Raw genomic sequence first — 115343 nt, forward strand, 5'->3', positions numbered from 1 at the left:
ACCCACAAACCTCCCCGTCTCCACATACTTCGCCCTTCGACACTGCGCCTCCCTCCCCGTCACACACGCCTCCTTGATCTCCAACCCCGCCACGCCCACGTCCAGCGCCAGTCCCACATAAGTCCCTCTGCTCAACCACCTCGACGTCTGCGCCATCTCCCGCATCCGCTGCGCATACCCCGCGATCTCACCTTTGTGCAAATAACGCTTGGTCGATATCCCCAACACTTTTTTCAACGACTCATTACCCTGCAACCCCGTCCCAAACCGGGCCGCGCCTTGCAGTTGCACCTCCAGGCGTCGGAACAACGCCTGGCGGTGCTGGACAAACGCTGCCCGATCCAAACCGCCGTCTTTCAGCCGCTGATGCAGCCGAGCGGTTTCCTCCAGCGTTTGCGCCACTTCATCCAGGTGCCGCGCCCAGGCTGATGTCGCACTGCCGACGCCAATCGAGGCATTCGCCATAAAACTCTGCAGCAAGTCATAGTTGGCGATCATCGCCGTGCCAGCCGCTGCATTCAGTTCCAGGTGTCGTCGGACCTCTTCGGCATGGCGCATCAACCAGGCCTCCTCGACCGAGCAACTCACGCTGTGGCTGTCGGGGATAATCACCAGTTGACCCGGCGCGACCAGGCCGGGCCGCAAGTGCCGGTTCAGCACATCAAAATGATCGGAACGCGATCGGCTCAGGGCATTGCCCATCATTCGGGATTTGAGGCTGTGATAGTCCGTTGCGCGCTCGTTGATATAGCTCTGCGCCATGCTTTACATCCAGGATGCAATGAAAATGGCGTCGAAATATAAGCAAGCACCTACGCCCCGGACACACGTCCAGGGGGGGCTGATTCACATTTGGGAAGCTGCCTACACAGCGAAGAAATAGAACCTACAAAAACAACCCTAATACCCAGTCATCTCCAGGTAACCCACCCCGCCTTCGAACTGCACAGGTCCTTCCCAGTAGGGAATACTCAGGTTCATCCAGGCGTTCGGGTTAACGGCCCGAGTGGTGATATCCAGCTGTTTGCCGGGGATCTTCAGCGACCAGCGAGTAGGAATCTGACGCCCGTCAATGGCGGTGGTGTCCAGCGGTGTCAGTTGGATATCTGCATTGTGCAGCGTCTGGGTACGCCCTTCGCGATCAATCCAAGTGCCGGTCAGGTACGACGCACCGTCGGTTTGCCGCACACGGAACAGCATCAACTGCTCGCCTCGGTCCAGGTGCAGGGAGAACCAGTCCCAGCCGGTCTGGCTGGCGGTCAGCGGTTGGCTGCTCCATTCGCGGTCCAGCCAGGCCGGGCCGGTGACTTGATACACCTTGCCGTCAATGCTGACGCTTCCGCTGGCGTTGAAAAACGGCTGGCTGTAGTAGTACGACGCCTGGCCCTGGTCGGATTTGCGGCTATAGCCGTTGTCGCCTTGCAGCACCAGCGGACGGCTGGAGGTCAGGTGCAGGTCGTACGCGAATTGAGTGCCGCTGGCCTTCAGTTGCATATCCGTCAGGCTGCTTGTCGCGCCGGGACGGGTGGCGAAATTCCAGTCGTCGATCCAGGCGTTGAACGGCACCGCCTGGGCCCCGGCCTGGCCGACGCCACCGCGCGCGTAACGCTCGGCGGCATAGTGGTGGGTGGCCGACGTAACGGCTGCGTGGCCAAGCCAGACCGTTGGATCCTGCCAGCCCGCGTGCATCGGCCCGGCCTTGAGGGCATTGCGAAACAGTGTCCATTGCACGCCGAATACATGGCCCTGTTCATCCTTGAGGTTGGCGGTGACGTACCACCACTCGATACGAAAACCTTCGTGAGGGCCATGATCCTCGGGGAAGCTGAACACCCTGCCAGGCAGCACTTGGGCGAACTGCGCCGCGTCGCTGCCCAAACCGGCGAAGCTTTCCTGTGGCGCGGGGACTTTGTCGCAAGCGACCAGTAACAGAAACACCCACGGCAGACACTTAATCTTCATTGGCAAACGTCCTCAACAAGTCCGCAGGACGGCTGCGGTACAACTGCCACAACGGCCAAGCCGAGGCCAGCAAGGTGGCGAGCATTGCCAACCCGAGCAATTGCGCCAGCTGCCACGGAAACACCTGCAACGGCAGGCGCCAGCCAAAGGCCTGCACATTGATCACCGCATCCAGGCACCACGCCAGCAACAGGCCAAGCGGCAACGCCAGGACCAGGGTGAGCACTGCCAGCAGCCAGGTCTGGCCCAGGTTGAGCAGCATCAATTGCCGGCGCGTGACGCCCAGTGCCCACAGCGGGGCGAGTTGGCCAAGGCGGCTCTGGCTCTGGGTCAGCAGGCTGATAAACAGCGCCACACCGGCCACGCCCAACGTCAGGCTGTTCAGGGCTGCAGTGGCGGCGAAGGTGCGTTCGAACACCTGGCTCGACCAACCCTTGAGTTGTTGTTGGTCGACGATACGGCTGTCTTCCAGGGCAAAGGCGCGTTGCACCTCGCGCACCAGCGGCGCCACCTCCGCCGGCGACACCCGCAGGTTGAAACGCGCCGGTGACAGCGTCGGCCAGTGGGCCAGCAGGTGTCGGGCATTGACCAGCACATGGCCCTTGGGGTTGCCGTAGTCGGCGTAGATGCCCACCACTTTCGGCGCCCACACACCTTGGGGCGTAGGAATACTCACGCTGTCGCCCAGCCTCACGTCGAGCCGACGCGCCAGTTGCTCGCTGAGCATCAGGGTATCGTCGTGCAGCAACTGATCCCAGGGTTCACTTGCCGCCTCCAGCAGCGGCCAATGCTGGCGATAGGTGGGGTCGTCGACCACGCCAAACAGGTCCGCCGGCCAGCCCTGCAATTGCACCGCGACCTCCCAGGTGGGCAGCACGGTCTGCACACGGGGCTGTTGCGCCAGCCAGGTACTGAGTTGTTCAGCCTGGGCCGGGGTTTGTGGGTTTAGATACAGCTCGGCCGTCAGGCGTTGCTCCAGCCAGTTGTTGAAGGTGTGACGAAAACCCGAGGTCATGGAGCCGGCACCGATATTCGCAGCCAGGGCCAGGAGCAACGCCATCAGGGCCAGGCTCAAGGCCGGCAATTGCTGGCGGCAGTCCGCGAGAAACCATTGGCCGAGCACCGAGCGGCTGCGCCCCAGCACAGCCTTGAGCAGGCCATTGAGCACCACCGGCAAACCGAGGGCGGCCCCAAGGAGCAACGCCGCCATCAGCACAAAACCGGCCGCCAGGCTGTTGCCCAGCCACAGCGCCAACAACGCGATCAACAGTGCCGCACCGGCCACCCAGCCTTGGCGACGCAACCAACGGCCATGCGCCTCATGCCAGGCCTGGGCGTTGGCCAGCGCCAGCAATGGCAAGCGCGCTGCCCGCCACAGGCTGCTCGCACCGGCCAGCAAGGCACCGAGCAAGCTCAAGCCCAACCCAGCGCCCCACCACCAGGGGCTGAGGCTCAACTGGCCCGGCACCTCGGCGCCATACAACCCGCGCAGGCTGGCGGCCACATCCGGCAGCAACAGGCTGGCCAGCAGGTAGCCGCTGGCCACACCGAGCACGCCGCCGAGCAACGAGAGCACGCCGAACTCCACGCCAAGGCTGGCAATCAACATCCGCACGCTGACGCCACAGGCCCGCAGCGTACGCAGCAACCCGCGCCGTTGCTCCAGGGCCAGGCCGATGGCGGCGTGCACGATGAACAGCCCGACCACGAAGGACAGGACACCCAGTGCATCGAGGTTCAGGTGAAAGCTCTCGGTGAGGCGTGCAAGGTTATTGTCCTCGCCCTGCTTGAGCTGCAACCCGGCGGGCGGCGTGGGATGGCCTGCGGCGAATGCCTTGTCCACCAGCAGGCGCGACAGGCGACCCGGCATTTCCAGCAGCGGTTGGGCAAAACCGATATCAGTGAGCAACAGGCCGGGGGCCATGTCCGCTTGAGTTTGCAGCGGCGGCAATAGGTGCCCGCCCAGGGTGATAGGCCGCTCACCTTCGCGCAACCCCAGGGCCTGCAAGGTCTGTGGCGCGATCCAGGTGCGCCCTGGCGGGTCGAAGAACGCCAGCATCTGCGCCTGGCTCAAGCGCTGCCCCGCCACCGCGCCACTGCCGGGCAACGACACGGGGTCGATGCCCATCAATTGCAGGCGGGCTTCTTCCTGCCCCTTGAGTCGAACCCGCCCTTGCACCACCGGCGACACTGGCCAGCCGGCACGACGCAATTGGGCAAACAACGCTTGGGGAACACTGGCACCGTCCGGCGCGCTGAGACTGGCCTGGGGTTCACCACCGATCAATTGGCTGGCACGCGCATAGCTGTCGCGCGCCTGATTGTTAAGGGCTTGCACACCAATCAGCAGCGCGGTCGCCAGCCACAAACCGGTGAGCACGCTGAAAAACTGCACGGGATGCCGCCGCCAGTGGCTGAGCAGCGCGCGTAATGTCCAGTAGAACACCGCCATCTCAGGCGACGCCTGTGGGGACGACACGACCGCGATGCAGCACCACCTGCCGGTCCAGTCGTGCGGCGATGCGTGGGCTGTGAGTGACCATCAACAGGCTAGTGGGGCTGTCGCGCAACAGGTCCAGCAACAGTTGCAGCACTTCATCGCTGGTGCCTTCATCAAGGTTGCCGGTGGGTTCATCAGCCAACAACAACCCTGGTCGCGACGCCAGCGCGCGCCCGACCGCCACCCGTTGTTGCTGGCCACCGGAGAGTTGTTCCGGGTAGCGCTTGAGCAGGTCGCCCAGTCCCAGGCGCTCCACCAACTGTGCCTGCCATTGCGGGTCAAAACGCCCTGCCAACCGCGCCTGGAACGCCAGGTTGTCCTCGACCCGCAGGCTGCCGATCAGGTTGAACTGTTGGAACACCAGGCCGATTTCAGTGCGTCGCCAATGGGCAAGTTGCGCTTCGCTGAGCTGGTCGAGACGTTGCGCGCCAACCTGGATGCTGCCGCCATCCACCCGGTCAAGCCCGGCCACCAGGTGCAACAGGGTGCTCTTGCCACTGCCCGACTCGCCCATCAATGCCAGGCTGCTGCGCTCGGCCAGGTGCAGATCCACCCCTGCCAATACCGCCAGCGGCCCTTGGGGAGTGGCATAGCTTTTAAACACCTCGTGCACCTGCAACATGGCAACTCTCATTTGATGGGCGGCAATCGAGAATAACGGCTGCCGCTCAGGGCCATGCAAATTTTTCACATGGATTTCACCGGTTAACCACCCCTGCCACTTTAAATTGCCGCCCAAGGGTCATTGGTCGGCAACTTGTTAGTTGCCCTGACTGGCAACTTTTAACCGCCCTATGTTCAGCGAAAAGACAGCCTGCCTGTGACAGCCTCCTGCTTCACCGCGGGTATTCGCCAACACCTTGAACCCAACTCATTACAACGCTGACAACGATGCCCATGGTGAATGAAGTGGTTGACCTTACCCTGACCAAACCGCGTTCGCGCCGGGCCTTTATCAAGCGCCTGCGACCGCTGTGGCTGGGGATCCTGGTGATTGGATTGCTGTGCGCTGGCAGCCTGCTGTGGCACGCCTCGCCACGAGACCTGGGCGTTGGCAACCGCCTGCTGACCTCCCAAGTGCTGCCCCTGTGGCGCGATGGCGACCTGATCGTACTGGTACGCCACGAAGAGCGCTGCGACCGCTCGACCAACCCCTGCCTGGGTCCCATGGAAGGCCTCACGGCCAGCGGCAGCCAGCAAGCCGAAACACTGGGCAGAGCCTTTAAAACATTGGGCATGGAGGGCAGCGATGTGCTTGCCAGCCCGGCCATCCGCACCGCCCAGACCTTGCGGTTCATGTTCGGTAAAAACGAATTGACCTCAGGCCAGCAAGCCGTCTGCGGCGCGGCCATGGGCGAGGAACTGCTCAGCCACAAAACCCCGGGGCGCAACCTGGTATTCGTCACTCACAGCGGCTGCATTGCCGACTTTGAAAGCACCCTGGGCTTTCCCCATGCGACGTTCCCCCAGTACGGCAGCGCCCTGTTCGTGCAGGTGCTGCCCAATGGCAAATTCAAGGCCTTGGGCATCGTCAATAACTCGGACTGGCCCACCGCACTGAAACAACTCTAACAACTTACCTGTGCGCCCTGTTCAGCAAAAAGACAGCCCTGCTCTGGCATGTTGAGTTGCGCCTGTTAACTAAGCACTTCATGAAGACCTTCTGCAACTCAGTGAACGCTGTGAATCCTTTCGCTATTACTTCATTACTTCTAACCTCTGCCACTAAACGTCAGGGAGCGACGTTTTCATGACTCGATTAAAACCCCTGCCCGTATTATTACTGGCCGTTGTCGCGTTTTACCTGTTGCCCCTGGGCCTGCACGGTTTATGGACGCCCGACGAAACCCGCTACGCCCAGATCAGCCAGGAAATGCTCCAGAGCGGCAACTGGGTGGCGCCGCATTTCATGGGTATCCGCTACTTCGAGAAACCCGCCGGCGGCTACTGGTTGATCGCCCTTGGCCAGGCCGTGTTTGGGCAGAATCTGTTCGGCGTGCGCATCGCCTCGGCCCTCACGACTGGGCTGAGCGTGCTGTTGGCCTACCTGATCGCTCGTCGCCTATGGAGCGACCCGCGCAAAAGTTTCGCCTGCGCCCTGCTCTACCTGAGCTTCGGCCTGGTGGCGGGGCAAGCGGGCTATTCCAATCTCGATCCGCAATTCACCCTGTGGGTCAACCTCAGCCTGGTAGCCTTGTGGTATGCGCTGGACAGCACTACGACACGTGGCCGCCTGGGCGCTTGGACAGTGCTGGGCCTGGCCTGTGGCATGGGGTTCCTGACCAAGGGTTTCCTGGCCTGGGCCCTGCCAGTGCTGATCGCCGTCCCCTACATGCTCTGGCAGCGGCGCCTGGGCGAACTGCTGCGCTATGGCCCGCTGGCCATAGCGGTTGCCGTGTCGGTGTGCTTGCCGTGGATGCTGGCGATCCATCTGCAGGAGCCGGACTTCTGGCGCTTCTTTTTCTGGAATGAACACATTCGCCGCTTCAGTGCCGACAACGCGCAGCACGTGCGCCCATGGTGGTTCTTCCTGCCAATCATCGCAGTGTCGTGCTTGCCCTGGGCGGGACTGTTGCCCAGTACCCTGCGCGCAACCTGGCAGCAAAAACGCCAGCCGGCCATCGCCTTCCTGGCCCTGTGGCTGCTGCTGCCCCTGGGCTTCTTCAGCCTGAGCAACGGCAAGCTGCCGACCTACATCATGCCGTGCCTGCTACCCCTGGCGCTGCTGATGGGGCACACCCTTGCAGACCTGATCAGCAATGGCCGCGCGCGCACCGTCTGCCTCAACGGCCTGCTCAACTTCGTGATCGGCATGGTCGCGATGATCGGCCTGATCTACCTGCAAATCGCGCGGCCGCTGTACAGCAACAGCCACGCCGAAATGTTCAGCCTGTCCCTCGCGTTTATCGTGTTGCTGGTGTGGATCCTCACCAACCTGCTGCAAGCGTTTCGCCCACTGACGCTGTGGGCCATGCCGGCCCTGGGCATCGGTGTGCTGGTGATCCTGTTGCCGGCAAGCATGCCGGCGTGGATCGCGGACAACGAAATGCCCGACCAGTTTGTGCTCGAACACTTGGATGAATTGCAGCAGACCCAGGCCCTGCTGAGCAATGACCTAAGCAGTGCCAGCGCCCTTGCCTGGCGCCTGCAACGCACGGAAGTGGCGCTGTATGACACCGAAGGCGAGTTGCGCTATGGCTTGCAGTACGCGGGGGTGGTGCATCGCAAAGTGGAATTTGAAGCGCTCCAGAGCTGGCTCAAGGACGCACGCCAGCGCGGCTCGGTGGGCGTGCTGATGCGGGTCAGGAGCACCAGCGAGATGCGTGAGGCGGGGCAGTTGCCGCCTGGGGGCAAGCGGTATCACAAAGGGTACCTGGAGTTGATTGTGTACCCGCAACTGCGATGAAATCAGCGAGGCTTGGTCTGCACCGGGTCCACCCCATCGAACGGTGCGACACTACTGCCCAACCTCCCCACCTGCTCCTGCAACGCCCGCCCCTCCGCCCGGTTGCGAATGAACCCGGCGCGGGTAAACCGTTCCAGGAACGGCACCGGCATGGCCTTGTCAGGCGTCACCGCAGGATGCTCGGCCACCTCCCCAAGCAAGGTGCACGCCGCACTCGGCAGGTGCCGGGTATTGAGGTCACGGGCCAGTCGACCTTCCTGCAGCACGATCGCGCGATTGGTCACCCGTTGCAGGTCGGACAAGCGCTGGGAGATGTAGAGGATCGCTACGCCCCGTGCGCGCTGGCTGTCGATCAGGCCCAGCAGGCGTTCAGCGTCGGTTTCCGACAAGGCCGCGGTAGGTTCGTCGAGGATCAGCAACTTGGGTTGCAGGGCAAAGGCGCGGGCCAGTACCAGCAATTGACGGTCTGCCCTATTGAGGCGTTCGACCGGGTGTTGCAGCGGCAGGTCCAGGCCGAGCCCGGCAGCAATGGCTTCGGCGCGTTGCAGCAGGCTTTTGCGATTGAGCAGGAAATCCGCGTCAGGCAGCCCCAGCTCATCGAGCAACAGGTTTTCCGCCACGCTCAGGCCAGGAGCGATGGCGTCGTCGGGCTGTTGGTGCACGGCCACGATGCCGACGCGGCGTGCCGACAGCGGCGAGGTGAAGCGTTGGCGCTGCCCCTCGACCCATAGCTCACCGGCATCCGGCGCGAGGCCGCCGCTGAGGAGCCTGACCAACGTCGATTTGCCCGCCCCCGCCGCACCGAGCAAGGCCACGCCCTCTCCAGGGTAAATATCCAGGCTCACCTGATCCAGCGCCCGCTGGGTGCCAAAGGTCTTGCACAGGCCAAGCAGGCGGATCAGGGGCTCGGGGACAACCGGGTGGCTCATGGCTAATCTCGAAGGCGCAACGATGACTCATTACAACGCACGATAGCGCTGATTTATTCCGAACAACAATGAGTTAGGCCCTGAATTAAATGCGTTACCTCATGAACAATCCAATAGCTGGATCGCATAGACGAATTGTTTTGAGTTATAAGGCACTTGACTGCAGTTGGGTGAATGCTTTCAGCACCGTATCGGTGCCTCCAGCATCCATTGATGCGCAAGAGTTGCCACGGTGGCGCGGGATCGACGCCACACGACGAGCATGAACACCTCCCTGCGGCGCCGGCAAGCCGGCGTCCACACGGGGTGCGTTCCACCGCCTAGAGGCGGCGCCGGCGGTTAAGCTGAGGGATCGCAGCCTGGGGGACCTCCACGCGCGGCACATGCGTCGCCGTTTGCGCAGCCAGCTGTGCCAGGGTGGGATGACTGAACAACATCCGCGCATCCACCTCCAACCCGGCCTTGCGCATCCGCGCCACCAGGTTAACCGCCAGCAATGAATGCCCGCCCAGTTCAAAGAAGTGGTCATGCCGCCCGACCCGTTCGAGCTTCAACACCTCGGCCCAGACCCCGGCCATCAAGGTTTCCACGTCCCCGACCGGCGCTGCATAGGCACGGCTCACCACCGACTCCAACCCCGGCTCCGGCAATGCCTTGCGATCAAGCTTGCCCGCAGGGTTGAGGGGCAATGCATCAAGCTGCACAAAGGCTGCGGGCACCATGTACTCCGGCAATTGCGCCAACACATGGGCGCGCAGCGCTTCCAGGCTCGGCGCCTCTGCACGCACGGTGAAATAGGCCACCAAGCGCTCATCGCGAATCAACACCGCCACTTCACGCAATGCCGGGTGCGCCGCCAGGCGTGATTCTATTTCTCCCAGCTCCAGGCGCACGCCGCGCAGTTTGACCTGGAAGTCGTTGCGCCCGAGGAACTCCAGGTTGCCATCCGGCAGATAACGCACCAGGTCACCGGTGCGGTACAGCCGATCCCCTTGCACAAACGGGCTGACGATAAAACGTTCGGCAGTCATCTGTTCCAGCCCAAGGTATCCACGGGCAACCCCAACACCGCCGATATGCAACTGGCCGCTCACGCCCATCGGCACGGGTGCATCGTGCTCGTCCAGCACATACAAGCGCGTGTTGGTGATCGCCCGCCCAATCGGCAATTGCAGCGCAGGCACCGCCGCGCCGGGTTCCAGGGTCCAGGCGCTGCTGTCCACCGTGGCCTCGGTGGGGCCGTAGACGTTATGCAGGCGCACCTTGGGCAAGCGCTTCTGCACACCCCGGGCCAGGACTTCGGTGAGTTCGCCGCCGCCGCACAACACATCGGTGAGGCTGGTGCACAGGGCCGACTCTTCCAATTCAAGGAACTGCTGCAGCATCGCCGGCACAAACTTGATCACCGTGATCTGCTGCTCGCGAATCACCTGCGCCAGGTAGGCAGGCTCGCGATGACCATCGGGCCGCGCCAGGACCAAGCGCATGCCGTTGGTGAGTGGCCAGAACAGCTCCCACACCGAACCGTCGAAACTGAACGGCGCCCGTTGCAACAGCGCGCCGCCTTCGGCATTGGGGCACAGCCGAGAGCCCCAGTGCATCAAGTTGCCGAGGCCGCGATGTTCGATCATCACCCCCTTGGGTGTACCGGTGGACCCTGAGGTGTACATGACGTAAGCCAGGTTGTCGGCGCCCAAGCCCGGCACCCGCGGATTGCCGATGGGCGCCTGGCTCCAGGCACAGTGGTCGAAGTCGATCACCGGGATCGACACCTCGCCAGGCACGTCACGGGTCGCGGCGTGTACCAGCAACGCAACCGGTTGGCTGTCGCGGAGCATGTACGCCAGGCGCTCGCGCGGGTAGCCAGGGTCCAGCGGCACATAGGCGCCGCCGGCCTTGAGGATGGCCAGCAGGCCCACCACCAGGTCCAGCCCACGCTCGACACATAGCGCCACGCGGGCGTCCGGCTGTACGCCGCGTTCGCGCAGGTGGAAGGCCAGTCTGTTGGCGCGCTCGTTGAGTTCGCGGTACGTCAGTTGCAACGCGCCGGCCTGCACAGCCACGGCGTGCGGGATATGCCGCGCGTGGGCTTCGAACAACGCCTGCACGGTGAGGGTCTCGGGGTAGTCGGTTTGCGTGGCGTTGAAGTCCACCAGCAAGGTGTTCAATTCGCTGGCGGGCAGCACCTGCACCTCACGCAACGGCCGTTGCGGCGCCTGCTCCAAAGCGTCCGCCAGGTTGATCACCACGGTTTCGAGGTAGTCCAGCAAACGCTCGGCGCCGACCTTGCGCGGGGCCTTGGCCTTGAGGCGAAAACCGCTGGCGCTGTCGTCCACGGTCAACATCAGCGGGTAGCTGAGAATGTCCTCGCTGCTGAGCAAGGCAATGCCCGGCACCAGGGTGAGGTCGCGCTCGGTGTCGGTATGCCGGTAGTTGAGCAGGCTGTTGAACAATGGCGAGGCGCTGCTGCAGCGTTGGGCCAGCGCAAGGGAGGCCTGTTCATGGGCAAGCAACGCGCTGAGTTGGGTGTGGGTGTGCATGAGCGCATCGGCCACCGTTCGTCCGGCCAGGCGCACCCGCAGCGGCAGCGTGTTGATGAACATGCCCAAGGCCCGGTCGGCGCCCTCGCCCGCCAGCAAACGGCCGAGCAGCACGGTGCCGAACAGTACATCGTCGCGGCCTGCGACACGGCTGAGCACCTGGGCCCAGGCCAGATGGAACAGGCTGGCGGCGCTCACGCCCATGCCGCGCGCCTGGGTCCGCAAGCGCTGATTGAGAGCGTCGCTCAGCCCACGCTCGGCCTCATCGGTCTGTGCGCGGTCCGCCTGGCGCTCCGGCAGCGCGAAGGCCAGCGTCGGCTCGTCCACATCCCCCAACTGTGCGCGGAAAAACGCCTCATGCCCTGCCTGTCGCGCCGGGGAACGGGCTTGCACCACGACATTGCGATACGGCACCGGCACCGGCAGTTGAGCCTGTTGGCCGAGCAAGTGGGCGCGAATTTCCTGCATCAGGATCGTGGTCGAGGTGGCGTCGTTGACCAAGTGATGGAAACGCAGCCGGGCAACCCAGCGTGGTTGCTGCGGCTCCTCGGCATAGTCCAGGGCCATCAGCGGCGCCTGGCGCAAGTCCAGCGGTGCATGGCCATCGCGCAGCGGTTCGACGCGCAAGTGCGCCTGGCGCCACACCACCTGCATGGGCTGCTCCAGGGCCTCCCACGCCAGGCTGGTACGCAGGATGTCGTGGCGGTTGATCACCTGCTGCAGGGCCTGGGCGAACGCGTCCAACTGCTCGCGCCGCGCAAAGCTGAACAGTGCCTGTTGTTGATAGGGATCACGCGCATCGGTGAGGTGATGGAAGAGCAACCCTTCCTGCAACGGCGCCAACGGGTAGATGTCCTGTATGTTGGCCGCGCCGCCGGGAATGCTGGCAGCGATCAGGTCCAGGCTGGCGGGGTCCAGTTCGGCCAGGTCCGCCTCATCTACATCGCTGTATTCACTCGCCGCCGCCAAGGCCGCCAGGGTCGGCTGGCCAAACAGCACCTGCACGTCGGCGCGCAGCCCGACCTGGCGCATGCGCTGCACCAGTTGCACCGCCAGCAGCGAATGCCCGCCGAGTTCAAAGAAGTGGTCGTGACGCCCAACCTGATGCACGTGCAACAGCTCGGCCCAAATCTGCGCGAGTAGGCTTTCCACCCCAGCGTGCGGCGCTTCATACAGGCGAGTGACGAAGGCGTCCTGGGCCGGTGCCGGCAACGCCTTGCGGTCGAGCTTGCCGTTGGCGGTCAAGGGCAGCGCCTCCAGTGGCTGGTAGGCGGCCGGCAGCATGTAGTCGGGCAACGAGGCTTGCAGGTGGGCGCGCAGGGCCTCGACCTCCACGGCTTCGCGCGGGACGAACCAGGCGAGCAACTGCCCTTCGCGCGACTGCACCACGGCTTCCTGGACGTGCGGGTGAGTGGCCAGGGCGGATTCGATTTCGCCCAGTTCGATGCGCACGCCACGGATTTTCACCTGGTCGTCATTGCGGCCCAGGTATTCGAGGTTGCCCTCCGGCAGCCAGCGCACCAGGTCGCCGGTACGGTACATACGGCCCTGTGCGAACGGGTCGTCGAGGAAACGCTCGGCGCTGAGTTCGGGGCGATTGAGATAACCCCGCGCTACACCTTTGCCACCGACGTACAACTCCCCCGCGACACCAATGGGCACTGGCCGTTGTTGGGCGTCCAGCACGTACACGCAGGCATTGGCGATGGGTGCGCCGATATGCAGCGGCGCGCCCACCTGCATACGGCCGGAGGTGGCAACCACAGTGGCTTCGGTGGGGCCATAGTTGTTGATCACCGCGAAAGACTGCGCCTGGGGGAAGGAACGCAGGCGGTCGCCGCCGATCAGCAGGGTGCGCAGGGTCGGGTGTTGCAGGCCCTGGCTGAACGCGTATTCGGCCACGGGGGTCGGCAGGAAGCACACGTCCAGCGGCTGCTTGCGCCACCAACCGAGCAACGCGTCGAGGTCTTCGGCGCCGTCATGGGCGGGCGGCAGGTGCAGCGTCGCGCCCACGCACAACGCCGGCCAGACTTCCCAGGCCATCGCGTCAAAACCAAAGCCGGCGACACTGGCCGTGTGGCTGCCGGCGTGCAGGTCGAAGGCCTGGCAGTGCCAATCCACCAGGTTCGAGACGGTGTGGTGCTCGACCATCACGCCTTTGGGCAGGCCGGTCGAGCCGGAGGTGTAGATCACGTAGGCAAGGTGGGAGGGGCTGACCGAGACGCGGGGGTTGGTGCCCAGGTGAAAGGTTGGGCGGTCGAGTTGAATCACCGGCACATCCAATGGCGGCAAGCGTTGCACCAGCTCGTGCTGGGTCAACACCACCACCGGCTCGCTGTCCTGTAGCAAGTAGTTCAGGCGTTCGGCGGGATGAGCCGGGTCAACCGGTACGTAGCAGGCACCGGACTTTAGAATCGCCAGCAACCCCACCAGCGTGTCCAGCCCCCGACGCGCCAGTATCACCACACGGTCGTCCGGCTGTACCCCTCGCTCCAGCAGTTGATGGGCCAGGGCGTTGGCCTGCTGGTTGAGTTGGGCATAGGTCAGTTGCCGGCCCTGATGCTCCGCCGCCACCGCGTCCGGCGTGCGCGCGGCCTGGCCTTCGATGCGCGCGTGCAGGGTTTGCGGTTGCGCGTTGGGCTGGGCGGTGGCGTTCCAGTGTTGCAACTGGGCCTGTTCGGCGGGCGTTACCAGGGAAAAGTCGCAGATCTTCAGTGTGGTGTCTTCCAGCCCCTGCTCCAGCAGCCAGGTAAAGCGCTGCGTCAGGGCGAGCACTTCGTCGTGCTGGAAGTACGCTTCGTTGTAGACGCAATGCAGGCAGGCAGTGTCCTGATAGCGGTTGCTGCGCAGGTGGATAGCCAAAGGCAGCGGCTCATGGTGGTTGGACACCTTGATCGCACGGGCCTCAGTGGTGCCGTAGCGCAGTTCATGGTCGTCCTGCTCGAAGGACACCGACAGGTCGAACAACTGCCCGCGATCGCTGCGGCGCAGGCCCAGCTCACGGTTCATCTCGCTGAGCGGGAAACGCTGATGGCGGAAGTCCTGCTTGAGCTGGTCACGCACCCCGCGCACCAAGGCGCTGAACGACAACTGTTCATCGAACTGCAGACGTACCGCGCTGACCTGGGTAAACAGCCCGACGGTAGAACGGAACCGCGCATTGGAACGGTTGAGAATCGGCAGCCCCACCACCCAGTCCTGACGCTGGGCCGTGCGGGTGAAATACACGTGCATCGCCGCCAGCAACACATGAAACGCCGACGCCTGGTAACGGTTGGCCACGTGCTCCATGCGGTTGAGCAGTGCCACCGGAAACGCTTGCGCCAGGCTATTACTGGGGGCCTTGGCGGTGTGCCGTGGGGTCAGCAATGGCTCCGGAAGTACCCGGTATTTGTCCAGCCAGTAGGCCCGGTCGCGGGCATAGCGGGCCGAGGCTTGATAGCGCGTGTCCGTGTCGATGAAGTCGATGTAGGACGGTGCCAGCGGCTCGGATGGCCGGCCTTGTTCCAGGTCCGTGTACAGCCGGGCAAGCGACTGCAGCATCTGGCCAAAGCCCCAGCCATCGAGAATCAGGTGGTGGGCCTGGGTGCCGAGGCGGTAGTGATGGGTATCGAGCTTGACCAGGAAGAAGCGGAACAGCGGCGCGCCCTGCATTGCAAAAGGCAAGGCCATTTGCGCCTGCATCAGGGCGAGGCTTTCGGCGTGTGGGTCGGGCACTGCGCAAACATCATGCAGCGCCAGGTCAACGGCCAACGTGGCGGCGAAGGTCTGCCTGGGCAGGCCATCGGCATCGCTGTGCAGGTGCGTGCGCAAGGCGTCGTGCTTGGCCACCAGCTGCTCGAGGGCACGCTGCATGAGGCCGGGGTCGATGGCGCCGGCGAAATCCACATAGCCGCCGATGTTGTACAGCGGTGAGTCGCCCACGCGCAGTTGGTCGAGCCAGATGTCCTGTTGGGCAGCGGTGAGGGGGAAGCTGGCCGGCAGGCGGGTGGAATGCTTCATAAGATCCTTCTCATGGGGGTCAGGCACTGGCCGCGCAGGGAGGCCCATTACGACGAATGGGCCGGATTGGAGCATGGGGGCCAGGGGCTGTCTGTCACCCTAAACCCGGACATCCCTGGGCGAAAACAGGCTTGGCTGGGGGTTCAGTGCTGAAACGATTAAAGAGGTGTAGGACATTGACTATATTTGACCGATGTCGGATTTAATCGGCCTCGTTTGGAATTATTTTTTTCCTTTATTTATCAGACTGTTAATTAATTTATCGGGCATTCCCTGAATTATTTTGGCCGGAATTGCCTCTCAGAAACGTCGAATTAATGACGTGGTTTTTATGGCACGTTGTGTCCCTCGTTTCCGCTACATACGTAGGAACAATCCCCTGGCTAAATGCATTCTCGAGTACCGACTCTGGTGTGTGAGCAAAGGATCGCCCCCGCAGAGGCCCAGGGAATCTGTTGACGGTTTTCGACATCAAGGATGAGATGGCTATGAGTTTGACCAGCAGTATTGCCAACACGGAAAGCCCTAATTTCTACGCTGAAATGGGCGAGTTGATTGCCAACAGTGGCCACGCGGACTTTGCCGCACACATGCTGCACCTGGTGGACAAGTGGGTACCTATCCACCTGGTGGACCTCAGCGAATGGACCCTCGACGAGCTGCGCAACCGCGTGCTCGATATCAAGCTGTTGGGCAGCGCCGGCGAGAAGCAGGACCTGCCGCCGCCCCTGACCCTGAACTCGATGGACGACCACCCGCTGCTGCGGGACATCCTCGGCATGCAGGACCCGCTGCTGATCCAGCTCAAAGCCAAGGCCAAGAGCCTGTACCCTCGCGGCACGTCGCACCAGTGCAACCTGGTATCACGCCAGGGCAACCGACGCTGTGTGATTTCGTTTTATCGACCGCCCAACCATCGCGGGTTTTCGCTGGCCGAGCTGTCGTTTCTCAAGTGCCTGTCGGACACCCTGCTGCCGCTGATCGAATGCCACGCCCAAAGCCTGCGCCAGGCACCCCATACCGAGGTCGAACCGGCCCACACCTTGCTGGAGCAATCCCAATTGCAGCGTGAGTTCTACAAGCGCCTGTCCCTGGGCGACATTACCCTGTCGGCACGCGAGCAAGAGGTGTGCCTTGGCCTGTTGACCGGGGGCACCGTGCCGCAGATGGCGCAGAAGCTCAGCGTGAAAAACAGCTCCATCGAAACCTACCTCAAGCGCGCCGCTGCCAAGCTCGGCGTGAGTGGCCGGCATGGCCTGGCCAAATGGATGATCGGCGCCTGATGAACAAAATGTGCACCTTGGCGATAGCATCGATGCTCAGCGGTTGCTCGTTGATCCCGGACTATCAACGGCCGCCGGCCCCGGTACCGGCACAGTATCCCCAAGACGGTGTGTACGCACTGGCGCAGTCCGGCACGTCGGACTGGCAGGCATTGTTCCATGACCCGGCGCTGCAACAGTTGATTCGCGATGCCCTGGTCAACAACCGTGACCTGCGGGTAGCGGCGTTGAACGTCGAAGCGTTCCAGGCGCAGTACCGTATCCAGCGCGCGGATCTGTTCCCGGCCGTGTCCGCCACCGGGGCCGGTCAACGCCGGCGGTTACCGGGGGATGTGAACGGCACCGGCAAGCCCGCCATCACCTCCAGCTACTCTGCGACCCTGGGGGTCAGCGCCTACGAACTGGATTTTTTTGGCCGCGTACGCAGCCTCGGCGAACAGGCCATGCTCACCTACCTGGGTACCGAAGAGGCCCGGCGTAGCGCGCAACTGAGCCTGGTGGCGAATGTCGCCAATGCTTACCTCACCTGGCGCGCCGATCAGGAACTGCTGGCCCTGGCCGGCCAAACCCTGGTGGCCAACGAACACAGCCTGCGCCTCACCCGTCGCAGCAAAACCGCGGGTAAAGCCTCGGCACTCGATGTGGTGCAGGCCCGCACCAGTGTCGAAAGCACCCGCGCCAGCGTGGCCCGCTACGAGCGCCAGGTGGCCCAGGACCTCAACAACTTGACCCTGCTGGTAGGCGGCCCGGTGGATGAAAAACTCCCCGCCCGCCCACTCGCGGCTGACTGGGTGGCGCGCGTGCCAGCGGGCCTGCCCTCGGACCTGCTGCAACGCCGCCCGGACATCCTCCAGGCCGAGTATCAACTGCGCGCCGCCAACGCCAATATCGGTGCGGCACGCGCTGCGTTTTTCCCTTCCGTGAGCCTCACCGCCAACGCCGGCAGTGCCAGCACGCAGTTGTCAGGCCTGTTCAAGGGTGGCTCGGGTAGCTGGACGTTCCAGCCGCAGATCAACCTGCCAATTTTCAACGCCGGCAGCCTGCGCGCGAGTCTCGACTACGCCAAGCTGCAAAAAGACATCAGCGTGGCGCAGTACGAAAAATCGATCCAGACCGCCTTCCAGGAAGTTGCCGATGGGCTGGCGGCGCGGCAGACCTTCATCGATCAGCTGCAGGCACAACAGGATTTTGTGGCCGCCAACCAGCAGTATTACGACCTGGCCGAACACCGCTACCGCAGCGGTGTCGATAGCAACCTCACCTTCCTGGACGCACAACGGGCGCTGTTCAGCTCGCAACAGGCGCTGATCGTCGACCGCCTGGCGCAGTTAGTCGCGGAGGTGAATTTGTATACGGCGCTGGGGGGCGCATGGGCAGAGGGCGCCACGTCCCCAGTGGCGAGCGGGCTTGCCACACAAAACCCGCTTGCTTCAGGTTTTTAGTGCTAGTCAAACTTGTGGAATCACCGCCTCCGCCTCAATTTCAATCAACCACTGCGGCAACGACAATCCGCTGACGAGTATCCACGAAGACGGCGGCGGGTTGTGCGGGAAACGCTCACGCAACGCCTGCGCGATCGGCTCCTGCTGGTCACGCGCCGACTCGACGATATACAACCGCAGCATGATCACATGGGACAGGTCCCCCTCGACCTCGGCCAGGACCTTTTCGATATTGTCCAAGGCGGTGGCGGTCTGCTCGGCAATGCCAGGGCCGACGGTGCGTTCGTCCGCATCCACGCCCACCTGCCCGGAAAGCAGGATGCGTCGGCCTTCCGGGACTTCAAGGGCCTGGCTGAAGCCGTACTGCAGAGAATTGAATACCGTTGCGGGATTGATGACCTTTCGCTGCATGACGCGTCCTTGTTGTCCGTGGGAAAACAAGCCTAACCCAAAGGCATCACTCAATCTGACGGTTCAACATCCCGCAACATATCGGGCTCGAGTGACCACCGGACGCGGCGCAATGGGGCAGTGACCTTGTGGGAGCCGGGCTTGCCCGCGATAGCGGCGTGCCAGGCGACAGCAATGCCGGCTGACACGCCGTCATCGCAGGCAAGCCAGCTCCCACATTGGATCTGCGTGATGACCAAGCGGCTGTTCCCGAATGCCTACTACGGCCCGAGTCAGCCTACCAATGCCCCATCGCCAGACTGAATGGCGAAAATTCCGCAAACTGCCACCGCAACGCCAACGCCGCCGGGCGGCGGACCACCTGTTCCACGGTGACCGTCCATAGCCGCTGGGCACCCTCGAACAGGGCCACTTGCGGGCCGTCCAGGATCAACGCGGTGCGCCCGGCCACTTGCAGCACATCACCCGATTCGAAATCGATGAACAAAAGGCCCGCCACCGGGTTCACCTGCAGATTACCCAGGGTGTTGAAGAACAGGTTGCCGGCGAAGTCAGGGATGGTCAGCACGTTGCCTTCTACCTGCACAAAACCCGTGTTGCCGCCCCGATGAGAAACGTCCACCGAGCGCTGGCCGTCGACCTCGACGTAGCTGGCGACGAAGAACGTGTCGGCGTTGCGAATCGTGGTTTGGGCCGCGTCGTCCAGGGTGTCGGAACGTTCGACCCGCGTGCCGGGTTTGCGCGCGATGGCGTCGACCGGCCGCAGCTGGATGTACTTGGGGCAATTGCCGAAGGTGTGCACCACGTCGACCGAAAAGCCATCGTCATCGAGTGCGCCGATACGCCCGTTCATGCGATTGCGGCGGCGGGTGTTGAGGTCGATGCCCAGCAGGCCGACGGAGGCGCCGCCGAGCAATGCGCCGCGGGCCGGGTCGCTCGCGCAGGGCAGGCTGTCGATCTGCAAGGTTTGCGGGTCCGGCGAATGCGCAAAGCCCGGGGCGCCTTCAAGCATGGTCGCCCAGGGGATGCCCTGCTCGTCCACCACGCCCAGCACCAGATACGGCAGCAAAGGGTAGAAATCCCGATGTTGTTCCGGCAGGTGATCACGTATCACCTTCGGCCCGACCACAGCCATGCGGTCGGCAACGCCAACCGCTGCTTGCAGGTGCCGTTCGCCGGCATGCCAGGGGGATTGTTCGATCAGGTTCATGGCGAGCACCTCAGAGTGGATGCCCCGATGCTGCGCCCTGCCAGGCATTGAGAGAATAACCACGCCAGGCAATCCACTATTACGCCAGCTGAAATGCCGGGTGCTCACGCAGGGCTGCCAGGCAGTGGTCGACAAAACTGCGTACGCGCATCGGCGCATTGCGGCCTTGGCGATACACCATATGCACAGGCACTGGCGCCAGCTCAAAGTCCGGCAGTACGCGGCGTAACTGCCCGGTGAGCAGATGCTCGTGAACCGGGTAACTCAAGCAGCGAATCAGCCCGGCGCCCTGCACCGCCGCGTTGATCGCTCCCTGCACCGTGGTGCAGCCCAGGCGTGCGCGGGCCTTGAGCTGATAGCCGTGAAAATCCCAATGTACCTGTTCGGCACCGGCGATCAGCCTGTGCTGCTTGAGGTCTACGGGGTGCCGGGGTTCGCCGTTGTCAGCCAGGTAGCCGGGACTGGCGCAAAGGATGTGCCGCACGTGCCCCAACGGTCGCGCAGTCAACGCCGAGTCGGGCAGTTCACCGACGAGGATCGCTACGTCCAGTCCCTCTTCATGCAGGTTCGGGTAATAGTCGTGGTAATGGACCGCCAGCTGCACGTCGGGATAGCGGTCCATGTAGCCGGCCAATACCGGCGCCATCACATAGCGGCTGAACAACAAGGGCAGGAACACCCGCAGATTGCCCTGGGCTTGCACATGCAAACCCAGGGCCGACGCTTCGGCAGCCTCCACAGCGGCGAGCAGGCGCAGGCAGTCAGCCAGGTACGCACTGCCGGCGTCGGTGAGGCTCACGCCCCGCGTACTGCGCTCAAGCAACGGCATGCGCAAACGCGCTTCCAGGCGCGCTATCGCCCGCACCAGCGTCGGCCCCGAGACTTGCGCCGCCCGCGCCGCCGCGGCCAGGCTCGGCTGCCCTGCCAGCGCGGCGAAGAGCTGCATATCGCGATAACGCTCCATCAACTGCGCCGTTTCATTGTCGGATTGAGGGCGGCGTCCTGGCCCAGTCGATGGGTGAGGAAATCCACAAAGGTGTTGATCTTGGCAGGCACGCGCGCACTTTTCTGGAACACCACCTGGATCGGCAGCGGCGGCGCCTCATAGGCGTCGAGGACAATCTCCAGCTCCCCCGCCGCCACGGCGGTTGCAACCTGATAGGACAGCACGCGCGTCATGCCCCAGCCCAGGCGTGCCAGGTTGATGGCGGCGTTGTTGGCCGTGACCACCAGCCGTGGCTCGATGGGCACGGCCAACGGCTGGCCGTCGTCGACGAACTCCCAGCCACTTACCAACTGGCTGGAAGACGACGTGGCAATCTTGGCCTCACGCAATTGCGAAGGGTGCCCGGGCCGCCCGTGCTGGTCGAGATACGCCGGTGACGCGCACACCACCCGGCGCACCTCGCCAACCTTGATCGCCTGCTGCCCGGGCTCGTGCAGATGACCGATACGTACCGCCACATCAACGCCCTCGTCGACCATGTTAACCACGCGGTCAACCAGCAAGGCGTTGATGTTCACCAAGGGGAACCGGTCGAGGTAGTCCCCCAGCACCGGCGCCACATACAGTTCGCCAAACAGCACCGGCGCGGTGACTGTCAGGTGGCCACAGGGGATGGAATAACTGCCCGCCGCCGCTTCTTCGGCTTCATCGAGTTCGGCCAGGATGCGCCGACAATCTTCCAGGTAGCGCTGGCCGGCTTCGGTCAGGTGCAAGCTGCGCGTGGTACGCGCCAGCAGTTGGGTGCCGATGCGCTCCTCCATGGCGGCGATGGCCCGCGTCACGCTGGGAGGTGAGGTGTTCAGGCGACGCGCGGCGGCGGCAAAGCCCTCCTCCTCGGCCACCGCCACAAACACCTGCATTTCATGAAATCGATCCATCGGCGCGCCTCCATACAGTTAAAGCGACTGCAACCCCACCGGCGTACGCGGCATGCCGACAAACCCCGGCAACGCCTCGATGCTGGCGAGCCAGGCGCGCACATGAGGGTAGTCGGCCAGCGAGACATTGCCTTCGGGCGCGTGGGCCACGTAGGTGTAGAAGGCCACATCGGCAATGGTCGGCAGCTCGCTGGCCAGGAAGCGGCTTTGGCTCAGTTGCGCTTCCATCAGCTTCAGCAAGGCGTGGGAACGGGTAATCGCGGCGGCAGTGTCGACGTCAGCACCAAACACCAAGGCCAGGCGCGCAGTCGCGGGCCCGGCATGGAGTTGCCCGGCGGCGGCCGAGAGCCAGCGCTGCACGCGGGCTTGGCCCACCGGGTCACTTGGCAGCCATTGGCCGTTGCCGTAGGTGCTGGCGAGGTAGACCAGAATCGCAGTGGAGTCGGCCAGTAGAACGCCGTTGTCATCAATGGCGGGCACTTGGCCAAATGGGTTGATCGTGGCAATAAAGTCAGCAGCTTTATGCGCGCCTTGCTTGAGGTCGACCAGCACAAATTCCGAGGGCAAGCCCAGCAGGGACAGCATCAGCTCGACCCGGTGGGAGTGGCCGGACAACGGGAAACCGTAGAGTTTGATCATGAAAGGCTCCAAAAGAACGGGTATCGACGCCCCGCATGTTCCATCGCTGCCCCGTCCGTTGGAATCACCAGGATTTACAATCCAGCATTTCATCCAGCGAAACAATAGCTCACTTGGATGCAGCCAAAAAATCCCACGATCGAACCCGCCCCCTGTGGGGCTCGACAGCGCCCACAGTTGAACTTCGGCGTGCCTCAAATTCCGCCAACGACGTAGGTGCTGCACAGGCCAGGGGTGTGCTCAACGCTCTTGGAGGCGATCGCGCAGGAATCGATGGCTGCTGGAAAACAACCGCCGATAGGTGAGCAACACCGCCCCCACCGTGCCTAACGCCGATGACGCGGCAATCAGGAACATGATCACGATCTGATACCGCACCGCATCCTCCGGGCTCTCCCCCGCCAGCACCTGACCGGTCATCATGCCGGGCAGGCTGACGATGCCCACCACCGTCATCTGGTTCAGCGTCGGGATCATGCCCGCGCGTACCGCTTGGCGTATCGCGTCCTGCGCCGCTTCCCAGCGTGAGCCGCCGAGGGCCAGGATCATCTCGATGGTGTTGCGCCCCGAGGTCAGTTCCTGGGTCATGCGCTCGATGCCCAGGGAGACGCCGGTCAGGGTGTTGCCCAGGATCATGCCCAGGATCGGGATCGCATACTGCGGCTCGTACCACGGGTGGATGCGGATCACCGCAAACAAGCCCACGGCCGTGACCAGCCACGAGCTGCCCCACACCGACAGGATGCTGTCGACCCGCTGGCCCCGGTACGTGCGCCGCCCTCGCCCGGCGGCCGAAAGCCCGGCGATCAGGGTCATCGCACACATCAACGGCAACACCACGTACCAGTAGGCAAACTCGAAGACCCAGCCCAGCAGGTAACCGATGGTCAACAATTGCACCACGGTGCGCACCGCCGCCCACAGCAACTGGCGGCCAAGGCCCAGGCGCAGCAGCAGCGACAGTGCGCCGTTGATCAAAATCAACGAGGCGGCAATGCCCATGTCCAGCGCGGTGAGGTTCTGATAGTTCATGGCTGGGGCACTCCGCTCAACACACCGGCACTCATCTGCAAGTGGATGTCACTCATGCGCCGGGCCTGGTCCAGGTCGTGGGAGACCCAGATACAGGCACGCGCAGGGTCACCGGCAAACCAGGCATCGATCAACGCCTCCACCTCGCGGGATGAGGTTGGGTCGAGGGCGGCGGTGGGTTCGTCCAGCAGTAGCACTTCGGGGTTCAGTTGCAGGGTGCGGATCAACGAGACCACCTGGGATTCGCCGCCCGACAGGTCGCCGGCGCGCTTGGCGAGAAAATCCGGCGCCTTGCCGGCATGCCCGAGCAGCGTGGTGACGGCCGCCAGATCGAAGCTGCGCTTGCGCAACGTCTTGAGGCTGAAGGGGAACCGCAGGTTGTCTTCCACTGAACCATCAAGCAGCGCCGGACGTTGCGACAGGTAGCTGATATGGCTGCGATAGTGGGGAATCTGCGTATTGCCGATCGGCTGGTTATTCCACAGGATCTGCCCGGACGTGGGCGCATCCAGCAGCGCCAACGCGCGCAGGAATACACTTTTGCCAGAACCGGACGCGCCGGTGATGGACACGCGGTCGCCGGCATGCAGGGTAAAATCAATGGGCTGGAGCAACGGCACTTGGCGGCGCTCGTCCAGGCGCGTGAGGGCGCGGGTTTCGATCAGTGCGCTCATGGACGCGGTGTTCCTCTTAAATCCTGTTGGCCGCAATGGTGAGGCAGGCGCGGCAAGATTTCATGAAAAAATTCAAACTATCGCCACCCGTGCGGCTCAGAACTTCAGGTTCAACGTAGATACGGAGGCGACATGCACTACCGACAACTGGGCCATTCCGGCCTGCTGGTGTCCGAAATGATCCTGGGCACCGTGCCCTTTGGCGGTCGCGCCGAATTTGAACAATGCGGATCGGTGGACGTGCCCCTGGCCAAGCGCATGTTCGATATCGCGTTCGACGCGGGTGTGAACATGGTTGACACCGCCGACCTCTACTCCCACGGTCTGGCTGAAGAAGTGGTTGGCAAAGCCTTGGGCGACAAGCGCAACGATGTCCTGTTGGCCACCAAGGGCCGTAGCCCGTTGGACAGCAACCCGAACAATTCCGGTTCCTCGCGCTACCACCTGATTCGCGCGTGCGAGGCCAGTTTGAAACGCTTGGGCACCGACCATATCGACCTGTACCAACTGCACAATTGGGATGGCATGACCCCCATCGAGGAAACCCTCGAAGCGCTGCGGCTGCTGGTGGGTTCGGGGAAAATCCGTTACTTCGGCACCAGCAATTTCACCGCCTGGCAAATGATGAAAACCTTGGGCACGGCCGAGTTGCACGGCATGCTCAAACCTATTACCCAGCAGATCTACTACACCCCTGAATCCCGCGAAGCCGAGTACGAACTGCTGCCCATGGCACTGGACCAGTCGGTGGGCACGCTGGTGTGGGGACCGATGGGCGAAGGCCTGCTGACCGGTTCCACCCGCCGCGGGCACACGCCGCCGGCCAACACTCGCCAGGGCAGCGGCTGGCCGGAACCCTACGTGCATGACCAGGAGCGTGCGCTGGACATCATCGAAACCCTCGCCGCTGTCGGCGATGAGCATGGCGTCTCGGTCGCTCGCACGTGCCTGGCGTGGTTGAAGGATCGGCCAGGGATCACTTCGCTGATTGTCGGCGCGCGCACCGAAGAACACCTGCGCGACAACCTCGCAGCGACTGAACTGAAGCTCACCGAGGAACAGTCTGCGCGCATCGAAGCCGTGACGCGGCGCCAGCCATTGTATCCCTACTGGCATCGTTTCACCGCCGGGATTGATCGCTTTGATCCAGCGGAGCAGCCGTTCCTGGCCGAGCACCAAAAGACCCTGGATGCGCGCAAGGACAAGTAACCGCTATCGCCGTCAAGCCGGCGTCTATAGGCCGATACCCCTACAGGCGCTGGCTTGCGTCAACCCGCAAGGAGAAAGCCCGTGATCGCCCAAATCATGATCGCCGCCCTCGGCGTCGTCGCTATCTGGTTCAGCCAGAGCAAGCGCTTGAAGGTGCGCCGCTATGCCTGTCTGTTCGGTATGGCGGGACAGCCGTTCTGGTTTTGGTCATCGATCAATGCCGAGCAATGGGGGATCGTGCTGCTGAGCTGTTTCTACACGGTGGCATGGGCCAAGGGTATAAAGACCCACTGGATTGACCGCAAGCCGGACGTGCAAGGCTGATTTGCAATCGAGCGCCGCACTGCCTATATTTCCCGCCTGGCGCTCTCTACGCCACCTTCCGCGGAAAGGGCTGCGCCCAAGACACTGCACCACCCTCATTTTCTACGACTCCCAACCTTGAAGCGGAACAGGTTTGTGCAAGGAGATCGTATGTCCCGACACATCAACACCGATGGCCGCCTCAACCTTGAGCAACAGCGCAAGCGCGCCAAGGAATTGCTGCCACACCTGAAAACCCAAGACCCGAACGCAACCCTGTCCCAGGCACAATGGGCGATCGCCAAGCAGCTGGGTTTCAGCAGTTGGCCCAGGCTCAAGGCCCATGTCGATGCCATCGCCTTCGCCGCGAACCACCCCGACTTCGCCGCCAGCGATGAAGCGCGCACCACCCATTGGCGCTGCGGCAATGACATTGCCCACAGCCTGCAGGTCGCGGGGTTCAAGGGACGTTTTCAGATGCTCACCGACCCCCTGTGCATGGGCCCGGTTCGCGATGTGCCCAGCGCCGCATTCCGAGCAATGCGCAGCGCATTTATCAGCCAGGCCTTCGCCCTGGACGAAGCACAGGTAGCGCGCCGCGTCGCCGATGAATATGACCAGCTCGAAGCCTTGGCCGACGCCGATCACAGCGTGCTGTGGTGCGAAGCGGATGCCTATGACCAACTGTTCCTGATGCGTGCACTTGCGGGTCTTGAGCAAGCCCCCCGCACACTGGAGCTGATCGAGGTGGACCGCATTCCCGGTGTGGAACGCTTTATCGGCATTGGCCAACTGGCGCCCGACCTGCTGGCCTGGCTCTGGCCGCAACGACGGCTGATCGACGACGACGCGGTGCACTTGGCCAAGCGGGCCTGGGCGGCGTATTGCGCATCGTCACCAGAAAGCCTGGCGCAGCTGGCCCACGGCACACATTCGGCGCTGCCTCTGCTGGCCCCCGCGCTGTTGCGCCAATTGCAGGAACTGCCGGGCATTCGCGACGGTTTATCGCTCACCGAACGCCTGGCACTGACCTACATTGCCGAAGCCGGCCTCGTGCCGTTTGGTCGGGTGTTCGCCGAGTTGATGAGCAAGCGCGAACCACTGCCGTTTCTGGGGGACATGATGTTTCATGCGCTGATGCGGCCGTTGATCGACGGCAAGCAGCCCTTGCTGATCGAGACACAGGTGGACCGGGACTGGCCCCGCCGTGAGTTGGCGCTGACGCCCTTGGGGTATCAGGTGCTGAGCGGCGATGCGTATTGGCTTGAGCATGCCAGCCATGAACGCTGGGTCGGCGGTGTGTGCCTGAGCCCTGGCCGCCCTCACTGGGCGATAGGCGCCACCCAGCCGGTCTGGCACGGCTGACGCCTCACCCGGCGGTTACCGCTTGGGCGATAGGCCAATCGCACAGGCGAACACCGCCGGGTCCCCCTGGCAAATGGCGCGCTTAGCAATCGACACCTTGCTCGCGCGGGGCGCCGCTCCCTCCGTATCCACCGCGCGCAGTACCGGGCGCTCAAGGGTCGGCAGATTCTGCAGGGGATCGACGATTTCCATGCAGCGACGCAACGAGTTGAAGTCCGGCGACTGCGACAGCGACAAGTGCAACGTCTGGCTCACTGACACCGACACCAGCGAACTCTGCGCACAGTGCCCGTCGTAGATCAGCGTGTGGCGTATCAGCGGGTTGTCGTGGCAATACTTCAGCAGGTTCACCTGTCGTGAACGCACCAGCGCGGTGTCGATGATCAACAGGTCGAATGCCACGCCCTCGGAACGCGTCAACGCCTGCAACTCGTCGAACGAACTCAGTGGGGCGATGCGGTAGTAGCCCAGTTGGTTGAGCATTTTCTCGATCTTGATCCGTTGCAAAAGGTCGGCATCGGCAATCAGCAGGCGTAACGCTTTATTGGACATAGGGTAAACCTGACAGTTGGGCATCAGCGTCGATCACGGTAACGGTCAGGGCCAAACATGACTTTAAGGCGATTCTGAAACGGTATCCGGGGGCAGTGGCGCACTTTTAAGAATCGCCTCAAAGCCCTCGCACCGCCCGCGCCCTACCATGGCGTGCGTCCCTATCAACGCCCCATGGAATTCACCTGTGTTCATGTTTCTACTCAGAATGGTGCTGCTGGCCGGTGGGCTGTTCGCCCTCGCGCCTCCGCCCGCCGACGCCGCGCTGCAGATCGAAGGCACGCGCCTTATCTATTTCGGCCAGGACAAGGCCGCCGGTATCAATGTGGTCAACCAGGCACCGCGTGAAGTCGTGGTGCAAACCTGGATCAGCGGGGAAAACGAATCCGCCGGGCGCGAGGTGCCGTTTGCCGCGACCGAGCCGTTGGTGCAACTGGCTGCCGGCGAGCATCATCGCCTGCGCATCCTGTATGCGGGGGAAGGCTTGCCCGTGGACCGCGAGTCGTTGTTCTGGCTGAACATCATGGAGATCCCACTCAAGCCGGAAGACCCCAACAGCGTGCAGTTTGCGATACGCCAACGGCTCAAGCTGTTCTATCGGCCGCCCACGCTCGAGGGCGGTTCGGCCGAAGCGGTGCAGCAGTTGGAATGGAACACCGACGGGCACAGCGTCACGGTCAGCAACCCCAGCGCGTTCCACCTGTCGCTGATCAATGTGCAAACAGACGACCAGGCGCTCAGCGATTACCTGCTGCTCGAACCCCATGAGCGCAAGACCCTCGACGCGCCCAGCCCCTTGCCCAAAGGCACCACACTCCACTTCACCGAAATCACCGATATCGGCTTGCAGGCCCGCCACAGCGCGGCGCTCAAGTGATAGACCGCGGGGAATATGCACCTATGTCACTCACCAAACGACTTCTACCCATGTTGCTGTGGGCCTGCGCCGCCCTGCCCGCTACCAGCCATGCGCTGGCCTGCCGCGAGGACGGCACCAACTCGATCATCACCCAGGAGGCCCTGGGCACCGCGCTGGCGGTGGCGGCCGATGCCCCCAACGGCAGCATCATCTGGGAGTCCGGCCCACGCTCCACCAATGTGATCTGCAAAGACGACTACAACTACGGCCGCGAGGAAATATATTTCTACGTCAACCCGGCCAACGTGAGCATCGGCACCGGCATTCGCGTGGGCATCCGCTACAACAACCAGCCCATTACCCAAAGTACCGGCAAGGTCGGCACCGGGTTCTTTTCCGACCGAGGCTGCACCTCCAACTGCATCGGCTGGGACAAGGCGCGTTTCACCCTCAACTTCAGCGTGTTCATCGAGAAATACGACCCCACGCCCCCAAGCGGCCAGGCCAGTACATTGACCTCGTACCGCGTGTTCCAACTGGACGGCGTGCGTGGGCTCAACTCACGCCCCAACAGCAACTTCAACTACGTGGTCACTGGCATGAACGGCATCCGTTTCGTGCCGTGCACGCCGGAGCTGACCATCACCCCCAGCGTGGTCAACTTCCCCACGCCGTCACGCAAGGCTGCGGTCGGTGAAGTCGCCAGCACCGCGAACTTCAGCCTGAACCTGCGCAAAGGCTGCGACACGCCCTACACCGTCAGCGCGCGCTTCGCCACCACCGCGGGCGGCGGCAGCGTGATCAATGGATTGCTGGTGCCGGACAACAACAGCTCGGTGGGCATCTCGCTGTCCCGCGCCGAGAGCCAGCAACAATTGCCGTTCAACAACTGGTTCACCCTGCAGGAACTCATGGGGCTGGGCCAGAGCCACGACGAATTCCGCGCCGACCTGAAATGGCGCACCCTGCCGCTGCCGGGGGCATTCGACGCCGCCGTGGTGGTAGATATGTATTACAAATAGACGGCTTTTAAGGATCGTCTTATGCCCGCGGTGCACGTCGCTATTTAAAGTGCGCCGATGCGATTGAAAAGTTATCTGCTCCAGATCAACCCCGTCCTCTCCCGACCCGAAGCAGCCAGAAGGCTGCTTCGTATTTTTGCGACCGTACTGCTGATCGGCATCCTCAGCGGGGTCTATACCTTCCTGCTGTCCACCTTCAACAACGATATTTCCCAGCGCCGCGGCTACATGAGCAGCGCCATCGCCGAAGCCCACACCTTTTTCACCAACCGCCAGGCCTTGCTCGAAAGCCTCAGCCTGTCCGCGGTACGCCGGCCCTCAAAGGCCCCGGCAAACACGTTTTCCCCGGAAGAGCAGCACCTGCAACTGGGCGATACACCGAGCAACCAGTGGAGCATCTGGCTGACCACGCGCCTGCGCGACTACCTCAAGGCCAAGCAGCTCAACCTGCTTTACGTGAACGCCGGCAACACCCCCCAGATGACGCCCCAAGTGACGCGCTTGTACGATGCCACCGCGCAGGTGCTGCCGATTTCCAAGTGCATGCTCAACCGCCTCAAGGCCCTGCAGCACAGTGACCCGGCCACCCTCAACGAGCTGTGGCTGAGTGACCGCACCGAACACCACTCGCACCTGTACATCTTCATCCGCCTGGATGATCGCGATCCCGACTCCGGCTGGCTCGGCCTGGAAATGGAGAGCCGCGAAGTGTCCTCCACCCTCAGCGACCAGAGTGCCGGCGAGTTCATGATGCTCAACTCCCAGGGCATGCTGGTGTTCACCAACAGCGACAATGCGCAGTTGAGCCAACAACACCCGCGGCCCGGGGAAGAGAGTTTTTTCGGGTTTGTCGGCAGCGGTTGGCTGCCCGATCACCTGGTGATCCGCAAGCACCTGAAATCCTCGGACTGGCAACTGATGTACTCCATCGACCTGCGCGCCGTGGTCACCGGCCTGTGGAAGCAGTTGCTCGGTTCCCTGCTGTTCTGCCTGTTCAGCCTGACGCTGATCTGGCTGGTGATGAGGCGCGTCGACCAGCGTTTCATCATTCCGTCGATCCACCGCATCCAGGCGCTGATCGAAAGCGAAGCGTTCGGCCGCGACGTGATCCAGACCGCACCCGTCGCCCTGTGCGTGCTGCGGCGTACCGATGGCCAGGTGGTGCTGGAAAACACCCTGGCCCAGCAATGGCTCGGCCACGGCCCGGAGCGCGAGAGCTTGCGGGCCGGCTGGATCGAGCAGGCGTTTGCCGACGGGCCGTCGGAACGCAGCGACTACTTCGAGACCATCGACGGCCGCCACCTGTACCTGAGCAGCGCGCCGACCCGCTACAAAGGCGAGGATGTGCTGTTTTGCGCCTTCAGCGATATCAGTGCACGCAAGCAGGTCGAGGCGGCACTGGAAGAAGCGCGGCACTCTGCGGACGCGGCCAACGCCGCAAAAACCTTGTTCCTGGCCACCATGAGCCATGAAATCCGCACGCCGCTGTATGGCGTGCTCGGCACCCTGGAACTGCTGGCACGCACGCAACTGGATGCCCAGCAAAAAGACTACTTGCACGCCATCGAGGGTTCATCCTCGACCTTGTTGCAACTGATCTGCGACGTGCTGGACGTGTCGAAGATCGAGGCCGGCCAGTTGGCCCTGGAATTGAGCGAGTTCTCACCGCTGGACCTGGTGCACGAGATCATCCAGGGCTACGCGGCCGCCGCCCAGGGCAAGGGCCTGCAACTGTATGCCTGCTTCGACCCCAAGTTGCCGGAACGCCTGATCGGCGATGTGACGCGTATTCGCCAGATCCTCAACAACCTGCTTAACAACGCGGTGAAGTTTACCGACTACGGGCGCGTGGTGCTGCGGGTCAAGGTCCTCGGCCGCGATGGCGAACGCTCCAGCCTGTTGTGGCAGGTCTCGGACACCGGCAAGGGCATTACCCAGGAAGACCAGGCGCTGATTTTCGAGCCGTTCTACCAGAGCGAAGGCAACACCAACGTGGTTGCCGGCACCGGCTTGGGGCTACCGATCTGCCAGCGCCTGACCCAGTTGATGAACGGCCATATCCGCATGGTCAGCGAACTGGGCCTGGGCAGCAGTTTCAGCTTGACCCTGCCGCTGGAAGAAGCCCCCACCGCGCCAATGACCCCACTGCTGGCCGAGACCATCTACGTGGCATCGCCGATCCCGGAACTGGCGCACTCCATCAGCGGCTGGTTGCGTCGCTGGGGCGCTCGGGCCCAGACCGGCCTGCCGACCCTGCCGGAAAGCCATCTGCTGCTGCAATTGCACCCCGGCAGCGTCGACCCGTTGCTGGTGCCCGACTGGCCGGGGCCGGTGATCCATGTCAGCAGCAACGCCTGTAACGCCCTCGAAGCCGAAGCTGGCGCGTGGCATGTCAACCTCAACCACCTGGGTGCGATTCACCAGGCGGTCAGCCAGGCCCAGGGCCTGTGGGTGGCACGCGCCGATGAGCAAACGCGCCAGCGCGACCTGAAGAAGCTCAACCTGCACCTGCTGGTGGCCGAGGACAACATCATCAACCAGCTGATTCTGCGCGACCAGCTCGAGGAACTCGGCTGCACCGTGGAGCTGGCGGCCGATGGCCAGGAAGCGTTGCAGCTGTACGCCGCCGGCCAATTCGACGTGGTGCTGACGGACGTGAACATGCCCCACATCAACGGTTATGAACTGGCGCGCGAACTGCGGCGCCAGGACTGCCCGTTGCCAATAATCGGGGCCACCGCCAACGCCATGCGCGGCGAGGCCGACCTGTGCCTGGCCGCCGGCATGAACCATTGCCTGGTCAAACCCTTTGCGTTGCGGGCTCTATTCAACTCCCTGGCGCCTTATGCACGGATCACCCATGAAGCCCCTTAGTATTCTGATCGTTGAGGACCATCCCCTGCAGCACATCTACCTGCAGCACCTGCTCAGTGAGTTAGGGGATTTCATGCTCGAAACCGCCGAAGATGGCAAACAAGCGCTGGAGCGGCTACGCCAGCGTGATTTCGACCTGGTACTGACCGACCTGCTGATGCCCGGCATGGACGGCGTGCAATTTATCCAGTGCCTGGCCAGCCTGCGCTGCAAGCCGGCACTGGCGATCATGAGCGCCGCGTCACGCCGCATGCTGATGGCCGCCAGCCTGGTGGCGAAGAACCTCGACGTGGAGGTGATCGGGCTGATTTCCAAGCCGGTCGCCGCCGACGCCTTGCGCAGCCTGGTGGACCAATTGCGCAACCGCGTACGCAGCCCCTCCCCCGCATTGCCCGAACACCTGGACATCGACCGTCACACGCTGATCCAGGCCATGGGCAACGGCCAGTTCCAGGCGTGGTTCCAGCCGAAGAAGTCCCTGGCCAACGGCCGCATCGTCGCCGCCGAAGCGCTGGTGCGCTGGATGCACCCCGAGCAAGGCGTGATGCTGCCCGCTGCATTCCTACCGGCCATCAAGGCGTTCGAACTGGAAGAGCGCCTGTTGTGGGTGGTGCTCAAGCAGGCCATCCACGCCCAAGAACGCTGGCGCCAGCGTGGCTATGAAATCCCGGTGGCGATCAACCTGCCCACGCACCTGCTCAACAGCCACGACCTGGCCGACCGCCTGCTGGAGTTCGTGCTGCACCACGATGGCATCCCCGGGATGATCTGCTTCGAGTTGATGGAGTGCTCGGTGCCCCAGGACATCAGCAACTTCTACGCAGGCGCCTGCCGCCTGCGCATCAAAGGCTTCGGGTTGTCCCAGGACGATTTCGGCAAAGGCTACAGCTCGTACCTGAACCTGGTGTCCACGCCCTTCACAGAACTCAAGATCGACCAGGCACTGGTGCAGGGCAGCCATGACAACGAGGGCATCGCCCAGGCCCTCGCCAGTATCATCGCGCTGGGGCGAAAACTCGGCCTGACCGTGGTCGCCGAAGGCGTGGAGACGCCCCAGCAACTGGCGCTGTTGCGCAAGATCGACTGCAACCAGGTGCAGGGTTTCCTGATTTCCCACGCGGTTTCTTCGGAACAATTTCAACAACTACTGAACAATGATGGCCCCGCGACATCTCACTAGGAACCGGCCACGGATGATGCGTCCAATATAGGACTAAGCTCAATCCAGTGCCGATGTGTCCTGCGCCTGCGGAAACCCATGATGAAGCACAACAACGCGATCCTCGAAGCCTTTACCCGCAGCTCCCTGCGCTTGAATATAGGCCTGATGGTGCTGATAGGGATCGCGTTGCTGCTGGTCCTTACCAATTACTGGTCCCTGCAACGGGGGGTCGAGACCCGCTACGGCGCCACGCGCTTTCATTTCGCGCGCCTGATGGAAAACCTCCAGGAACAGCAGTCGTACCTCAAGAGCCTGAGCCACCCGGGGATCCAGGCCGAATTGTTGCGTGAAACCAACGTTCAGGTCAGCCTCAAGAGCCGCATGCTCGAAAACCGCCGCACCCTGTATGAAGGGCAGAAGTACTCGTATTCGGTCCCGTTCAGCGTCACGTTCGATGAACAGCAGGTCGGCGCCGCCGCCAGGCCGCAGATATTCGCCCTGGGTGCGCACCTGACCAGCTACTACAGCGCCTTCTGGTCCTCATCCCCTTACGAGGCGCCGCAAACCTTCCTGCTCGACCGCCAGACGAACTACGCCATCACCGTCCCATCCGTGGGCTACCAGCGTCGGGAAAGCACAGAGGACACCGGTAACCTTGTAGCCCTGGTCAACGCGGTGCAGCAAACCCTCAAAGAGACGCCGCAGCCCCTGGAGCAGGATCGCGTGTACTGGCAGGCCGGCCCCGCCCCCGACCACTTGCTGGCCTACATCGGCCTGCCGCTCGAAGGCACGGCCCAGGCGGTGGTGGGCACCCTGCTGGACCTGGCGCGGGTCGACGACGTGCAGCGCGCCCTGGAACACTCGGCGTTTGACCGCTTTACCCTGATCGCGCCCGACGGCAGCCGGCTGGTCGGGCCGGACGCAGCCACACCGCTCAGCGACGGCGTGCACTTCACGCTGGACGGCTTCGAATTCAAGATAACCCAGGCCGGGGACCAGCCTTGGAGTGCGGTCTATGGCCTGAATTATTCGCACTTCTTCCATTCGGCCTTGTGGCCGCTGAGCAGCCTGGCGCTGTTCTTCGGCAGCCTGCTGACCCTCGGTTGGGCCGGCAGCCGCTGGTACCGGCTCCAGGTGATTGCGCCGGCACGCCTGGCCCACGAACGCATTGCCGAAAGCGTGGCGTTCAGCCGGGTCATCATCGACACCGCCCCCACCGGGTTATGCGTGGTAAGGCGCAGCGACGCCAAGGTGTTGATCGAGAACCAGCGCGCCCAGGAATGGCCGGGCACTGCGCGCCTGGTGGCCGCCCTGGCCGGCGTGCACGAGGGCGCCGAGAGCGGCGAAACCCATCTGGAGATCGAGGGCCGGCACCTGCAGGTCGGGTTCGTGTCCACGCGTTATCAGGCTGAAGACGTACGCCTGTACGCCTTCAACGATATTACCCGGCATATCGAGGATGCCCAGGCGCTGGATGATGCTCGCCACGCTGCCGACGCCGCCAATGAAGCCAAGACGCTGTTCCTGGCGACCATGAGCCATGAAATCCGCACCCCACTGTATGGGGTACTCGGCACCCTTGAACTGCTCGGCCTGACCGACCTGGACCCGCACCAGAAAACCTACCTCCACACCATCCAGCGCTCCTCCGCCACGCTGTTCCAGCTGATCAGCGATGTGCTGGACGTGTCGAAGATCGAGTCCGGGCAAATGGCGATCGAAACGGCCGAGTTCTGCCCGCTGGACATGCTCGAAGACACGCTGCACACCTACGCCGCCTTCGCCCAGCGCAAAGGCTTGCAGCTCTACAGTTGCATCGACCCGCAACTGCCCGACTGCGTGATGGGCGACCCGATGCGTATCCGCCAGATTCTCAACAACCTGGTGAGCAACGCCATCAAGTTCACGGACATCGGCCGCGTGGTGATTCGCGCCCGGGTCAAGGCACTGGACAGCGAACACGTTGACCTGGAATGGCAGGTCACCGACTCCGGCGTGGGCATTCCCGAAGCGCAGCAAGCCAAGTTGTTCGACCTGTTCTACCAGGCACCGGACACTGCAGGTGAAGGCGGTGCCGGCCTGGGCCTGCCGATCTGCCGGTGGCTGGCGCAGATGATGGAGGGCGAGATCAAAGTGGTCAGCGAGCCGGGCCTGGGCAGCAGCTTCACCTTGAAGATGCGCCTGCCCCTGAGCAGCGGCACCCTGACTCACCTGCCGCTGATCGATCCCAGCCCGACGCCGGTGTACGTGCAGGCGCCGGTGCGCGAGCTGGCCCAGTCGCTGTGTGACTGGCTCAACCGCCTGGGCATCAGCGCGGCACTGGCGGCGAACGGGCAGGAACAGGACAACCGCCACGCGGTGCTATTGGATGCACTCCCCGGCGAGCTCGCCCAACCCTGGGCCGGCCCGCGCGTGGTGTGCCTGCCGGGCGCCCATAGCCCGCCGCTGCATACCGACCAGGGCTGGCGCGTGGATCTGCACGATGTGCGCAGTATCGCTGCCACCGTGTCCCTGGCCCAGCACGGCAAACAGGAGCCACCGCCAGCCGCCCAGACGCAGAGCGCCGGGCACTTGGGACTGAGCATCCTGGTGGCGGAGGACAACCCGATCAACCAGGCCATCATCAAGGAACAACTGGAGGCGCTGGGCTGCTCGGTGACCGTTGCCGCCAACGGCGAACAGGCGCTGCACCTGTGGCAACCGCAGGCGTTCGACCTGGTGCTGACTGACGTGAACATGCCGCTGATGAATGGCTATGACCTGGCCCGCACGCTACGTGCCCATGATCCGGGCTTGCCGATCATCGGCGTCACCGCCAACGCCATGCGCGAAGAAGGCGTGCGCTGCCTGGCGGTGGGCATGAATGCCTGGATCGTCAAACCCTTGAGCCTGCAAACCTTGCGTGCGCAACTGGTCAAGCTGTGCAAGGTCAAGCCTGCGCTCGAGCCACGCCCCGAACCACTCGCCGAAACCTGCCGCGACACCGTGCAGATGTCGGACAAAATGCGTCCGCTGTTCATCAGCAGCGTGCAGCACGACTTGCAGCGCATCGGCGCGGCGCTGGAACAGCGTGACGCACGCGGCCTCGGCCAACTGCTGCATTCGGTCGCCGGCGCCCTCGGCGCCGTGCAGGCCCTCAACCTGGCCCAAGACTGTATCGAACTGGAAAGCGCGCTGAACCGTGGCAGCCTCGACACCGCGCTGGCACTCAGGGTGAAGGCTGTAATGCAGCGTCTGTCTGCGGTGCTGGACACGCTCCAGCCCGGACACACTTCACTCACTTGAACTGGCATTACGGACGGCCCTTTATGAAAACATTCAACGTGGTAATCGCGGACGATCACCCGATCGTGCTGCTCGGGGTACGCGAACTGGTGGAGCGTGACACACGCTTTCAGGTGGTCGGCGAGGCGGTCTGTTCGGCGGGCTTGATCGAGTTGTTGCAGCGCCAGGGCGCCGACATCGTGATCACCGACTACAACATGCCCGGCGACTCGCCCTACGGCGACGGCCTGAAACTGGTGGAGTACCTGAAACGGCATTTCCCGCAGGTGCAGATCCTGATCCTGACGATGATCTCCAACCACCTGATCCTCACCCGCCTGCAGGAACTGGGTGTGGTCGGCATCATCCAGAAAAGCCAGTTGCACACCGAGATCCAACTGGCGCTCAAGGCGATCGCCCAACACAGTGCCTACCGCAGCCTGGAGCCGGCCAAGACCTCCGTGATCGAGACCCTCACGGCCATCGACGAGCGCTTCTCGACCTTGTCACCCAAGGAGTTTGAAATCCTGCGCCTGTTTATCTCCGGCATGAGTGTCAGCGATATTGCGCGCAGCCAGAACCGAAGTTCAAAAACCATCAGCGCGCAAAAAATATCGGCCATGCGCAAACTTGAAGTCAGCAGTGACCAGGATCTTCTTGCCTATTGCCTGGCGCGTAACATTTTCAACTAAGCGGTAACTTAAAAGCCATTCAGGGACAATGGCTTGAGCCTTTTTTTTCCGGCTAAAAACCGTCCATAAGTGCAACTAGACCGCTCGCTGCGGCGCTTATAAGAATCGTCTTATTTGCCTGACTGCCCTCGCCTCTTACTATTTCCTGGCAGTTCAGAAACCGCACTTTCCAATTCACACTTATGGACATCATCATGAAGAAGTTTTCCCTGGCTGTTATCGCCTCGGCCATTCTCTGCGCCTCCGGCAGCGCATTCGCCGAAGAGACTGCAGCTCCGACGCCGACGCTGGGCGGCAGCGGCAAAATCACCTTCACCGGCGTCATCAACAACGATGCTTGCTCGGTAGACGGCGCCAACTCCGACCGCACCATTTCGGTCGACATGGGCAACGTCTCGATCAAGGACATGGGCACTGCGGAAAACCCAACCGCAGGTCGCGTAACCGCCAAAGACTTCAACCTGAACGTCAACTGCAACCAGGGCACCAAGGTCGCGATGATCTTTGACGCCAACAACGGCGGCTCGGGCCTGGTGACCGGCAAGAACGTCCTGGCCCTGAACCCGGGTTCGGCCACCGCGCAAAACGTCGGTATCGCCCTGCTCGACAGCAAAGGCACGCTGATCGACCTCAGCTCGCCAGCCACCGCACGCATCGAAAGCACCATGCACGGCCAGGGCACCGAAGGCGGCGACGCCACCTTGAGCTTCGCCGCTGCCTACGTCACCACCGGTGCCGCCGGTGCATCGACGGCCGGTCGCGGTGACGCCACCCTGCCGTTCATCCTGCAATACGAGTAAACGCGGCGCTGTGCACCGTGCGCGCGAGGCCTTGCGGCCTCGCCATTCCCCCTTCTGATGACACCGGACAAACCTCATGCTGCCTCGTTCTATTGCCGTAGGCTTCGGCCTGCTGGGCATGCTCATGGCTGCCCAGGCCGCCGCCAGTATTTCATTGAATGCCACCCGCATCGTGTTCGATGGCGAGCACAAGGAAGCCAATATCACCGTGCGCAACGGTAACCAGGACGTGCTGATCCAGTCCTGGGTCGACCGCAACGACTCCAGCGGCAGCCGCGCGCCGTTTGCCGTCACCCCGCCGCTGGCACGCGTGTTCGCCAAGGAACAACAACTGCTGCGCATCTTGTACGAAGGCACTGGCATGCCCACCGACCGCGAGTCAGTGGTATGGCTGAATGTGCAGGAGATCCCCAAGGCCAGTGAAGCCGAGAACACCTTGCAGTTGGCCATCCGCCAACGCATCAAGATTTTTTTCCGCCCTGCGGGCTTAACCGGCAGTGCGTTGCAGGCCCCTGCCCAACTTGAGTGGACACTGGCCAGGCACGGTGCGCAGAGCGTGCTGACGGTGAAAAACCCGACGCTGTACCACGTGTCCATGGCCGACATCAAAGTGCAGGAACAACTGGCCAGCGACTCCACCATGGTCGCCCCTGGCGAGGAAAAACAGTTCCCGCTCAAGGGCCTGGCGCCCAGCGGCGCGATGCAGTTGTCGTTCTCCAGCATCAACGACTACGGCGCCCAGAACCACTACACCGCCGCCCTGGCAGGCGGCACCACACACGCCAGTGAATCACGCCGCAAACCCTGAGCACTTCGCCTCAGGCTCACGCTTGCTCGCCAACCAGGGATGCCACAGGTCTTCGCATGTCTTTTCTTTCCAGCAACAGGTCCGCGCGTGGCGCACTGAAGTTAAAGACGCTGTCGCTGGCGATCGCCGCCAGCCTGCCCGCCTGGGCCATGGCTGACGAGGTCGCGGAGACCTTCAATACCACGTTCCTGCAGGGCTCGCAGTCATCGGTCGACCTGCAGCAATTGCTCTCGGCCAACAGCGTGTTGCCCGGCAACTACCGCGTGGACCTGTACAGCAACGAAGTGCTGGTGGGCCGGCGCGACATCGACTTCAAGCGCAACCCGCAAAACGGTCGGGTCGAAGCCTGCCTGACCCTCGATCTGCTCAAGCAATTGGGCATCGACATGGCCCGCCTGGAGGCCCAGGGCAAACTCGACCCGCAGCATCCACAGGAATGCTACCCGCTGGCGGAGCTGATCGAAGACGCCACCGTGCGCTATGACAGCAGCCGCCTGCGCCTGTTGGCGAGTATTCCGCAGGTGGCCATGCAGCGAGGCCTGCGCGGCTACGTCGACCCGCAGTTGTGGGACGAAGGCGTGCCCGCCGCCTTCATCAACTATCAGCTCAACAGCAGCCGCACCGCCGGCGACTACAACACGCGCATCGCCAATAACCTCGGCCTGCGCAACGGCATCAACCTGGGCGCCTGGCGCCTGCGCAACGAGTCGAACCTGAGCGGCGGTACCGGGCGCTCGAACACCTACACGAGCAACCGCACCTATGTGCAGCATGACGTGACCGCTATCAAGGGCCAGTTCAGCGCCGGTGAGATCTTTTCCGACACCGACCTGTTCGACAGCGTGCGCTACCGCGGCGTGAAACTGGCCTCTGACGAAGGCATGCGTGCCGACAGCGAGCGTGGCTATGCGCCGGTGATCCGCGGTGTGGCGCAGACCAACGCGACGGTGGAGATCCGCCAGAACGACTACATCCTCTACACCGCGAACGTCGCACCGGGGCCGTTCGAGATCAACGATATCTACCCCAGCGGCTCCAACGGTGACTTGCAGGTCACCGTGATCGAGGCCGACGGCACCCGCCGTGTGACGATGCAGGCGTTCTCCAGCTTGCCGATCATGGTGCGTGAGGGGCAGGTGAAGTACAGCGTCTCGGCGGGCCGTTTCAACAGCAACACCGACGGCCTGGCGACCCCGCGCTTCCTGAGCGGCACCCTGGCGTATGGCTTGACCAGCAACCTCAGTGGCATCGTCGGCGTGCAAGCCAGCGACGACTACAGCGCGCTGTCCCTCGGCGCCGGCCGCAACACCTCGTTGGGCGCAGTGTCGCTGGATGTGACCCACTCATCGAGCAAGGCCCAGGGGCAAACCACCCAGGGCAGTAGCGTGCGTGCGCTGTATGCCAAGACCTTTGCCGGCACCGATACCAACTTTACCCTGGCCGCCTATCGCTACTCCACCGAGGGTTATCGCAGCTTCAACGACCATGTCGAAGACATCAGCGACAGCATCCGCGTGCGCAGCGGCCATTCGAAAACCCGCACCGACCTGACCATCAACCAGAGTATCGGCCGCAACAGCGCGTTCGGCAGCGTGTATGTGAACGCCAGCGACCAGCGTTACTGGAATCGCGGCGGCTCGCAGAGTTTTTCCGCTGGCTACACCAGCAACTGGGGCAACCTGAGCTACAACCTCGGCGTGACGCGTACCAAGCAGATCGTCACCTGGGGCGAACCGAGCAGCGACACCCAGGTGAACCTCTCGGTCTCCTTCCCGCTGGGCAGCCAGGCCCGAGCGCCCCGCGCGTTTGTCACCACCAGCCACCAGCGCGGCAACACCACCACCCAGGCGGGCATCAATGGCTACGTCGCCGATGCCAGCGACACGTTCTATTCGGTACAGGCCGGCCACAGCGACACCAGCGGCGATTCCGGCTCGGTGAACATCAACAGCCGCACCTCGGTGGCGGATGTCAGCCTTGGCTACAGCCAGGGCCAGGGCTACAACTCGCAGAACGTCAACCTCGCAGGTTCCGTGGTGGCCCATGGCGGCGGGATCAACCTGGGGCAGACCGTCAGTGAGACGTTCGCACTGGCCGAAGTGCCGGGCATTTCCGGAGCGAAGATCAGCAGCTACAGCGGTGTGGAGACCGGTTATAACGGCTATGCGGTGATCCCCAATGCGCAGCCCTACCGGGTCAATTGGGTCAGCCTGGATACCCGCGACCTGGGCGGCGATGTGGAAATCGCCAACGCCACTCAACAAGTGGTGCCACGCCGGGGCGCCGTGGTGGTCGCGCGTTACAGCGGTACCACCGGGCGGCGGGTGCTGTTCGAATTGATGGATGCCCAGCATAAGCCACTGGGGTTTGGGGCTTCGTTGGAGGACTCGACGGGGAAGCAGTTGGCGATTGCTGACCCGAACGGGAATGCGCTGGCGTTGGTGGAAGCAGACCAGGGAACATTGGTCATCAAGTGGGGGGAACGCAGGTGCAGCGCGTCGTATGTGTTGCCCGCGCAGAACAAGGCGCTGAATTATGAGCGACAGGCTTTGGTGTGTTCGCCTTGAGATGCCGGGTACACATCCGTTGCTGCGGTAACGGCTGCCATGGGTTCTACCCTGACGAAGGCTCACCGTTGCAGCGCGCAACAGTAAGCAAAAACGCCCGTGCCCCAACGCTCGGTGTGGCTGATGTACCGAGGTGCCTGCATCGCAGGCAAGCCAGCTCCCACAAAAAAGCAGATGTGTGATTGATCTCCCAACCAAGCGCGGCGGCCTTAGCGCTGAACAGTTTCTGACTGCCAAACTCGGTCAAAGGTAGACTACAGCGCCAGCAAATAAGCCAACCACGAAACCACGGCAAGGGTCGACGACGATGCGGTGCTCGATGCAGGTGGCCGCGACACCACCAAGGCCGGCGATTACGCTACTGTGCTGCGCCTGACCATCGACAATCTGTTCGACAAACGCTTGCGGCGCCACGTGAGAATCCGCAGGCGCCACCCTGTCCCTGGGTACGCCGCGCACCGCGCGGTTGTCCGCCACCGTCAATTTCCGAGGCTGAGTGTTTATGCGTAACCTGATATTTACCAGTGTGTGCCTGCTCTCCACCGCCCTGGTGGGCTGCCAACAGCAACCGCCCGCCAACGACCAACTGGACGCGGTGCTGTGGACCCAGACATCCATCGAGCACGAGCTGATTTATCGCCAGGTGTTCGCCAGCGCCACGCGCCAACTGGATACCGCACTGGCCGACCCTACCTGGGACGCCATGCCCCTGCCGCCGCGCAACCTTGCGGGCCTGCCGCCGGCGGTCGTGGTGGATATCGACGAAACCCTGCTGGACAACGTTCCGCTCAACGCCCGGGACATCCTCAATAACCAGGTGTACGCCTACGACCGCTGGAACACCTGGGTCGACCAGGCCAAGGCCCAGGCACTGCCCGGCGCCGTCGAGTTCCTGCGGGCGGCTGATGCAAAAGGGATTACCGTCTACTACATCACCAACCGCGAACACAGCCAGGTGCAGGCCACGGTCAACAACCTGCGCCTGCGCGGCTTCCCGGTGGCGCGCAACGAACAGGTGCTGGCCGCCAGTACCCCGACCGGTCACTGCGAACACGCCGGCTACGGCAAACAGTGCCGTCGCCAATGGGTGGCCAGCCACGCCCGTGTACTGATGCTGGCGGGTGACTCCTTCGGTGACTTGGTGCAAGCCGAGTACAACACCCTGGCCGATCAGCGCAAGGCCGCCGCACCGTACCTGGCGTGGCTGGGGCAACGCTGGTTCCTGCTGCCCAACCCGACCTACGGCAATTGGTACAGCGCGCCCTACGGCGACCAGGAAAAACTGCCTTTTGAACGCAAGCGCCAGCTCAAGCAACAGGCGCTGCACCTGGAAAATGAGTCCTGAAACAACCCTATGTCGCCACTGGAATCGTCGCCGTGATCGCGGCGTACGTCGGCCTTTTCCTTTTCAAGGGCCTGCACCTGGCTGGCTGGGTCTGCGGGCCCGGCAACATGACCTGCGGCAGCAAAAGCATATAACCAAAACTTCGGTTTACAGCGTTTAATATCATTAAACATTGATGCATTTATCGCGTTTAAATATAAAAAACCTCGCTTGGATGCTTTTATGAACTTACGCACAGCCGCCGCCCTCAGCGCCACCCTCCTTTTGGCAACCCCGGCCGTGTTCGCCGGGCAGACCCTGGACCGCATCACCCAATCCAAGCAATTGGTCGGCGTGCTGATGGAGAACTACCCACCGTTCTCCTTCCTCAACGAGCAAAATCAACTGGACGGTTTTGACGTCGATGTGACCAAGGCCGTGGCGGACAAACTCGGCGTGAAACTCAAGCTGGAGACCCCGTCCTGGGAAGTCATCGCCGCGGGCCGCTGGAATGGCCGCTACGACGTCTGCATCTGCTCGATGACCCCGAGCGCCGCGCGCGGCCAAGTGTTCAACTTCCCGTTTGAGTACTACGCCTCGCCCGCGGTGATCGTGGTGAATGCCAGTGACAACTCGATCCAGTCCGCCGCCGACCTCAGTGGTAAAAAAGTCGGCGTGGGCAGCGCCTCCACCTACGAAGCGTACCTGGCCAAGGACCTGGTGATCGAAGGCGCCAGCAAGCCGATCGACTACCCGTTCAAGGCCGTACAGGCCGTGCCCTACGACAACGAAACCATTGCGTTCCAGGACCTTGCCCTGGGCGCCGGCAAGCGCCTGGATGCCATGGTCACCAACCTGGTCACCGCCAAGGAACGCATCGACCACGACCCGCGCTTCAAGATCACCGGCACTGTGCTGTACGCCGAGCCCAACGTGGTCGCCACCGAGAAGGGTGATCCGCAATGGGATGCCAGGCTGACCCAGATCCTGGCCGAGCTGAAAAGCGACGGCACGCTGGCGAAGATCTCGCAGAAATGGATCGGCTCAGACATTACCCAATGAGTGTCTTTCCTACGCCACCGACGACGGTGAAACCACCCGCCGTCAAGCGCACCCTCCTGTCGTTCCGCGTTCGACTATGGCTGACCTGGGGCGTAATGCTGTGCCTGTTCACCGCGATGTTCCTGAGCTTCGACCTCCAGTTCGCGATCGTCGCCGCCAAGTGGCAGAACCTGGTGGGGCTGCACCTCTCGCCCCAGGGCTTTCTGCAAGGCGCGGCACTGACGCTGTTCCTGTGTTTCTGTTCGATCTGGCTGTCGGTGGCCCTGGGTTTCGCCACCGCCCTCGCGCGTCTGTCGAGCAGCGCGGTGGCGTTCGGCATCGCCAGTTTCTACGCCTCGTTCTTTCGCGGCACGCCGCTGCTGATCCAGATCTTGCTGATCTACCTCGGCCTGCCGCAGCTAGGCGTGGTACCGGGTGCGATCAGTGCCGGCATCATTGCGTTGTCGCTGAACTACGGCGCCTACCTGAGTGAGATCTTCCGTGCTGGCATCCTTGGGGTTTCCCAGGGCCAGCGTAATGCGGCCGCTGCACTGGGGATGGGGCGCGCGGTGACGTTCTGGCAGATCGTACTGCCCCAGGCCATGCGTACCATCATTCCACCGACCACCAGCCAGTTCATCTCGATGCTCAAGGACTCGTCCCTGGTCTCGGTGATGGGCGTGTGGGAAGTGATGTTCCTCGCCCAATCCTATGGCCGTTCGTCTTACCGCTATATCGAAATGCTCACCACCGCCGCCGTCATCTACTGGCTGCTGTCCATCGGCCTGGAATTGATCCAGGCGCGGCTGGAACGCCACTACGGCAAGGCTTACCTTCACGGGCGATAGCCTGTCGCCCTCTTCTATTTGCACGCAGGAAGCACCATGTCCGATCCCACCCCGCTGTTATTCGGCCTCTATGAACAAGCCAGTGTCGGCTGCGGCGGCGCGCCCAGCCTGTGGACCCACCCCGCCGATGAAAGGCTGGGCATCAATACCCTCAAGTACTGGTCGAACCTGGCCCGCACGGCGGATGAAGCGAATCTCGACCTGATGTTTTTCGGCGACGTGCTGGGCTTTTACGATGTGTTCGGCGGCTCTGAAGCGATGGCGTTGAAATGGGCGGTGGAAGCCCCGGCCAACGATCCGTTGACAATTATTCCAGCCCTCGCGGCCCTGACAGAAAAGCTCGCCTTCGGGGTGACCGTCACCACCACCTATGAACACCCTTTCACCCATGCCCGGCGTTTTAGCACCCTGGATCATTTGTCGGATGGCCGCATCGGCTGGAACATCGTCACCTCGTACCTGTCCAGTGCAGCGCGCAATTTCGGCCTGGAGCAAATGATCAAGCACGATGACCGCTACGAACGCGCGGAAGAATTCCTCGACGTGGTGTACAAGCTCTGGGAAGGCAGCTGGGCCGATGACGCAGTGCGCGCCGATAAACGTTCGCACACCTACGCCGACGGTTCCCGCGTGCGGCCGATCCTGCATGCGGGCGAGCATTACCGGGTAGCCGGGCCGCACCTGACCTCGCCATCGCCGCAGCGCACACCGTTGCTGATCCAGGCGGGCTGGTCGGCACGCGGCCGGCAGTTCGCAGCCAAGCACGCGGAGCTGGTGTTTATCGCCAAGTCCAACCCGCTGGAAATCCGCCAGGGCCTGGAAGATATCTGGCGCCAGGCCGAAGCCCGAGGCCGCCAGGCTGCCGACGTGAAGTCACTGACGGTGCTGCGCATCGTCACCGCAGCCACCGCCATCGAGGCGCAGAAAAAGTACGACAGCCTGCAAAGCAACTATCACCTGCAGGCACAGCTGGTGAGCTATGCCGGCGACACCGGTATCGACATCAGCCGCTACGCCGACAACGAAGCACTGTCGACCCACACCGAAGGCATGACCTCCTACGTGATGAAGCCCGACGGCAGCGGCAAACCGCTGACCGCCGGCGAGGTGCGCCAGCGCTTCGCGAATGTCACCCGGGGCAGTGACCTTATCCTGGTCGGCACGCCGGAACAGATCGCCGACAAGATCGAGGAACACGCACGCATCTCCGGTACGAGCGGCTATATGCTCAACCCGCTGATCAGCCCCGGCTCGCTGAACGACTTTGTCGAGCTGGTGATCCCGGCTCTGCAAAAGCGTGGCCTGTACCGCACCACCGCGCAAACCGGCACGCTGCGCTCGCGACTCAGCGTCGATGGCAGTGATCGCCTGCCGGCATCTGCCCATGGCGCATCGTTCCGCTTTGCCTGAAGCCTGCGTGGGATCAGGTGACCTGCACGCAGAGTCACCACCCCACGTCATGCCTGCGCACGCGCCGCCGTATGCCGATTCACCGGCACCGGCAATCCCAAATGCCCCCGCAACGTGCTGTGGCTGTACTCACGGCGAAACAGCCCCCGCGCCCTCAGCAGCGGCAACACCTGATCAGTAAACCGCGCGAAATCCTCCGGCGCACCTACATGGATGTTGAACCCATCCACCGCCCCCTCGACAAACCAACGCTCGATCTCATCCGCCACGCGCTGGGGTGAGCCCACGAAACTGGAAAATGGCTTGGCAAACCGCAACGCTGCCTGGCGCAAGGTCAACCCTTGGGTACGGGCCACATGCTTGATGTTCTCCGCATGCCCGCGGTAGCCATTGCTACCCAGGTCGCCCAGCTCAGGAAACGGCTCATCCAGCGCGTACTGGCTGAAGTCGTGGTAGTTGAACGGCCGCCCCAATTGCACCAGCGCCTTGTCCAGGTCCAGCTCGCCATTGCGCTCGCGGTCGATGGCCTGGGCTTGCTCGTCGGTGTCGGCAATGATCGGTGAGATACCGGGCAGGATGGTCACGTGATCAGGGTTGCGCCCGGCGGCAGTCGTGCGTTGCTTGATGTCGCTGTAATACGCCTGGGCGTCTTCGAAATTACCCACACCGGCAAAAATCCCCTCGGCATACTTCGCCGCCAGACTGCGACCAGACTCGGAAATCCCCGCCTGAAAGATCACCGGCTGGCCCTGGGCCGAACGCGAAATATTCAGCGGCCCGGTGACGGAGAAAAACTCGCCGTGGTGATCGAGGCGGTGCTGGCGTTGCGGGTCAAGGAACACCTTGCTCTGCTTGTCTCGCACGAAGGCGTCGTCTTCGTAGGAGTCCCACAACCCCTGCACCACTTCGAGGTGCTCGGCCGCCCGGCGATAGCGCTCGGTGTGATCGATATGCTGCTCACGCCCAAAATTGCCCGCGGCACCTTCCAGGCCAGTGGTCACCACGTTCCAACCGGCGCGGCCGCCGCTGATATGGTCCAGGGACGCGAACTGCCGCGCCACGTTGAAAGGTTCGGTGTAGGACGTGGTGAGTGTCGCTACCAGGCCGATCTTCGAAGTGGCACCGGCGATGGCCGAGAGCAGCGTCAACGGCTCCAGGCGGTTGAGGAAGTGCGGCGCGGAGTCCGGAGTGATATAGGGGCTGTCGACGATGAACACCAGGTCGAACTTGGCCGCTTCCGCTCGCTGGGCCTGGGCGCGATACCAGTCGATATCCACACTGGCATCGCCGGGGATCTGCGGGTGCAGCCATTCGTTTTGTGCGGTGCCGACACCAGTGAGAATGGCGCCGAACTTGAGTTGTCGGGGTGAGGTGGACATCAAGGTATTCCTTCGTGGATGGCAGCAGCGCTGGCCTTGGGAGATCGACCTTAATGCCCGCGTGCGGGGCCTGTGAAAGGCTTTGTAGATCTATGCTAATTATTAAAAATACTGATCTAAAACAGACAAAAACATCCGCAATCAGCATAACGATAGACAGCACCGCGCCCCGGCCGTCGAAGCGGCTTTGGACACGGTCGCGGCACAACAAGGAGAATGGCGACTTTTCACACTTAACGCGCTTGCATCAGGCGCGTCCCTCGATCCAAATCTGGTTCAAACCACGAGGTCATATGGATATGAAACGGGTACTTATCGCTTGGTTCGGCATTTTGTCGCTCACCCTGCCCTCACTGTCCCTCGCGGATAACCTCAACGGCAAAACCCTTTTTTCCCAACGGTGTGCGATGTGCCACGGCGCAGATATCAAAGGCACAGGCCCCTTGGCCAATAAGAGCAACCCTCCAACACCTGACCTGACCACAGCCGCGTTCAAAAAACGCTTGCGTGATTACCCAGGCGTTATTGTTTCTTCAATAATTCTGCGCCCCAATGGAGACTTGATCCCAAGAACGTTGCGTGAGAACGGCGTAAAACTACCGCCGTTCGCTTGGAGGGTTAACGACTTCCGCGATTTGAACCAATACATGAGCGGCGTGATTGCACAGAGCCGATGAGCCTCACACCGCTCTTGCCGCGATCGCCTCCACTTCAACCAGCGCGCCGGGTAACGGCAACGCCACCACCTGCAACGCCGTGCGCGCCGGTTTGTTCGGCTGCGCCGGCGTGCCAAAGAACTGCGTGTAGCCCGCCTGCAAGCCGGCGAAATCCAGCTTGCCGCCGGTCTCTTCGGCGCCGACCAGGAACACCCGAAGCTGCACGATATCCCCTAGGTCCAGGTCCTGCTGGCGCAGGATCTTGCGAATTTTGTTGAACACCGACACCGTCTGCACTTCGGTATTGCCATAGGCAGCCGGCGTGCCCGCCGCAGCATTGGCGTCATGCAGGTCGGGCAAGGTGCCGCTGACGAAGATCAGGCTGGCGGATGCGGGTACGGTGACTGTTTGCGAAATCGGGAAATCGCCGACGCTGGTACGTTGAATGCTGTCGCTCATGATGCATCTCCTTACGAGGCGGCCAGTGCCGCGCTGTGCCGTTGTTGAGTAACCCGTTCGGCCAGTTGCCCGACCACATGGCGCGCCGAATTGGCCGCCGACTCCTGCCAGATGCCGACGCCGCTTTGCACCAGGCCGTCGCCGGCGAAGTACACCCGGCCGTGACCCGCTTCGAGCAAGGCGCTGGCGTCGGCCGGGAAGTGTTCACGCTGCAGCCACGGGCCTTCGCTGTAGGGGATCTGTTCCCAGGACACCGCCAGAGGGTGGCGCAGATGTTTTGAATAGCCTGGATGCAACAGCTCCACCGCCTCCCTGGAGGTGGCGTACTGTTTGTCGAGCGGTTGCGCGCCAAATACATCGGCGCCCTCCCCAGTCACGTAGCCCGCCACCAGCAGGCCTTCGCGGGTGTTGAGGTCGTTGCTCGGGTACCACAACAGGCGCGCCGGGTGTTCGATCCACGACAGGCCACCGTAAGTGCGGTAGTCGGTTTCCCAGAAGCGCGGTGATTGCCACGCAACTTTGGTGGCCTGGTCGTTGCGGGTACTGAGCAAGGCGGCCTTGATGGGGTCGCTGAAATCAGTGTCGAGCTTGGCCAGCAGCGGCAGCGGCAGGGTCGAGATCAGGTAATCGGCGCGTACGACCTGTTCGCGGCCGCTGAGCGTGTCGTGGTAGGTCACCGCCACGCCGTCCTCCAACTGGCGGATCTGCCGCACCTGGGCGCCCAGCTGCACGTGGCCCCTGACACGCTGGTAGAAGGCATCGGTGATGCGGTCCATGCCTCCCACAGGCTGGAACATGGTGGCGCAGAACTCCGGAAATTCGGTGTGCAGCAGCGCGCCCCACAGCTCCGGGTGCAGCAACTGGTCCAAGGCCAGCGGGCGGCGACTGGCGGGCAACGCCCCGGGGTACGCGGGCGATTCCAGGTGCCCCGAACGCAGCGTGCCCTCGAAGGCCAGTTCTTGGGACAGGTCGCCATACACTTGCAGGAACGCCAGCAACCGCGCGCGTTCCTCACCACTCAACACATCGTCGAGGGCATCGCGCTGCACCGCTTTGGCCAGCAGGCCGGAAAGGTGGCCGCGCGCATCGTTGATCGCCTGGCCAACGCTGAACGCCGGCTTGCTTACATCTGGCCGCACCTGGGCGCCATGGCTGCTGTTGACCAGCACCTCCAGTGGTACACCCAACTCGCTGCAATAGTCGAGGAGCGTACGGTGCTGGCTGGGAATCCGCGCAGGACCGGCATTGAAGTAATGCCCTGGGTCGAACGCGGCGGTCTGCGTGCGGCCATCCTTGTAGTCCACGCGGTCGCCGTTGCGGATCGTCCAGGTGCGGCCGCCCACCCGTTCACGGGCTTCCAGCACCTGCACGTCGAATCCGGCACGGGTCAGTTCCAGGGCGGTGACCAGCCCCGCGATCCCGGCCCCCAGTACCAGCACGCGGGTGCCCTGCCCCAGGCCGCTCTTGAGTTTCAGCGGTTGCGGGCGACGGTGTGACGACGGCCCCAGGCCCAATACCGCCAGCGCATCCTTGACTGCCTGCTCGCCGCCCACGGCAGCAATGCTCGACAGCGCTTCACGTCGTGTCAGTCCCATGCTCGATGCTCCTTAATCCGGCAGGCCCGGTGGGTTGATCAGTGACTTGTCGACACGCTCCACGTCCAGGCCCCAGCGTTGCAGCACCTGTTCGTATTGACCACCGGCAATCGCGCCTTCCAGTGCCGTGTGGATCGGCTTGACCAAACCGTTGTCCTTGCGCGTAGTGACGGCGATATCCGCCTGCAACGGCCAGCCACCATTCACCGTACCGACACGTTTGATACCGCCAGTGATCGCCGCGGAATACGCGTACACCGAGTTGGGCCCGAACAGTGCGTCACTGCGACCGGACTGCACCGCCAGTTGAGCGGCGGCCTGGTCGTCGAAGTACTGCAAGAGTGCGGGCTTGAGACCGGCCTTTTCATTGGCATCGTTCCAGGCCAGCAAGACTTTTTCCTGGTTGGTGCCGGAGCCGACGATGATCTTCAGCCCGGCAATGTCCGCCGCTTCCTTGATCTCGCTGATCCTGCTGGTGCTCTTCACGTAAAACCCGAGCACATCCTGGCGGTAGGTGGCGAAGTCGAAGCGCTTCTTGCGCGCTTCGGTCACGGTGACGTTGCTGATCACCGCATCGTACTTGCCGGAACTGACGCCCAGGGGCCAATCCTCCCAACTGGTCTGCACCACGTTGAGTTGCAGGCCCAGGCTGTCGGCGATCAACTGCGCTGTGTCAGCCTCGCTGCCGATGGTGGTCTTGTCGTCGTTGGCCAGCAGCGCCAGCGGCGGTCCGGCTACACCGGACACGGCCACGGTGAACTTGCCCGGTTGGGCGAACTTGAAGCCCGACGGGATCTGCGCGATGGCAGCATCGTTACGCGGCACATGGATGCGCGGGCGGTCGGGGCTGAGGTCGACCTGTTGCACGGCCAGCGCGGTGTGCGCGGTGCTGGCGGCAAGCGCCAGCAAGGCCACGCGTGCAGTATGGATAAACATGGACAGTCACTCCTTGAACTAAAGCACCTTGCCAAGAAAGGCCAGGGTGCGGGGATGTCGGGGTTGGCGGAAAACCTGTTCGGGCGGGCCTTCTTCGATCAACTGGCCGTCGCAGAGGAACACCACGTGGTCGGCCACTTCGCGGGCAAAGCCGATCTCGTGGGTGACAATCACCAGGGTCACGCCCAGTCGGGTCAGGCCCTTGATCACGTCGAGCACTTCGCCCACCAGCTCCGGGTCGAGGGCCGAGGTGGGTTCATCGAACAGCAGCACCTTGGGGTCCAACGCCAGGGCGCGGGCAATGGCGACGCGCTGTTGCTGGCCGCCGGAGAGCTGGCGTGGGTAGGCCTCGACCTTGTCCGCCAGGCCGACCTTGGCCAGCAGTTCGGCGGCCTTGGCCTGGGCGCCGGCCTTGTTCCAGCGCTTGTGGGCCAGTGGCGCTTCGGCGACGTTTTCCCAGGCGGTGAGGTGCGGGAACAGGTTGAAGTTCTGGAACACGAACCCCACGTCGATGCGGCGCTTGAGGATTTCGCGTTCCTTGAGTTCGTAGAGCAGGTCGCCCTTGCGGCGGTAGCCGACGTATTCACCGTCGATGGTGATATGCCCGCTGTCGATCTTCTCCAGATGGTTGATGGTGCGCAGCAACGTGGATTTGCCCGAGCCGGACGGCCCGAGGATCACCGTGACCTTGCCCGGATCGATCGTCAGGTCGATGTCCTTGAGCACCTGCTGGTTACCAAAGCGCTTGCCCACGCCCTGGATCTGGATGCGCCCGGCGCGTGCTTCACCCATGGGTCTTCTCCTTCACCCAGTGGAGCAGGCGTTGCAACGGCGTGGGCGGTAGCTCCCGTGCGGTGCCGCGCGCAAAGTGACGTTCGACGTAGTACTGCGCGCTGGTGAGCACAGTGGTGATGATCAAGTACCAGACAGTGGCCACGATCAGCAACGGGATCACTGCCTGGGTGCGGTTGTAGATGACCTGCACGGTATAGAACAGCTCGGGCAGGGCCAGCACGTAGACGATGGACGTGCCCTTGACCAGGCCGATGATTTCGTTGAACCCCGACGGCAGGATCGAACGCAGCGCCTGGGGCAGGATGATCCGGAAGATCCGTCGCGAGGCTGGCAACCCGAGGGCTGCCGCAGCTTCATGCTGGCCGGCGTCGACGCCGATCAGGCCGCCACGGATGATCTCCGCCGCATAGGCGGCCTGCATCAGGCTCAAGCCCAGCACGGCCACGGTGAACTGGCTGAGTACATCCACGGTGGACCACTCGGCGAACACCACGCTGGTAAACGGTACGCCCACCACGATGTGATCGTACAGGTAGGCAAAGTTGTAGAGGATGATCAGCACCAGCAGCGCCGGCATCGAGCGGAAGAACCAGATATAGCCCCAGGCCAGGGCCGCCAGCAGCGGCGATCCCGATAACCGCGCCAGGGCCAGCGCGGTGCCGAGGAAGATGCTGAACACGGTGCTCAGCAGGGTCAGCAACAGCGTCTGCCCCAGGCCGCGCAGCACCGACGGCGAGAAGAACCACTGGCCGAACACGCCCCACTCCCAGCGCGGGTTGGTGGCCAGGGAATGCGCGATGGCCAGTAGCACCAGCGCCGCGAAGACCGACCCGGCCCAGCGCCAGGGATGCCGCGCGGGCACCACCTGCAGGGCCTTGATCGGCGTGGAGACGCGGGCCTGGCGCACCGGGCTGGGCGCTTCAATCAGGTCATAGGATTTGGCGACAATGGGCATGGTGTATTCCTCGGCCTCAGAAGGCATAGGTCAAGCGGGTGTAGTAGTACCCGCCGGTAAAACCGTAGGGCGAATAGACGCCGTAGCTGCTGACCATGGTGCTGCTCGGCACCCCTTGTTTCTTGGGGTAGATGTCGAACAGGTTCTTGGCACCGACGGCGATGTTCAGGTCTTTGGTGAGGTTGTAGCCAAGGTCGAGGTCGGTGATCCACTGGGCGCTGTAGAGGCGGTCCAGGTCGCGATTGGCCGATGAATTGACTTCCTTGTAGGAGCCGTAGCGAGTCAGGGCCAGGTTGAGGTTGAAGCGGTCGATGCTCCAGTCACCGCCCAGGATCAGCTTGGTGTTGGGCTGCACGCCGGTGATCAGGTTGCGCGCCTCACGGTTCATCAACTCGTAGGAAGTACCGAGGATGTTGGTCGACTCCTTGTAGTTGAGGATTCGGGTCTGGTTCCAGTTGAACGCAGCGGTCCACTTCAGCGAGCCGTACTGGCCGAGGTCCTGGTTGTAGCTACTGACCAGGTCCAGGCCTTTGGTGCGGGTGTCGGCGCCGTTGATGAAGTACTGGCCGCCGGAAGTGGAGTTGATGCCGTTGTTTTGCAGCACCTGGGTGATCTCGGGGCCCAGCAAGGTGCCGGTGAGCGTGATGCGGTCGCGCAGGTTGATCACGTAGGCGTCGGCGGTGAAGCTCAGGCGATCCGTTGGCGTAAGGGTGAAGCCAAGGCTGAAGTTGGTAGAGCGCTCCGGCTTGAGGTCCTCGGCCCCCAGCGCCCTGGCCGCCGCCGAGCCCACCGGCAGCACGCCGTAGTTGATCGACTGATACACACCGTCCACTACGCCATAGGTGGTGGAGCGCGCACTGAACAGGCTGTTGGCCAGGGACGGCGCGCGAAAGCCGTTGCTCACGGTGGCGCGCACGGCGAACTGCGGGGTGAAGTCATAGCGCGTGGTCAGCTTGCCGCTGCGAGTGGCGCCGACGCCCTGGTTGTAGTGTTCGTAGCGAAACGCTGTGCCGACGTACCAGTCCGGTACTGGGTTAAAACCCACATCGACATAACTGGCCAGGCTGTTGCGCGAGGCACTGCTTTCTTCGTCCGGCGAAATGCCGTTGGTGACCTGCGCCCCCGACGACGCGCAATTGCCCGGCGCCACGCAGTAGCCGCCGTTGGCATAGGACGCGTAATCACCGGCCTGTACCTCGTAGGTGTCACGCCGATGCTCGAAGCCGTAGCTCAGGTCCAGCGGCTTCTGCAGGCCGATATCGAAGCCGCGCTTGAAGTCGAGGTTGGTGGTCAGCTCGGTGGATATCCAGGTGCCAGAGGTGAAGTGATTCGGCGTAGCTTCGCCCAGCGACGGGTTCTGGTTATGCGTAGTGCCCTGCTCCGCCTCGTTGCGCCCGTAGGTGGTGGACAGGTCCCAATCCCAATCGCCGAGCGTGCCCTTGCCACCGAACGCGGCCTGGAAGTCGTCCTCGTCGATATACCAGGTCGGCGTGTAGCCCGACGGGTAGCCATTGGGCCCGGTGGTGATGGTGTTGGTGATGGTGGGCAAACGGAAATTCTGCCCCTGCTCGGCCTTGCGGTGGGAATAGGTGGTGAAGGAGTACAGGCTCAAGCTGTCATCGATCGGCAGTTCAGCGTTATAGCCCAGGGTCAGCAGGTTGGTCTTGGGCGTGCCGTAGCCGCCATACGTGGACTTGCCCGCCAGGCCGTAGGCTTGCTCATAGGTGTAGCCGTTGGCGCTGGCCTTGTTGTCGTCGTTCTGGCTGCGGGCGTCGAGCGCCAGTTGCACGATGCCGCCGTTGCCGATCTCGAAACCCTTGTTGAGGCTTTGTTGCACGGTCTGCTTCTTGCCGTCATAGCCGAGGCCGGCGTTGGTCACCGAGGTGCCACTGGTGTCGGCCTTGAGGATCACGTTGATCACCCCGGCGATAGCATCGGAGCCGTATTGGGCAGCGGCGCCGTCGCGCAGTACTTCGACGTGGTCGATGGCGCTGATGGGAATCAGGTCCAGGTCGGCTGGCGCGGCCCCGGTATTGATGCCGTTGATGTTCAGCGTGGCGCTGGTGTGGCGGCGCTTGCCGTTGACCAGCACCAGCACTTCGGCGGCGCTCAGGCCACGCAGGTTGGGGGCTCGGGCAATGCCGCTGGCGTCCCAGCCGGTTTTTTCCGGTAGGGTCAGCGAGGGGATCACGGCGCTCAAGGCTTCCATGAGGCCGGGCTTGCCGGTGTTCTGCAATTGCTTGGCGCTGACCACGTCGATCGGCACCGGGCTGCTGGTGACGGTGCGCTGTTCGGCGCCGCGGTTACCGGTGACCACCACGGTGGACAGGGTGCTGTCGTCCTGGGCTTGTGCGGTGTTGGCCAGGACGGCCAGTGCCAGGGCGGCGGTCGGTTGTAAGGCTCGCTTCATATGCATTCCTGCGGTTCCAAATCGCGAAGTCGGGCAATCACGCGGTCGCGCGCGGTGCTCGGGTTTTCCAGGGGTGTCTCGGCGATGTGGAACTAGGTGTGGAGCGAGTGCGGGGTTTGAATTGGCAACATACGTTGAACTCCTTTCCAACGATTCTGCTGTGGGGTGGTTACCCGCTTTGGCAGCGCAGAATCCGATTGACGATTGGTACCATCCGAGGTCAGGGGTAGGCTGTTGAGTTCAAACATAACGGAATGGATTTTAAAAATATAATGCTATTTGGGTATAAGCTAATATTCTTGTATTTCATTATTTTTGAGTTTGTTTATTCATATAAGTAATGTCTTTTTGCGATCAGCTCGCGTGGGGTTGGGTGCCCAACACTCGGCACCTCGCCTAGGCTCGGCCTGCGCGAACGAGGGCTTGAATCCGTGAGCCGGCCAAGAACAAAAGCCGCTTCGTCTGATGAATAGAGAACCAACTGTGGGAGCTGGCTTGCTCGCGAAGGTGGTTTGCCAGTCACAGATTTACTCGCTGACACACCGCCTTCGCGAGCAAGCCCGCTCCCACAGTTGACCAAGGTCGACAGTAAGAGATCGATCGGCTCTCAGGCCGCTGTGCTTGGCTGGGAAATCAATCACACACCCGCTTTTCTGTGGGAGCTGGCTTGCCTGCGATGCAAGCAGCTCGGTACATCAGGCAGAGCCGGTTGATGCTATCGCAGGCAAGCCAGCTCCTACCTTTTTACCGAGGTCGACAGTCAGAGATCGATCGGCTTTCAGGCCGCTGTGCTTGGCTGGGAAATCAATCACACATCCGCTTTTCTGTGGGAGCTGGCTTGCCTGCGATGCAGGCAGCTCGGTACATCAGGCAGATCCGGTTGATGCTATCGCAGGCAAGCCAGCTCCCACCTTTCCGCCGCTACCGCAGCAATGGATCTGTACGCCACCTACCTCCCCGCCTCCCCCCCAGGCCGCAACAACTGCATCTGCTGCCGATAATCATCCGTCACCTGCCGCGCCTGCCCACTGCTGGTAATCACCTTCGGCGTAATCAACACGATCAACTCCGTGCGATCCTTGGACTTACTGGTACTCCCAAACAACCACCGCAACCCCGGTATCTTCCCCAGATACGGCACCGCACTCACACTCTCTGCGTTGTCCTGCTTGATCAACCCCCCCAGCAACACCGTCTGCCCACTCTGCACCGCCACCTGCGTCGACACCGAACGCGTCGAGATACGCGGGTTCACCGGTGTGTCGCTGTTACCACTCTGGTTCTCGGCATCACTGACCTGCTGCTGGATATCCATGTACACCAAGCCCCCCGGATTGATGCGCGGCACCACGTCCAGGATCACCCCGGTCTGCACGTACTCGACGCTGCTCAAGGTGGTGTCCGCATCCCCGGTGTTTACGGTGGTCTGGCTGATGGGAATGTTGTCCCCCACCTGAATCTGCGCCGGCTGGTTATTCATCACCACCAGCGACGGCGCCGACAGCACCTGGGTGCGGCCGTTGGTTTCCAGTGCATGCAATGCCACCTGCAAATTCGAGCTGACGAACGAATAGAACAACGAATCCGTCGCCCCCAGCCCTGCCCCGCCGCCGCCGAGCGCGCCTTGGCTCCCGGAGGCATTGCCCACGGTGGTGCTGGAGGAATTGCCCGCCAGGCGCCCCAGGTACCACTGCACGCCAAGGTCCAGTTCACCGGTCAGTTTGACCTCAAGGATGCGCGTCTCGATCTGCACTTGCAGGGGCGGGTTGTCGAGGCGCTTGATCGCCGCCTCGATCTCTTTCCACTGCGCGGGCCGGGTGCGCACCAGCAGTTGGTTGCTGCTTTTTTGCGCGGTGATGCGGGTGCCGGCCTCAAGGCCGCTGGCAGGGGCGACTTCCTTCTCTTCCGGCTCCGCTTCTTCAGCCGCAGGCGGGGTGTTCTGCAAGCCACCGTTAGTGGGTGAAGACAAGGTGGTGGTGCGCAACCCCGGCGCGACCTTGGCCGGCGTGTCGTCCTTGATCGCGCCGGTACCGTAGATCTGTCGCAGGTACTTGGCCAGGTCGGCGGCCTTCATGTTGCGCACGTCGTAGACGTACATCTGTGGCTCGTTGCCGCCGCCCTCGTCGATGGTGCGGATCCAGTCGCCCACTTCACTGAGGTACTGGGGCTGGGAAGAAATCGCCACCACCGAGTTGGTCCGTTCGATCGGCAAAAAGCGCAGCATGCCGGCCAGGGGCATGCCGCTGTCGGGGCCGAACATGCTTTGCAACTGGGGCATCAACTCGGCCACGGAGGCCCTTTGCAAACCAAAGACGCCCACCGACATGCCCTTGAGCCAGTCCACGTCAAAGGTGTCAATGGTGTCCTGGTAGTTGGCCAGTTCATCCGGCGTGCCGGCCAGGCTGAGTACGTTACGCGCCGGGTCGACCAGCAAAAATGCATTTTCGCGGGCGAACGGCTTGAGCAACTTCTGCATCTCGGTGGCGGAGATGTAGCGCAGTGGAAACAACCGCGCCGACAGACCGCTGGACGGTGGGGCCACGCTCATTTGCGGTACCAGCTTGCCCGCCACCGCCTGGCTGGCGGGCAGGATCACGTAGCGATTGCCTTGCTTGATCATCGCATTGTCGGTCCAGGACAGCAGGGTTTCGAGAATCGACAGCGCCTGCTGCTTGTCCACCGGCTTGGACGTGGAAAAGCTCACGTTGCCCTTCACGCCTTGGGCGATGCTGTAGTTTTCGTGCAGCAGGTCACCCATCACGCTGTTGATCACTGCCTCGATAGGCTGGTCGGCAAAGTTGAACACGATATCGCCGCCCTCCTCCTTCGCCACCGACTGCGCTGCGGGCGCGCGGACGAATTGCTGGTTGCCGCGAATCAGTTGGCGCTGCGGCGGTGATTTCACCGAGGGTTGCACCGTTTCGGGCACGGGTTGCTCAACCGGCGGGCGCTGCGAGCCGGTGCCCTGCATGGCTTCGTGCAGCAGGTCATCGTCGGGTTCGAGACGGTCGGGGAAAGTGCCGCAGCCACCCAGGGCAAGAGCGGTGGCCAGGCAAAACGTTGAGGTGCGCATGTCGATCAAGGGAGGGGCTCGCGGGGCAAAGTAATGGGGGGCCGGTTGGATGGCGGCGGCAGGCGCTTGGCATAGAGACTCAAGGTCTGGGTGCGGCCATCCAGGCTGAAACGGGCGTATTGCGGGGTCAGGTGGTCCAGGCGCCAGCCGTTGGGCAGGGCCTGGCCCAGGCGAACGGTCAGCAGCGGGCCGTCGACCTGCTTGAGCATGGCCATTTGCAGATTGCCGGTGATCATGATGCCGCTGAGGGTGAGATTGGCCAGGCTGGTGACCTGTGCCTTGCCCACCACGCGGTCGGGGCTGCGATCGGGACTGAACAACGGTGCCTGCCAAGTCGCCGCAAGATCGTCCAGGGAGACCGTGGGCGCAACTTGCACGGTGGCCGACGCGTGGGCACGCGTCGGCGGCTCAGGCAACCACTGCGGCTCGTCACCGATGCTGCTGAGGATCACCGCCATCAACAGGCCCAGCAACCCGGCCAGACCGAGCAAGCCCCACTCCACGGGGCGCAATCTGCCGATCATGGCGTCACCCGCGACGGTTGCAGGTAACCGCGCACCAGCAGGTGCACCACCAGCTTGCCCGCTCCGCCACTGGCCGGCGCCTGCTGGCTGCGGCGGATGCGCAGTTCATCGACAAACAGGAATGGCGGCTGGTACTCCAGTTCATGCAACAGCACTTCCAAGGGTTCGATGGCGCAGTTGAGGGTCAGGCTGACCTGGACCTGGCGATACGGCTCGCCGTCGTCCTGCTCCGGCGTGATGGGCTTGCGCTGGGTCAAGCTGCAACCGCCGCCGAGATCGGCGTGGCTGTTGATCAGGTCGGCGAGGCGTTGCATCAGGTCGGCGGCCACCACGTCGGGGTCATCGCCGGGCAACAGGCTGGTGTTGCTGGCCGGGTCCTGCCGCGCCTGCTCGAGCTGTTGGCGCAGCGCATCGCGTTGGCGTAATACACTGGCGTACCGTTGCTGCTGCTCCCGCAATTGCTCGGCCTGTTCGCCCATGTCGCGCAGGGGGCCGGCGAACCAGCTGTCGATCAACAGCCAGTAGGCCGCGCCGACCACCACGGCCAGCACCAGCAACGCGGCGCCGCGGCGTTCACGGGGTGTGAGGGGTCGGCGCATCGGCGGCCTCCTGGCGTAGATGAGCACGCAAGGCAAACTGGTCCTTGCCGGTGCGTGCATCGGGCTGGATCACCCCTTCGAACTGGGCGTTTTCCAGGCTGCGGCAACCTTTGATACGGGTGATCAGCGCACTGGCCTTCGCGCTCTGCCCGGAGAGTGAAATCTCGCCGTCCTTCACATCCAGTTGATCCAGCCAGGTGTCGGCGGGCAGGCAGGTGGTCAGGTCGTTGAGCAGCGCGGCCAGCGGCGGTTGCGCCAGTTTGCGCCGAATGAGGTACTGCGCAGCGCCCCGGGTAGTGAGCAGTTGCTGGCGCAGGGCATGCACCTCGGCGACTTGGGCTTTTTGCGCTTGGACGCTGGCGTGCATGGCGTCGATGACGCGCTGACGGTCGTTGAGCCACAGCAGCATCGCGGCAATCAGCAAGGCGCCGCACAGCCATGGCAGGCTGCGTTGCAAGCCCATCCCGGCGGGGCGTTGGCGCGGTCGCAGCGGTGTGGGCAACAGGTCAATACCGAGGTTGGCCGCATCGACGCGATGGGGATGCAGGCCGAGGGCAGCGCAGTCGGCGAGGATCTGGTCCAGGCGCTCGCGCAGGATCGCCACCAGTGTCACCTCAAGGTGAGTGGGCGTGCGTCGTTCCTGCCGCGCGACAAAGTAGAGTTGATCGGCCTCGTACGGGGTGTAGCGGTCCAGTTCATAACCGACCACGGCACTCAGGTTGCGTCCGGCGGCCAAGGGCAGTTGTATGCGCTGCACCAGCACGGCGTCGGCCGCGAGCATCAGCACCTGGCGCGTGCTGCCCGCGGTAACCGGCGCTGCCAATGGCCAGTGATGGACCTGTTCGGGCGGTTCTTGCCGTGCCAGCCAACTCGGCACACAGGCACGCAATTCGGTTAGCCACACACGCCAACCCTGTTGCAGCAGGCTGCCGCGCCAATGCCGGGCGATGGGTTCCAGTCGATTCATTCTTGCCAACGCAACACCCGGTAGGGTTGTGCGCTGTCCTCCGATGGGCTCAATAAAACGGTGACTTGCAGCCGCGCCTGATAACCGCCGGGGCGCTCGGCCCGGCTGTCGACCACCAGCACTTCGCCAGGGTCGACACCTTCAGCGTTTTGGCGCGGCAGGTTCAGCGCCTTGCGCATCAGCGGGCTGGCGAAGGCGGGATCGGGGCGATCCAGGTCGCTCCACAACGTGATCTCGGGCAGCAATTGGCTGTAGAGGGTTTGGGTCATGCCGGGCAGTTGGCGCACTTCCTCCAGCACCCGGAACGGCGCCAGGCCCTGGTGACGGCGTACTTCGAGTGCCTTGGCCAGTTGCGTGGCCTGGGCCGGGGTGGCGCCGCAGGCCAGGGCCAGGTGCGTAAGGTCCTGCAGGTCGGCGTTGATGAGGTACAGCTTGCCGCGCTCGCTGCGCAGGCTCACGTGCAATTGGGCGTCGTCAAAGGCCAGGGGGATATCACGGCCATCGGCGACCCAGCGTCGGTCGGCCATCACCTGGGCGATCCCGGCTTCGGCGGCCAGGACGGTCTGGGTGTGCTGGCGCAGCCACAGGGCCTGGCGGCTTTCCAGTTGCACCCACCCCGCCAGGCCGCCGAGCAACACGCTGAGCAACGCCAGCACCCACAGCACCAGCAGCAAGGCCGCACCGCGTTGGCGCTTCATTCTTCGACACTCCCGCTGGACAGGTTAAGGCGCAGGGCAATCACCTGGGTGACCCAGGGTACCGGCCCCCCGACGCTGACAGCGATGCGCACCGCTGAAGGCAGGCGCCTGGGCCACGGCCACGCATTGACCCAGCCGGTCGGCTGACCCAGCGGCGATAGGCCGCGATAACTGAACTGCAAACCCTCGATGTTGTTCAACAGCACCTGGGGTTCTCGTTGGGAAAACCCGACCTGCAAACCCCGTTCGACCTGTTGCAGGCTGAACCGATGAATCCCACCACCGAGCACACCGGGCAAGGTCGAGACAAACTCCAGGTGCTGCGCCGTGCCGACAAAAAAACCATCGTCCTCGCCCACCGCCAGCGGCAACGCTTCGCTGATCGCCGTGCGCAAGAACTGTTGGGCGGCGCGTACTTCGTCCAGGGTCACCGTATACGCCTGGGCCTTGGACACCGCCCGATTGGCCCCCAGCAATGCGCCCCCGACCAGCACCAGCAAAACGCCGAGCAAGCTGAGCACCACGAGGATTTCCAGCAAGGTAAACCCCTGCTCGCGGCGCTTCACAGGCGCGCCTTCAAGGTGCTGAAACGGGCCTGGTGCGGACCCTCGGTGAGGACCAGGTCGAGACGAAAAATAGCGGCTTGCTGCCGGGTGCTGGTCAGTTGCCAGTGGATGCCGTCGAGTTCGCCCTGGCTGACACCGTTGCTCAATCGCCCCGCTGCCTCCTGGTCGAAAATCGTCAGCGCTGCGTGGGTGAGCCGGTCACTGTGGGCCACCTGGGACAACGAGCGCGCGCTTTGGCCGAACGCAACCAGCAGCACCGTGCTGCATACCGCCATCAGCGTCAGGGCGGCGAGCATTTCCAGCAACGTGAACCCGGCCTGGCGCTTCATGGCAGTGCCTTGGACTGCACGCTGCCAGTGAGCCAGCCGATATCGATGCGCCAACGCCGTGTGCCGTTGGCCACGAGCAGATTGCCGCCGGTGGAGCTGCCGTCAGGGTAGAACTCGACGGCAGCGCCGACCTGTTCGGCGGTGTGCAGCGTGACACGCAGTTGCGCCGGCCAGCGTTGCAGCGCTCGCCCCGGCGCCTGGAAGGTGCGCTCACGTAGATCGAACGACGTACGCGCGGCCTGCCCGCTGACAATCGCTCCCGCCCGTGTGGTACGCAGTGCCTCCACCATCTGCCCGACCGCCTGGCGCTCTTTCGCCGCCTGCAGGCCCTGGTGCACGCCCAGCCCCAGCAAACTGGCGGCCAGGCTGATCAACAGGATCACCACCAGCATTTCCAGCAGGGTAAAGCCGCGCTGGAACATGGCGACATTACTCCCAATTGCCCAGGTCGGCGCTGTAGCCTTCGCCGCCCGGCTGGCCATCCTGGCCATAGAAGATCAGGTCGAAGGCCCCATGTTCGCCGGGAAAGCGATAACCGAAGGCGTGCCCGAACGGGTCCTTGAGGTCTGAGGGCTTGGCATAGCCGCCTGGCCTGTCCACCAGCTGTTGCAGGCTGGTGGGCGGTGCGCCGACGTCAAGGGCGTAGCTGTCGATCTTCATGCTCAGGCTGGCCAACTGGGCCTTGCCCGCGCCGTACTTGCCCTTGTCCACATTGCCGCCGACCTGGCGCACGACAATGGTGGCGACGATGCCCAGCAGCACGATCACCGCGAGCATTTCCAGCAGGGTGAAACCGCCTTGGCGGCGTGGTTTTCTCATGGGTTCAGCTCCTTCATATATGGCTGGTCAGGCTCATCAGCGGCAGCATGATCGCCAGCATGATCACCGCCACCAGCACCGCCATGACCACGGTCAGGGAAGGCACCAGTGCGGCGAGCAGGCGGTCGATGCCGCGCTTGGCGTCGACGTCGAAAATGTCGGCGACCTTGAGCAACATGCTGTCGAGTTCGCCGGCCTGTTCGCCGACTTCAATCATTTGCAGGGCCAGCTCGGGCAACAATGGCTGGCTGCCGAACGCGCTGGCGAGGGTGCCACCGCCTTTTACCGACTCCGCCGCACGCCCGACCTGGGCCTGCAGCGCGCGATTGGTACAGACTTGCCGCGCAATCACCAAGGCGTGCAGCAACGCCACGCCATTGCTGAGCAGGGTGCCCAGGGTGCGGGTCAGGCGTGCTGCCTCGACACGTTGCAGCAACGGGCCGATCACACGAATGCCGAGCAGGTGCCGGTCGTGTTTTTCTCGAAATGCGGGGTCACGCAGGCGTGCGGCCCATAGCCAACCGGTCAGGACCAATCCGGCCAACAATGCCAGGCCATAGCGGCCGAGGAACTCACCCAGGGCCAGGATCACTTCGGTGATCCACGGAATCGGCACGCCCAGGTCCTGGAAGATCGGCACGAATTGCGGCACCACATAGGCCAGCAAGAGGGCCAGGGAACCAAGCACGCCCACCACCAGGAAGGCCGGGTAGATCAGCGCATTGACCACTTCGCCGCGCAGCCGCTGGCTGCGATCCAGGTAGTCGCTGAGCTGGCGCAGGGTGCTTTCCAGTGCGCCACCGGCTTCACCGGCCCGCACCATGCTCAGGTACAGCGGCGAGAAGCTGGCACCCTCCTGTTCCAGGGCTGTGGACAAGGGCTTGCCGGCCTTGACGTGATCACGCACGCGTTCGATCAGCGCGCGTACCTGGGCTGGGCCGGGTTGCTTGAGTAACAGGTTCAACGCACGTTCAAGCGGCTGGCCAGCCCCCAGCAGCGTCGCCAATTGCTGGGTAAAACTCACCAACGCCTGGCCCTTCAACTGCCCGCGTGCGTTGCGCAGCAGGGGGCTGGCGGCCGACTCAATCTGCAGCAGCAGCAGGCCGCGCTTGTGCAGGGTCGCGACGGCGGCGGCTTGGTCCGGGGCTTCCAGCGTGCCGTTCTGTGGCACGCCCTGACTGTCGAGGGCGCGGAATTTGAACAGGCTCACGCGCCCTCTCCACGGGTCACGCGCAGCACTTCTTCCAGCGAAGTAATCCCCGCCAGCGCTTGGCGCAACCCCTCTTCATGCAGGGTGCGCAGACCCGCACGCCGGGCAGCCTGCTCAAGGGTGGCGGCGTCCGCATGGCCCATCAGCAAGCTGCGCAGTTCGTCGTTCATCACCAACAGTTCGGTGATGGCGCTGCGGCCGTGATAGTCCCCGCGGTAGAGCAGGATCGGGCGTTGTTCAGTCAGGCGGTCCAGCCCATGTTCGGCGATCAGTTCGGGCGGCGCCTCGAAGGCAACACGGGTGGCCGGGTCCAGCCGCCGCACCAGGCGCTGGGCGAGGATGCCGCTGACGGTCGAGGCGATCAGGTAGCTTTCCACGCCCATGTCCAGCAGCCGCGTGATGCTGGCGGCGGCGCTATTGGTGTGGAGGGTGGAGAGCACCAGGTGCCCGGTGAGGGACGATTGGATGGCGATGCGGCAGGTTTCCAAGTCGCGGATCTCGCCGATCATGATCACGTCCGGGTCCTGGCGCACGATGGAGCGCAGTGCCCCGGCGAAGTCCAGGCCGATGGCTGGCTTGACCTGGATCTGGTTGATGCCTTCAAGCTGGTATTCCACCGGGTCTTCCACGGTGATGATCTTGCGTTCGGCGGTGTTGAGCCGCGACAGCGCGGTGTAGAGCGTGGTGGTCTTGCCGGAACCGGTGGGCCCGGTGACCAGCAGGATGCCATGGGGCCGTTCGAGCAGGTCGAGGAACGCGGCCAGGCGCTGGCCGTCGAAGCCTAGGCTGGGAAAGTCGAACTGCACGGTTTGCCGGTCCAACAGGCGCATGACCACCGACTCGCCAAAACTGGTGGGCACCGTGGACACCCGCAGGTCCAGCTCCTTGCCCTGGATACGCAGCATGATGCGCCCGTCCTGGGGCAGCCGACGCTCGGCGATATCCAGCCGCGCCATGATCTTCACCCGTGAAATCACCGCGGCCGATGAACTGGCCGGCGGCGCCTCGGCGTCGTGCAGCACGCCGTCGATGCGGTAGCGCACCTTGAGCTGGTTTTCGAAGGGTTCGATATGGATATCCGAGGCGCGCTGTTCCACCGCGCGCTGCAGGATCAGGTTGACCAGCCGGATCACCGGTGCTTCAGAGGCCATGTCCTTGAGGTGTTCGATATCCTCCTGGGCCCCGCCCTGCTCATCGAGGTTTTCGATCAGCGTGCCCATGGCGGAGCGGCCCTGGCCGTAGTAGCGCTCGATCAGCGTGTCGACTTCATTGCGCGGGCCGATCGCCAACCACACCGGCACCTGGCACGCATAGGCCAGGGCCTGGAACGGGTACAACTGCGCCGGGTTGGCGGCCAGCACTCGCAGGCCGCCCTGGGTCCACCCCATGGGCACCACCTGGTAGTGACGCATGAAGCGTTCGGTCAAGCCGGGCAACGGATCGAGCAACGGCGGCGCGGCGTCGGCCAGCAGCAGCGGCGCGCCGAGCAAGGCAGCCCAGGCGCGGGCCAGTTCGACTTCGGAGACCAGGCCCAGACGTGTCAGCAAGCTCAGCAGGTCATCCGTGGACACGCGTCGGGCGCGCTCCAGGTCGACGGTTTTCAACCCGGCATGCTGCATCAGCCACGCGCACACCTGTTCTGTGTGCGGGATCTGCATCTGGCAGGCATCGATAGGCGCTGACGACATAATGTTCAGGTATCTAGTATTGCGGAAAAGTATGGCTATTTGGAACTACATGAAGAAGCCATTAGTTAGCCACAACCCAAGCGAGAGTAAGCCGGGGTTATCGACTGGAAGTTATAGCTCTAGTTCCTGAAGGAGGGGAATAAAATAAACACAATTGCCAAGAAGCCCGGTACAGAGCCTTAGCAGCCATTTGCCATTACCTCACTAGTTGCAATTAGCCACTTATGCACTCTCACGCGCAATCAAACGACATTTCAATAAATTCAAACGGCTTACTTCATCTTCAACCGGCAGCACCCCCAAACTTTCGAGTACCCGCGTCGCGGCCAATACACCAATTTCCAACGCCGGCGGTTTGATGGTGCTGAGGCTCGGCAACAGCATTTCGGCAAACGGATAATCGCCGAAACCGAGCACCGCGCAGTCCCGGGGGATGTTCAGCCCGGCACGCTGCCCCGCCAGCAAGCCACCGGCCGCCAGGTTGTCGTTGGCGAAGAAGATCGCATCCGGCGGCGTGGCATGGCGCATCAGCGCCTCCATCGCCTGCTTGCCCGCTTCGAAGGGCGCGCGGTCGGCATCGGGGGCGAAGACCCAAGGTTGCACACCCAGCTCGGCCAGGGTCGCGGCGAACCCCTCACCCCGCTCCATGGCGCTGAAGTCGCCCGGCGCGCTGTTCTGCACGAAGGCAATGCGCCGATAGCCCTGGCCATGCAGGTAGCGTGCGGCGGTGACGCCCACGTCGTAGTGAGAAAAACCGATCTGCAACGGCGCACGCTCGGGCACGTAGTCCCAGGTTTCCACCACCGGGATGTCCGCGTCGGCGATCATTTTCTCGGTGCCCGCGCTGTGGAAGTGGCTGGTCAGCACCAGCGCTGCCGGCGACCAGCCGAGGAACGCACGCACCGCGTTTTCTTCCTGCTCGGCGCTGAAGTAACTCGACGCCAGCAACAGCTGATACCCATGCCGACTGAGGGTGTCACTGAAGCCCTGGATAGTGTTGGCAAAGATCGGTCCGGAAATGTTCGGGATAACCATCGCCACGATGCGCCCACGCGCCGAGGCCAGCCCGCCAGCCACCAGGTTGGGCACATAGCCCAGTTCGGCCACCACCGCGGCAATCCGCTCGCGGCGCTCGGGCGAGACCTGCTCCGGCTGGTTGAAGTAACGCGACACGGTAATCGCCGACACCCCAGCCTGGCGGGCCACGGTGCCCAGGGTGACGCGCCCGGCGCCACGGCGTTTGCGCGGTTTGTCTGCACTCACGGGAGGATCCTGTTAAAAACTAAAAAGAATATAGGACTAATTTTTCAGTATTTGACGTTCTAAACCACACTTACCAATAATGCCGATGTTAGCGCTAACAAAGCGCGCTGTCTGCTACTCGCTCGAGCGAATGCCCAAGACATTTTCACAGGCGCTGACGGTCGCAAGAACCGCAGCGGTTCAGGGCACTTTTCCGAGCGGACACAGCATGCACACACTTCAACGAAGCACGATCCTGATCCTGGCGGGGTTGACGGCCCTGCCCGTCGGCAGCGCCTTTGCCGCCGAGGAACAGGAACCTACCCTCAAGCCGGTGACGGTCACTGCGACCCGCCGCGAAGAATCGCTGCAGAAAGTGCCGGTGGCGGTGTCTGTACTCGATGGCGAACAACTGGAACGCGATAACCGCAACGGCGTCGCGAGCATCGCGCAACAGGTGCCGTCGCTGAACTTCCGCACCGGCGCCTCGAACAAGGACACCTCGCTGTTCGTGCGTGGCGTGGGCACCATTTCCACCTCCCCCGGCGTCGAGCCGACCGTCGCCACAGTGATCGACGGCGTGGTCTACGCCCGCCCCGGCCAAGCCACCCTCGACCTGCTGGACCTGGAGCGCATCGAAGTGCTGCGCGGTCCCCAAGGCACCTTGTTCGGCAAGAACGCCTCGGCCGGCGTGCTGAATATCACCAGCAAGGCCCCCACTGCAGAGACTCATGGCTATGTGGACCAATCCTTCTACAGCGGCAATGAAAGTCGCACGCGCTTTGGCCTCGGTGGCAGCCTGGTGCCGGATGTGCTCAAGGGGTCGATCAGTACGCTGTTTGGCAGCTACGACGGTAACGTGGATAACACGCATAACGGCCAGGAGGTTAACGGCTATAACCACAAAGGGATTCGCGGCAAGCTGGAATTCACGCCCAATGACGCTGTGAAGCTGACCCTGATCGCCGACTACATGCAGTCCCACGACGACGCACCGAATGGCGTGGTCAGCCAGTCCCTGACACCGGCGTTCGCCAACGCGCTGCGCCCAGTCCGCGCGTCCAGTGACAACCGAGACATCAACACCGATACCCGCAGCCATGTGGAAGACACCAACAAGGGGTTGTCAGCGCAGCTGGACTGGAGCCTCGGCGACTACACCCTGACGTCGATCACCGCCTGGCGCGGCTGGGACAACACCCAATACCAGGACGGCGACCGCCTCGGCACGGTCACCGCCGCGTTCCCCGGCACCGCCGACAAGGGCGAGCTGGACTTCAACCAGTACTCCCAGGAACTGCGCCTGGCCTCGCCCAAGGGAGCGTTCGTGGAATATGTCGGCGGCCTGTTCTACATGCACGGCAAGGACAAAGAGACCTATCAGCGCACCCTCACTACGACCACGCGCACTGACCGTGGCATCGCCGACTACAGCACCACCAACGACAGCTACGCGGTGTTCGGTGAGACCACGCTGAACTTCACCTCACGCTTTCGTGGCATCGCCGGCCTGCGCTACACCCATGACGATTTGAAATACGATCACCGCCGCGTCTCCACGTCGGCCACCACGGTCAGCGGGATCCAGCCGGCCACGTCCAGCTCGGGCACGGTGGACGAAGACGGCTGGTCCGGTCGTCTCGGCGTGCAGTACGACCTGACTGACAGCATCACCAGCTACCTCACTTACTCTCGTGGCTATAAAGGCCCGGCGTACAACGTGTTCTTCAACATGCAGCCGCGCGACACGGACGCGCTCAAGCCGGAAACCTCCAACACCTGGGAAGCCGGGATCAAGGCAACGGCATGGAACAACCGCCTGACCACCAACCTGGCGGTCTTCCACAGCGACTACGACAACTACCAGGCCAACTTTTTCGATACCGTCGCAGGCCAAGTGGTCACCCGCCTGATCAACGCCGGCAGCGTCAGTACCGAAGGCGTCGAGCTGGATTACGCCTTGCAGGCCACCCAGCAACTCAAGCTCTCCGGTGCCCTGGCCTACACCCGTGCACGCATCGACGCATTCGCCTGCCCGGCGGGTGCCGCCGCAGCCTGCAACGTGAATGGCAAGCCGCTGCCCTTCAGTCCGGACTGGAAAAGCTACGTGCGCGCCGACTACAGCATCCCGCTGGATAACGGACTGGACGTCGAACTGGGCACCGACTACAGCTGGCAGAGCGAAGTGCAGTACGACATCAGCCAGAACGTCGACACCCTGCAAGGCGCCTATGGCATCTGGAACGCCAGCGTGGCCCTGGCCGACTACAGCAATGGCTGGCGCGTCGCATTGCTGGCCAAGAACCTCGCCGACAAGTCCTACTCACCGTTGCTGGCCAGCGGCGGCAACTACATCTACCGCGCCGTCCCCCGTGACGACGAACGTTACTTCGGCGTGCAACTGCGCAAGGATTTCTAAGCATGAGCCGTCAATTGAAGCTCGGTGCCTTTCTCATGGCCACCGGGCACCACGTCGCCGCCTGGCGGCACCCGGACGTGCCGGCAAATGCCGGGCTGGACTTCAGCCAATACAAACACCTGGCACGTGTGGCCGAAGCGGCGAAGTTTGATGCGTTGTTCGTGGCAGACAGCATTGCCGCGCCCACGGGTGAGATCGCCAGCCATATGGCGCGTTCGGATCATTTCGAACCGCTGACCTTGCTGTCGGCGCTCAGCGCAGTGACCGAGCACATCGGCCTGATCGCCACGGCGACCACCACCTACAACGAGCCCTACCATGTGGCACGCAAATTCGCCTCGCTGGATCACCTGTCCGGAGGCCGCGCGGGTTGGAACCTGGTGACCTCGGACGCCGCCGCCGAAGCGCAGAATTTCGGCCGCGATGAACACCTCGGCCACGCCGAGCGCTACAGCCGCGCCAGGGAATTTCATCACGTGGTAACCGGGTTGTGGGACAGCTGGGAGGACGATGCCTTCATGCGGGACAAAGCCAGCGGCAACTACTACGACCCGGCGAAGCGGCACGTGTTGAATCACGTCGGCGAGCATTTGCGCGTCAAAGGCCCGCTGAACGTGGCGCGCTCGCCCCAGGGCCAACCGGTGATCGTGCAGGCGGGCTCATCGGAAACCGGTCGTGAACTGGCGGCGCAAACCGCCGAGGTGGTATTTACCGCGCAGACGTCGCTGGAAAATGCCCAGGCGTTTTATACCGACCTCAAGGCACGCCTGGGCCGGCATGGGCGTGAGCCGGATTCGCTGAAAATCATGCCGGGGGTGTTTGTGGTAGTCGGCCAGACAGAAGCCCAGGCACAGGCGAAGTTCGAAGCATTCCAGGACCTGGTTGAGCCCGAAGTCGGCGTGGCCTTGCTGGGGCGCATGCTGGGTAACTTTGACTTGTCCGGCTACCCGCTGGACGGGCCTCTACCCGAACTGCCATTGACCGACAGCGGGCAACGCAGCCGCCAGCACTTGCTCAGTGACCTGGCCCACCGCGAGCAACTGACACTCGCTCAACTGGGCCGGCGGATTGCCGGTGGACGCGGGCATTACAGCCTGATCGGCACGCCCGCGCAGATAGCCGATGAACTGCAGCGCTGGTTCGAAAGTGGCGCCGCCGATGGGTTCAATATCCTGGTGCCGCACCTGCCAGGCGGGCTGGAGGATTTCGCCCAATGGGTGGTGCCCGAACTGCAACGGCGTGGGCTGTTCCGGACCGAATACACCGGCACCACCTTGCGTGAACACCTCGGTTTGGCGCGCCCCGAAAATCGCTTCAAAAAGGAGGATGCATGAAGATTCCGGCGCTGTTACTGGCCCTGCTGGCCGTCCCCCACACTGCACTGGCAGCCGACCCCGCCACCCTGCGCATCGGCTACCAGAAAGGCTCCATTGCCCTGGTGCTCGCCAAGGAACACGGCTTGCTGGAGAAACGCTTCGCGCAGACTGCCGTGAAGTGGATCGAATTCCCCGCCGGCCCGCAGATGCTTGAAGCGTTGAACGTGGGTGCACTGGATGTGGGTTCCACTGGCGACATCCCTCCCCTGTTCGCCCAGGCTGCCGGGGCCGACCTGGTCTACATCGGCGCCGAACCGCCCAAGCCCAGCGCGGAGACCCTCCTCGTGCGCAACGAAAGCCCACTGCATTCGGTGGCGGACCTGAAGGGCAAGAAGATCGCTTTCCAGAAGGGCTCCAGTTCCCACAACCTGATCCTGCGTGCCCTGAACAACGCCGGGCTGAGCTACAAGGATATCCAGCCGGTGTACCTGCCGCCCGCCGACGCGCGCGCGGCGTTCGAGCAAGGCAGCGTGGATGCCTGGGCCATTTGGGAGCCTTACTCATCCCTGGCCTTGAGCCAGAGTCCCAGCCATGTGTTGGTCAATGGTGAAGGCCTCGGTTTATCGGGACCGGTGTATACCGCGCGACGCGAGTATGCGAAGACCAATGCCGCCTTTGTGCATGATTTACTCGATGAACTCAGTGCCGCCGAAGCCCTCACCCGCAGCCAGCGCGAAGACAGCCTCAAGGTGCTCACCCGCTTCATGGGCCTGCCCGCCGAGGTAATCGCACGCTACATGGATAACCGCCCGCCTTCGCCGATCTTGCCGATTGATGACAACATCATCGCGGCGCAGCAGGCGACAGCGGACCTGTTCTACCAGAACCGGTTGTTGCCCAAGGCTATCGACGTGAAGAAAGCCACTGCACCGTAGGAACCGGCGATGGGTCAGCCTAACCACGATGCGAAGCGAGCTGCTTTTGATCCTGTTTTTGATCTTGATCGTGCTTTTGATCTCAGGCGCCCCATCAAACACGCTGGCCGGAATTCGACAGGGATTTGGGGGGTAAACCGGCAGGGATGCCGGTTTAGCCGCCCCGCGCCATGGAGGGCGCGTGGCGGCGGCCCCCCAAATCACTGTCGGATTACGGGCACACCGAGCCTAGGCGAGGTGCCGAGTGTTGGGGCGAGAGCGTTTTGCTTACTTTTGCGCTGTTCAAAAGTGAGCCGCTGTAAGAGCGGAACCCATAGCAGCCATTACCGCAGAAATGGATATGTACCCCGTCTGATCCAACATTCTGGTCGACTGTCAGGCCGCCTTCGCGGGCAAGCCCGCTCCCACAGTTGGATCACGGGGTGTCAGGAAGATAGTGGTTGGCTGTCAGGGCGCCTTCGCGAGCAAGCCCGCTGCCGCATTTTTGGATCGTGGGGTGTCAGGAAGATAGTGATTGGCTGTCAGGGCGCCTTCGCGGGCAAGCCCGCTCCCACATTTTTGGATCGTGGGGTGTCAGGAAAATAGTGGTTGGCTGTCAGGCCGCCTTCGCGGGCAAGCCCGCTCCCACAGTTGGATCGCGGGGTGTCAGGAAGAGAGTGGTTGGCTGTCAGGGCGCTTTCGCGAGCAAGCCCGCTCCCACATTTTCAACCGATTCAAGCTTGAGGCCGGGTGCTTTTTTCGATCAGGCACATCGGCGTCCCCGCCACCGGCTCGCTCATCACCTGCACCTGCACCTCAAACACCTGCCGCATGAGCTCGGCACTGATCACGTCCCCCGGCGCACCATCGACCACCAGCGTGCCGCCGTGCATCACCGCCAGGTGATCGGCGTAGCGGCACGCCTGGTTGATGTCATGCAGCACGGTGATCACGGTCTTGCCTTCAGCCGCCAGTTCGCCCATCAGGTCGAGCAGTTCGACCTGATGGCTAATGTCCAAGTAGGTCGTTGGCTCATCCAGCAACACCACCGGCGCGTTCTGCGCCAACACCATGGCCAGCCAGGCGCGCTGGCGTTGGCCGCCGGACAGGTCCGCCAGGGCGCGGTCGGCCAGGGTGTCCAGTTCCAGGCGTTGCATGGCCTGGGTGACGTGCGCTTGATCGTTGCCGCTCAGGCGCCCCCACAATGAGTTATGCGGGCTGCGGCCATAGGCGACCAACTGGCGCACGCTGACGCCTTCCGGCACCGGCAATACCTGCGGCAGGAATGCGATCTGCCGTGCCAATTGGCGGGCGGACAGGCTGGCATAGGCCTGGCCATCGAGGGTCAATTCGCCCTGGGTCGGCTTGAGGATGCGGGCGAACGCCTTGAGCAAGGTGGATTTGCCGCAGCCATTGGGGCCGATCAAGGCGGTGACTTTTCCGGCGGGCGGCGCAAAGGACAACCCCTGCACGATACGCGTGGCGCCGTAGCCGATATCCAGCTCGCGTGCTTGAAGAATACTCATGTCATCAGCCCTTGAACCGTGCCAGCAACCAAAGAAAATACGGCGCACCAATCACCGCGGTGAGCACCCCGGCGGGGATTTCACTGGGCGCGATCAACGTACGCCCCAGCGTATCGGCCAGCACCAGCAACAGCGCGCCGATCAGCATCGCGGCCGGCAGCAGGCACTGGTGATGCCCGCCCACCAAGCGGCGCGCCATGTGCGGCGCCATCAGGCCGATAAAACCAATCGGCCCGATCACACCCACCCCCAGGCTGGTCAGCACCACCGCGCAGGCCATCGCCAGCCAGCGGGTGCGGCTCAGCGCCGTGCCGAGGCTGTGGGCGGCTTCATCGCCGAGGGCGATCAGGTTCAGCGGCTTGGCCAGGCACAGGCCCACGGGGATCAGCACCAGGAACGGCAGCACCAGCGCCACATGGTGCCAGTTGCGGCTCCACAGGCTGCCGGTCAGCGCGAGCAAGGCGGTGTTGATATCCAGTGGGTGGGACAGGATCAGGAATTCGGTGACGCTGGACAGCGTCACCGCAATCGCCACCCCGGACAACGCAAAGCGCACGCCAGAAAAACTCACCCCGGTGTTGTACAGCGCCAGCAGCAACGCGCCAGCGGTACCGCCCGCGCAGGCCACCAACGGCAACCAGGCGATCGGCAACTGCGGCCAGCCGATGATCGCCACGGTCAGCGCCAACCCGGCGCCCTGGGTGACACCGAGGATTTCCGGCGAGGCCAGCGGGTTGCGGATCACGCCCTGCACAATCGCCCCGGCCAGGCCGAACGCGCAACCGGCCAGGATCGCGATCAGGCTGCGCGGCAGGCGATGGTTCCACACTTCGAAGTCGAGGGCGTCGTGGGCCAGCAGGCGCTCCAGGACGGTGTGCGGCGTGAGCCACAGGGTGCCGGCGCTGAGGCTGGCCAGGGTGGCCAGCAGCAACAGGCCGAACAGCAGCCAGAGGCGCAGTCGTGGGCGGATCATAGGGCGCGCCTGGCAAGAAAGAGGAAGAACGGTGCGCCGATCAGGGCCGTGACCACACCGGCCGGGGTCTCCACCGGAAACGCCACGGCGCGGCTGAGCAGGTCGGCACCGAGCACAATCACAGCACCCAACGCCGCGCTGAGCGGGATCAGCCAGCGGTAGTCGTTGCCCAGGAACTGGCGAAGGATATTCGGTGCGATCAGCCCGACAAAACCGATCGGCCCCACCGCACACACGCTCGCGCCCACCAGCAGCAAACTGGCCACGAACACCTGCAGGCGCAGGCTGGCGATGCCCACGCCCAGCGAGCGTGCCGCGTCTTCGCCGAGGTTGATCAGGTTCAGGCGTGGCGCACACCAGAGCGCCCACAGGCCGCCGATCAAGGTGCACGGCCACAGCAGTTGCACTTGCGCCGTGCCGACATTGGCCAGGGAGCCAGCCAGCCAATTGAGCACGCTTTGCGCCTGGGCCTCGACCAGGATCACCGTGAGCCGGGTCAGGGCTGCGCACAACGCCGCCACGGCCACGCCGGCCAATACCAGGCGGCCCTGGGCGGTGGTCGGCGACCAGGCTCCGCCGAGGCTGAACACGGTGACCCAGGCCAGCGCGCCCCCCAGGCAGGTCATCAACAACGCACCGCCCGCAAAGGGTGGTGCGACCAGCCCGGTGGAAAACAATGCCAACCCCAACGCCGCTCCCGCCGTCACACCAAACAAGGACGGCGAGGCCAGGCGGTTGCGCGTGATGCCCTGCATCAACGCACCGGCCAGGCCCAGGCAGGCACCGACCAACGCCGCGCACACGGCACGTGGCACGCGCAACTGGGCAACGATGTAGGCCATGTTGCCGCCCACGCTGCCTTGATGCACCAGGCCATTCCACGCGTCCGCCGCGGTGAGGGTGAACGGCGACCAGCTGTAGAGCGAAAACCAGAACAACCCAGCGCCCAACAGCAGGATGCCAACGGCGGCGAAACGGCGTTGCACGGTTATTGGCTCAGTACGGCTTTGCCGCCTTTGAGAATCGCCAACGCGTCTTCGGCGATCTGCTCCGACGCCAACACGCCGCGGTTGCGCGCCCAGCTGTCGCCATCCACTTCGGCCACGTGTTGAGTGCGCACAGCGCCCAGCACCTGCCACAGCGGCTGCTTGCTCCAACTGTCGACGATGCTGGGGCGGCGGTAATGGCCGACCAACAACCAGCCGGGGTCAAGCGCCAGCAGTTGCTCCAGGCTGACGAATTCGGTGGGCGCGGCGTTGGCGCGCACCGCCGGGACTTTCAGGCCAATGGCCTCGAGCACGCTGCCGGCGTAGGAGTCCGGGCCGTGCACGGAAAAGCTGTCTTCCCGCGCCACCCCGAACAACACGCTGGCACCCGCAGGGATCTGTTGCGCAATGGCCTTGAGGTGTTCACGGTTCTCCTGGATGCGTGCTTCCATCTGCGCACTCTTGCCCAGGGCCTTGCCGATCAACTCGGCGGACTTCAGGCTGCCTTGGTAATCCTCACCGCGCGACGGCAGCAACAGGGTCGGCGCGATGCTCGCCAGGTCGCTGTACAACGCCTGGTGGCGATTGAGGTCGGCCACGATCAGGTCGGGCTTGAGCCGGGCGATTTCCTCGATGCTCGGCTGCGAGCGCAGGCCCACGGACGTCCACTGGCCAATGGCCTGGCGCACACGGGGCAACACACGGTTGGCATCGCCATCATCGGCGGCACCCACCGGCGTTACGTCAACGGCAGCCAGGCTGTCGAGGAAGGAAAACTCCAGCACCACCACACGCTTGGGCGTATCCGGCAGATGCACCGCGTGCTGGCCGTCGTTGAGGTCAATGGGGGCGGCGCTCAGCTGGCTTGAAGAGAACGCCAGGAAGCAGGCGGCAAGGATGGGGATGGAGCGCAGCAATCGCATGACAAGGACCTCGGCGTTAAAACACCCCAGCTAGGTGGGCTGGGGAAAACGGCGGGTACTATTCCATATCGACGCGGCGTGATCAAAAAACATTCTCATTAGCACCAAAAATCAAGGCTGGGCGCTGGCTTGCCTGCGATGGCACGCCAGCGCCCACCTGTCGATCGGTGCACACCCCTTAGAAGTCGACGGTGGCCGAGAGCAGGTACGTACGCGGCGTCGATAAGGTCAACCCCGGCTCACTGTCATCCGACGCGCCGGCCGAACTCCAGTAGCGTTTATCGGCGACGTTCTCCACATTCGCCCGCAGGGTGATGTGTTTGTCGTCGACCTTGAACGCATAGCGCGCGCCGACGTCGAGGCGGTTCCAGGCGTCGATTTCCTTGACGTTGGACTGGTCCAGGTACTGCGAGCTGGAGTAGATGCCACGGCTGGTCAACGTCAGGCCCTCAAGTCCCGGCACGTCCCATTCGGCGCCGAGGTTGACGTTGTACTTGGGCGTGGCCGGGGCGCGGTTGCCGTCGAAGGTGCCGTTGGTGGTATGGGTCAGCTCACTGTCGATGTACATCACCCCACCCAGCAGGCGGAAGCCCTTCAGCGGTTCGCCGAACACGCTCAATTCCATGCCGGAGTTTTCGCGCTTGCCGTTGGGACCAAAGCGCCGCGTGGTGGCGTTGGTTTCATAAGCTGGCTGCTTGATGCGGAACACGGCGGCGGTTACCGCGAACGCGCCAGCATCGTACTTGGCACCCACTTCCACCTGGCGGCTGATGAACGGCGGGAAGATCTCGTCTTCGTTTATCGAGGTCGAGGGCGCAATCTTGCCCTGGCTCAGGCCTTCCATGTAGTTGGCGTACAGCGACAGCTTGTCGGTGGCTTTAAACAGAATGCCACCCGACGGCGAGACCTTTTCTTCATCGTAGGCAGTGTCGCCTTTGATGCCGTCGCTCCAGTCATCCACCTTCACCCGCTGCAAGCGCGCGCCCAGGGTGAGCAGCAGGCGGTCGTCGAAGAAGCCCAGGGTATCGGACAAGGCCACGCCGCTGAATGCGTTTTCGGTGTACACCTTCGGATCAAACCGCGTCGGCCGCGAAGGCGTCGGCGTTTGCACCGGGTTGTAGAGATTGCTCGACGGTGACGTATAACGCGCACCGCCGTTGGTGAAGTCCATGTAGAAGTAGCTGGCGGCCAGGTTGACCTCATGGCTCACCGGCCCGGTATGGAACCAGTTGCGCACACCGGCCGTGTAGGTGCGTACGTTTTCATCACGGGTAAAATCCCGCGGCTGCACGCTGAAATCACCGGCCGCGTTGGTCACTGACACCGCGTGGCGCAGGAAGTCGTGGTTGCTTTTACGCGCGCCCACGCCGCCATAGAGCATCACGCTATCGCTGAGGTCGTACTCACCGTTGACCGTCCCGAACGTGTCGTTGGTGCTGGCCTTGCTCCAGGACTGCGCGTAGTTGCGACGCACGTCGTTGGCACTCGGCACCGGAGCAGCCGCCGCGACCTGCACGCGCTCCTGCGGGGCATCGGTGTCGCGTTCGGTGTGGCCGATGTCGGTGGACAGGCGCAGGCGCTCGCCGCGAAAATCCAGGCCCAGCACCGCCATTTCGCGATCGACGCTCTGGTGGTCCCACGCGGTGTCGCCGGACTGCTTCACGCCGTTGAAGCGCAGGCCGAACTTGTTGTCTTCGCCAAAGCGGCGCCCCACGTCGACCGCACCGCCAGCCTGGCTGTCGGAAGCCCAGGTGCCGGTAAACGAATTGATGTCCTTGTCGGTGGCGCGTTTGGGTACCACGTTGATCCCGCCACCCACGCTGCCGCGCGGGGAGATGCCGTTGATCAACTGGCTCGGGCCTTTGAGAATGTCGACGCGGTCGGCCATTTCCATGTCGATGGTGTACGTCGGCAGCACGCCGTACAGGCCGTTGTAGGCCACGTCACTGTTGAACAGGCTGAAGCCGCGAATAGTGAACTGCTCGTAACGCCCACCGGCCGGGTTGGTGGCGCGTACCGAAGGGTCGCTGGCGACCAGGTCGCCCAGGGTGCGCGCCTGCTGGTTCTTCACCGCATCGGCGGTGTAGGTGGTGATGCTGAACGGGGTCTCCATGAAGTCCCGCGTGCCCAGCATGCCCTGTGCCGTGCGGCGTGCCACCTGGCCACCAGCGTAGGTATCGCCGTCATACAGGCCGGTGGTGCCGAGGATCGAGGTAGGTGCCAGTTCCAGGCTGCTGCCATCCGGCGCCGGTATCACCCTGTAGGCCTGCTCACCCATCGGTTGCAATTGCAGGCCGGAGCCTTGCAGCAAGCGGGCAAAGCCCTCCTCTACCGCAAACTCGCCAGACAGCCCGCTGCTGCTGCGCCCACTGACCAGCGCCGGGTCCACTGACAGGTTGACGCCCGACAGCCCGGCGAAACGGGTCAACGCGGCACTCAGGCTGCCGGCTGGCACCTGGTAGCTGCGGCGGGTGGCGGAGTCTTCGGCGTAGCTGACGGCGGCGAGCAAGGGGCTGGCGCTGAGGCTCAGCATCAGGCTCAGTTTGAGCAACGGGCGCAAGCGCAAGGATCGGACTGCGGGCATTGGAGGAAGCTCTCGATAATGTTCACTTACCTGGAATGACCGATGAAGCGAAAAAAAGGGACAGCTTATTTGATTATTTTTTTCAGCACCGCCCACAGCCTCGGTTTGTTGCCTGGCCTTTCCAATAATGCGTTCACTCTCCGTCCCGCACTGCGCCCCGTGCGCCTCCACCAGGCTCATCAATAAAGGCGTGACGCGGCTTACCACACCGCACTATGGGAATCGGCCCGTGGCTCGGTCCCTGCGCACAGCACGCCGCTGACCGGGTCGCTGGCATGTGGCCGTGCCACGCTGTTCTATGACGGCCCTTTCGCGGTGGACAGTACGTGCCGGATCATTGCCAAGTATGCGATCACCAACCTGGCCGGCTCGCCGACCGCCTACCGCCTGCTGATCGCGGCGGGGGCTGCGTTCGCCGACACCGTACGCGGTCACCTGCGCGTCATCAGCAGTGCCGGCGACCCCCTCAACCCGCAGGTCATCCGTTGGTTTGCCGAGGAACTCGGCGTGGTCATCCACGACCATTATGGCCAGACTGAAAATCTGCATGGTGCTGTGCAACCACCACGGCCTGCGTCACCCGGTACGTGAGGGCTCAGTCGGTTATGCGGTTCCAGGGTACCGGATTGTCGTGCTGGATGATGCTCATCGGGAACTGCCACCTGGCCGGCCAGGCGTGTTGGCGGTGGATCGCGAGCGCTCGCCCCTGTGCTGGTTCGACGGCTACCTGGGGATGCCTACCCAGGCGTTTGTCGAGTCCTGCGCCTGCATGTCCGGCAGCGCCTGGCCGCACACGCGTACCCGAGGGAAATCGAGTTCGTCGAACACCTGCCCAAGGCACCCAGTGGCAAATTGCAGCGGTTCATTCTGCGCAACCAGGAAATCGCAAAGCAGCAGGCGTTCGACACATGACCCAAGGCCGGGGCCGTCGGCCGTGGTCGCGTGTGCGCAACACAGCGTACGTGTTGTGCTGAGTCGCTCGGAATTCCAGCGCAGAGCCCTGGAGTTGTTCCAGGAGCGCAGTTTCAGCCAGGTCAGCATGCGTGAACTGGCGGCGCATATCGGCATCACTCCGGGCGCGATTTATCACCACGTGGAAAGCAAGGAAGCATTGCTTTTCGAGTGGCTGATGGAGCTGTATCAGACGTTGTTGTCGCACGTCGAGCTGATCAAGAAGCGAAGACTGACGCCCGCGCAACGTCTGACAAAACTGATCGAAGGCCACCTTCGATTGCATGAACACATGGCCGGGCAGTTCAAGCTGGCCGTCATGGACACCGGCTGCCTGAACGCGCCGATGGAAGCACGTGTACGGCGATTGAGGGACGCTTATGAGTCAGAAATACTGAGCCTGGTGGGGCAGCTATGTCATCAGCCTGGTGGCCCCTTGCGCGAAGGTGCACTGCAGGCCATCGTGCCCATGCTGAACAGCCTGCCAGCATGGCTGAGCCCGATGATGGACAAAGCCCAGCGCCGGGTCATCGCCCAGGCCATCGTCAATGCGGTCGTCCAGGCGATAAAGGCCCTGCCGTGAGCCAGGTAAGCAATGCGCCTGGACAGGGCCCGGTAATCAGGCCACCGCCCGGATTCGAGGTCCTCAGATACTCAGGAGCTCGGCCACTGGAAAACGGTGGGTGGTCTTCATTTCTCGCAGTGAAAGGTTCGAGCGGATACTCAATACGCCCGGGAGCTTTCTCAGCACTTTTTCCACGAATCTGCTGTAGCTGTCCAAATCTCTTGCGACGACTTGAAGTAAAAAATCCGCTTCGCCAGTTGTATTGTGACAACTGAGCACCTGCGGCGCCGACGCTATGATTTTCTCAAATTTTTCCGTGGCTTCTTCACTGTGATCGCTGCAGGAAATCTGCACGAACGCCATCACCCCCAGGCCCAGTTTCCGGCGATTCAGGATGGCTTGATACCCCTCGATCACACCGCATTCTTCCAGGCGTTTCTGCTTGCGCCAGCAAGACGCTTCGCTGAGGGAAAGTTGCTCCGCCAACTTGACGTTCGAGAGTCGCCCATCTCGCTGCAGTCGCTCCGATATTGCAATATCCACCTTATCCAGACGCTCAAGCATGGTTGATCCTTTCAATTATGTAGGAGCTCACGAAGATTAATTTCATTCATTGCCCACTATCAACCGCAATCTGAAAAGCAATTTCAAGGCATTCGCACATAATGGATCAGCACTGATTCGAGCCGCCACGCACCTGAAACCCATCGAATACAGCGTCGTGTCCATCCAAGCAGAGGTGACTTTCATGAAAGCAGTTGTCTACGAAGCCTTTTCCCAACCGCCGCGCCTGATGAACGTCGAAGACCCGACGCCGGAGCGTCACGGCGTGGTCATACAGGTGCGGGGCACGGGGGTCTGCCGCAGCGACTGGCACGGCTGGAAGGGGCATGATCCGGACATCCAACTGCCGCATGTTCCCGGGCATGAGCTTGCCGGCATCGTGACGGCGGTTGGCAGGGATATCACCCGGTGGAAGGTCGGCGACCGTGTAACGGTGCCTTTTGTCGGCGGGTGTGGCGCGTGTCCCGAGTGCAACAGCGGTAACCAGCAAGTCTGCAATACGCAGTTTCAACCGGGCTTCACTCATTGGGGGTCGTTTGCGGAGTACGTCGGCATACACCAGGCCGACCTGAACGTCGTCGCACTCCCGCAGAGCATGGACTTCGCTACCGCTGCGAGCCTGGGCTGCCGCTTCGCCACTTCATTCCGCGCCGTCGTTGACCAAGGCAACGTCAGCGCCGGACAGTGGGTCGCGGTGCATGGCTGCGGAGGCGTGGGCCTGTCCGCCGTGATGATCGCCCAGGCCCTCGGCGCCAATGTCATCGCCATCGATATTTCGCCGGAAAAACTCGAACTGGCACGCGCGCTCGGCGCCGTTGCAACCGTGAACGCACACAGCGTTGCGGACGTCACCGAAGCCGTGCTGGAAATCACCCAGGGGGGCGCCCACGTATCGCTGGATGCATTGGGTCATCCCACCACGTGCTTCAACTCCATCAACAACCTGCGCCGTCGAGGCAAGCACGTCCAGGTAGGCCTGATGCTCGCGGACCACGCTACGCCGGCGATCCCTATGGGCAAGGTCATCGTGCACGAGCTTGAGATCTACGGCAGCCACGGCATGCAAGCACATCGTTATGACGCCATGATCCAGATGATCACCTCGGGAAAACTGGCGCCGGAAAAACTCGTCGGTAAAACCATCAGCCTGGCGCAGTCCATCGACGCGTTGATGAACATGGACCGCTTCGAGACCGCTGGCGTAACCGTCGTGACCGAGTTCTAGAGCACACAGGACGCAACCGTACAACTGGCTGGCGGAGTGCCCCTGTCCCTCACGGTGGCTGTGAATATTTCATCGTCTTATCTTTAAAGATGTTGGCAGGCGTGCCGATAATCGAAAAAGCCTACCGGGTGGCTGCAGGTTGTTTTGGGCGATGAGCAAGGAACACGAAAATGATGTCTTTTCGTATGGGCGCCCTCAAAGCATCCGACGTGACCCTGTGCGTTCTCGTGTGCCTGGCTGGGGTGGCCATCACGACCTTGGTACTGATACTTTTCGTCGGGTCGGAGCAGCGCACCGTTAGCGTTGCGTTTCAACGGGAAGTTGACGAACGATTCAGTCGCCTGCAGCGACGCTTTACTTTCCAGGACTTGAAATTGGACACCGTCAGGCGTTTCTTCATCAACGCCGACGATGTCACGGAAAAGGAGTTCATGGGGTTCGTCACGCCTCTCGTCGAAGAGGGTGAAACCTACGGCTGGGTACCGAGGATTCTCGAGCAGGATCTACAAGCGTTTCGCAATAAAGCGCTACTCAATGGTGCGAGTGACTTTTCGTACCATGAGATTGACCCCATGACCCAGACCGAAGCCCCCCTCTCCAGCCGTCCGGAGCACATGGTCTTGCTCTACTTGTCCAAGCGCGATGACGTGAAGATAACACCCGGCATGGATGTACTCGCCCGCCCGGATCGCGAGGCCTTGTTGAGAAAGGCACGGGAAACACATCGAATGGTCGTGTCCGAACCCTTGAAAATGACCAGTGGCCAGACCGGGGTTTTCTTTGTCGCGCCTGTATTCAAGGAACCCTCGGAGGCCTCGCTGGACGATGATGGTTTGCAGGGGTTCATCGTCTCGACGATACGCTTGGCGTCCTTGATGGAACATGGCATTCCGTTACCCAGTCTGCAACGCCTGAACGTGACCCTGTCATTGATCGACACACCGCGTCAGAACGACATTTTTTATCAGAGCTTATCGCCGGCCGCCCCTTCGGCGCTTTACGCTCAACGCGTGTTGAAAGTAGCCGACCAGCACTACTCGATGCAGTTTCGCCCAAGCTCGACATTTTTGAGCTCTAACAGCCACGCAGCGTTTGTCATTCTGATCGTCGCGTTCGGAACAGGATTGACGCTGCTGATGACGCTCATGGTGTACATGCTGATCACACAGCGTGCGCGCGCGCTCTCTCTGGTGGATGAGCGCACGCAAGACTTGCGCTTATTGAACATTACCGACCACCTGACGGGCGTGTATAACCGCCGGCACTTCGAAGCGTTGATGGAGCGCCTGCTCGTTGAGGCCGACGCGCAACGCAGCCCCTTATCGCTGATCATGTTCGACGTCGATCACTTCAAACGCATCAACGACCTCAAGGGGCATCAGTGTGGTGATAACGTGCTGAAGTCATTGTGCGTACGACTACGTTCGGCAATCCGCAAAACCGATCTTCTGTGCAGGACGGGTGGGGAAGAATTTGCATTGATCTGCCCTGGAAGCGACCTGAACGATACGAAACTGTTGGCAGAAAAGCTCCGATCCCTCGTAAGCGCCCTCCCCTTTGAGGAGGCCGGTCAAGTAACGTGCAGCTTCGGCGTCGCGACGTGGAGTCCATCGGAATCATTTGACGCTCTCGTTCGGCGTGCGGACAGCGCCATGTACAGCGCTAAATCAAATGGTCGTGACCAAGTCCAACTCGCCGATAGATAACGTACCGAACGCAGGGGCGCGGCCCATCAGCGCCGAGGCGTTGATGGGCGGCTACGCGCCGGTCAAAAGTCATCCTTTACGTTTGCGACGTTGATCTTGAGCGCTCGGCATTGCAGATGGGCACTGCTTTAGACCTCACCCTTCTGGAGTTGGACTGCTGAGCACGTTTGCACGCTCCGCCGGCCGGGTATTTTCCCGCGACCAACTGCTCGACAAGCTCTACTCCGACCACCGCGTAGTCACCGACCGTACGGTGGACAGCCATATCCGCAACCTGCGGCGCAAGCTGGAGCAGGCGTGCCCAGGGGAAACGCCCATCGAGTCCTTGTATGGGGTGGGCTATCGGTTTCAGTTGTCCGGCGCCTGAGGACTCGAAGGGTCAAGGCTATTCGAGGTAGCGCTATAGTGAGCAGCCCCTAGGTCGAATGGCCCTCGTTACGATTCTGTTGTTTTTTAACGCCTTTCCCGTTCTTTCGCTCATGTTGGTGGTGAATGAACCAGGCGACTAAAAGTAGACCCGCCACCCCAAAAATGAATAACAACAGCTCTATTGCGGGACCTTCGTGTGAAAACATGTTTCGTTCCTCATCCTGAAGTATCGCGCCTCAACAACCAGCGCTACCGAAATTATTCGTAACAATTCATACATTTTCAGAGTAGTCGCCAAAGCCAGAGGTGACAACCCTAAAAGCCTCAGAACCATTGATCTAGACACGTCACTCGTCGAAAAAACCGCGCAGGGTCATCAGAAGTTGAGGCTGTAGGACTAGGCGCGCGCGCCTTGGAAGCGCACCAACACACTTAGCAAATTGGCCATTAGCACGCGCCCCGCCACCGTGCTCACTGGACGATGACGGCCAGAGCGGTGCGCCGGCAGTGAACCGTTGGCACTTTTTCAACTGGGGCCTGTCAACCGTGCATCAATGCCAAGTGATAGCTCATCATGCACAGCTGGAAGAAAATATCGTTGACTGAGGGTTTAGAGCGGAGCCTGCCCGGGCACCAGGTAGATTGCATCCTGGTGAATGGCTGGACTGCGACCATACTGGTACGGCAGCCCGAACATGACGCTATGTTCTGCACGACAGGTATCAACCTTGCCACGCTCGCAGATAGCCCAAGCATTCAGAAGCTTGCTGATGAACTTGTGTTTGAAATAGACATGTCGAGGGGCGGGAGAGCCGGCTAGCTCTCCCCTACTTACTTGTTATTCTGCGGTACTTGCGAGAAATTCGCCCGCTCTACGAACGAGCATCCTCCACTCCTTCCCGTTGATGAGGCCGGTGCTCTCCATATCGTCGGCCTGCCTCAGCAACTCGAAATATTTATCCTCAATATCCTGTTCGTCTACCGCATGGGCGTAGATAGCTGCCCAGGCTTTTACCGCAGAGCGCCGCGTTGATGGTTGCATTTGAGCACCTGATTATGTCCGCGGAAATAGAGCGGTGCCCATCAAAAATCGTTCATCTGCGCGGCGGTCGATCCGACCAGTGGTGGCATGTGGCTATGACTGATTCTTATTGCACAGACCGCCGCGACATCCAGCCTGTGCCGATGTCGCCACGCCCCCCCCCCGGCGACGGGCATCTGCAAGCCCGCGCCGCTTGATTATCAGCAAGTGCCAGGCGGTATCCCGTCTTTGTTGAAATCCTTCAGGCGCTCGCGCTCCTGCTCAGTTGAATGCGCCGGGGTTTCTTGCTCTGGCTCGGTGTTCTTTTCTTCAGTCATTACGATGTCCTCTGGGTGGTAGCTATTTCGGCACCTGCCGGAATCAGCAGTTCAAACCAATACCACCCCACCTTCCAGACAGCGCCCGACAAGAACGCCCCGCAACCCTTAATGACCTGACGATGCCACCCTCGAGAACGAAGAGTTCATAACGCTGACTCCGGCCGGAGTGCGCACCGCGCAAGGGTGAGCTGATGCAGACCGAGCGTGGGCGTGGCGCACACAGCCCGTGGCATCGCCGAACTCTTCTTGCTGGACGCCGATAGAAAGCGCAGCCCCAATTGATTAGCGCGCAATCATTTGGCGCACCTATCACTTCCATACATTCTTTTGCATTCCTCGTTTCAGGCCTAGCCGCAAGCTGCAACTGAATCTCACTGTGCTGCATAAAAAGGCCGCCTTTGTTCGTGATCAACGACATGGCGTGGGAGTGCCACGCCACTAAACTCCGGCCCTTGGAGGCCTCTATGAAATTAAGATCCCTGAGTATCGCGCGAAGAGCCTTTGTCTGCTTTGGCCTGATTACATGCCTGCTCATCAGCTTGGCAGCCTTCTCTTATCTACAAATTAATCGGCTACGTGCCGCTGAGCAGAACATCGAGCAAAACTCCCTCCCCAGTATCCAGGTCATTGACGATATCCAAATCGCCCTGCTTCACGCCCGCCTTGAAAGTATTCGCATGCTCTCTAGCGCCACCCGCGATGTGCATGACTTCTCGCTGTCAAAAGTCCAGGAAGCTATACAGACACTTCAGTCGAAGACTGATTATTATCGCGCGCACCTGATGTCTGGGGAGCAAGACGAAATCCAATTCGCGAAGGCCAACCAGGCCATGACTGCCTACATCGACGGCCTCAGAAAAGTCATTGCAATGGATTCATCCGACCATGATCAAGCGGTTATTTTTGCCAATACCGAGCAAGCGCAAAGAGCCACCGACTATCAAGAGCAACTGACCGTTTTGCGCGAGCAAAATGCACGCCAGGCCATGGTGTCTGGTGTAGACGCTACCGACGTATACAACCATAGCGTCCAAGTCCTGGTAGCGGTGCTGATCGTGGCATTTATGTTAACCATCGCCTTGGCCATTTTGTTCACTCAGAGCATCGTGGGCCCAATCAGCTCATCACTTAAGTTGGCGGAGGATATCGCCGCTGGCGACCTGACCCATGACCTTGAAGTAACAGGCTCAGATGAAGCTTCACGCTTGATGCATGCGCTGAACGTGATGCAGAAAAATTTACGCAACACCATTTTAGAAATCTCGGGTGCTTCTTCCCAACTGAGTACCGCTGCCGTAGAAATGACCTCGATTACTGAAAGTGCTGATCGCACCCTTCAGCAACAAAATAGCGAAATAGAGCAAGCTGCTACCGCGGTCACCGAAATGAGTGCTGCGGTTGAAGAGGTTGCACGTAACGCCAACTCCACTTCTGAAGCAGCCATGCAGTCGAGCATCGCCGCAGATCTGGGTAACCAAAAAGTCACTGAAACGTTAACGGCAATGCGCGGGTTGACGGGGTTGGTTGAAGTGTCATCCGATCAGGTGAAAGAACTGGCAGCCCAAGCTCAAGACATCAGCAAAGTACTGAGTGTGATCAGGGCGATTGCTGAGCAAACCAACCTGCTTGCCTTGAATGCCGCCATTGAGGCGGCTCGTGCAGGAGAACAGGGTCGCGGTTTTGCAGTAGTCGCAGATGAAGTTCGAGCGCTGGCACACCGAACACAAACCTCAACGCAAGAAATCGAACAGATGATATCCACGATTCAAGCAGGCTCTTCTGCCGCGGTCGAATCAATGCAAAAGAGCACGTCCGAGGTTTATAGCACGCGAGATACTGCAGAACATGCAGGCCAGTCGCTACGCCAAATTATTGATTCCGTGCTCGAAATTAACGACCGGAATATCCAGATTGCCACCGCGTCTGAGGAACAAGCACACGTGGCGAGGGATGTTGATCGCAGCCTGATAAGCATCCGCGACCTTGCAGTGCAGAGCAGTGAAGGCACTCGCCAAACACTCACAGCGAGCAACGAACTTTCTCGCCTGGCCGTCAACTTGAACGATCTGGTTCTTCGCTTCAGGACGTAGGAGGTGGTCGCAGAGAAGGAAATGCAGCACCGGGCAAGGCCGGGCACGGGGTAGTCCATGGAACGTATCCGGCTTCGCGGCCAAGTGATTGCAAACCTTAACATCAGCGACGTCACTGAGTAGTTTTGCGCAGCCACAAAAAAGCCGATCTAGCTGATCGGCTCAAGTGTCTGATTTTACTCAGGAATAATGGTCGGGACGGAGTGATTCGAACACTCGACCCCTAGCACCCCATGCTAGTGCGCTACCGGACTGCGCTACGCCCCGACTAGGCGTGTTACTGGATTCGCTTCTTAAGGAAGCGAACCGGAATATACCGCAAGCTTTTGAAATGTGGAAGTATTTTAAAAGCCGGAATTACTTTTTCAGAACCACCAGCACATCTTCGAGCTCGGAGATCATCTGGCGTATCAGTTGCTTGTATTGGGTGGTGTCGTCTTTGGCTTCATCACCGGACATGCGCTGGCGCGCGCCGCTGATGGTGAACCCCTGGTCGTACAGCAACGCGCGGATCTGTCGGATCATCAGCACGTCCTGGCGCTGATAATACCGACGGTTCCCGGTGCGTTTGACGGGGTTGAGTTGAGGAAACTCCTGCTCCCAATAGCGCAGCACGTGCGGCTTTACCGCACAGAGCTCGCTGACTTCACCAATGGTGAAGTAGCGTTTGCCTGGGATGACGGGTAGCTCGTCGTTATGACTTGGTTCCAGCATAAGCCTCAACTCGGGCCTTCAACTTCTGCCCTGGACGAAAGGTGACCACACGGCGAGCCGTGATCGGGATTTCTTCTCCCGTTTTTGGATTGCGGCCAGGCCGCTGGCGTTTGTCCCGCAAGTCAAAATTGCCGAAACCGGACAATTTGACCTGTTCGTTGTCTTCCAGAGCGTGTCTGATCTCTTCAAAAAACAGCTCGACCAATTCCTTGGCCTCGCGCTTGTTCAGACCCAACTCTTCGTACAGACGTTCCGCCATCTCAGCTTTCGTCAAAGCCCCCATACGTCACTTCCTTAACGTGGCGTTCAACCTTTGTTCGAGCGAGGTGAGGATATTTTGTGTCGTGGTATTCACCTCATCGTCATTAAGAGTGCGCGATGGATGCTGCCAGGTCAAGCCAACTGCAAGGCTTTTTCTATGCGGATCAATGCCTTTACCCTGATAGACGTCAAATAGCCTGAGGTCTGTCAGCCATTCCCCTGCATTTTCACGGATTACATCCAGAACGGCAGTGGCGGCCACTTCGCGGTCGGCAATCAGCGCCAAGTCACGACGCACTTCAGGGAAGCGCGACAGCTCGCTGAATTTAGGCATTTTGCCCGAAGCGACTTCAGCCAGGACCAGCTCAAAGACAAATACCGGACGGTCAAGACCGAGGGTTTTCGACAGCTCAGGGTGAATAGCACCGACGAAGCCGACCAAGCGCCCTTCGCGTTCGATGCGTGCCGTCTGGCCAGGGTGCAACGCCGGGTGGCTGCCCGGTACGAAGGTGAACGCATCCAGAGCACCGGCAAAGCCCAGCACCGCCTCCACGTCAGCCTTGACGTCGAAGAAGTCCACGGCATCGCGACCCTGCGCCCAGCCTTCCGGCAGGCGGCTACCGCACACCACGCCAGCCAGCATCGGCTCTTGCTTCAGGCCATCGAGTTGGCCGACGAATCGCAGGCCGCTTTCGAACATGCGCACGCGATCTTGCTGACGGTTCAGGTTATGGGAAAGTGCTTTCACCAAGCCTGGCCACAGCGAAGAACGCATGGCTGCCATGTCGTTGGAGATCGGGTTGGCCAACAGCAGCGGCTCGACGCCTGGATTGAACAGCTCGAACTGCTTGGGATCGATGAAGCTGTAGGTCACTGCTTCCTGATAGCCACGGGCAACCAACAGACGACGCAGCTCAGGCAGGTGCGCGCGCGCTTCAGCCTTCGGCTGGGGTGCCAGGCGCGCTTGCGGGTAACGAACCGGCAGACGGTTGTAGCCGTACAAGCGAGCCAGCTCTTCGATCAGGTCGACTTCCAGGCTGATATCGAAGCGATGGCTTGGCACTTCAACGGTCCACTGCCCTTGTGCACCTGCGGAAACACCCAGGCCGAGGGCGGACAACAGTTGCTCGATTTCAGCCGGCTCGATGACCAGGCCAAGCATTTGCTCGACACTTTTGGCGCGCAGGGTAATCGGCGCAATGGACGGCAGGTACTGCTCGTTCACGGTTTCAGTGATCGGGCCGGCTTCGCCGCCGGTGATTTCCAGCAGCAGGCCAGTGGCGCGCTCCATGGCTTCACGGGCCAGCTTCCAGTCCACGCCGCGCTCGTAGCGGTGCGACGCATCGGTGTGCAGGCCGTAGGAACGGGCTTTGCCGGCGATGGCGATCTGGTCGAAGAACGCACTCTCAAGGAACACGTCGCGAGTCTTCTCGGACACACCGCTGTGCTCACCCCCCATCACGCCGGCAATCGCCAGGGCGCGGGAATGGTCGGCGATCACCAGGGTGTCGGCACGCAGGCTGACTTCCTGGCCATCGAGTAGCACCAGCTTCTCGCCTTCTTCCGCCATGCGTACACGGATGCCACCATTGATTTCGGCGAGGTCGAACGCATGCAGCGGTTGACCCAGTTCCAGCATCACGTAGTTGGTGATGTCGACGGCAGCGTCGATGCTGCGCACGTCGGCGCGACGCAGGCGCTCAACCATCCACAGCGGGGTTGGCTTGGACAGGTCGACGTTGCGGATCACACGGCCCTGGTAACGCGGGCATGCGCTTGGGGCCAGCACGTCGATCGGGCGCACTTCGTCGTGCACCGCAGGCACGGCGGCAACCACTGGACGAGTGACCGGGGCGTTGTACAACGCGCCCACTTCACGTGCGAGGCCCGCCAGGGAGAGGCAGTCGCCACGGTTCGGGGTCAGGTCGACCTCGATGCTGGCGTCTTCCAGTTCCAGGTAAACACGAATGTCCTGGCCCACTGGCGCGTCGGCCGGCAGTTCCATCAGGCCATCATTGCCCTCGCCCACCTGCAGTTCCGCCTGGGAGCACAGCATGCCGTTGGACTCAACGCCACGCAGCTTGGCCTTCTTGATCTTGAAATCGCCCGGCAGCTCGGCACCGATCATAGCGAACGGGATCTTCAGGCCCGGGCGCACATTGGGCGCTCCGCAGACGACCTGGAAAGTTTCCGTGCCATTGCTGACCTGGCATACACGCAGCTTGTCGGCATCGGGGTGCTGCTCGGTGCTCAGCACCTCGCCCACTACCACACCACTGAAGGCACCGGCGGCCGGGGTAACGCTATCGACCTCAAGACCGGCCATCGACAGACGAGCAACCAGCTCGTCGCGATCTACCTGCGGGCTTACCCAGCCACGCAGCCATTGTTCACTGAATTTCATCCTGCTCTCCTAAAGATTCGTTACGACTAGCGAAATTGCGCGAGGAACCGCAAGTCGTTGTCGAAGAACAGACGCAAGTCGTTCACGCCGTAACGCAGCATGGCCAGACGCTCAACGCCCATGCCGAAGGCGAAGCCCGAGAACTCTTCCGGATCGATGCCGGACATGCGCAGCACGTTAGGGTGAACCATGCCGCAGCCCATCACTTCCAGCCAGCCGGTCTGCTTGCAGACGCGGCAGCCTTTACCGCTGCACATCACGCATTCCATGTCGACTTCAGCGGATGGCTCGGTGAACGGGAAGAACGATGGACGGAAACGCACCGCCAGTTCCTTCTCGAAGAACACCCGCAGGAACTCTTCGATGGTGCCTTTGAGGTCGGCGAAGTTGATATCGCGATCAACCAGCAGGCCTTCGACCTGGTGGAACATCGGCGAGTGGGTGATATCGGAGTCGCTGCGGTACACACGGCCTGGGCAGACGATGCGGATCGGCGGCTTGTTCGCTTCCATGGTGCGGACCTGTACCGGCGAGGTATGGGTGCGCAACAGCATGTTCGCGTTGAAATAGAAGGTGTCGTGCATCGACCGGGCCGGGTGATGGCCAGGGATGTTGAGCGCCTCGAAGTTGTGATAGTCGTCTTCGACCTCAGGGCCTTCGGCGATGCCGTAGCCGATATGGGTGAAGAACTGCTCGATACGTTCCAGAGTCCGGGTGATCGGATGCAGACCGCCCGAGGCCTGGCCACGGCCAGGCAAGGTGACGTCAATGGACTCGGCGGCGAGCTTGGCCGCAAGATCGGCCTCCTCGAGCGACGCCTTGCGCGCATTGAGAACCTCTGTGACACGCTCCTTGGCAACGTTGATCAGCGCACCGACTTGCGGACGCTCTTCAGCCGGCAAATTCCCCAGGGTCTTCATCACCTGAGTCAATTCACCTTTTTTGCCAAGGTAGTGAACCCGGATTTGCTCCAGGGCATTTACATCTTCAGCGCTTTGCACAGCCTCAAGGGCTTGGGCGACGAGCGCGTCCAGGTTTTCCATGTACAGACTCCAGATACAAAATAGGGGAAGAGCTTGAAGGCTCTTCCCCTATTTATGACGTTTAACACCTTGGGCTACGGAGTAACCCAGGGTGACTGTCGGGGGTACTTAAGCCAAGGTGGCTTTAGCTTTCTCGACAATCGCAGCAAACGCCGCTTTTTCGTTCACTGCCAGATCAGCCAGAACCTTACGGTCGATCTCGATGGACGCTTTTTTCAGGCCAGCGATGAAACGGCTGTAGGACAGACCGTTAACACGTGCACCAGCGTTGATACGAGCGATCCACAGAGCGCGGAACTGACGTTTTTTCTGACGACGGTCACGGTAGGCGTATTGGCCTGCCTTGATTACCGCTTGCTTGGCAACACGGAATACGCGTGAACGCGCGCCGTAGTAGCCTTTAGCAAGTTTCAGAATTTTTTTGTGACGTTTACGGGCAATGACGCCACGCTTTACACGAGCCATGAGTTACTTCCTCTATTCTTGAACCAAAAATTAACGAAGGCGCAGCATGCGCTCGACTTTTGCCACGTCAGACGGATGCAGCAAGCTGCTACCGCGCAGTTGACGCTTACGCTTGGTCGACATTTTGGTCAGGATGTGGCTCTTGAAAGCGTGCTTGTGCTTGATACCGTTAGCAGTTTTCAGAAACCGCTTAGCAGCACCACTTTTAGTCTTCATCTTTGGCATGTTCGGATACTCCGCATTCAGTTGATAAACATAATCAGAAGGCCTGCCGTGCCCTGTTGATTACTTCTTCTTTTTCGGGGCGATGACCATGATCAGCTGGCGTCCTTCCATCTTAGGATGCTGTTCGACCGAACCGTACTCGAGCAGGTCAGCTTCAACCCGCTTGAGGAGTTCCATCCCCAGCTCCTGGTGGGCCATCTCACGGCCGCGGAATCGCAAGGATACCTTGGCCCTGTCCCCATCACTCAGGAAACGTACCAGGTTGCGCAGTTTTACCTGGTAATCCCCTTCCTCCGTCCCTGGACGAAACTTGATTTCTTTTACTTGAATCTGCTTCTGGTTCTTCTTCGCCGCGGCAACCTGCTTCTTCTTTTCGAAGATCGACTTGCCGTAGTCCATCACCCGGCATACGGGTGGGATTGCATCGGCGGAGATTTCCACCAGGTCCAATTTGGACTCTTCTGCAATACGAAGCGCTTCATCAATCGAGACGATGCCAATCTGCTCGCCGTCAGCGCCAATTAACCGAACCTCGCGTGCCGAGATATTCTCGTTGATCGGGGCTTTCGGTGCAGCTCGTTTATCTTGTCTCATTTCACGCTTAATAATAATTACTCCGAATCTGGGCGACCACGCCGGGAAACCGCTTGCGCGAGGAACTCAGCGAACTGGGCGACGGGCATCGAGCCCAGGTCAGCACCTTCACGAGTACGCACAGCGACAGTCTGCATCTCGACTTCCCGATCTCCGATAACCAAAAGATAGGGAACCTTGAGCAAAGTATGCTCGCGGATTTTAAAGCCGATCTTTTCATTTCTCAAGTCGGACTTGGCACGAAATCCGCTTTCGTTGAGTGTTTTTTCAACCTCAGCGGCAAAATCTGCCTGTTTATCAGTGATATTCATGATCACTGCCTGGGTCGGAGCCAGCCACGCAGGGAATGCACCCTCGTAGTGCTCGATCAGGATCCCGACGAACCGTTCGAACGAGCCGAGGATCGCCCGGTGCAGCATAACCGGGTGTTTACGGCTGTTGTCTTCGGAGACGTATTCGGCTCCCAGACGGATCGGCAGGTTAAAATCGAGCTGCAGAGTACCACACTGCCAGACGCGGCCAAGGCAATCTTTCAGCGAAAACTCGATCTTCGGACCGTAGAACGCGCCCTCGCCCGGCTGCAAGTCGTACGCAAGCCCCGCACTGTCCAGTGCTGCGGCCAGTGCAGCTTCGGCGCGATCCCACAGCTCATCGGAGCCAACGCGCTTTTCCGGACGAGTGGACAGCTTCATCTCGACTTCGGTAAAGCCGAAATCGCGATAAACGTCCATGGTCAGCTTGATGAACGCGGCGGATTCGGCCTGCATCTGCTCTTCGGTGCAGAAAATGTGGGCGTCGTCCTGGGTGAAGCCACGCACGCGCATGATGCCGTGCAGCGCACCCGATGGCTCGTTACGGTGGCAGGCACCAAACTCGGCCAGGCGCATCGGCAGCTCGCGGTAGCTCTTCAGGCCCTGGTTGAACACCTGCACGTGGCATGGGCAGTTCATCGGCTTGATGGCGTAGTCGCGGTTTTCCGACTGGGTGGTGAACATGTTGTCGGCGTAGTTGGCCCAGTGCCCGGATTTCTCCCACAGGCTACGGTCAACCACCTGAGGTGTCTTGATCTCCAGGTAGCCGTTCTCGCGCTGAACCTTGCGCATGTACTGCTCGAGTACCTGATACAGGGTCCAGCCGTTCGGGTGCCAGAACACCATGCCCGGCGCTTCTTCCTGGAGGTGGAACAGGTTCAGGCGCTTGCCGATCTTGCGGTGATCGCGCTTCTCGGCTTCTTCGATGCGCTGGATGTAGGCAGCCAGTTGCTTCTTGTCAGCCCACGCAGTGCCGTAGATACGTTGCAGTTGCTCGTTCTTCGCGTCGCCGCGCCAGTAGGCACCGGACAGCTTGGTCAACTTGAAGGACTTGAGGAAGCGCGTGTTGGGCACGTGGGGGCCACGGCACATGTCGACGTATTCTTCGTGGTAGTACAGGCCCATGGCCTGCTCGTCCGGCATGTCTTCCACCAGGCGCAGCTTGTAGTCTTCGCCACGGGCAGTGAACACGTCGATCACTTCGGCGCGAGGCGTGACTTTCTTGATCACGTCGTAATCTTTTTCGATCAGCGCGTGCATGCGTTGTTCGATGGCGGCTAGGTCGTCCGGGGTGAAAGGACGCTCATAGGCGATGTCGTAATAGAAGCCTTCGTCAATGACCGGGCCGATCACCATCTTCGCGGTTGGGTACAACTGTTTGACCGCATGGCCAATCAGGTGCGCGCAAGAGTGGCGAATGATCTCCAGCCCCTCTTGATCCTTGGGCGTGATGATTTGCAGGCTGGCGTCGCCGGTGATCAGGTCGCTGGCGTCGACGAGCTTGCCGTCGACCTTGCCGGCCACGGTGGCCTTGGCCAGGCCTGCGCCAATGGATGCGGCGACCTCGGCTACGGAAACCGAATGATCGAATGAACGTTGACTGCCGTCGGGAAGAGTAATAGTTGGCATGGCGCCTCCTCTCCTAGTGGTGACCCCTACCAAAGGTCACGTGGGTTGGGATGAGCCAGTACAAGATCCAACACCAGGCCGTTCATTGATGAACGCCTGCCTTACAGCGGCAGGAGCCTTTCGGCCAACCGATAATCGAACCAGAGTGACTGGAGTGAGCTAAAAAGAACATGGCAAGGCGGCAATTGGCGCGCCTGGAAATAGCCAAGCGCAGGATGCTAGCACAGATGAACGGTCATCGCCGCGCCGCTGGCTTGCGCAAATACAAATTCCGGCCTTTATAGCTGCAAAAGTGAACTTGAGCTGTACGCAATGCCTCAAACCCACTGAGAATCGCCGTTCGTCCTCGACCCAAAGGAGCATCCTCATGATGCGTTTAACCTCTACCCTCGCTCTCGCCGCTTCCCTGACCCTCCTTTCCCTCGGCGCGCAGGCGGCAGCCCCGTCAAACTGGCCAGCCGGTGCTCGCGACAGCTTCGTCAGCGATTGCAGCGCAGCTGCCAGCCAGAACGTAGACGTCAAAACTGCCAAAGCCCACTGCGAATGTGGCGCCGACAAGATCAACGCCGAATTGAGCACCGCGGAAATCAAAGAACTCATGACCAACCAGAACGCCAGCCCGGAGCTTAAAAACAAAGCAGTCGCGGCGATTTCGTCCTGCAAAGTCGTGAAGAAAAAGTAAGATTTGCCACTGATCACACGGCTTTTTTACGGTTAAAACGGCCCGAAAACTGCCATTTCTCACAAATTACACAGCTTTTACGGCTTTTTTTACCAGTTGATATTTCGAGCCAAAGCCCCGTAGATCGGGGCTTTCAGCCGAACCTGGTAGCAAACGCAACGCTATTGATTAGCAAACAATGCCTTGGGGGGGCTCCCAAGCCGAACATTTCGACTATGATAGCCCAGTGTGCCCAGTTGGCCTGAGCAGCACAGCACTACTGAAAATATATGTTTCTTGGAGATACACCATGTCTAATCGCCAAACCGGCACCGTTAAATGGTTCAACGATGAAAAAGGCTTCGGCTTCATCACTCCTCAAGGTGGCGGTGACGACCTGTTCGTACACTTCAAAGCTATCGAAAGCGACGGTTTCAAAAGCCTGAAAGAAGGCCAAACCGTTTCCTTCGTGGCTGAGAAAGGCCAAAAGGGTATGCAAGCTGCACAAGTTCGCGGCGAGTAATTCTCCGCTGAGCTAAAAAAACCCCGTCCATGTGACGGGGTTTTTTGTGGGCGCTGCAAAAGCCTTTTAAAGGCTCAGCCGCAATTGACCCGCGTGATCACCAGGTTGTCATCGGTGTTCAGGTTCAGGCGGTCGGAGCGGTATTCCAGGGTGATCATATCGTTAGGCTTGAGGATGCGTGCGTTCTGCGCACCGGCACGGGTACGCGCCTGTTCCAGCAACTGGGGCGAAGCTTTCTGGCCGATAGTGAACTCGGCGGCCTTCGACTCACAGCGGCTATGACCGGCATCGGCCACGGCGGCGTCTTTGGCTGGCTCAGAGGCACCCGGGGTGCTGCAACCCGCCAACGCGAGTGCTGCCAACAAAGTACCGAATGATGCGAGCTTCCAAGGCATGAAGCCTCCTATGATAAAAAATGGACAGAGATCGTGCGACAGCGATTGGGCGGATTGGTTTCAAGACGTAAACCGCCGCAGGGCAAGTCTGCCTGACTCTCGACGGGCATTCGCCCGATCAATCGTGACCAGATATGAATATGCTCAGTAGATGTCGATGTAGTCGAACGCCGGCTTTGGCCAGTTTTCCTTCAATGCATTGAAGATCTGCGTCACCCAGACTTCATCGCTGGCGGCCACATTGCCTACGTATCCGGAACCCTTGGCCCAGGTCTCCAGGCGAAACAGCAGCCCGTCGATCTCCACACCGCCTACGACCTTCCCTGAGGAGATGTAGGCAATGCCGGCCTTGGTTACCCGCAACTGGGCATGTTCGTCGTCACTGGCACTGGCGAGAAGCAGGCGCACATTCGCCAGCGTCAGGTTCTCGGGGTTGTTCAAGTCGATCTGCACGCGGTGTTCCCCGGCAATTAAACAGGCAGACAGTGTCGCACAGCGACGCCGTCATTCCGAATCGCCTCATGCCTAAGTATCAGTGCCAAAGACGATGCAAAATGGTTAACTGGCCCGGTAAGAACCGCGTTCCAGCGCATTGCCCAGTACTTTCAGCCCCGCGAGACAGTCATGACCACCGTAACGCTCCAAGCCGACATCAAAGCCAAATGGCCACAGGGACAGAGCTCCTACAGCCCCGGAAGCCCCGAGGAATTGGCAATCATCGGTATCGACCTGTTGGTCAAGGAACTGGGTACACGAGCGGCGCAAGCGTTCATCGGCCAGATATTCGAGAAATACCCGGCCGACCACATGGGGGCACACAACCCCGAGCGCGCATAAGAACCGGCCAGCGAACGCCGACCGGTCAACACATTACTTCAGACGCGCCAGGCGTTCGGTCAGCAGGTCAAAGAAGCCCTGGGCATCACCGTTCTCCACCCAGAACGCGTTCTTGGGGTGCTTCAGGCCGTCGTACCAGTCGACGATGGTCTGGCCGAAGGTAGGGCCTTCACGGCTGTCCACGACCACGTTGACGTCACGGCCGCTGAACAGCGAAGGCTTGAGCAGGTAAGCAACGACGGTAGCGTCATGCACCGGGCCGCCTGGAATGCCGTAGTGCTCCATGTCGCCCTTGACGTACTCATTGAGAATATCGCCCACGACCTTGCTCGCGTTGTTCTTGATGTCGGCAATCTTTTTCAGGCGCGCTTCGCTGGTCAGCACCTTGTGGGTCACGTCCAACGGCAGGTAAGTCAGCTTGACGCCACTCTTGAGCACGATCTCGGCCGCAACCGGGTCCGCGAACAGGTTGAACTCCGCCACCGGCGTGATATTGCCGCCGTTGAAGTGCGCGCCGCCCATCACCACCACTTCCTTGATGCCCTGGGTGATTTCCGGGGCCTGGGTCAGTGCCAGCGCCAGGTTGGTCTGCGGACCGAGCATGGCGATGGTGATGCTATGAGGCTTGGCGGTGCTCAAGGTCTTGATCAGGTAATCAACGGCATTGCCGTCAGCCAGGCCCTTTTTGGGTTCATGTACGGTGACGCCGGAAATACCTTCCTTGCCGTGGATGTTCTCGGCGTAGATAGGCGTGCGCAGCAGTGGCGCTGGCGCACCGGCATACACCGGGATGTCCTCGCGCCCTGCCCACTCACGGGCCAGGCGGGCGTTGCGGGAGGTCTTGTCCAGGCGCACGTTGCCGGCGACGGTGGTCAGCGCACGAATGTTCAGCTCATCCGGGGAGGCCATTGCAAACAGCAATGCCACCACATCATCGGCGCCTGGGTCGGTGTCGATGATCAGGTCAATTTTTTCCGCCGCCTGGGCGCTTGCAGCAGTGAGTGCGGACAAAAGCAAAACACTCCGGAACAGGTTTTTCAGGATTGGGAGACCGCGTTGCATAAAAACACTCCTTGTCGTTGGGAATTCTAAAACGTTACGCCGGACACCAGCGCGATATTGCAGTACGGCTGACACTCACCGGTGCGCACCACGGCGCGCGCCTTGTGGCTGAGTTGCTTGAATTCTTCGTGGCTGACCAGGCGACGCTCACCGAGCGCTGCCTGTTCTGTGAGCGTATTGAGTTCGACCAGCGCCGGTGGCTGCTTGAGCAGGATTTCTTCCGCCAGCACGTGACGCTCCACCTGCATCTCACTGAGCACGATACGCAAGGTACTGACGAAGTCCGGGATGCCCTGGGTCAACGCCAGGTCAATCAGCTCGACGCCCGGCGGAACCGGCAGGCCAGCGTCGCCGATCACCAGGATGTCACCATGCCCCAGGGACGCGATGACACGCGACAGGGCGATATTGAGCAGGGGTGTCTTTTTCATGAGGGGACAAAACCTTGTACGTCGTGCAGCGTTGGAATGGAGGGTTGCGCACCGGCGCGTGTCACCGACAATGCCGCAGCGACCTGGCCAAAACGGATGGCCTCGGCCTCGCTTTTGCCATTGGCCAGTGCCGCCGCAAAACCACCCACAAAGGTGTCGCCCGCTGCCGTGGTGTCGACCGCCCTGACTTTCGGTGCCAGCAAGTGTTCGAAGCCCTGGCCGTCAGTAAACAGCGCGCCCTGGGACCCCAGGGTGATGATGACTTTGCCGGCGCCGGCCTGGATCAATTGGGTCGCCGCCGCCTTGGCACTGTCAATGGAGTCGACCGTCACACCGCTCAGTGCGCCGGCTTCGCTTTCATTAGGAATCAGGTAGTCGATGGAGGCGTACCACTCCGCGGGTAACGGAGCGCTGGCAGGGGCCGGGTTGAGGATCACCGTCTTGCCCAGCTCACGACCGCGCTTGAGGGCATAACCCACGGTATTCATCGGCACTTCAAGCTGGCAGACGATCACGTCGGCCGCTTGCAGCACCGAGTCGAAAGCCTGCAACGAGGCTGGCGTCAGTTCGCCATTACTGCCCGCCACAATCACGATCGCGTTCTGGCTGCTGTCATCGACCACTATCAATGCCACGCCACTGGAGCCGTCCACGGTGCTGACGGCCTGGCAGTCGATGCCCTCCACGCGCAACGCTTCACGCAGTTGGGTGCCGTAGGCATCGGTACCGACACAGCCAATCATCGAGACATCGGCCCCCAGGCGTGCCGAGGCTACCGCCTGGTTGGCACCCTTGCCGCCAGGCACGGTGGAGAACGTCTGGCCAATCAAGGTCTCACCGGCGCGCGGCAACCGGCTGGCGCGGGTCACCAGGTCCATATTCAAGCTGCCTACTACCACTACTTTTGCTGGCATACATCAGTACTCGTCAATTCGGTTCAGCGGTATTGGGCGAACGTACCGGCGACAGGCGCCGTCGACTCACGCAACACGATGCTTGGCGTCACGATGCGTTGATCGATCGGCAGTTGGGGTGTCGCAATTCTTCGCAGTAAAAGTTCGGCCGCCGTCTCGCCCAGTTGCAGGATCGACTGCCCGACCGTGGTCAACGCCGGGTAGACGTAACGGCCCATTTGAATATCATCGAAACCAATCACCGACAGCTCGCCCGGCACGCGGATATTGCGCTCTGCCGCTGCGCGCAACACACCGAAGCCAATCATGTCGTTGCTGGCAAAAATGGCGCTGGGAGGATTGTTCGCCAGTAACTGCACGGTGGCGGCATACCCGCCGGTGCTGGTGAAGTCGCTTTCGCGCGTGCGATTGGCCACCACTTCCACACCGGCCTCTCGCAGCGCACGGTGATACCCCGCCAGGCGCATTTGCGCGACACGGGTATGGGCAGGGCCGCCGATGCAAGCGATGTCGCGGTGCCCTAGCTCGAGCAAGTGCCGGGTCGCCAAGTAGGCACCCTCCTCATGATCGATACGCACCAGGTCCACGTCAATGCCATCCAGCGCGCGGTCGACAATCACCATGGGCGTACGCACTGCGCTCAACCCGGCGGCCAGGCCACTGTCGTCGCCGCCCACCGAGGTCACGATCAAGCCGTCGATACGCTTCTCCAGCAACACGCGCAAATAGCTGCGTTGCTTCTCAGCGTTATCGTCGGAGTTGCAAAGGATCACGCAGTAACCGTTACGCTCGCAGTAATCCTCGATGCCACGGGCCAACTCCGCAAAATACGGGTTGAGGCTGTTGGGCACCAGCAGACCGATGGTGGCCGTGGTCTTGGCCTTGAGCGAACGTGCGACGGCGCTGGGCACGTAGTCGAGCTGCTTGATCGCCGCTTCGACCTTGATACGTACCGGCTCACTGACCGGACGCGTCTTGTTCACCACATGGGACACGGTGGTGTAGGAAATACCTGCAAGCGCTGCCACATCCTTGATCGTTGCCATGGTTCAGCCTCGCCGACTGGCGCGCTGGCTGCGGTAGGTATCGAGGACCACGGCAATCACGATCACGGCACCGGTGATGATGCGTTTCGTAGGTTCCGTTGCACCGATCTGCGCCAGGCCAGCCGCCAATACCGAAATAATCAACACACCAAAAAAGGTACTGATCACCGAGCCGCGCCCACCCATCAAGCTAGTGCCGCCAATCACCACCGCCGCGATCACTTGCAATTCCAGGCCAGACCCGGCGTTCGGGTCCGCCGCTTCCAGGCGAGAAATCTGGAACAGCGCGGCCACACCGGCCAGCAGGCCCATGAGGCTGAACACCAGGATCTTGTAAGGCTTGGGATTGATCCCCGCCAGGCGCACCGCCTCTTCGTTGGTGCCGATACCGATCAGGTAGCGACCAAACACCGTACGGGTCAAGACCAACTGCGCGACGATGATCACGAGCAAGGCAATGATGAATGACGGCGAGATACCAAAGGCAATCGGGTTGGACAGCCAGGCAAACGAATCACCGATGTAAGCGGTGCGCGAGCCGGTCATCTGGTACGCCACGCCACGGGCCATTTCCAGCACGCCGAGGGACACGATAAATGACGGAATGCGCCAGGCCACGGTGATCGAGCCGGTGATGGTGCCGGCCAATGCCGCGCAGCCCATGCCCAGCACGGCGGCTGGCAACACGCTCCAGCCCCAGCCGAGAATCGCCACGCTGACCGCCGACGCCGCCAGCGCCAGCACTGACCCGACCGACAGGTCAATACCGCCGATGATGAGGATGAAGGTCATGCCCACCGCAAGCACCATCAAGTCCGGAATCTGGTTGGCCAGGGTGCTGAAGGTGTCATAGGACAGGAAGTGATCGCTGAGCACCGAGAACAGTGCAATCATCGCCAGCAAAGCACCGGCCAGGCCCAGGTAGGTGCCCAGGCCGTAGAAGTTACCGCCAGTCTTGCCGGGGGAAGTTGTGGTTTTCATGGGGTATCCCTAAGCACTGCGTCGTTGAGCAGCGCATCACGTTTCTGATAGCCGGCGAAGGCGGCGGCGAGCAATTCGTCCTGGGTCCAGCTGTCGCGCTCGAACGTCTCGATCAGGCGTCCGGCGGACAACACGCCGATGCGGTCGCAGATCAGCATGAGTTCACGCAAATCACTGGACACCACCACCAGCGCTTTGCCCTGGCGGGTCAATTCGCCCAGCAAGGCATAAATATCGAATTTGGCACCGACGTCGATGCCACGGGTCGGTTCATCGAACAGCATCACCGAGCAGTCGCGCTCGAGCCAGCGGCCAATCACCACCTTCTGCTGGTTGCCGCCGGACAACTCGGAAACCAACTGCGCCGGACTGGAACTGCGGATGCGCATGGCATCGATCTGACGCTTGGCCAAGGCCGTTTCGTCGCGACTGTTGACCACGCCACCGCCGGAAATTTCCGGCATGTTGCCCAAGGCGATGTTGGCGCTGATGGACTGGGTCAGCAGCAGGCCTTCGCCCTTGCGGTCTTCGGTGATCAGCGCGATTCCATGGCCCACCGCATCCACGGGCGAGCGAATGCTCACCACTTGGGCCGGCGAGCCAAGCGCGACGGTGCCGCTGTCCGCCAGGTCGGCGCCGAAGATCAGCCGCAACAACTCGGTGCGACCGGCGCCGATAAGGCCGGAGATGCCATAGATCTCACCCGCGCGTACTTCGAAGGACACGTCACGGACCTTGTCCGAGCGCGTCAGGCCTTTGACCGTCAGGGCCGGACCACCGATGGTGCGAGGCCCCAGGTCGATGTGCTCGCCCAGTTCGCGACCGACCATCAAGGTGACCAGTTGCTCACTGTTGTAATTGGCCATCGGCTCGACGCAGACCAGCTTGCCGTCGCGCAATACCGCAATGCGCTGGGCAACACGGGCCAACTCTTCCAGCCGGTGCGAAATATAAATGATCGCCACGCCCCGAGCCTGCAGGCGGGTGATTTGCTCGAACAGCATCTCGACTTCACGTGCGGTAAGCATGGCCGTGGGTTCATCGAGGATCAGTACGTGACAATCGCCAATCAGGTTGCGGGCGATCTCGACCATCTGCTGATGGCCAATGCCCAGGCTGCCAACCAGCGTATCGGGGTCGATGGCGTCCAGCCCGACCTGCGCCATGGCCTCTATCGCGGCCTTGCGCAGTTGCTTGCGACTGATCCAGCCACAGTGGCTGGGCAGGTTATCCAGGAACAGGTTTTCGGCGACGGTCAGCGTCGGCAGCAGATTGAGCTCCTGCATGACCATGCGCACGCCCAGTTCTTCGGCCTGTGTGCGACTGCCCGGGCGGAAATCCTGGCCATTGAACTGCATGTGCCCGGTGGTCGGTGTGACCAGCCCGCCGATGATCTTCGACAAGGTACTTTTGCCTGCGCCGTTCTCACCGGTCAGCGCCAGCACTTCCCCGCGATTGAGCGTCAGGGTGATGTCGGACAGAACCGGTTGGGCATAGGTCTTGCCGATACCGCTGACCGAGAGGACAGCGTTCGGGGCGGAAGATGACATAGGAAAATCTCCAGGCGCCCGCTCAGGACGAGCGGGCGCTGTTGGGTGCTGCCAGGATTACTTCTTGAGGACGAGTTCGACCGGGGTTTCGATCACGCCGTCCTTGGCATCGACTTTCTCACCCTTGACCAGCTTGAGCGCATTCTGGATACCGAACACGGCTTGCTGGGCAGCAGCCTGGTCAGCGGTCGCCAGTACACGGCCGTCCTGCAGCATCGGCTTGATGGCCTCGATGTTGTCGTAGCCCACGACCAGTACCTTGCCGGCCTTGCCTGCCGCACGCACGGCGGAGACAGCGCCCAGGGCCATGTTGTCGTTGCCGGCCAACAGGGCCTTGAGGTCCGGGTACTCGCTCAACATGGCAGACGCCACTTTCTGGCCCTGGTCGATTTCCCAGTTGCCGGATTGGGTGGAAACGATCTTCATCCCGGCAGCATCCATCGCATCCTTGTAGCCTGCGGTACGCTGCTGGGCGTTGGTGGTCGTCGGTACACCTTCGATGATGCCGACCTTGTCACCCGACGCCAGTTGCTTGGCCAGGTAGTCGCCCACCAGCTTGGAGCCTTTGCGGTTGTCCGGGCCTACGAACGGGATGTCGAGGTTTTTGCTTTTGAGCACGTCCGGGTCCAGGCGGTTATCGATATTGACGACCTTGATGCCGGCATCCGAGGCTTTCTTCAGCACGGTGACCAGAGCCTTGGAGTCGGCGGGAGCGATCACGATGGCGTTGACCTTGGCGAGGATCATCTGGTTGACGATATCGATCTGCGCGCTGGTATCGGTTTCGTTCTTGATCCCGTTGGTGATCATGTCGAAATCGGCGGCGTGCTCTTTCTGATACGTCTTGGCACCTTCTTGCATGGTGACGAAGAATTCATTGGCGAGGGATTTCATGACCAGGCCGACTTTGGGTTTGGCGGCGTCATCGGCAAATGCAGAGGAGAGAGGCAGGGCAGCGGATGCGGCGGCAAGCACAGCGACAGCAAGAAGACGTCCAGCGAATGGCAGCTTCATGGGTTCACTCCGATCTTATGATTATTGTGAGCAACGCTTGCACCGAAGTGTGCTTCGGCAGCCTTCCCACCCGGGTGGCTGATACGAGCTTTCACGGTACTCAAGGCGTGTTCCGTGAAACATCTCGCAAACGTTTGCGTTATTCAAACTATGAGAACCTTGTCGAGATTTGTCAACGGGTGAAAACAGCCTTTCATCTACGTCCTCCCAGCGCCCCCCTCTCGCCAGGCAGGGTGATCCATTAAACATTGCCCTCTCCCAGTCGTTCTCTGAAACGACAGGCTTTGCCGCGTCGCTCGTGCAAATCCAACGCCCGGTCGCCAGCGTCTTCGGACAACCGAACGCGCTACAGGCCAGATGTTCGGAAAGCCGGACGCCGAAATGACGTCCTGGGGCAGATACTCAGTATAACTTGTTATAAATCAATACGTTATTTTATATCCGCAATCACAATCAGCCTGGTACAGATCGTGCTCTACCCCCATCACCTCGGGTATTCAGAACCGCCCGGGTGTTCTAGATGAACCTGCTACAGCACTCATCAAAAACCAGAGAGAAAAATAATGAAATCTGCACTGAAGACTTTTGTTCCGGGCGCGTTAGCCCTCCTGCTGCTGTTCCCCGTTGCCGCCCAGGCAAAGGAAGCTGAAACCAAGACCAAACTGTCCAACGTGGTAATCCTCGCTACCGGCGGCACCATTGCCGGCGCCGGCGCCAGCGCGGCCAACAGTGCCACCTACCAGGCGGCCAAAGTCGGCATCGAACAACTGATCGCCGGCGTTCCTGAGCTTAGCCAGATCGCCAATGTGCGTGGCGAGCAAGTGATGCAAATTGCGTCCGAAAGCATCAACAATGAAAACCTGCTGCAACTGGGTCGCCGCGTCGCCGAACTGGCTGACAGCAAGGACGTGGACGGCATCGTGATCACTCACGGTACCGACACCCTGGAAGAAACCGCCTACTTCCTGAACCTGGTGGAAAAGACCGATAAGCCCATCGTGGTGGTCGGCTCCATGCGCCCAGGTACTGCCATGTCGGCCGACGGCATGCTCAACCTGTACAACGCCGTGGCCGTGGCAGGCAGCAAGGATGCACGCGGCAAAGGCGTGCTGGTGACCATGAACGACGAGATCCAGTCGGGTCGCGACGTCAGCAAGATGATCAATATCAAGACCGAAGCATTCAAGAGCCCGTGGGGCCCACTGGGCATGGTGGTTGAGGGCAAATCCTACTGGTTCCGCCTGCCAGCCAAGCGTCATACCCTGGATTCGGAATTCGATATCAAGAACATCAAGAGCCTGCCTGATGTCGAGATCGCCTATGGCTATGGCAACGTGAGCGACACCGCCTACAAGGCCCTGGCTCAAGCGGGTGCCAAAGCTATCATCCACGCTGGCACCGGCAACGGCTCTGTATCCTCCAAAGTCGTGCCTGCCCTGGTGGAACTGCGCAAGCAAGGTGTACAGATCATTCGCTCTTCCCACGTAAACGCTGGTGGCATGGTGCTGCGCAACGCCGAACAGCCTGACGACAAATACGACTGGGTGGCCGCACTTGACCTGAACCCACAGAAAGCCCGCATCCTGGCGATGGTCGCCATGACCAAGACCCAGGACAGCAAAGAGCTGCAACGAATTTTCTGGGAATACTGATTCCTGGTCGTTCAATGCAGGAGCGAGGCGCCGTCCTCGCTCCTACACTCCTCCTCTCCCGCCCTACATGAAATTGCCTGAATTGCCGTCGGACGAACTTCTTTAAGTTTAAGCAGTTGCGAAATTGCCTACAGTTAAATACTGTATGTGCGTACAGCTTATTAAGGAATACTCCGTGGCAAAGTCCTCTTCCGCAGAACCAACTCCGCCCGATGCCTACGAACGCCTGGCCATCCGTGTGCAAAAGATCATCAACTCGACCAACGCGCAGAAAGCCAAGGCGGCGTTGATCTTCCGTTTGCCGGATGAACCTGAGGATGAATGGGCGCGTTTGCTGGAAGAAATCGCTGAGAACGACAACGTCACCCTCGCCTATCGAGACGACGGCGGTGTGCAGATTTTCTGGGTTGTACCGAAGGAAGATTGATTCAATGAGCGTCCGTTTTATCGCTGTGTGCTGCCTGTTTTTTGCCATCACCGCCCAGGCCCAGGCACCCCGCACGTTCAGCGAAGCCAAGAAAGTCGCCTGGAAGCTGTACGCCCCGCAATCCACCGAGTTTTATTGCGGCTGCAAATACACCGGCAACCGCGTTGACCTGAAAGCCTGTGGCTACATCCCGCGCAAAAATGCCAACCGCGCTGCGCGCATCGAATGGGAGCACATTGTTCCAGCCTGGCAGATCGGGCATCAGCGCCAATGCTGGCAAGATGGTGGGCGCAAGAACTGCACGCGCCACGATGACGTGTTCAAGCGTGCCGAGGCGGACCTGCATAACCTGGTACCGAGCATCGGCGAGGTCAACGGTGACCGAAATAACTTCAGTTTCGGCTGGCTGCCAGTGCAAAGCGGGCAGTACGGTTCATGCCTGACCCAGGTGGACTTCAAGGCCAAGAAGGTCATGCCGCGACCGTCAATTCGGGGGATGATCGCCCGAACCTATTTCTATATGAGCAAGCAATACGGCTTGCGACTGTCCAAACAGGATCGCCAATTGTACGAAGCCTGGAACAAGACCTATCCAGTGCAGGCCTGGGAGCGCCAGCGCAACCAGACCGTGGCGTGTGTGATGGGGCGCGGCAATGAGTTTGTAGGCCCGGTGAATCTCAAAGCCTGCGGTTGAACAGGGGCGAGACTTGCGCCCGACCAGGCACTTACTGCACGGTTTTGTGCTCAATGACCTCTGACACCGTGTCGGTTTTCTTGGCGCGGGCCATCTTCTCGTTAAGTAGCGTCTGCTTGGCCTCCGCCTCCGCCTTGGTGGCAAACGGGCCCAGCAGTACTTCGTCCTTGCCGTCCACCTTCACGATATAAAAATTGAAACCATGTTCCAGCAACCAGGCCGTAAGGTCGGTGATCGCCTGCAACTTGTGGTCCGGCGGGCCTACCCGCACATCCCATTCCTGGGCAGCAATCGCGCCGGTCTGGGGCTGGCTTTCGTTCGCGGCAGGCTTGGTCCTGGGCGCATCGACGCTTCTGCCTTCACCGCAACCGGCCAATGCCAACACCGCAATTGCCATCGCTACTTTACGCACTGCCCTGCTCCTTCGAAGATAAAGAGGCGACTTTATCATTCACTGTCTATTCTGGCCGTCATAAACGTTGGCTTAAACAATGCGAATCATGTATCGCAGACCTGTATGATGCCGCCATGGGAATTAATGTCGCCTCTATGCGTCCTAAAAGAGGCAGTCACAGGGAAGCGCTTAGCAGTAAGCTACACACATCCGACACCTGCCCTGTCTGAAACATGTGTCCTTAAAAGTAATCAAGGAGAAGTCCATGCTTATACTCACCCGCAAAGTTGGTGAAAGCATAAACATCGGTGATGACATCACGATCACCATCCTGGGCGTCAGCGGCCAGCAAGTACGAATCGGCATCAACGCACCCAAGGACGTTGCCGTGCATCGCGAGGAGATCTACCAGCGCATCCAGGCTGGCTTGACTGCCCCGGACAAAAACCAGACGCCTTGAAGCACCCTCAGTAGCCAGCCCTTTCGTTCACTGTAACGGCTGGCGAAAACCCCTTCGGACTGCTCTTGTCTTTGTTGCGTGACTGACGTCGCCAATGTGTTCATCTTCATGGAAAGATGAAACTGTCTTCACGCCCGGAACTTGTTGTTTCATTCATAGCCGAATCTGCTGACTGACACTGCGCCATCCGTGTGCATTCGGGAGCACGTCGATGAGGCCTAGCACCGCACCGCCATTTGCCTACAGGTCCTGGATGATCGCCTTATTGATAGGGCTGGTCTTCGTCGGGCTTGCCTACGGCTTGAGGTATGAAGTCGAAGGCTCGGCCTCTGCCGACCAGCACTCCTGGCTGGACCTGGCGCTGTTGCTCTGCGGGTACTTGTTCCTGTTCTGTCTCAAACCCATCCAGCAAGCCGTGCAGCGCAGATTGTGCCGGCGGGCACCTGAAGAAACGCCACGCTGATGCCCGGTCTTCGCTGTCAGAGCGCCGGTATTTACAGCGTCGCCACAGCACCTATGCTTGGGCGTGCACGATCAGTAAAAGGGGCTGAGGCAAATGGACACCCTGAGTAAATCCCAAATCGAATCGGCACTGGCAGCCCGCCTGCCCAGCTACACGGTGACGTGTACAGTGCACGCCGATGGCACCCTTTCGGTCGTAATCAGCGGCCCGGAAACCGACCATTTTGCAATTACCGGGATCGTGCGCACGCATTACCGCGGCGCCGAAGCGATCGCACTGTTGGCCAATGAAATACTCAGGGAAATGGTGCTCTCACGCCAAGCCATGAGGAATGACCGCAAGCAGCCGCCCGATCCAGCCAATGCGGGAAAAGGCCGAGACCGGTAACGGGCTCGGCCTTTTCGTGTCAGCCCGCCGCGGCCTGCACGTACAGCAAGCCTTGCGCGTCGCGCTGCACGTCTAACTCCCCGTACCCGTCAATCGAAGGATGCTCGGTAACCATCGGCGTATGATGCGTCGAGGTCACGACCATCACATCCGCCCCTGCGGCCTCTCCCGCACGAATGCCTACTGTCGCATCCTCAAATACCAGGCACTCCTGCACCGGTACGCCCAGGCGTTGCGCCCCCAGCACGTAGCAGGCGGGGTTCGGCTTGCCGACGGCAACGTCTTCGGCCGTGACCAGCACCGCCGGTGGCGCAATGCCCGCCGCTTGCATTCGACGCAACGCCAGCTCCCTGGGGGCCGAGGTGACCAGCGCCCATTGATCACCCGGCAGGCTGTTCAAAAATGTGACGGCGCCGGGAATCGCGACAACACCCTCGACGTCATTGACCTCAGCCTCGGTAATCCACTGCGCCTCAACCTCGGGATCCACGCCGGGCAGTGCCTGGCGCGTGATGGTATCGATCGCGCGGGCCCCGTGAATCGTCTTCAAAAACGCGGGCACATCCAGGCCATGGCGTTCAGCCCAGAGGCTCCAGACTCGCTCGGCGGCAGCAATGGAGTTGAGTAACGTCCCATCCATATCGAACAGAAAGGCACGGTAACGGCGGTTGAACACGGCTGAACCTCGGATGGACACTGCGCGGCTTCCTCATGGGCAGAGACAAATGATCGGCCCACTGCAATCTACGGATCGCCTCGGCACTTGTAAACGCTACCGAACTCGATTGCATTACAGCTTTGTAATCAGGCTGTAAGTCTTGTTGGCACCCTCACTTCATACAGTGGAGTCGTCAGTCACCCATCTTGGATGACGCCGCTTCCTACTGATGAAAAGGGCCCGCCCATGAAACCTGCAAGCAAACTCTGCCTGATCGCCGCCAGCCTGCTGATGCTGGGCACCGGCACCGCCATGGCCGCCACCGTCGCGCCAGTCAAAGCCAATAACGTCGTGCTGGTGCACGGTTCCTGGGCCGACGGTTCAAGCTGGTCCGAGGTGATCACCCGCCTCCAGGCCGCCGGCCTGCACGTTACCGCCGTACAGAATCCGCTGACCTCGGTGGCCGACGATGTCGCTGCCACTAACCGCGTGTTGGACCAACAAGATGGCCCTACGGTGCTGGTCGGCCATTCCTACGCCGGGACCGTGGTGAGCGACGCCGGAGTAAACCCGAAAGTCAGTGCCCTGGTGTACGTCGCCGCACGTGCGCCGGACGCCAATGAAGACTTCGTCGCCCTTTCGGCCAAGTACCCGACCATGCCTGTGCGGGCCGGTGTGGAAGAGCACGACGGCTACCTCACCCTGAGCCAGGACGCCTTCCTCAAGTACTTCGCTGCCGATGTGCCGCACGCCAAGGCCCTGGCGTTGTACGCCGTGCAGCAGCCCATCACCAAGGCCCTGTTCAGCGGCCGCACCGTCAATGCCGCCTGGCACACCAAGCCGTCCTGGTACGCGGTGTCGGCGAATGACCAGACCATCAACCCGGACCTGGAGCGCTTCCTCGCCAAGCGCATGAACGCCACCACGATCGAGCTGCCTTCGAGCCACTTGTCGTTGGTGTCCCACGCCAAGGAAATCACCGACCTGATCCTCGAAGCCTCTGGCCGCCAGCCCTGAAAACACGGCATTACAAACTTGTCATCATCCTGTTGGTTGGCTGTTCGGGGCGCCTGGTTACTGTGAACTCACTGCCACGACCTGGCAGCCAACCCTTTAAGAGAGATACCGCCATGAAACTGTTCATCCTCGGCTTCACCGCTTTGCTCGCTACCGGCTCCGTGTTGGCTGCCGAACCGGTCATTCACGACCAGACGGGCTTCTTTGTACACCTGGACGTGGCCAAAGTGCTGTCGAGCACCGACACCTACGGCCAGTGCGGCATCGTCCCCGCGCGCCTCGACTACCTGGACAGCCAGGGCCGCGAACATGTGCTGGACTATCAGGTCCAGGGCATCGGTTGCGCCAGTGACAATTGATCGGGCTACACTTGCGCCACGCATTGAGACAGGGCACTTCCCATGAACATTCTCGTAGTCGAAGACGAACCCAAGGCTGGCAATTACCTGCTCAATGGCCTGCAGGAGCTGGGCTACTCCGTCAGCCTCGCCCGGGACGGCGTGGACGGCTTGCACCAGGCCTTGGAAACGCCGTTCGACGTGATCGTGCTGGATGTGATGATGCCCAAAATGGATGGCTGGGAAGTGCTGCGCCGCCTGCGCAAGGAAGCCGATACGCCCGTGCTGTTCCTGACGGCGCGCGACGACATCGCCGACCGCATCAAGGGCCTGGAACTGGGTGCCGATGACTACCTGATCAAGCCGTTTTCCTTCGCTGAACTGGTGGCACGCTTGCGCACCCTGACCCGCCGCGGGCCGAGCCGGGAAGAGGAACAGTTGCAGATCGCAGACCTGCAAATCGACGTGCTGAAGCGTCGCGTCACCCGCGCTGGCACCCGCATCACCCTGACCAACAAAGAGTTTGCCTTGCTGCATCTGTTCGCGACCCACCAGGGCCAGGTGCTCTCCCGTTCACTGATCGCGTCACGGGTGTGGGACATGAATTTTGACAGCGACACCAACGTGGTCGACGTGGCCGTGCGGCGCCTGCGCTTGAAAATCGACGATCCCTTCCAGCTCAAGCTGATCCACAGCGTGCGTGGCATCGGCTACCGCTTCGATACCCAGCCATGAACAAACCCCGTCATTATTCCCTGACCCTGCGCCTGGCGTTGATCTTCGCCCTGCTCGCCTTCGCCCTGCTGGCGACACTCGGCGTGGCGCTGTACCGCGAGCTGGAGCGGGAGTTGGTCATGCGTGACGACGCGGCCTTGATCTACCGCATCGATCAATTGCGCAACCTGCTCAACGACAGCAACACCCTGGACTTGATCAAGACCAAGCCGGAGCTGTTCCAGAACATGCTGGGCAACCGCGAGTCGGTGCTGAGCATCACCGCGCCAGGGCAGAAGCCATTGCTGACGGTCAACCCCGGCAATATCGACCTGCCTGCCGTGCCGCCCGTCCCCAAGAACCATCAACTGACGTTCGCCGACGTGCACCATTTCCCCGGCATCAATGGCGTACCCTTTGCCACCCTGGCCGCGTCCATCGACTCCGGCGACCTGGGCAGCCTGCAAGTCACCACGGGGCGCCTGATGACCGAGCGCACCGCCGTGCTCGCCAGCTACCGCTTGAGCGTTTATATCCTGGCGAGCATTGCGGCAATCCTACTGGCCGTGGTGGGTTACCTGCTGGTTCATCGTGGGTTATTGCCGTTGCGCCGCCTGGCGCGGCACGCCCAAGGCATCGGCGTCGGCAACCTCGCCGAGCGCCTCGACAGCCACGGCGCGCCGAAAGAACTGCTGCCGATGATCGATTCGTTCAACACCATGCTTGAGCGGCTGGCCAAGGGTTTTGTCCAACTGGGCCAGGTGTCCACCGACATGGCGCACGAGTTGCGCACACCGATCAACAACCTGCTGGGGGAAACCCAGGTCGCCCTGCAACAGAACCGCAGCATCGAGAGTTATCAGCAACTGCTGGCATCCAATGTCGAAGAACTTGAACGCCTGGCGCGGATGCTCGACAACATGCTGTTCCTGGCCCGCACCGACCCGGCCAGCGCCCTTCGCCAGCGCCAGGAACTCAGTGCGGCGGACGAGGTGGAACGTATCGCCGAGTACTTCGAGGGTTTGGCGGGTGATGTGGACATCAGCATTCATGCCGAAGGTGAAGGGGTGATCTGGGCGGAGCCGATGCTGCTGCGCAGAGCCCTGGCGAACCTGTGCGCCAACGCCATCAAATATGGCGCGCCGGGTACTGCGTTGGAGATCCGGGCGGTGCCCAGCGCCGAGGGCATTCACCTGAGGGTCAGCAACCAAGGCGAGACCATCGCCGCCGAGCACCTGCCGCGGCTGTTCGAACGGTTTTACCGGGTGGATGAGTCACGAGAACGTTCGGCGCAGTCCAATGGATTGGGCTTGTCGATCGTGGCGACCATCATGCAGTTGCATAGCGGTCGTTACAGCGTGAGCAGCGAGGCGGGGGTGACGTGTTTTGAGTTGTTCTTTCCGAAACGGGACGACTGAGCGGCAATCACTTGTTTGCACTGTGAGAAGCGTCGGCCCGGTCAGCTGACCTGCCCGCCCGCTTCCTTTATATCCACAGGTGCTTGCCACGCCGTCAGTACTGCCGCCTGCAAGCCCGCAACCATCGTATCCAGCGCCATCGAGGGGCGCTGCGAGCCCGTCACCTGCTCCGGCAGCAACGGCACGTGGATAAACCCACTGCGTACCCCAGACCCTGCGAGCGCATGCTGCAACAGATAAAAAATTTGATTACACACGAACGTCCCTGCCGTCTGCGATACCGAGGCCGCGATTCCCGCGTCGCGCACGGCCTTGACCATCGCCTTGATCGGCAGCGTCGTGAAGTAGGCCGCCGGACCTTCAGCCACGACCGCCGTGTCGATAGGCTGCTCGCCGAGGTTATCGGGGATGCGTGCATCGTTGATATTGATCGCCACTCGCTCGACTGAAATATCGCTACGCCCCGGTCCCAAGCCGGTAGCGATCACCATCGCCGGGTGCAACTCGTCGATCAGCCGGGTCAGGCACTCGCCAGCCGTGGCAAATGCGCAAGGCAGTCGACGCGCAACAATCTGCACATCGCTTCCCAATTGCACGCCATCCAGTTGGCGCACAGCTTCCCAGGACGGATTCAGCCGGTCTTGATCAAAGGGTTCGAACCCCGTCAGCAGTACGATTTGCATCCTGGCCTCACATCAGCAGGTAAAGCAGCACAATATTGACCACCAGCATCATCAACGCAGTCGGCAACTGAGCCTTGATCACCGCGTTCTTGTCCGGCAGCTCGAGCAACGCCGCGGGGACGATATTGAAGTTGGCGGCCATCGGGGTCATCAGGGTACCGCAGTAGCCGGAGAACATGCCGATCGCCGCCATCACCGCCGGATTACCGCCGTAGATACCCACCAGCACCGGCACGCCGACACCGCCGGTCATCACCGGGAACGCCGCAAAGCCATTGCCCATGATCACCGTGAACAAGGCCATGCCCAGCACGTAGACCATCACCGCCACCAACTTGAAGTCCAGGTTGATATAGGTAGTGGTCACATGCGCGACAGCCGTGCCGACCCCAGCTTCGTTAAACAGCAAACCCAGCATCGCCAGCATTTGCGGCAGCACCATGGCCCAGCCAAGGGCTTCAGTCAGTCGGCGCGATTCGCGCAAGGCTTGCACCGGCGTATCGCGGGTCAGCCAGCAGGCCAGGCCAAGGGCGATCAGGCAACCGATACCGAGGGAGACGAAGGTGGTGTTTTTCGGGTCCAGCAGCGGTACGCCGCCGATCTCGGTGTGCTTGAGCAATACCGAGCCGATCACCGTGGTCAGCGGAATTGCCAAGGCTGGAATAAACAGCTTATGACCCAGGCGACCGGCACTCGCGCGGGATGCCTTGTCGTGCAACTCGGCATGCGTGCCACGGCCAACACCGCCCATGCCAGCGATCAATGCCATCAGCACTACGCCTGCACCGATGACCACCGACGGCAGACGTTCACCGACCAGGAACGGAATGGCGAACAACAGCCAGAACAGTGCACTGGACCAGCGCTTGGGATGGGCTCGGTCCATCAGGATCATGCCCGCCGTGATCAGCAGCAGAACCCCGGCCAGCCAGTACAGGTATTGAATGGAAATGATCATTGCGCGGCCTCCACGGGGGTGGCGGCCGGCGTCATCTCACGGGTGAGCCTTCGGTCAAACCGATGCAGGCGGATCGCGTGAATGATGAAGGCGCAGATCGCCGTAGGAATACCCCACACCGCAATGTGCAGCGGCTCCACATCAATTCCGGAACCGAGCAAGAAAGTGTGCATCAATGCGATGGCGCCGAAGGCAACAAAAATGTCCTCACCAAAAAACAGGCCGACGTTATCCGTCGCGGCGCACATGGCCAAGACCTTGTGACGCAACTTGTCCGGCAGCTTGCCGTAGCGTTTTTCCGCAGCGCCCTCGGCCATCGGTGCCAGCAACGGACGCACCATCTGCGGGTGCCCGCCCAGGCTGGTCAAGCCCATGGCGGCCGTGGATTCACGCACAAACAGATAGATGATCAACAAGCGCCCCACCGTGGCGCGTTCGAACCGTGCAATCCAGTTCTGCGCATGCAGGCGCAACCCGTGGCGCTCCAGCAGGCCGATGACGGCCAGGGGCAGCAATAGAATCAACTGCAGTGCACGGGTCTGAAGGAAGCCATCGCCCATGGTGGCGAGGATTTTTTCCAACGGAAAATGGGCGGCAAGCCCGGTGGCGATAGCGGCGGCGGTGACCACCAAC

At 61.7% G+C, this 115343-nt stretch carries 103 protein-coding genes, 1 tRNA gene and 2 pseudogenes (1 of these 106 running past the window's edge); 43 read left to right on the plus strand and 63 right to left on the minus strand.

What is annotated here, in order from left to right; all coding sequences use genetic code 11:
• The 4 genes from CQ002_RS22885 to CQ002_RS22900 form a co-directional block, all read right to left on the minus strand.
• On the minus strand, positions 1-762 hold a 762-nt coding region (locus CQ002_RS22885), incomplete at its 3' end, for a hypothetical protein (RefSeq protein WP_105712393.1).
• A gap of 138 nt (positions 763-900) precedes the next feature.
• Positions 901-1962: a lipocalin-like domain-containing protein gene (locus CQ002_RS22890; protein WP_069077765.1), complete on the minus strand. Its 1062-nt coding sequence runs from the start codon at positions 1960-1962 to the stop codon at positions 901-903.
• Positions 1952-4414, minus strand: coding sequence for an FtsX-like permease family protein (locus CQ002_RS22895; RefSeq protein WP_105162541.1), 2463 nt, complete (start codon positions 4412-4414; stop codon positions 1952-1954). Before CQ002_RS22895 ends, CQ002_RS22890 begins: the two co-directional genes overlap by 11 nt.
• Position 4415: 1 nt before the next feature.
• Positions 4416-5084 carry an ABC transporter ATP-binding protein gene (locus tag CQ002_RS22900; RefSeq protein ID WP_034107402.1) on the minus strand — a complete coding sequence of 223 codons (669 nt, stop codon included), beginning with the start codon at positions 5082-5084 and terminating at the stop codon, positions 4416-4418.
• 275 nt (positions 5085-5359) lie between these two features.
• On the opposite strand from CQ002_RS22900, the gene CQ002_RS22905 reads away from it, so the two are divergent.
• Together CQ002_RS22905 and arnT are read left to right on the plus strand one after the other, a co-directional pair.
• Positions 5360-6034: a histidine phosphatase family protein gene (locus CQ002_RS22905; RefSeq protein WP_177431179.1), complete on the plus strand. Its 675-nt coding sequence runs from the start codon at positions 5360-5362 to the stop codon at positions 6032-6034.
• A gap of 178 nt (positions 6035-6212) precedes the next feature.
• Positions 6213-7868 (plus strand): lipid IV(A) 4-amino-4-deoxy-L-arabinosyltransferase, encoded by a 1656-nt coding sequence (gene arnT, locus CQ002_RS22910; protein ID WP_105162542.1) that lies wholly within the window; start codon positions 6213-6215, stop codon positions 7866-7868.
• A gap of 2 nt (positions 7869-7870) precedes the next feature.
• Here arnT and CQ002_RS22915 read toward each other — a convergent pair whose 3' ends face one another.
• Both CQ002_RS22915 and CQ002_RS22920 read right to left on the minus strand, forming a co-directional pair.
• Positions 7871-8797: an ATP-binding cassette domain-containing protein gene (locus CQ002_RS22915; RefSeq protein ID WP_105162543.1), complete on the minus strand. Its 927-nt coding sequence runs from the start codon at positions 8795-8797 to the stop codon at positions 7871-7873.
• Positions 8798-9117: 320 nt separating this feature from the next.
• Positions 9118-15339, minus strand: a complete 6222-nt coding sequence (locus tag CQ002_RS22920) for a non-ribosomal peptide synthetase (RefSeq protein ID WP_105162544.1) — start codon at positions 15337-15339, stop codon at positions 9118-9120.
• Between the two features lie 488 nt (positions 15340-15827).
• Between CQ002_RS22920 and CQ002_RS22925 the strand changes: the two genes are divergently transcribed.
• The gene (locus CQ002_RS22925; RefSeq protein WP_098466916.1) at positions 15828-16622 is read left to right on the plus strand and encodes a helix-turn-helix transcriptional regulator; all 795 of its coding nucleotides are present in this window, start codon (positions 15828-15830) and stop codon (positions 16620-16622) included.
• On the plus strand, positions 16622-18064 hold the full coding sequence (locus CQ002_RS22930) for an efflux transporter outer membrane subunit (protein ID WP_052211142.1): 1443 nt from the start codon (positions 16622-16624) through the stop codon (positions 18062-18064). The genes CQ002_RS22925 and CQ002_RS22930 overlap by 1 nt, the downstream gene beginning before the upstream one ends.
• A gap of 6 nt (positions 18065-18070) precedes the next feature.
• Here the strand turns inward: CQ002_RS22930 and CQ002_RS22935 are convergent, their stop codons facing one another.
• The 7 genes from CQ002_RS22935 to CQ002_RS22965 all read right to left on the minus strand — a co-directional run bounded on the left by CQ002_RS22935 (position 18071) and on the right by CQ002_RS22965 (position 23914).
• The gene (locus CQ002_RS22935) at positions 18071-18475 is read right to left on the minus strand and encodes a RidA family protein (RefSeq protein WP_105162545.1); all 405 of its coding nucleotides are present in this window, start codon (positions 18473-18475) and stop codon (positions 18071-18073) included.
• Positions 18476-18752: 277 nt separating this feature from the next.
• Complete coding sequence (locus tag CQ002_RS22940) at positions 18753-19685, minus strand: pyridoxamine 5'-phosphate oxidase family protein (protein WP_034108469.1); 933 nt, start codon at positions 19683-19685, stop codon at positions 18753-18755.
• 79 nt (positions 19686-19764) lie between these two features.
• Positions 19765-20649 (minus strand): LysR substrate-binding domain-containing protein, encoded by an 885-nt coding sequence (locus tag CQ002_RS22945; RefSeq protein ID WP_105162546.1) that lies wholly within the window; start codon positions 20647-20649, stop codon positions 19765-19767.
• The gene (locus CQ002_RS22950; RefSeq protein ID WP_034107419.1) at positions 20649-21569 is read right to left on the minus strand and encodes a LysR family transcriptional regulator; all 921 of its coding nucleotides are present in this window, start codon (positions 21567-21569) and stop codon (positions 20649-20651) included. The genes CQ002_RS22945 and CQ002_RS22950 overlap by 1 nt, the downstream gene beginning before the upstream one ends.
• 18 nt (positions 21570-21587) lie before the next feature.
• Positions 21588-22208 (minus strand): glutathione S-transferase family protein, encoded by a 621-nt coding sequence (locus CQ002_RS22955; RefSeq protein ID WP_034107422.1) that lies wholly within the window; start codon positions 22206-22208, stop codon positions 21588-21590.
• 240 nt (positions 22209-22448) lie between these two features.
• Entirely contained in the window at positions 22449-23240 is a 792-nt protein-coding gene (gene fetB / locus CQ002_RS22960; protein ID WP_105162547.1) for an iron export ABC transporter permease subunit FetB, read from the minus strand.
• A complete protein-coding gene (locus CQ002_RS22965) occupies positions 23237-23914 on the minus strand; it encodes an ATP-binding cassette domain-containing protein (RefSeq protein WP_034107426.1) in 678 nt (225 codons plus the stop codon). Before CQ002_RS22965 ends, fetB begins: the two co-directional genes overlap by 4 nt.
• Before the next feature lie 132 nt (positions 23915-24046).
• Between CQ002_RS22965 and CQ002_RS22970 the strand changes: the two genes are divergently transcribed.
• The 3 genes from CQ002_RS22970 to CQ002_RS22980 all read left to right on the plus strand — a co-directional run bounded on the left by CQ002_RS22970 (position 24047) and on the right by CQ002_RS22980 (position 26791).
• Positions 24047-25123, plus strand: a complete 1077-nt coding sequence (locus CQ002_RS22970; protein ID WP_105162548.1) for an aldo/keto reductase — start codon at positions 24047-24049, stop codon at positions 25121-25123.
• A gap of 81 nt (positions 25124-25204) precedes the next feature.
• The gene (locus CQ002_RS22975; protein WP_052211128.1) at positions 25205-25447 is read left to right on the plus strand and encodes a hypothetical protein; all 243 of its coding nucleotides are present in this window, start codon (positions 25205-25207) and stop codon (positions 25445-25447) included.
• A 150-nt stretch (positions 25448-25597) separates the two neighbouring features.
• Positions 25598-26791, plus strand: a complete 1194-nt coding sequence (locus CQ002_RS22980) for a DUF1835 domain-containing protein (protein WP_105162549.1) — start codon at positions 25598-25600, stop codon at positions 26789-26791.
• Between the two features lie 15 nt (positions 26792-26806).
• Here CQ002_RS22980 and CQ002_RS22985 read toward each other — a convergent pair whose 3' ends face one another.
• Positions 26807-27343, minus strand: coding sequence for a hypothetical protein (locus tag CQ002_RS22985; protein WP_034107432.1), 537 nt, complete (start codon positions 27341-27343; stop codon positions 26807-26809).
• Positions 27344-27536: 193 nt separating this feature from the next.
• Here CQ002_RS22985 and CQ002_RS22990 point away from each other — a divergent pair, with 193 nt between their 5' ends.
• The 13 genes from CQ002_RS22990 (at position 27537) to CQ002_RS23055 (ending at position 46014) form a co-directional block, all read left to right on the plus strand.
• Positions 27537-28220 (plus strand): molecular chaperone, encoded by a 684-nt coding sequence (locus CQ002_RS22990; protein WP_234010336.1) that lies wholly within the window; start codon positions 27537-27539, stop codon positions 28218-28220.
• A gap of 23 nt (positions 28221-28243) precedes the next feature.
• Positions 28244-29224 carry a fimbrial protein gene (locus CQ002_RS22995; RefSeq protein WP_034107434.1) on the plus strand — a complete coding sequence of 327 codons (981 nt, stop codon included), beginning with the start codon at positions 28244-28246 and terminating at the stop codon, positions 29222-29224.
• A gap of 57 nt (positions 29225-29281) precedes the next feature.
• Positions 29282-32098, plus strand: coding sequence for an ATP-binding protein (locus CQ002_RS23000; protein WP_034107436.1), 2817 nt, complete (start codon positions 29282-29284; stop codon positions 32096-32098).
• Positions 32085-33278 (plus strand): EAL domain-containing protein, encoded by a 1194-nt coding sequence (locus tag CQ002_RS23005; RefSeq protein WP_034107438.1) that lies wholly within the window; start codon positions 32085-32087, stop codon positions 33276-33278. Before CQ002_RS23000 ends, CQ002_RS23005 begins: the two co-directional genes overlap by 14 nt.
• A gap of 81 nt (positions 33279-33359) precedes the next feature.
• Positions 33360-36545, plus strand: a complete 3186-nt coding sequence (locus CQ002_RS23010) for a hybrid sensor histidine kinase/response regulator (RefSeq protein ID WP_105162551.1) — start codon at positions 33360-33362, stop codon at positions 36543-36545.
• A 23-nt stretch (positions 36546-36568) separates the two neighbouring features.
• On the plus strand, positions 36569-37216 hold the full coding sequence (locus CQ002_RS23015) for a response regulator (RefSeq protein WP_034107442.1): 648 nt from the start codon (positions 36569-36571) through the stop codon (positions 37214-37216).
• A 194-nt stretch (positions 37217-37410) separates the two neighbouring features.
• Complete coding sequence (locus tag CQ002_RS23020) at positions 37411-38016, plus strand: fimbrial protein (protein WP_034107444.1); 606 nt, start codon at positions 37411-37413, stop codon at positions 38014-38016.
• Between the two features lie 76 nt (positions 38017-38092).
• Positions 38093-38824 (plus strand): molecular chaperone, encoded by a 732-nt coding sequence (locus CQ002_RS23025; protein ID WP_034107446.1) that lies wholly within the window; start codon positions 38093-38095, stop codon positions 38822-38824.
• A 56-nt stretch (positions 38825-38880) separates the two neighbouring features.
• On the plus strand, positions 38881-41391 hold the full coding sequence (locus tag CQ002_RS23030) for a fimbria/pilus outer membrane usher protein (protein ID WP_105162552.1): 2511 nt from the start codon (positions 38881-38883) through the stop codon (positions 41389-41391).
• Positions 41392-41893: 502 nt separating this feature from the next.
• Positions 41894-42736, plus strand: coding sequence for a 5'-nucleotidase, lipoprotein e(P4) family (locus CQ002_RS23040; RefSeq protein ID WP_105162553.1), 843 nt, complete (start codon positions 41894-41896; stop codon positions 42734-42736).
• A 222-nt stretch (positions 42737-42958) separates the two neighbouring features.
• Positions 42959-43777, plus strand: a complete 819-nt coding sequence (locus tag CQ002_RS23045; protein WP_105162554.1) for a transporter substrate-binding domain-containing protein — start codon at positions 42959-42961, stop codon at positions 43775-43777.
• Positions 43774-44604, plus strand: a complete 831-nt coding sequence (locus CQ002_RS23050; protein WP_105162555.1) for an amino acid ABC transporter permease — start codon at positions 43774-43776, stop codon at positions 44602-44604. Before CQ002_RS23045 ends, CQ002_RS23050 begins: the two co-directional genes overlap by 4 nt.
• Positions 44605-44640: 36 nt before the next feature.
• Positions 44641-46014, plus strand: coding sequence for an LLM class flavin-dependent oxidoreductase (locus CQ002_RS23055; protein WP_034107457.1), 1374 nt, complete (start codon positions 44641-44643; stop codon positions 46012-46014).
• Between the two features lie 47 nt (positions 46015-46061).
• Here CQ002_RS23055 and CQ002_RS23060 read toward each other — a convergent pair whose 3' ends face one another.
• Entirely contained in the window at positions 46062-47393 is a 1332-nt protein-coding gene (locus tag CQ002_RS23060) for an LLM class flavin-dependent oxidoreductase (RefSeq protein ID WP_034107458.1), read from the minus strand.
• 299 nt (positions 47394-47692) lie between these two features.
• On the opposite strand from CQ002_RS23060, the gene CQ002_RS23065 reads away from it, so the two are divergent.
• Positions 47693-48070, plus strand: a complete 378-nt coding sequence (locus CQ002_RS23065; RefSeq protein ID WP_081327175.1) for a cytochrome c — start codon at positions 47693-47695, stop codon at positions 48068-48070.
• Positions 48071-48073: 3 nt separating this feature from the next.
• On the opposite strand, the gene CQ002_RS23070 is transcribed toward CQ002_RS23065, so the two are convergent.
• The 18 genes from CQ002_RS23070 to CQ002_RS23155 form a co-directional block, all read right to left on the minus strand.
• Positions 48074-48508 carry a RidA family protein gene (locus CQ002_RS23070; RefSeq protein ID WP_105162556.1) on the minus strand — a complete coding sequence of 145 codons (435 nt, stop codon included), beginning with the start codon at positions 48506-48508 and terminating at the stop codon, positions 48074-48076.
• Positions 48509-48519: 11 nt separating this feature from the next.
• A complete protein-coding gene (locus CQ002_RS23075; protein WP_034107461.1) occupies positions 48520-50103 on the minus strand; it encodes an FAD-dependent oxidoreductase in 1584 nt (527 codons plus the stop codon).
• A 12-nt stretch (positions 50104-50115) separates the two neighbouring features.
• A complete protein-coding gene (locus CQ002_RS23080) occupies positions 50116-51039 on the minus strand; it encodes an ABC transporter substrate-binding protein (protein ID WP_034107463.1) in 924 nt (307 codons plus the stop codon).
• An 18-nt stretch (positions 51040-51057) separates the two neighbouring features.
• A complete protein-coding gene (locus CQ002_RS23085; RefSeq protein WP_105162557.1) occupies positions 51058-51831 on the minus strand; it encodes an amino acid ABC transporter ATP-binding protein in 774 nt (257 codons plus the stop codon).
• The gene (locus tag CQ002_RS23090) at positions 51824-52789 is read right to left on the minus strand and encodes an amino acid ABC transporter permease (RefSeq protein ID WP_105162558.1); all 966 of its coding nucleotides are present in this window, start codon (positions 52787-52789) and stop codon (positions 51824-51826) included. Before CQ002_RS23090 ends, CQ002_RS23085 begins: the two co-directional genes overlap by 8 nt.
• A gap of 16 nt (positions 52790-52805) precedes the next feature.
• A complete protein-coding gene (locus CQ002_RS23095) occupies positions 52806-55199 on the minus strand; it encodes a TonB-dependent siderophore receptor (RefSeq protein WP_098466934.1) in 2394 nt (797 codons plus the stop codon).
• Positions 55200-56148: 949 nt separating this feature from the next.
• A complete protein-coding gene (gspD, locus tag CQ002_RS23100; protein WP_034107471.1) occupies positions 56149-58272 on the minus strand; it encodes a type II secretion system secretin GspD in 2124 nt (707 codons plus the stop codon).
• 5 nt (positions 58273-58277) lie between these two features.
• Positions 58278-58796, minus strand: a complete 519-nt coding sequence (locus CQ002_RS23105; RefSeq protein ID WP_034107473.1) for a general secretion pathway protein GspN — start codon at positions 58794-58796, stop codon at positions 58278-58280.
• A complete protein-coding gene (gene gspM, locus CQ002_RS23110; protein ID WP_034107475.1) occupies positions 58793-59395 on the minus strand; it encodes a type II secretion system protein GspM in 603 nt (200 codons plus the stop codon). Before gspM ends, CQ002_RS23105 begins: the two co-directional genes overlap by 4 nt.
• Positions 59370-60362: a type II secretion system protein GspL gene (locus CQ002_RS23115; protein WP_098466937.1), complete on the minus strand. Its 993-nt coding sequence runs from the start codon at positions 60360-60362 to the stop codon at positions 59370-59372. Before CQ002_RS23115 ends, gspM begins: the two co-directional genes overlap by 26 nt.
• The gene (locus CQ002_RS23120) at positions 60359-61060 is read right to left on the minus strand and encodes a general secretion pathway protein GspK (RefSeq protein WP_105162559.1); all 702 of its coding nucleotides are present in this window, start codon (positions 61058-61060) and stop codon (positions 60359-60361) included. The genes CQ002_RS23115 and CQ002_RS23120 overlap by 4 nt, the downstream gene beginning before the upstream one ends.
• Complete coding sequence (locus tag CQ002_RS23125; RefSeq protein ID WP_034107481.1) at positions 61057-61626, minus strand: prepilin-type N-terminal cleavage/methylation domain-containing protein; 570 nt, start codon at positions 61624-61626, stop codon at positions 61057-61059. Before CQ002_RS23125 ends, CQ002_RS23120 begins: the two co-directional genes overlap by 4 nt.
• A complete protein-coding gene (locus tag CQ002_RS23130) occupies positions 61623-61955 on the minus strand; it encodes a type II secretion system protein (protein ID WP_034107483.1) in 333 nt (110 codons plus the stop codon). The genes CQ002_RS23125 and CQ002_RS23130 overlap by 4 nt, the downstream gene beginning before the upstream one ends.
• Positions 61952-62377, minus strand: a complete 426-nt coding sequence (locus CQ002_RS23135; RefSeq protein WP_069077794.1) for a GspH/FimT family pseudopilin — start codon at positions 62375-62377, stop codon at positions 61952-61954. Before CQ002_RS23135 ends, CQ002_RS23130 begins: the two co-directional genes overlap by 4 nt.
• Positions 62378-62384: 7 nt before the next feature.
• Positions 62385-62774, minus strand: coding sequence for a type II secretion system protein GspG (locus tag CQ002_RS23140; protein WP_010209194.1), 390 nt, complete (start codon positions 62772-62774; stop codon positions 62385-62387).
• 13 nt (positions 62775-62787) lie between these two features.
• A complete protein-coding gene (gene gspF, locus CQ002_RS23145) occupies positions 62788-63984 on the minus strand; it encodes a type II secretion system inner membrane protein GspF (protein ID WP_034107488.1) in 1197 nt (398 codons plus the stop codon).
• Positions 63981-65642, minus strand: a complete 1662-nt coding sequence (gene gspE, locus CQ002_RS23150; RefSeq protein WP_177431180.1) for a type II secretion system ATPase GspE — start codon at positions 65640-65642, stop codon at positions 63981-63983. The genes gspF and gspE overlap by 4 nt, the downstream gene beginning before the upstream one ends.
• Positions 65643-65894: 252 nt before the next feature.
• Entirely contained in the window at positions 65895-66935 is a 1041-nt protein-coding gene (locus tag CQ002_RS23155) for a LacI family DNA-binding transcriptional regulator (RefSeq protein ID WP_105162560.1), read from the minus strand.
• Positions 66936-67143: 208 nt separating this feature from the next.
• Between CQ002_RS23155 and CQ002_RS23160 the strand changes: the two genes are divergently transcribed.
• From CQ002_RS23160 to CQ002_RS23170, 3 genes are read left to right on the plus strand one after another with little or no spacing between them, the layout of a single operon-like run.
• On the plus strand, positions 67144-69333 hold the full coding sequence (locus CQ002_RS23160; RefSeq protein WP_105162561.1) for a TonB-dependent receptor: 2190 nt from the start codon (positions 67144-67146) through the stop codon (positions 69331-69333).
• A gap of 2 nt (positions 69334-69335) precedes the next feature.
• Complete coding sequence (locus tag CQ002_RS23165) at positions 69336-70667, plus strand: LLM class flavin-dependent oxidoreductase (protein WP_105162562.1); 1332 nt, start codon at positions 69336-69338, stop codon at positions 70665-70667.
• On the plus strand, positions 70664-71584 hold the full coding sequence (locus CQ002_RS23170; RefSeq protein WP_105162563.1) for a sulfonate ABC transporter substrate-binding protein: 921 nt from the start codon (positions 70664-70666) through the stop codon (positions 71582-71584). The genes CQ002_RS23165 and CQ002_RS23170 overlap by 4 nt, the downstream gene beginning before the upstream one ends.
• Positions 71585-72297: 713 nt before the next feature.
• Here CQ002_RS23170 and fecE read toward each other — a convergent pair.
• From fecE to CQ002_RS23195, 5 genes are all read right to left on the minus strand, one after another.
• Positions 72298-73089: a Fe(3+) dicitrate ABC transporter ATP-binding protein FecE gene (fecE, locus tag CQ002_RS23175; RefSeq protein ID WP_105162564.1), complete on the minus strand. Its 792-nt coding sequence runs from the start codon at positions 73087-73089 to the stop codon at positions 72298-72300.
• A 4-nt stretch (positions 73090-73093) separates the two neighbouring features.
• Positions 73094-74062: an iron chelate uptake ABC transporter family permease subunit gene (locus tag CQ002_RS23180; RefSeq protein ID WP_105162565.1), complete on the minus strand. Its 969-nt coding sequence runs from the start codon at positions 74060-74062 to the stop codon at positions 73094-73096.
• Entirely contained in the window at positions 74059-75048 is a 990-nt protein-coding gene (gene fecC / locus CQ002_RS23185; protein WP_034107496.1) for an iron-dicitrate ABC transporter permease FecC, read from the minus strand. Before fecC ends, CQ002_RS23180 begins: the two co-directional genes overlap by 4 nt.
• A gap of 2 nt (positions 75049-75050) precedes the next feature.
• A complete protein-coding gene (locus CQ002_RS23190; RefSeq protein ID WP_105163148.1) occupies positions 75051-75965 on the minus strand; it encodes a Fe(3+) dicitrate ABC transporter substrate-binding protein FecB in 915 nt (304 codons plus the stop codon).
• Between the two features lie 184 nt (positions 75966-76149).
• Complete coding sequence (locus CQ002_RS23195) at positions 76150-78555, minus strand: TonB-dependent receptor (protein ID WP_105162566.1); 2406 nt, start codon at positions 78553-78555, stop codon at positions 76150-76152.
• A 258-nt stretch (positions 78556-78813) separates the two neighbouring features.
• Between CQ002_RS23195 and CQ002_RS28980 the strand changes: the two are divergent.
• Together CQ002_RS28980 and CQ002_RS23205 are read left to right on the plus strand one after the other, a co-directional pair.
• A pseudogene (locus tag CQ002_RS28980) lies at positions 78814-79467 on the plus strand (AMP-binding protein); the annotation flags it as partial.
• A gap of 58 nt (positions 79468-79525) precedes the next feature.
• Positions 79526-80089, plus strand: coding sequence for a TetR/AcrR family transcriptional regulator (locus CQ002_RS23205; protein ID WP_098467697.1), 564 nt, complete (start codon positions 79526-79528; stop codon positions 80087-80089).
• 63 nt (positions 80090-80152) lie between these two features.
• Here the strand turns inward: CQ002_RS23205 and CQ002_RS23210 are convergent, their stop codons facing one another.
• Entirely contained in the window at positions 80153-80635 is a 483-nt protein-coding gene (locus CQ002_RS23210; protein ID WP_017478880.1) for an Lrp/AsnC family transcriptional regulator, read from the minus strand.
• A gap of 184 nt (positions 80636-80819) precedes the next feature.
• Between CQ002_RS23210 and CQ002_RS23215 the strand changes: the two genes are divergently transcribed.
• From CQ002_RS23215 to CQ002_RS23225, 3 genes and pseudogenes are all read left to right on the plus strand, one after another.
• Complete coding sequence (locus tag CQ002_RS23215; RefSeq protein ID WP_105163149.1) at positions 80820-81860, plus strand: zinc-dependent alcohol dehydrogenase family protein; 1041 nt, start codon at positions 80820-80822, stop codon at positions 81858-81860.
• A 173-nt stretch (positions 81861-82033) separates the two neighbouring features.
• Positions 82034-83566 (plus strand): diguanylate cyclase, encoded by a 1533-nt coding sequence (locus tag CQ002_RS23220; RefSeq protein WP_234010339.1) that lies wholly within the window; start codon positions 82034-82036, stop codon positions 83564-83566.
• Positions 83567-83685: 119 nt separating this feature from the next.
• Positions 83686-83933 (plus strand): annotated as a pseudogene (locus CQ002_RS23225) (winged helix-turn-helix domain-containing protein); the annotation flags it as partial.
• A gap of 840 nt (positions 83934-84773) precedes the next feature.
• Here CQ002_RS23225 and CQ002_RS23235 read toward each other — a convergent pair.
• The gene (locus tag CQ002_RS23235) at positions 84774-84977 is read right to left on the minus strand and encodes a hypothetical protein (RefSeq protein WP_034107509.1); all 204 of its coding nucleotides are present in this window, start codon (positions 84975-84977) and stop codon (positions 84774-84776) included.
• Positions 84978-85761: 784 nt separating this feature from the next.
• On the opposite strand from CQ002_RS23235, the gene CQ002_RS23240 reads away from it, so the two are divergent.
• Positions 85762-87387 (plus strand): methyl-accepting chemotaxis protein, encoded by a 1626-nt coding sequence (locus CQ002_RS23240; protein ID WP_105163150.1) that lies wholly within the window; start codon positions 85762-85764, stop codon positions 87385-87387.
• Positions 87388-87577: 190 nt separating this feature from the next.
• Here the strand turns inward: CQ002_RS23240 and CQ002_RS23245 are convergent.
• The 9 genes from CQ002_RS23245 to thrS form a co-directional block, all read right to left on the minus strand.
• A tRNA-Pro gene (locus CQ002_RS23245) sits at positions 87578-87654 on the minus strand.
• 90 nt (positions 87655-87744) lie between these two features.
• On the minus strand, positions 87745-88101 hold the full coding sequence (locus CQ002_RS23250) for a MerR family transcriptional regulator (protein ID WP_003174972.1): 357 nt from the start codon (positions 88099-88101) through the stop codon (positions 87745-87747).
• Entirely contained in the window at positions 88082-88384 is a 303-nt protein-coding gene (ihfA, locus tag CQ002_RS23255; RefSeq protein WP_002553164.1) for an integration host factor subunit alpha, read from the minus strand. The genes CQ002_RS23250 and ihfA overlap by 20 nt, the downstream gene beginning before the upstream one ends.
• Positions 88385-88387: 3 nt before the next feature.
• Positions 88388-90766 (minus strand): phenylalanine--tRNA ligase subunit beta, encoded by a 2379-nt coding sequence (pheT, locus tag CQ002_RS23260; protein WP_105162568.1) that lies wholly within the window; start codon positions 90764-90766, stop codon positions 88388-88390.
• A gap of 26 nt (positions 90767-90792) precedes the next feature.
• The gene (pheS, locus tag CQ002_RS23265; protein ID WP_003192486.1) at positions 90793-91809 is read right to left on the minus strand and encodes a phenylalanine--tRNA ligase subunit alpha; all 1017 of its coding nucleotides are present in this window, start codon (positions 91807-91809) and stop codon (positions 90793-90795) included.
• 108 nt (positions 91810-91917) lie between these two features.
• Positions 91918-92274, minus strand: a complete 357-nt coding sequence (gene rplT / locus CQ002_RS23270; RefSeq protein ID WP_002553161.1) for a 50S ribosomal protein L20 — start codon at positions 92272-92274, stop codon at positions 91918-91920.
• Positions 92275-92304: 30 nt separating this feature from the next.
• The gene (gene rpmI / locus CQ002_RS23275) at positions 92305-92499 is read right to left on the minus strand and encodes a 50S ribosomal protein L35 (protein WP_002553160.1); all 195 of its coding nucleotides are present in this window, start codon (positions 92497-92499) and stop codon (positions 92305-92307) included.
• A 60-nt stretch (positions 92500-92559) separates the two neighbouring features.
• A complete protein-coding gene (gene infC, locus CQ002_RS23280) occupies positions 92560-93111 on the minus strand; it encodes a translation initiation factor IF-3 (protein WP_015884933.1) in 552 nt (183 codons plus the stop codon).
• The gene (gene thrS, locus CQ002_RS23285) at positions 93111-95033 is read right to left on the minus strand and encodes a threonine--tRNA ligase (protein WP_034107518.1); all 1923 of its coding nucleotides are present in this window, start codon (positions 95031-95033) and stop codon (positions 93111-93113) included. Before thrS ends, infC begins: the two co-directional genes overlap by 1 nt.
• A 367-nt stretch (positions 95034-95400) precedes the next feature.
• Between thrS and CQ002_RS23290 the strand changes: the two genes are divergently transcribed.
• Together CQ002_RS23290 and CQ002_RS23295 are read left to right on the plus strand one after the other, a co-directional pair.
• On the plus strand, positions 95401-95715 hold the full coding sequence (locus CQ002_RS23290; RefSeq protein ID WP_105162569.1) for a hypothetical protein: 315 nt from the start codon (positions 95401-95403) through the stop codon (positions 95713-95715).
• A 289-nt stretch (positions 95716-96004) separates the two neighbouring features.
• Positions 96005-96217, plus strand: a complete 213-nt coding sequence (locus tag CQ002_RS23295; RefSeq protein ID WP_003234260.1) for a cold-shock protein — start codon at positions 96005-96007, stop codon at positions 96215-96217.
• A gap of 74 nt (positions 96218-96291) precedes the next feature.
• Here CQ002_RS23295 and CQ002_RS23300 read toward each other — a convergent pair whose 3' ends face one another.
• Together CQ002_RS23300 and CQ002_RS23305 are read right to left on the minus strand one after the other, a co-directional pair.
• Positions 96292-96612 (minus strand): I78 family peptidase inhibitor, encoded by a 321-nt coding sequence (locus CQ002_RS23300; protein ID WP_025857833.1) that lies wholly within the window; start codon positions 96610-96612, stop codon positions 96292-96294.
• A 144-nt stretch (positions 96613-96756) separates the two neighbouring features.
• The gene (locus CQ002_RS23305) at positions 96757-97065 is read right to left on the minus strand and encodes a hypothetical protein (RefSeq protein ID WP_034107523.1); all 309 of its coding nucleotides are present in this window, start codon (positions 97063-97065) and stop codon (positions 96757-96759) included.
• Positions 97066-97236: 171 nt separating this feature from the next.
• Between CQ002_RS23305 and CQ002_RS23310 the strand changes: the two genes are divergently transcribed.
• Positions 97237-97449 (plus strand): hypothetical protein, encoded by a 213-nt coding sequence (locus tag CQ002_RS23310; protein ID WP_034107525.1) that lies wholly within the window; start codon positions 97237-97239, stop codon positions 97447-97449.
• Between the two features lie 33 nt (positions 97450-97482).
• Here CQ002_RS23310 and CQ002_RS23315 read toward each other — a convergent pair whose 3' ends face one another.
• Genes CQ002_RS23315 through CQ002_RS23345 form a run of 7 tightly spaced genes read right to left on the minus strand, consistent with a single transcriptional unit; the run spans position 97483 to position 104447 of the window.
• The gene (locus tag CQ002_RS23315; protein WP_034107527.1) at positions 97483-98511 is read right to left on the minus strand and encodes a nucleoside hydrolase; all 1029 of its coding nucleotides are present in this window, start codon (positions 98509-98511) and stop codon (positions 97483-97485) included.
• A gap of 26 nt (positions 98512-98537) precedes the next feature.
• The gene (rbsD, locus tag CQ002_RS23320; RefSeq protein ID WP_034107529.1) at positions 98538-98942 is read right to left on the minus strand and encodes a D-ribose pyranase; all 405 of its coding nucleotides are present in this window, start codon (positions 98940-98942) and stop codon (positions 98538-98540) included.
• The gene (gene rbsK, locus CQ002_RS23325) at positions 98939-99856 is read right to left on the minus strand and encodes a ribokinase (RefSeq protein WP_069077809.1); all 918 of its coding nucleotides are present in this window, start codon (positions 99854-99856) and stop codon (positions 98939-98941) included. The genes rbsD and rbsK overlap by 4 nt, the downstream gene beginning before the upstream one ends.
• 23 nt (positions 99857-99879) lie before the next feature.
• Positions 99880-100902 carry a LacI family DNA-binding transcriptional regulator gene (locus CQ002_RS23330; RefSeq protein ID WP_105162570.1) on the minus strand — a complete coding sequence of 341 codons (1023 nt, stop codon included), beginning with the start codon at positions 100900-100902 and terminating at the stop codon, positions 99880-99882.
• 3 nt (positions 100903-100905) lie between these two features.
• Positions 100906-101883 (minus strand): ABC transporter permease, encoded by a 978-nt coding sequence (locus CQ002_RS23335; RefSeq protein WP_034107535.1) that lies wholly within the window; start codon positions 101881-101883, stop codon positions 100906-100908.
• Positions 101880-103433, minus strand: coding sequence for a sugar ABC transporter ATP-binding protein (locus tag CQ002_RS23340; protein ID WP_010209105.1), 1554 nt, complete (start codon positions 103431-103433; stop codon positions 101880-101882). Before CQ002_RS23340 ends, CQ002_RS23335 begins: the two co-directional genes overlap by 4 nt.
• Before the next feature lie 57 nt (positions 103434-103490).
• The gene (locus CQ002_RS23345; protein ID WP_034107538.1) at positions 103491-104447 is read right to left on the minus strand and encodes a sugar ABC transporter substrate-binding protein; all 957 of its coding nucleotides are present in this window, start codon (positions 104445-104447) and stop codon (positions 103491-103493) included.
• 563 nt (positions 104448-105010) lie between these two features.
• On the opposite strand from CQ002_RS23345, the gene CQ002_RS23350 reads away from it, so the two are divergent.
• The 3 genes from CQ002_RS23350 to CQ002_RS23360 all read left to right on the plus strand — a co-directional run bounded on the left by CQ002_RS23350 (position 105011) and on the right by CQ002_RS23360 (position 107220).
• A complete protein-coding gene (locus CQ002_RS23350; RefSeq protein WP_034107540.1) occupies positions 105011-106099 on the plus strand; it encodes an asparaginase in 1089 nt (362 codons plus the stop codon).
• Positions 106100-106274: 175 nt separating this feature from the next.
• Positions 106275-106526 carry a DUF1654 domain-containing protein gene (locus tag CQ002_RS23355; protein ID WP_174555860.1) on the plus strand — a complete coding sequence of 84 codons (252 nt, stop codon included), beginning with the start codon at positions 106275-106277 and terminating at the stop codon, positions 106524-106526.
• Positions 106527-106530: 4 nt separating this feature from the next.
• On the plus strand, positions 106531-107220 hold the full coding sequence (locus CQ002_RS23360) for an endonuclease (RefSeq protein ID WP_034107545.1): 690 nt from the start codon (positions 106531-106533) through the stop codon (positions 107218-107220).
• Between the two features lie 31 nt (positions 107221-107251).
• Here the strand turns inward: CQ002_RS23360 and CQ002_RS23365 are convergent, their stop codons facing one another.
• Positions 107252-107617, minus strand: a complete 366-nt coding sequence (locus CQ002_RS23365) for an SPOR domain-containing protein (protein ID WP_105162571.1) — start codon at positions 107615-107617, stop codon at positions 107252-107254.
• A gap of 262 nt (positions 107618-107879) precedes the next feature.
• Here CQ002_RS23365 and csrA point away from each other — a divergent pair, with 262 nt between their 5' ends.
• The 3 genes from csrA (at position 107880) to CQ002_RS23380 (ending at position 108924) form a co-directional block, all read left to right on the plus strand.
• A complete protein-coding gene (gene csrA / locus CQ002_RS23370; RefSeq protein ID WP_003192511.1) occupies positions 107880-108074 on the plus strand; it encodes a carbon storage regulator CsrA in 195 nt (64 codons plus the stop codon).
• 211 nt (positions 108075-108285) lie between these two features.
• Entirely contained in the window at positions 108286-108537 is a 252-nt protein-coding gene (locus CQ002_RS23375; RefSeq protein WP_098466981.1) for a hypothetical protein, read from the plus strand.
• Between the two features lie 93 nt (positions 108538-108630).
• Positions 108631-108924 carry a hypothetical protein gene (locus tag CQ002_RS23380; protein WP_105162572.1) on the plus strand — a complete coding sequence of 98 codons (294 nt, stop codon included), beginning with the start codon at positions 108631-108633 and terminating at the stop codon, positions 108922-108924.
• Between the two features lie 19 nt (positions 108925-108943).
• Here the strand turns inward: CQ002_RS23380 and CQ002_RS23385 are convergent, their stop codons facing one another.
• Positions 108944-109621, minus strand: a complete 678-nt coding sequence (locus CQ002_RS23385) for an HAD family hydrolase (protein ID WP_034107553.1) — start codon at positions 109619-109621, stop codon at positions 108944-108946.
• Between the two features lie 207 nt (positions 109622-109828).
• Here CQ002_RS23385 and CQ002_RS23390 point away from each other — a divergent pair, with 207 nt between their 5' ends.
• From CQ002_RS23390 to CQ002_RS23405, 4 genes are all read left to right on the plus strand, one after another.
• Positions 109829-110599, plus strand: a complete 771-nt coding sequence (locus tag CQ002_RS23390; RefSeq protein ID WP_098466984.1) for an alpha/beta fold hydrolase — start codon at positions 109829-109831, stop codon at positions 110597-110599.
• 113 nt (positions 110600-110712) lie between these two features.
• On the plus strand, positions 110713-110958 hold the full coding sequence (locus tag CQ002_RS23395; RefSeq protein WP_034107557.1) for a DUF2790 domain-containing protein: 246 nt from the start codon (positions 110713-110715) through the stop codon (positions 110956-110958).
• Positions 110959-111000: 42 nt separating this feature from the next.
• Positions 111001-111672 carry a heavy metal response regulator transcription factor gene (locus CQ002_RS23400; protein ID WP_034107559.1) on the plus strand — a complete coding sequence of 224 codons (672 nt, stop codon included), beginning with the start codon at positions 111001-111003 and terminating at the stop codon, positions 111670-111672.
• On the plus strand, positions 111669-113069 hold the full coding sequence (locus tag CQ002_RS23405) for a heavy metal sensor histidine kinase (protein WP_105162573.1): 1401 nt from the start codon (positions 111669-111671) through the stop codon (positions 113067-113069). The genes CQ002_RS23400 and CQ002_RS23405 overlap by 4 nt, the downstream gene beginning before the upstream one ends.
• 41 nt (positions 113070-113110) lie before the next feature.
• Here the strand turns inward: CQ002_RS23405 and pcp are convergent, their stop codons facing one another.
• The 3 genes in view from pcp to CQ002_RS23420 are tightly spaced (at most 7 nt apart) and all read right to left on the minus strand, a layout consistent with a single transcriptional unit that may run on beyond the window.
• Positions 113111-113752 carry a pyroglutamyl-peptidase I gene (gene pcp / locus CQ002_RS23410; protein WP_105162574.1) on the minus strand — a complete coding sequence of 214 codons (642 nt, stop codon included), beginning with the start codon at positions 113750-113752 and terminating at the stop codon, positions 113111-113113.
• A gap of 7 nt (positions 113753-113759) precedes the next feature.
• Positions 113760-114710, minus strand: coding sequence for a DUF979 domain-containing protein (locus CQ002_RS23415; RefSeq protein ID WP_105162575.1), 951 nt, complete (start codon positions 114708-114710; stop codon positions 113760-113762).
• Positions 114707-115343, minus strand: the 3' portion of a protein-coding gene (locus CQ002_RS23420; protein WP_033901741.1) for a DUF969 domain-containing protein. The gene runs 80 nt beyond the window's last position; 637 of the gene's 717 nt are visible here — the last part of the coding sequence; its start codon lies beyond the right edge, outside the window; the stop codon is at positions 114707-114709. Before CQ002_RS23420 ends, CQ002_RS23415 begins: the two co-directional genes overlap by 4 nt.

Origin of the sequence: Pseudomonas sp. MYb13 (assembly GCF_002980075.1) — a bacterium.
GTDB lineage: Bacteria > Pseudomonadota > Gammaproteobacteria > Pseudomonadales > Pseudomonadaceae > Aquipseudomonas > Aquipseudomonas lurida.

What these genes read in the sequence shown, in the direction of transcription:
- CQ002_RS22890 (WP_069077765.1), bottom strand. Translation starts at nt 1,962, where the DNA reads ATGAAGATTAAGTGTCTGCCGTGGGTGTTTCTGTTACTGGTCGCTTGC.
- CQ002_RS22895 (WP_105162541.1), bottom strand. Translation starts at nt 4,414, where the DNA reads ATGGCGGTGTTCTACTGGACATTACGCGCGCTGCTCAGCCACTGGCGG.
- CQ002_RS22900 (WP_034107402.1), bottom strand. Translation starts at nt 5,084, where the DNA reads ATGTTGCAGGTGCACGAGGTGTTTAAAAGCTATGCCACTCCCCAAGGG.
- CQ002_RS22905 (WP_177431179.1), top strand. Translation starts at nt 5,360, where the DNA reads ATGGTGAATGAAGTGGTTGACCTTACCCTGACCAAACCGCGTTCGCGC.
- arnT (WP_105162542.1), top strand. Translation starts at nt 6,213, where the DNA reads ATGACTCGATTAAAACCCCTGCCCGTATTATTACTGGCCGTTGTCGCG.
- CQ002_RS22915 (WP_105162543.1), bottom strand. Translation starts at nt 8,797, where the DNA reads ATGAGCCACCCGGTTGTCCCCGAGCCCCTGATCCGCCTGCTTGGCCTG.
- CQ002_RS22920 (WP_105162544.1), bottom strand. Translation starts at nt 15,339, where the DNA reads ATGAAGCATTCCACCCGCCTGCCGGCCAGCTTCCCCCTCACCGCTGCC.
- CQ002_RS22925 (WP_098466916.1), top strand. Translation starts at nt 15,828, where the DNA reads ATGAGTTTGACCAGCAGTATTGCCAACACGGAAAGCCCTAATTTCTAC.
- CQ002_RS22930 (WP_052211142.1), top strand. Translation starts at nt 16,622, where the DNA reads ATGAACAAAATGTGCACCTTGGCGATAGCATCGATGCTCAGCGGTTGC.
- CQ002_RS22935 (WP_105162545.1), bottom strand. Translation starts at nt 18,475, where the DNA reads ATGCAGCGAAAGGTCATCAATCCCGCAACGGTATTCAATTCTCTGCAG.
- CQ002_RS22940 (WP_034108469.1), bottom strand. Translation starts at nt 19,685, where the DNA reads ATGAACCTGATCGAACAATCCCCCTGGCATGCCGGCGAACGGCACCTG.
- CQ002_RS22945 (WP_105162546.1), bottom strand. Translation starts at nt 20,649, where the DNA reads ATGGAGCGTTATCGCGATATGCAGCTCTTCGCCGCGCTGGCAGGGCAG.
- CQ002_RS22950 (WP_034107419.1), bottom strand. Translation starts at nt 21,569, where the DNA reads ATGGATCGATTTCATGAAATGCAGGTGTTTGTGGCGGTGGCCGAGGAG.
- CQ002_RS22955 (WP_034107422.1), bottom strand. Translation starts at nt 22,208, where the DNA reads ATGATCAAACTCTACGGTTTCCCGTTGTCCGGCCACTCCCACCGGGTC.
- fetB (WP_105162547.1), bottom strand. Translation starts at nt 23,240, where the DNA reads ATGAACTATCAGAACCTCACCGCGCTGGACATGGGCATTGCCGCCTCG.
- CQ002_RS22965 (WP_034107426.1), bottom strand. Translation starts at nt 23,914, where the DNA reads ATGAGCGCACTGATCGAAACCCGCGCCCTCACGCGCCTGGACGAGCGC.
- CQ002_RS22970 (WP_105162548.1), top strand. Translation starts at nt 24,047, where the DNA reads ATGCACTACCGACAACTGGGCCATTCCGGCCTGCTGGTGTCCGAAATG.
- CQ002_RS22980 (WP_105162549.1), top strand. Translation starts at nt 25,598, where the DNA reads ATGTCCCGACACATCAACACCGATGGCCGCCTCAACCTTGAGCAACAG.
- CQ002_RS22985 (WP_034107432.1), bottom strand. Translation starts at nt 27,343, where the DNA reads ATGTCCAATAAAGCGTTACGCCTGCTGATTGCCGATGCCGACCTTTTG.
- CQ002_RS22990 (WP_234010336.1), top strand. Translation starts at nt 27,537, where the DNA reads ATGTTTCTACTCAGAATGGTGCTGCTGGCCGGTGGGCTGTTCGCCCTC.
- CQ002_RS22995 (WP_034107434.1), top strand. Translation starts at nt 28,244, where the DNA reads ATGTCACTCACCAAACGACTTCTACCCATGTTGCTGTGGGCCTGCGCC.
- CQ002_RS23000 (WP_034107436.1), top strand. Translation starts at nt 29,282, where the DNA reads ATGCGATTGAAAAGTTATCTGCTCCAGATCAACCCCGTCCTCTCCCGA.
- CQ002_RS23005 (WP_034107438.1), top strand. Translation starts at nt 32,085, where the DNA reads ATGAAGCCCCTTAGTATTCTGATCGTTGAGGACCATCCCCTGCAGCAC.
- CQ002_RS23010 (WP_105162551.1), top strand. Translation starts at nt 33,360, where the DNA reads ATGAAGCACAACAACGCGATCCTCGAAGCCTTTACCCGCAGCTCCCTG.
- CQ002_RS23015 (WP_034107442.1), top strand. Translation starts at nt 36,569, where the DNA reads ATGAAAACATTCAACGTGGTAATCGCGGACGATCACCCGATCGTGCTG.
- CQ002_RS23020 (WP_034107444.1), top strand. Translation starts at nt 37,411, where the DNA reads ATGAAGAAGTTTTCCCTGGCTGTTATCGCCTCGGCCATTCTCTGCGCC.
- CQ002_RS23025 (WP_034107446.1), top strand. Translation starts at nt 38,093, where the DNA reads ATGCTGCCTCGTTCTATTGCCGTAGGCTTCGGCCTGCTGGGCATGCTC.
- CQ002_RS23030 (WP_105162552.1), top strand. Translation starts at nt 38,881, where the DNA reads ATGTCTTTTCTTTCCAGCAACAGGTCCGCGCGTGGCGCACTGAAGTTA.
- CQ002_RS23040 (WP_105162553.1), top strand. Translation starts at nt 41,894, where the DNA reads ATGCGTAACCTGATATTTACCAGTGTGTGCCTGCTCTCCACCGCCCTG.
- CQ002_RS23045 (WP_105162554.1), top strand. Translation starts at nt 42,959, where the DNA reads ATGAACTTACGCACAGCCGCCGCCCTCAGCGCCACCCTCCTTTTGGCA.
- CQ002_RS23050 (WP_105162555.1), top strand. Translation starts at nt 43,774, where the DNA reads ATGAGTGTCTTTCCTACGCCACCGACGACGGTGAAACCACCCGCCGTC.
- CQ002_RS23055 (WP_034107457.1), top strand. Translation starts at nt 44,641, where the DNA reads ATGTCCGATCCCACCCCGCTGTTATTCGGCCTCTATGAACAAGCCAGT.
- CQ002_RS23060 (WP_034107458.1), bottom strand. Translation starts at nt 47,393, where the DNA reads ATGTCCACCTCACCCCGACAACTCAAGTTCGGCGCCATTCTCACTGGT.
- CQ002_RS23065 (WP_081327175.1), top strand. Translation starts at nt 47,693, where the DNA reads ATGAAACGGGTACTTATCGCTTGGTTCGGCATTTTGTCGCTCACCCTG.
- CQ002_RS23070 (WP_105162556.1), bottom strand. Translation starts at nt 48,508, where the DNA reads ATGAGCGACAGCATTCAACGTACCAGCGTCGGCGATTTCCCGATTTCG.
- CQ002_RS23075 (WP_034107461.1), bottom strand. Translation starts at nt 50,103, where the DNA reads ATGGGACTGACACGACGTGAAGCGCTGTCGAGCATTGCTGCCGTGGGC.
- CQ002_RS23080 (WP_034107463.1), bottom strand. Translation starts at nt 51,039, where the DNA reads ATGTTTATCCATACTGCACGCGTGGCCTTGCTGGCGCTTGCCGCCAGC.
- CQ002_RS23085 (WP_105162557.1), bottom strand. Translation starts at nt 51,831, where the DNA reads ATGGGTGAAGCACGCGCCGGGCGCATCCAGATCCAGGGCGTGGGCAAG.
- CQ002_RS23090 (WP_105162558.1), bottom strand. Translation starts at nt 52,789, where the DNA reads ATGCCCATTGTCGCCAAATCCTATGACCTGATTGAAGCGCCCAGCCCG.
- CQ002_RS23095 (WP_098466934.1), bottom strand. Translation starts at nt 55,199, where the DNA reads ATGAAGCGAGCCTTACAACCGACCGCCGCCCTGGCACTGGCCGTCCTG.
- gspD (WP_034107471.1), bottom strand. Translation starts at nt 58,272, where the DNA reads ATGCGCACCTCAACGTTTTGCCTGGCCACCGCTCTTGCCCTGGGTGGC.
- CQ002_RS23105 (WP_034107473.1), bottom strand. Translation starts at nt 58,796, where the DNA reads ATGATCGGCAGATTGCGCCCCGTGGAGTGGGGCTTGCTCGGTCTGGCC.
- gspM (WP_034107475.1), bottom strand. Translation starts at nt 59,395, where the DNA reads ATGCGCCGACCCCTCACACCCCGTGAACGCCGCGGCGCCGCGTTGCTG.
- CQ002_RS23115 (WP_098466937.1), bottom strand. Translation starts at nt 60,362, where the DNA reads ATGAATCGACTGGAACCCATCGCCCGGCATTGGCGCGGCAGCCTGCTG.
- CQ002_RS23120 (WP_105162559.1), bottom strand. Translation starts at nt 61,060, where the DNA reads ATGAAGCGCCAACGCGGTGCGGCCTTGCTGCTGGTGCTGTGGGTGCTG.
- CQ002_RS23130 (WP_034107483.1), bottom strand. Translation starts at nt 61,955, where the DNA reads ATGAAGCGCCAGGCCGGGTTCACGTTGCTGGAAATGCTCGCCGCCCTG.
- CQ002_RS23135 (WP_069077794.1), bottom strand. Translation starts at nt 62,377, where the DNA reads ATGTTCCAGCGCGGCTTTACCCTGCTGGAAATGCTGGTGGTGATCCTG.
- CQ002_RS23140 (WP_010209194.1), bottom strand. Translation starts at nt 62,774, where the DNA reads ATGAGAAAACCACGCCGCCAAGGCGGTTTCACCCTGCTGGAAATGCTC.
- gspE (WP_177431180.1), bottom strand. Translation starts at nt 65,642, where the DNA reads ATGCAGATCCCGCACACAGAACAGGTGTGCGCGTGGCTGATGCAGCAT.
- CQ002_RS23160 (WP_105162561.1), top strand. Translation starts at nt 67,144, where the DNA reads ATGCACACACTTCAACGAAGCACGATCCTGATCCTGGCGGGGTTGACG.
- CQ002_RS23165 (WP_105162562.1), top strand. Translation starts at nt 69,336, where the DNA reads ATGAGCCGTCAATTGAAGCTCGGTGCCTTTCTCATGGCCACCGGGCAC.
- CQ002_RS23170 (WP_105162563.1), top strand. Translation starts at nt 70,664, where the DNA reads ATGAAGATTCCGGCGCTGTTACTGGCCCTGCTGGCCGTCCCCCACACT.
- fecE (WP_105162564.1), bottom strand. Translation starts at nt 73,089, where the DNA reads ATGAGTATTCTTCAAGCACGCGAGCTGGATATCGGCTACGGCGCCACG.
- CQ002_RS23180 (WP_105162565.1), bottom strand. Translation starts at nt 74,062, where the DNA reads ATGATCCGCCCACGACTGCGCCTCTGGCTGCTGTTCGGCCTGTTGCTG.
- CQ002_RS23195 (WP_105162566.1), bottom strand. Translation starts at nt 78,555, where the DNA reads ATGCCCGCAGTCCGATCCTTGCGCTTGCGCCCGTTGCTCAAACTGAGC.
- CQ002_RS23210 (WP_017478880.1), bottom strand. Translation starts at nt 80,635, where the DNA reads ATGCTTGAGCGTCTGGATAAGGTGGATATTGCAATATCGGAGCGACTG.
- CQ002_RS23215 (WP_105163149.1), top strand. Translation starts at nt 80,820, where the DNA reads ATGAAAGCAGTTGTCTACGAAGCCTTTTCCCAACCGCCGCGCCTGATG.
- CQ002_RS23220 (WP_234010339.1), top strand. Translation starts at nt 82,034, where the DNA reads ATGTCTTTTCGTATGGGCGCCCTCAAAGCATCCGACGTGACCCTGTGC.
- CQ002_RS23235 (WP_034107509.1), bottom strand. Translation starts at nt 84,977, where the DNA reads ATGCAACCATCAACGCGGCGCTCTGCGGTAAAAGCCTGGGCAGCTATC.
- CQ002_RS23240 (WP_105163150.1), top strand. Translation starts at nt 85,762, where the DNA reads ATGAAATTAAGATCCCTGAGTATCGCGCGAAGAGCCTTTGTCTGCTTT.
- CQ002_RS23250 (WP_003174972.1), bottom strand. Translation starts at nt 88,101, where the DNA reads ATGCTGGAACCAAGTCATAACGACGAGCTACCCGTCATCCCAGGCAAA.
- ihfA (WP_002553164.1), bottom strand. Translation starts at nt 88,384, where the DNA reads ATGGGGGCTTTGACGAAAGCTGAGATGGCGGAACGTCTGTACGAAGAG.
- pheT (WP_105162568.1), bottom strand. Translation starts at nt 90,766, where the DNA reads ATGAAATTCAGTGAACAATGGCTGCGTGGCTGGGTAAGCCCGCAGGTA.
- pheS (WP_003192486.1), bottom strand. Translation starts at nt 91,809, where the DNA reads ATGGAAAACCTGGACGCGCTCGTCGCCCAAGCCCTTGAGGCTGTGCAA.
- rplT (WP_002553161.1), bottom strand. Translation starts at nt 92,274, where the DNA reads ATGGCTCGTGTAAAGCGTGGCGTCATTGCCCGTAAACGTCACAAAAAA.
- rpmI (WP_002553160.1), bottom strand. Translation starts at nt 92,499, where the DNA reads ATGCCAAAGATGAAGACTAAAAGTGGTGCTGCTAAGCGGTTTCTGAAA.
- thrS (WP_034107518.1), bottom strand. Translation starts at nt 95,033, where the DNA reads ATGCCAACTATTACTCTTCCCGACGGCAGTCAACGTTCATTCGATCAT.
- CQ002_RS23290 (WP_105162569.1), top strand. Translation starts at nt 95,401, where the DNA reads ATGATGCGTTTAACCTCTACCCTCGCTCTCGCCGCTTCCCTGACCCTC.
- CQ002_RS23295 (WP_003234260.1), top strand. Translation starts at nt 96,005, where the DNA reads ATGTCTAATCGCCAAACCGGCACCGTTAAATGGTTCAACGATGAAAAA.
- CQ002_RS23300 (WP_025857833.1), bottom strand. Translation starts at nt 96,612, where the DNA reads ATGCCTTGGAAGCTCGCATCATTCGGTACTTTGTTGGCAGCACTCGCG.
- CQ002_RS23310 (WP_034107525.1), top strand. Translation starts at nt 97,237, where the DNA reads ATGACCACCGTAACGCTCCAAGCCGACATCAAAGCCAAATGGCCACAG.
- CQ002_RS23315 (WP_034107527.1), bottom strand. Translation starts at nt 98,511, where the DNA reads ATGCAACGCGGTCTCCCAATCCTGAAAAACCTGTTCCGGAGTGTTTTG.
- rbsD (WP_034107529.1), bottom strand. Translation starts at nt 98,942, where the DNA reads ATGAAAAAGACACCCCTGCTCAATATCGCCCTGTCGCGTGTCATCGCG.
- rbsK (WP_069077809.1), bottom strand. Translation starts at nt 99,856, where the DNA reads ATGCCAGCAAAAGTAGTGGTAGTAGGCAGCTTGAATATGGACCTGGTG.
- CQ002_RS23330 (WP_105162570.1), bottom strand. Translation starts at nt 100,902, where the DNA reads ATGGCAACGATCAAGGATGTGGCAGCGCTTGCAGGTATTTCCTACACC.
- CQ002_RS23335 (WP_034107535.1), bottom strand. Translation starts at nt 101,883, where the DNA reads ATGAAAACCACAACTTCCCCCGGCAAGACTGGCGGTAACTTCTACGGC.
- CQ002_RS23340 (WP_010209105.1), bottom strand. Translation starts at nt 103,433, where the DNA reads ATGTCATCTTCCGCCCCGAACGCTGTCCTCTCGGTCAGCGGTATCGGC.
- CQ002_RS23345 (WP_034107538.1), bottom strand. Translation starts at nt 104,447, where the DNA reads ATGAAGCTGCCATTCGCTGGACGTCTTCTTGCTGTCGCTGTGCTTGCC.
- CQ002_RS23350 (WP_034107540.1), top strand. Translation starts at nt 105,011, where the DNA reads ATGAAATCTGCACTGAAGACTTTTGTTCCGGGCGCGTTAGCCCTCCTG.
- CQ002_RS23360 (WP_034107545.1), top strand. Translation starts at nt 106,531, where the DNA reads ATGAGCGTCCGTTTTATCGCTGTGTGCTGCCTGTTTTTTGCCATCACC.
- CQ002_RS23365 (WP_105162571.1), bottom strand. Translation starts at nt 107,617, where the DNA reads ATGGCAATTGCGGTGTTGGCATTGGCCGGTTGCGGTGAAGGCAGAAGC.
- csrA (WP_003192511.1), top strand. Translation starts at nt 107,880, where the DNA reads ATGCTTATACTCACCCGCAAAGTTGGTGAAAGCATAAACATCGGTGAT.
- CQ002_RS23375 (WP_098466981.1), top strand. Translation starts at nt 108,286, where the DNA reads ATGAGGCCTAGCACCGCACCGCCATTTGCCTACAGGTCCTGGATGATC.
- CQ002_RS23380 (WP_105162572.1), top strand. Translation starts at nt 108,631, where the DNA reads ATGGACACCCTGAGTAAATCCCAAATCGAATCGGCACTGGCAGCCCGC.
- CQ002_RS23390 (WP_098466984.1), top strand. Translation starts at nt 109,829, where the DNA reads ATGAAACCTGCAAGCAAACTCTGCCTGATCGCCGCCAGCCTGCTGATG.
- CQ002_RS23395 (WP_034107557.1), top strand. Translation starts at nt 110,713, where the DNA reads ATGAAACTGTTCATCCTCGGCTTCACCGCTTTGCTCGCTACCGGCTCC.
- CQ002_RS23400 (WP_034107559.1), top strand. Translation starts at nt 111,001, where the DNA reads ATGAACATTCTCGTAGTCGAAGACGAACCCAAGGCTGGCAATTACCTG.
- CQ002_RS23405 (WP_105162573.1), top strand. Translation starts at nt 111,669, where the DNA reads ATGAACAAACCCCGTCATTATTCCCTGACCCTGCGCCTGGCGTTGATC.
- pcp (WP_105162574.1), bottom strand. Translation starts at nt 113,752, where the DNA reads ATGCAAATCGTACTGCTGACGGGGTTCGAACCCTTTGATCAAGACCGG.
- CQ002_RS23415 (WP_105162575.1), bottom strand. Translation starts at nt 114,710, where the DNA reads ATGATCATTTCCATTCAATACCTGTACTGGCTGGCCGGGGTTCTGCTG.